The organism is Dyadobacter koreensis (assembly GCF_900108855.1).
Taxonomy (GTDB): Bacteria; Bacteroidota; Bacteroidia; order Cytophagales; family Spirosomataceae; genus Dyadobacter; species Dyadobacter koreensis.
On sequence record NZ_FNXY01000004.1, the window covers coordinates 1 to 115,343 of the forward strand.

91 protein-coding genes (1 of these 91 running past the window's edge) are annotated in these 115,343 nt (G+C 41.9%); 48 read left to right on the forward strand and 43 right to left on the reverse strand.

The window, feature by feature from the left end:
- From BMY70_RS12375 to BMY70_RS12395, 5 genes are all read right to left on the reverse strand, one after another.
- The coding region (locus tag BMY70_RS12375; protein ID WP_218148623.1) for a hypothetical protein at positions 1 to 208 on the reverse strand (208 nt) is incomplete at its 3' end.
- A gap of 178 nt (positions 209 to 386) precedes the next feature.
- Positions 387 to 1,313 (reverse strand): sensor histidine kinase, encoded by a 927-nt coding sequence (locus tag BMY70_RS12380; protein ID WP_177197014.1) that lies wholly within the window; start codon positions 1,311 to 1,313, stop codon positions 387 to 389.
- 339 nt (positions 1,314 to 1,652) lie between these two features.
- Positions 1,653 to 2,054 (reverse strand): hypothetical protein, encoded by a 402-nt coding sequence (locus BMY70_RS12385; RefSeq protein ID WP_090335525.1) that lies wholly within the window; start codon positions 2,052 to 2,054, stop codon positions 1,653 to 1,655.
- 358 nt (positions 2,055 to 2,412) lie between these two features.
- A complete protein-coding gene (locus BMY70_RS12390; protein ID WP_090335526.1) occupies positions 2,413 to 2,763 on the reverse strand; it encodes a nuclear transport factor 2 family protein in 351 nt (116 codons plus the stop codon).
- Between the two features lie 39 nt (positions 2,764 to 2,802).
- Positions 2,803 to 3,672, reverse strand: coding sequence for an alpha/beta fold hydrolase (locus BMY70_RS12395; protein ID WP_090335527.1), 870 nt, complete (start codon positions 3,670 to 3,672; stop codon positions 2,803 to 2,805).
- Between the two features lie 97 nt (positions 3,673 to 3,769).
- Here BMY70_RS12395 and BMY70_RS12400 point away from each other — a divergent pair, with 97 nt between their 5' ends.
- Positions 3,770 to 4,669 carry a LysR family transcriptional regulator gene (locus BMY70_RS12400; protein ID WP_090335528.1) on the forward strand — a complete coding sequence of 300 codons (900 nt, stop codon included), beginning with the start codon at positions 3,770 to 3,772 and terminating at the stop codon, positions 4,667 to 4,669.
- On the opposite strand, the gene BMY70_RS12405 is transcribed toward BMY70_RS12400, so the two are convergent.
- The 4 genes from BMY70_RS12405 to BMY70_RS12420 form a co-directional block, all read right to left on the reverse strand.
- Positions 4,662 to 5,573 carry a helix-turn-helix domain-containing protein gene (locus BMY70_RS12405; RefSeq protein WP_090335529.1) on the reverse strand — a complete coding sequence of 304 codons (912 nt, stop codon included), beginning with the start codon at positions 5,571 to 5,573 and terminating at the stop codon, positions 4,662 to 4,664. The genes BMY70_RS12400 and BMY70_RS12405 overlap by 8 nt on opposite strands.
- Before the next feature lie 34 nt (positions 5,574 to 5,607).
- Complete coding sequence (locus tag BMY70_RS12410) at positions 5,608 to 5,967, reverse strand: hypothetical protein (RefSeq protein ID WP_090335530.1); 360 nt, start codon at positions 5,965 to 5,967, stop codon at positions 5,608 to 5,610.
- 62 nt (positions 5,968 to 6,029) lie between these two features.
- On the reverse strand, positions 6,030 to 6,935 hold the full coding sequence (locus BMY70_RS12415) for an alpha/beta hydrolase (protein WP_218148624.1): 906 nt from the start codon (positions 6,933 to 6,935) through the stop codon (positions 6,030 to 6,032).
- 131 nt (positions 6,936 to 7,066) lie between these two features.
- Entirely contained in the window at positions 7,067 to 7,285 is a 219-nt protein-coding gene (locus tag BMY70_RS12420; protein WP_090335532.1) for a hypothetical protein, read from the reverse strand.
- Positions 7,286 to 7,363: 78 nt separating this feature from the next.
- Here BMY70_RS12420 and BMY70_RS12425 point away from each other — a divergent pair, with 78 nt between their 5' ends.
- The 4 genes from BMY70_RS12425 (at position 7,364) to BMY70_RS12435 (ending at position 9,583) form a co-directional block, all read left to right on the forward strand.
- Positions 7,364 to 7,756: a RidA family protein gene (locus tag BMY70_RS12425; protein WP_090335533.1), complete on the forward strand. Its 393-nt coding sequence runs from the start codon at positions 7,364 to 7,366 to the stop codon at positions 7,754 to 7,756.
- A 127-nt stretch (positions 7,757 to 7,883) separates the two neighbouring features.
- On the forward strand, positions 7,884 to 8,756 hold the full coding sequence (locus BMY70_RS12430; RefSeq protein ID WP_090335534.1) for a sialate O-acetylesterase: 873 nt from the start codon (positions 7,884 to 7,886) through the stop codon (positions 8,754 to 8,756).
- Between the two features lie 147 nt (positions 8,757 to 8,903).
- Positions 8,904 to 9,080, forward strand: coding sequence for a KOW domain-containing RNA-binding protein (locus BMY70_RS30880; protein ID WP_177197015.1), 177 nt, complete (start codon positions 8,904 to 8,906; stop codon positions 9,078 to 9,080).
- The gene (locus BMY70_RS12435; RefSeq protein ID WP_229209586.1) at positions 9,077 to 9,583 is read left to right on the forward strand and encodes an aldo/keto reductase; all 507 of its coding nucleotides are present in this window, start codon (positions 9,077 to 9,079) and stop codon (positions 9,581 to 9,583) included. The genes BMY70_RS30880 and BMY70_RS12435 overlap by 4 nt, the downstream gene beginning before the upstream one ends.
- Before the next feature lie 25 nt (positions 9,584 to 9,608).
- On the opposite strand, the gene BMY70_RS31295 is transcribed toward BMY70_RS12435, so the two are convergent.
- Positions 9,609 to 9,752, reverse strand: a complete 144-nt coding sequence (locus BMY70_RS31295; protein ID WP_229209587.1) for a hypothetical protein — start codon at positions 9,750 to 9,752, stop codon at positions 9,609 to 9,611.
- 99 nt (positions 9,753 to 9,851) lie between these two features.
- On the opposite strand from BMY70_RS31295, the gene BMY70_RS12440 reads away from it, so the two are divergent.
- The 4 genes from BMY70_RS12440 (at position 9,852) to BMY70_RS12455 (ending at position 13,099) form a co-directional block, all read left to right on the forward strand.
- A complete protein-coding gene (locus BMY70_RS12440; protein ID WP_090335535.1) occupies positions 9,852 to 10,421 on the forward strand; it encodes a Crp/Fnr family transcriptional regulator in 570 nt (189 codons plus the stop codon).
- Between the two features lie 77 nt (positions 10,422 to 10,498).
- The gene (locus tag BMY70_RS12445) at positions 10,499 to 11,365 is read left to right on the forward strand and encodes an SDR family oxidoreductase (RefSeq protein WP_229209588.1); all 867 of its coding nucleotides are present in this window, start codon (positions 10,499 to 10,501) and stop codon (positions 11,363 to 11,365) included.
- 381 nt (positions 11,366 to 11,746) lie between these two features.
- The gene (locus tag BMY70_RS12450) at positions 11,747 to 12,052 is read left to right on the forward strand and encodes an ArsR/SmtB family transcription factor (protein ID WP_090335537.1); all 306 of its coding nucleotides are present in this window, start codon (positions 11,747 to 11,749) and stop codon (positions 12,050 to 12,052) included.
- 54 nt (positions 12,053 to 12,106) lie between these two features.
- Positions 12,107 to 13,099 (forward strand): zinc-dependent alcohol dehydrogenase family protein, encoded by a 993-nt coding sequence (locus tag BMY70_RS12455; protein WP_090335538.1) that lies wholly within the window; start codon positions 12,107 to 12,109, stop codon positions 13,097 to 13,099.
- A 388-nt stretch (positions 13,100 to 13,487) separates the two neighbouring features.
- Here the strand turns inward: BMY70_RS12455 and BMY70_RS12460 are convergent, their stop codons facing one another.
- Complete coding sequence (locus tag BMY70_RS12460) at positions 13,488 to 17,603, reverse strand: hybrid sensor histidine kinase/response regulator transcription factor (RefSeq protein ID WP_090335539.1); 4,116 nt, start codon at positions 17,601 to 17,603, stop codon at positions 13,488 to 13,490.
- Positions 17,604 to 18,213: 610 nt separating this feature from the next.
- Here BMY70_RS12460 and BMY70_RS12465 point away from each other — a divergent pair.
- From BMY70_RS12465 to dgoD, 9 genes are all read left to right on the forward strand, one after another.
- Positions 18,214 to 21,450 (forward strand): SusC/RagA family TonB-linked outer membrane protein, encoded by a 3,237-nt coding sequence (locus BMY70_RS12465; protein ID WP_229209589.1) that lies wholly within the window; start codon positions 18,214 to 18,216, stop codon positions 21,448 to 21,450.
- Between the two features lie 14 nt (positions 21,451 to 21,464).
- Positions 21,465 to 23,279 (forward strand): RagB/SusD family nutrient uptake outer membrane protein, encoded by a 1,815-nt coding sequence (locus tag BMY70_RS12470; RefSeq protein WP_090335540.1) that lies wholly within the window; start codon positions 21,465 to 21,467, stop codon positions 23,277 to 23,279.
- 152 nt (positions 23,280 to 23,431) lie between these two features.
- Positions 23,432 to 24,487 carry a glycoside hydrolase family 43 protein gene (locus BMY70_RS12475; RefSeq protein ID WP_229209590.1) on the forward strand — a complete coding sequence of 352 codons (1,056 nt, stop codon included), beginning with the start codon at positions 23,432 to 23,434 and terminating at the stop codon, positions 24,485 to 24,487.
- Positions 24,488 to 24,589: 102 nt separating this feature from the next.
- Entirely contained in the window at positions 24,590 to 26,281 is a 1,692-nt protein-coding gene (locus BMY70_RS12480) for a glycoside hydrolase family 43 protein (RefSeq protein ID WP_090335542.1), read from the forward strand.
- 45 nt (positions 26,282 to 26,326) lie between these two features.
- Positions 26,327 to 28,249, forward strand: coding sequence for an alpha/beta hydrolase-fold protein (locus BMY70_RS12485; RefSeq protein ID WP_090336437.1), 1,923 nt, complete (start codon positions 26,327 to 26,329; stop codon positions 28,247 to 28,249).
- A gap of 187 nt (positions 28,250 to 28,436) precedes the next feature.
- The gene (locus tag BMY70_RS12490) at positions 28,437 to 29,468 is read left to right on the forward strand and encodes an endo-1,4-beta-xylanase (RefSeq protein ID WP_229209628.1); all 1,032 of its coding nucleotides are present in this window, start codon (positions 28,437 to 28,439) and stop codon (positions 29,466 to 29,468) included.
- Positions 29,469 to 29,629: 161 nt separating this feature from the next.
- Positions 29,630 to 32,302, forward strand: a complete 2,673-nt coding sequence (locus tag BMY70_RS12495) for a sialate O-acetylesterase (protein ID WP_090335544.1) — start codon at positions 29,630 to 29,632, stop codon at positions 32,300 to 32,302.
- Positions 32,303 to 32,379: 77 nt separating this feature from the next.
- Positions 32,380 to 34,512, forward strand: coding sequence for an alpha-glucuronidase family glycosyl hydrolase (locus tag BMY70_RS12500; protein ID WP_374754705.1), 2,133 nt, complete (start codon positions 32,380 to 32,382; stop codon positions 34,510 to 34,512).
- 309 nt (positions 34,513 to 34,821) lie between these two features.
- Positions 34,822 to 35,970, forward strand: coding sequence for a galactonate dehydratase (gene dgoD, locus BMY70_RS12505; protein WP_090335546.1), 1,149 nt, complete (start codon positions 34,822 to 34,824; stop codon positions 35,968 to 35,970).
- A gap of 104 nt (positions 35,971 to 36,074) precedes the next feature.
- Here dgoD and BMY70_RS12510 read toward each other — a convergent pair whose 3' ends face one another.
- A complete protein-coding gene (locus BMY70_RS12510) occupies positions 36,075 to 37,715 on the reverse strand; it encodes a carboxylesterase/lipase family protein (RefSeq protein ID WP_090335547.1) in 1,641 nt (546 codons plus the stop codon).
- Positions 37,716 to 37,854: 139 nt separating this feature from the next.
- Between BMY70_RS12510 and BMY70_RS12515 the strand changes: the two genes are divergently transcribed.
- Positions 37,855 to 38,601, forward strand: a complete 747-nt coding sequence (locus BMY70_RS12515; RefSeq protein ID WP_090335548.1) for an NUDIX hydrolase — start codon at positions 37,855 to 37,857, stop codon at positions 38,599 to 38,601.
- A gap of 92 nt (positions 38,602 to 38,693) precedes the next feature.
- Here the strand turns inward: BMY70_RS12515 and BMY70_RS12520 are convergent, their stop codons facing one another.
- A complete protein-coding gene (locus tag BMY70_RS12520) occupies positions 38,694 to 39,107 on the reverse strand; it encodes a hypothetical protein (protein ID WP_090335549.1) in 414 nt (137 codons plus the stop codon).
- 670 nt (positions 39,108 to 39,777) lie between these two features.
- Between BMY70_RS12520 and BMY70_RS12525 the strand changes: the two genes are divergently transcribed.
- Both BMY70_RS12525 and BMY70_RS12530 read left to right on the forward strand, forming a co-directional pair.
- Positions 39,778 to 40,989, forward strand: coding sequence for an inositol-3-phosphate synthase (locus BMY70_RS12525; protein ID WP_090335550.1), 1,212 nt, complete (start codon positions 39,778 to 39,780; stop codon positions 40,987 to 40,989).
- A gap of 375 nt (positions 40,990 to 41,364) precedes the next feature.
- Positions 41,365 to 42,222, forward strand: a complete 858-nt coding sequence (locus BMY70_RS12530; RefSeq protein WP_090335551.1) for an SDR family oxidoreductase — start codon at positions 41,365 to 41,367, stop codon at positions 42,220 to 42,222.
- A 593-nt stretch (positions 42,223 to 42,815) separates the two neighbouring features.
- Here the strand turns inward: BMY70_RS12530 and BMY70_RS30660 are convergent.
- Complete coding sequence (locus BMY70_RS30660; protein WP_143072089.1) at positions 42,816 to 43,043, reverse strand: hypothetical protein; 228 nt, start codon at positions 43,041 to 43,043, stop codon at positions 42,816 to 42,818.
- 1,042 nt (positions 43,044 to 44,085) lie between these two features.
- On the opposite strand from BMY70_RS30660, the gene BMY70_RS12545 reads away from it, so the two are divergent.
- The 8 genes from BMY70_RS12545 to BMY70_RS12580 all read left to right on the forward strand — a co-directional run bounded on the left by BMY70_RS12545 (position 44,086) and on the right by BMY70_RS12580 (position 57,651).
- Positions 44,086 to 45,090, forward strand: coding sequence for an ABC transporter transmembrane domain-containing protein (locus tag BMY70_RS12545; protein ID WP_090335554.1), 1,005 nt, complete (start codon positions 44,086 to 44,088; stop codon positions 45,088 to 45,090).
- Positions 45,083 to 46,444, forward strand: a complete 1,362-nt coding sequence (locus tag BMY70_RS12550) for an HlyD family secretion protein (RefSeq protein WP_090335555.1) — start codon at positions 45,083 to 45,085, stop codon at positions 46,442 to 46,444. Before BMY70_RS12545 ends, BMY70_RS12550 begins: the two co-directional genes overlap by 8 nt.
- Before the next feature lie 62 nt (positions 46,445 to 46,506).
- A complete protein-coding gene (locus BMY70_RS12555; RefSeq protein ID WP_229209591.1) occupies positions 46,507 to 47,949 on the forward strand; it encodes a TolC family protein in 1,443 nt (480 codons plus the stop codon).
- Between the two features lie 769 nt (positions 47,950 to 48,718).
- On the forward strand, positions 48,719 to 49,138 hold the full coding sequence (locus BMY70_RS12560) for a hypothetical protein (protein WP_090335557.1): 420 nt from the start codon (positions 48,719 to 48,721) through the stop codon (positions 49,136 to 49,138).
- A 156-nt stretch (positions 49,139 to 49,294) separates the two neighbouring features.
- A complete protein-coding gene (locus tag BMY70_RS12565) occupies positions 49,295 to 50,377 on the forward strand; it encodes an efflux RND transporter periplasmic adaptor subunit (protein ID WP_090335558.1) in 1,083 nt (360 codons plus the stop codon).
- 24 nt (positions 50,378 to 50,401) lie between these two features.
- Positions 50,402 to 53,608: an efflux RND transporter permease subunit gene (locus BMY70_RS12570; protein ID WP_090335559.1), complete on the forward strand. Its 3,207-nt coding sequence runs from the start codon at positions 50,402 to 50,404 to the stop codon at positions 53,606 to 53,608.
- Positions 53,598 to 55,031, forward strand: coding sequence for a TolC family protein (locus BMY70_RS12575; protein WP_090335560.1), 1,434 nt, complete (start codon positions 53,598 to 53,600; stop codon positions 55,029 to 55,031). Before BMY70_RS12570 ends, BMY70_RS12575 begins: the two co-directional genes overlap by 11 nt.
- A gap of 331 nt (positions 55,032 to 55,362) precedes the next feature.
- Positions 55,363 to 57,651, forward strand: coding sequence for a tetratricopeptide repeat-containing sensor histidine kinase (locus BMY70_RS12580; RefSeq protein WP_090335561.1), 2,289 nt, complete (start codon positions 55,363 to 55,365; stop codon positions 57,649 to 57,651).
- A 144-nt stretch (positions 57,652 to 57,795) separates the two neighbouring features.
- Here the strand turns inward: BMY70_RS12580 and BMY70_RS12585 are convergent, their stop codons facing one another.
- From BMY70_RS12585 to BMY70_RS12595, 3 genes are all read right to left on the reverse strand, one after another.
- Positions 57,796 to 58,248 carry a carboxymuconolactone decarboxylase family protein gene (locus BMY70_RS12585; RefSeq protein WP_090335562.1) on the reverse strand — a complete coding sequence of 151 codons (453 nt, stop codon included), beginning with the start codon at positions 58,246 to 58,248 and terminating at the stop codon, positions 57,796 to 57,798.
- A 101-nt stretch (positions 58,249 to 58,349) separates the two neighbouring features.
- On the reverse strand, positions 58,350 to 59,279 hold the full coding sequence (locus tag BMY70_RS12590; protein WP_090335563.1) for an oxidoreductase: 930 nt from the start codon (positions 59,277 to 59,279) through the stop codon (positions 58,350 to 58,352).
- 99 nt (positions 59,280 to 59,378) lie between these two features.
- The gene (locus BMY70_RS12595; RefSeq protein WP_090335564.1) at positions 59,379 to 60,272 is read right to left on the reverse strand and encodes a helix-turn-helix domain-containing protein; all 894 of its coding nucleotides are present in this window, start codon (positions 60,270 to 60,272) and stop codon (positions 59,379 to 59,381) included.
- A gap of 739 nt (positions 60,273 to 61,011) precedes the next feature.
- Between BMY70_RS12595 and BMY70_RS12600 the strand changes: the two genes are divergently transcribed.
- The 3 genes from BMY70_RS12600 (at position 61,012) to BMY70_RS12610 (ending at position 63,156) form a co-directional block, all read left to right on the forward strand.
- Positions 61,012 to 61,464, forward strand: a complete 453-nt coding sequence (locus BMY70_RS12600; RefSeq protein ID WP_090335565.1) for a carboxymuconolactone decarboxylase family protein — start codon at positions 61,012 to 61,014, stop codon at positions 61,462 to 61,464.
- 53 nt (positions 61,465 to 61,517) lie between these two features.
- Entirely contained in the window at positions 61,518 to 61,856 is a 339-nt protein-coding gene (locus BMY70_RS12605; protein ID WP_090335566.1) for a YciI family protein, read from the forward strand.
- Positions 61,857 to 61,917: 61 nt separating this feature from the next.
- On the forward strand, positions 61,918 to 63,156 hold the full coding sequence (locus tag BMY70_RS12610; RefSeq protein ID WP_090335567.1) for an RNA polymerase sigma factor: 1,239 nt from the start codon (positions 61,918 to 61,920) through the stop codon (positions 63,154 to 63,156).
- 76 nt (positions 63,157 to 63,232) lie between these two features.
- Here the strand turns inward: BMY70_RS12610 and BMY70_RS12615 are convergent, their stop codons facing one another.
- From BMY70_RS12615 to BMY70_RS12645, 7 genes are all read right to left on the reverse strand, one after another.
- A complete protein-coding gene (locus tag BMY70_RS12615) occupies positions 63,233 to 64,660 on the reverse strand; it encodes a DUF1501 domain-containing protein (protein WP_090335568.1) in 1,428 nt (475 codons plus the stop codon).
- A 40-nt stretch (positions 64,661 to 64,700) separates the two neighbouring features.
- Positions 64,701 to 67,067 (reverse strand): DUF1549 domain-containing protein, encoded by a 2,367-nt coding sequence (locus BMY70_RS12620; protein ID WP_177197017.1) that lies wholly within the window; start codon positions 67,065 to 67,067, stop codon positions 64,701 to 64,703.
- A 280-nt stretch (positions 67,068 to 67,347) separates the two neighbouring features.
- Complete coding sequence (locus BMY70_RS12625) at positions 67,348 to 68,115, reverse strand: LytR/AlgR family response regulator transcription factor (protein ID WP_090335569.1); 768 nt, start codon at positions 68,113 to 68,115, stop codon at positions 67,348 to 67,350.
- The gene (locus tag BMY70_RS12630) at positions 68,096 to 69,115 is read right to left on the reverse strand and encodes a sensor histidine kinase (RefSeq protein WP_090335570.1); all 1,020 of its coding nucleotides are present in this window, start codon (positions 69,113 to 69,115) and stop codon (positions 68,096 to 68,098) included. The genes BMY70_RS12625 and BMY70_RS12630 overlap by 20 nt, the downstream gene beginning before the upstream one ends.
- An 18-nt stretch (positions 69,116 to 69,133) precedes the next feature.
- A complete protein-coding gene (locus BMY70_RS12635) occupies positions 69,134 to 69,589 on the reverse strand; it encodes a hypothetical protein (RefSeq protein WP_090335571.1) in 456 nt (151 codons plus the stop codon).
- Between the two features lie 21 nt (positions 69,590 to 69,610).
- Entirely contained in the window at positions 69,611 to 70,405 is a 795-nt protein-coding gene (locus BMY70_RS12640; RefSeq protein WP_090335572.1) for a DUF1223 domain-containing protein, read from the reverse strand.
- Positions 70,406 to 70,411: 6 nt separating this feature from the next.
- Positions 70,412 to 71,383, reverse strand: a complete 972-nt coding sequence (locus BMY70_RS12645) for a heme-binding domain-containing protein (RefSeq protein WP_090335573.1) — start codon at positions 71,381 to 71,383, stop codon at positions 70,412 to 70,414.
- Between the two features lie 409 nt (positions 71,384 to 71,792).
- Here BMY70_RS12645 and BMY70_RS12650 point away from each other — a divergent pair, with 409 nt between their 5' ends.
- The 3 genes from BMY70_RS12650 (at position 71,793) to BMY70_RS12660 (ending at position 73,549) form a co-directional block, all read left to right on the forward strand.
- On the forward strand, positions 71,793 to 72,239 hold the full coding sequence (locus BMY70_RS12650; RefSeq protein WP_090335574.1) for a protein-disulfide reductase DsbD domain-containing protein: 447 nt from the start codon (positions 71,793 to 71,795) through the stop codon (positions 72,237 to 72,239).
- Positions 72,240 to 72,273: 34 nt separating this feature from the next.
- Entirely contained in the window at positions 72,274 to 72,705 is a 432-nt protein-coding gene (locus BMY70_RS12655; RefSeq protein ID WP_218148625.1) for an organic hydroperoxide resistance protein, read from the forward strand.
- Between the two features lie 163 nt (positions 72,706 to 72,868).
- The gene (locus BMY70_RS12660) at positions 72,869 to 73,549 is read left to right on the forward strand and encodes a metal-dependent hydrolase (protein WP_090336444.1); all 681 of its coding nucleotides are present in this window, start codon (positions 72,869 to 72,871) and stop codon (positions 73,547 to 73,549) included.
- Positions 73,550 to 73,653: 104 nt separating this feature from the next.
- Here BMY70_RS12660 and BMY70_RS12665 read toward each other — a convergent pair whose 3' ends face one another.
- Complete coding sequence (locus BMY70_RS12665; RefSeq protein WP_090335575.1) at positions 73,654 to 74,820, reverse strand: lipoprotein N-acyltransferase Lnb domain-containing protein; 1,167 nt, start codon at positions 74,818 to 74,820, stop codon at positions 73,654 to 73,656.
- A 37-nt stretch (positions 74,821 to 74,857) separates the two neighbouring features.
- Positions 74,858 to 76,231 (reverse strand): serine hydrolase, encoded by a 1,374-nt coding sequence (locus BMY70_RS12670; RefSeq protein ID WP_090335576.1) that lies wholly within the window; start codon positions 76,229 to 76,231, stop codon positions 74,858 to 74,860.
- 371 nt (positions 76,232 to 76,602) lie between these two features.
- Between BMY70_RS12670 and BMY70_RS12675 the strand changes: the two genes are divergently transcribed.
- Positions 76,603 to 77,076, forward strand: coding sequence for a DUF7678 domain-containing protein (locus BMY70_RS12675; protein WP_229209592.1), 474 nt, complete (start codon positions 76,603 to 76,605; stop codon positions 77,074 to 77,076).
- 61 nt (positions 77,077 to 77,137) lie between these two features.
- Here BMY70_RS12675 and BMY70_RS12680 read toward each other — a convergent pair whose 3' ends face one another.
- Both BMY70_RS12680 and BMY70_RS12685 read right to left on the reverse strand, forming a co-directional pair.
- Entirely contained in the window at positions 77,138 to 77,917 is a 780-nt protein-coding gene (locus BMY70_RS12680) for a TspO-related membrane protein (RefSeq protein ID WP_090335578.1), read from the reverse strand.
- A 50-nt stretch (positions 77,918 to 77,967) separates the two neighbouring features.
- Positions 77,968 to 81,210 carry a PAS domain-containing protein gene (locus tag BMY70_RS12685; protein ID WP_090335579.1) on the reverse strand — a complete coding sequence of 1,081 codons (3,243 nt, stop codon included), beginning with the start codon at positions 81,208 to 81,210 and terminating at the stop codon, positions 77,968 to 77,970.
- 317 nt (positions 81,211 to 81,527) lie between these two features.
- On the opposite strand from BMY70_RS12685, the gene BMY70_RS12690 reads away from it, so the two are divergent.
- Entirely contained in the window at positions 81,528 to 82,406 is an 879-nt protein-coding gene (locus BMY70_RS12690) for a sugar phosphate isomerase/epimerase family protein (protein WP_090335580.1), read from the forward strand.
- On the opposite strand, the gene BMY70_RS12695 is transcribed toward BMY70_RS12690, so the two are convergent.
- Genes BMY70_RS12695 through BMY70_RS12705 form a run of 3 tightly spaced genes read right to left on the reverse strand, consistent with a single transcriptional unit; the run spans position 82,403 to position 86,788 of the window.
- Positions 82,403 to 82,954, reverse strand: coding sequence for a P-loop NTPase family protein (locus BMY70_RS12695; protein WP_090335581.1), 552 nt, complete (start codon positions 82,952 to 82,954; stop codon positions 82,403 to 82,405). The two genes, BMY70_RS12690 and BMY70_RS12695, sit on opposite strands and share 4 nt — an antisense overlap.
- A 22-nt stretch (positions 82,955 to 82,976) precedes the next feature.
- The gene (locus BMY70_RS12700) at positions 82,977 to 83,729 is read right to left on the reverse strand and encodes a LytR/AlgR family response regulator transcription factor (RefSeq protein WP_090335582.1); all 753 of its coding nucleotides are present in this window, start codon (positions 83,727 to 83,729) and stop codon (positions 82,977 to 82,979) included.
- Positions 83,726 to 86,788: a ligand-binding sensor domain-containing protein gene (locus BMY70_RS12705; protein ID WP_090335583.1), complete on the reverse strand. Its 3,063-nt coding sequence runs from the start codon at positions 86,786 to 86,788 to the stop codon at positions 83,726 to 83,728. The genes BMY70_RS12700 and BMY70_RS12705 overlap by 4 nt, the downstream gene beginning before the upstream one ends.
- A gap of 601 nt (positions 86,789 to 87,389) precedes the next feature.
- On the opposite strand from BMY70_RS12705, the gene BMY70_RS12710 reads away from it, so the two are divergent.
- Both BMY70_RS12710 and BMY70_RS12715 read left to right on the forward strand, forming a co-directional pair.
- Complete coding sequence (locus tag BMY70_RS12710; protein WP_090335584.1) at positions 87,390 to 87,584, forward strand: hypothetical protein; 195 nt, start codon at positions 87,390 to 87,392, stop codon at positions 87,582 to 87,584.
- Between the two features lie 646 nt (positions 87,585 to 88,230).
- Positions 88,231 to 89,031, forward strand: coding sequence for a pseudouridylate synthase (locus tag BMY70_RS12715; RefSeq protein ID WP_090335585.1), 801 nt, complete (start codon positions 88,231 to 88,233; stop codon positions 89,029 to 89,031).
- A gap of 56 nt (positions 89,032 to 89,087) precedes the next feature.
- Here BMY70_RS12715 and BMY70_RS12720 read toward each other — a convergent pair whose 3' ends face one another.
- Together BMY70_RS12720 and BMY70_RS12725 are read right to left on the reverse strand one after the other, a co-directional pair.
- Positions 89,088 to 90,014, reverse strand: a complete 927-nt coding sequence (locus BMY70_RS12720) for an alpha/beta hydrolase (RefSeq protein ID WP_090335586.1) — start codon at positions 90,012 to 90,014, stop codon at positions 89,088 to 89,090.
- 70 nt (positions 90,015 to 90,084) lie between these two features.
- The gene (locus BMY70_RS12725) at positions 90,085 to 91,791 is read right to left on the reverse strand and encodes a hypothetical protein (RefSeq protein ID WP_090335587.1); all 1,707 of its coding nucleotides are present in this window, start codon (positions 91,789 to 91,791) and stop codon (positions 90,085 to 90,087) included.
- A 373-nt stretch (positions 91,792 to 92,164) separates the two neighbouring features.
- On the opposite strand from BMY70_RS12725, the gene BMY70_RS12730 reads away from it, so the two are divergent.
- Positions 92,165 to 93,268 (forward strand): helix-turn-helix transcriptional regulator, encoded by a 1,104-nt coding sequence (locus tag BMY70_RS12730; protein WP_229209594.1) that lies wholly within the window; start codon positions 92,165 to 92,167, stop codon positions 93,266 to 93,268.
- A 42-nt stretch (positions 93,269 to 93,310) separates the two neighbouring features.
- Here the strand turns inward: BMY70_RS12730 and BMY70_RS12735 are convergent, their stop codons facing one another.
- The gene (locus BMY70_RS12735) at positions 93,311 to 94,225 is read right to left on the reverse strand and encodes a helix-turn-helix domain-containing protein (protein ID WP_090335588.1); all 915 of its coding nucleotides are present in this window, start codon (positions 94,223 to 94,225) and stop codon (positions 93,311 to 93,313) included.
- Between the two features lie 211 nt (positions 94,226 to 94,436).
- On the opposite strand from BMY70_RS12735, the gene BMY70_RS12740 reads away from it, so the two are divergent.
- Complete coding sequence (locus tag BMY70_RS12740) at positions 94,437 to 95,786, forward strand: Gfo/Idh/MocA family protein (protein ID WP_090335589.1); 1,350 nt, start codon at positions 94,437 to 94,439, stop codon at positions 95,784 to 95,786.
- 79 nt (positions 95,787 to 95,865) lie between these two features.
- Here the strand turns inward: BMY70_RS12740 and BMY70_RS12745 are convergent, their stop codons facing one another.
- From BMY70_RS12745 to BMY70_RS12755, 3 genes are all read right to left on the reverse strand, one after another.
- Positions 95,866 to 97,080, reverse strand: coding sequence for an alpha/beta hydrolase family protein (locus BMY70_RS12745; RefSeq protein WP_090335590.1), 1,215 nt, complete (start codon positions 97,078 to 97,080; stop codon positions 95,866 to 95,868).
- A 586-nt stretch (positions 97,081 to 97,666) separates the two neighbouring features.
- Complete coding sequence (hmpA, locus tag BMY70_RS12750) at positions 97,667 to 98,881, reverse strand: NO-inducible flavohemoprotein (RefSeq protein WP_229209595.1); 1,215 nt, start codon at positions 98,879 to 98,881, stop codon at positions 97,667 to 97,669.
- A gap of 48 nt (positions 98,882 to 98,929) precedes the next feature.
- Positions 98,930 to 99,127 carry a hypothetical protein gene (locus BMY70_RS12755; protein WP_143072090.1) on the reverse strand — a complete coding sequence of 66 codons (198 nt, stop codon included), beginning with the start codon at positions 99,125 to 99,127 and terminating at the stop codon, positions 98,930 to 98,932.
- Positions 99,128 to 99,704: 577 nt separating this feature from the next.
- Between BMY70_RS12755 and BMY70_RS12760 the strand changes: the two genes are divergently transcribed.
- Genes BMY70_RS12760 through BMY70_RS12780 form a run of 5 tightly spaced genes read left to right on the forward strand, consistent with a single transcriptional unit; the run spans position 99,705 to position 103,930 of the window.
- A complete protein-coding gene (locus BMY70_RS12760; protein WP_090335592.1) occupies positions 99,705 to 101,828 on the forward strand; it encodes a cbb3-type cytochrome c oxidase subunit I in 2,124 nt (707 codons plus the stop codon).
- A gap of 23 nt (positions 101,829 to 101,851) precedes the next feature.
- Complete coding sequence (locus BMY70_RS12765) at positions 101,852 to 102,853, forward strand: cbb3-type cytochrome c oxidase subunit II (RefSeq protein WP_090335593.1); 1,002 nt, start codon at positions 101,852 to 101,854, stop codon at positions 102,851 to 102,853.
- Between the two features lie 16 nt (positions 102,854 to 102,869).
- Positions 102,870 to 103,118 carry a hypothetical protein gene (locus BMY70_RS12770; protein WP_177197018.1) on the forward strand — a complete coding sequence of 83 codons (249 nt, stop codon included), beginning with the start codon at positions 102,870 to 102,872 and terminating at the stop codon, positions 103,116 to 103,118.
- A 12-nt stretch (positions 103,119 to 103,130) separates the two neighbouring features.
- Positions 103,131 to 103,541 (forward strand): cytochrome C, encoded by a 411-nt coding sequence (locus BMY70_RS12775; RefSeq protein ID WP_090335595.1) that lies wholly within the window; start codon positions 103,131 to 103,133, stop codon positions 103,539 to 103,541.
- Positions 103,541 to 103,930 carry a group III truncated hemoglobin gene (locus BMY70_RS12780; protein WP_310590638.1) on the forward strand — a complete coding sequence of 130 codons (390 nt, stop codon included), beginning with the start codon at positions 103,541 to 103,543 and terminating at the stop codon, positions 103,928 to 103,930. The genes BMY70_RS12775 and BMY70_RS12780 overlap by 1 nt, the downstream gene beginning before the upstream one ends.
- A 220-nt stretch (positions 103,931 to 104,150) precedes the next feature.
- Here the strand turns inward: BMY70_RS12780 and BMY70_RS12785 are convergent, their stop codons facing one another.
- The 4 genes from BMY70_RS12785 to BMY70_RS12800 form a co-directional block, all read right to left on the reverse strand.
- On the reverse strand, positions 104,151 to 105,872 hold the full coding sequence (locus tag BMY70_RS12785) for a hypothetical protein (RefSeq protein WP_090335596.1): 1,722 nt from the start codon (positions 105,870 to 105,872) through the stop codon (positions 104,151 to 104,153).
- Positions 105,873 to 105,934: 62 nt separating this feature from the next.
- Positions 105,935 to 106,567 carry a LysE family translocator gene (locus BMY70_RS12790; protein WP_090336452.1) on the reverse strand — a complete coding sequence of 211 codons (633 nt, stop codon included), beginning with the start codon at positions 106,565 to 106,567 and terminating at the stop codon, positions 105,935 to 105,937.
- A 120-nt stretch (positions 106,568 to 106,687) separates the two neighbouring features.
- Positions 106,688 to 107,476, reverse strand: a complete 789-nt coding sequence (locus BMY70_RS12795; protein WP_090335597.1) for a hypothetical protein — start codon at positions 107,474 to 107,476, stop codon at positions 106,688 to 106,690.
- 468 nt (positions 107,477 to 107,944) lie between these two features.
- Complete coding sequence (locus BMY70_RS12800; RefSeq protein ID WP_090335598.1) at positions 107,945 to 108,850, reverse strand: PD40 domain-containing protein; 906 nt, start codon at positions 108,848 to 108,850, stop codon at positions 107,945 to 107,947.
- 456 nt (positions 108,851 to 109,306) lie between these two features.
- Here BMY70_RS12800 and BMY70_RS12805 point away from each other — a divergent pair, with 456 nt between their 5' ends.
- Both BMY70_RS12805 and BMY70_RS12810 read left to right on the forward strand, forming a co-directional pair.
- Positions 109,307 to 109,534, forward strand: a complete 228-nt coding sequence (locus BMY70_RS12805) for a hypothetical protein (protein ID WP_090335599.1) — start codon at positions 109,307 to 109,309, stop codon at positions 109,532 to 109,534.
- A gap of 532 nt (positions 109,535 to 110,066) precedes the next feature.
- Positions 110,067 to 110,462, forward strand: a complete 396-nt coding sequence (locus BMY70_RS12810; RefSeq protein WP_090335600.1) for a RidA family protein — start codon at positions 110,067 to 110,069, stop codon at positions 110,460 to 110,462.
- Between the two features lie 56 nt (positions 110,463 to 110,518).
- On the opposite strand, the gene ligD is transcribed toward BMY70_RS12810, so the two are convergent.
- Positions 110,519 to 113,230, reverse strand: coding sequence for a DNA ligase D (gene ligD, locus BMY70_RS12815; RefSeq protein ID WP_090335601.1), 2,712 nt, complete (start codon positions 113,228 to 113,230; stop codon positions 110,519 to 110,521).
- A gap of 70 nt (positions 113,231 to 113,300) precedes the next feature.
- Positions 113,301 to 115,343, reverse strand: partial view of a glycogen debranching protein GlgX gene (gene glgX, locus BMY70_RS12820; RefSeq protein WP_090335602.1) — the 3' portion only. It continues 129 nt past the right edge of the window; only the last 2,043 of its 2,172 coding nucleotides appear in the window; its start codon lies off the right edge, out of view — the gene reads right to left on this strand; its stop codon occupies positions 113,301 to 113,303.

Here is a 115,343-nt window from a genome sequence, read left to right on the forward strand (position 1 = left end):
CGAAGTCTTCATACGGAAGTAGGATCTTTTTACGATCCGCCTGCTGGATCAAAAAAGACTCGTACTCCTGTTCGCTCATGTTAAGATACTTGATAACCGTGCGCCGGTTCAGTACCAGGTAACTGCTGATGTGCCGGACGGACAGACCTTCACGGTGCATTCGGTGGATTTCGAAATAAGTCATAAATTTGGCTAAATACACATTCATAAATGCCAGGGTTGGTAAGCCGGCAATTTAGGTGTAGAAAGCTTTGGGGGCATGCCCCCAAAGCTTTCTATCTGGTGCATTCTTGTTACCAATTATGGTGCACTCTTATTTACCAATCGTGGTGCATTGTTATTTACCGATCACACATGCTGTTCATCATCAATTATAATGCAATCTATCATACCGGAAATGTTATTTTTAATGATACATTAAAATGAATTTCACTTTCCTTAATTAAAAACTCGGAATGGTTTCCGTAAGTCAGTTTGAGCTGCTGCCTGATATTATGGAGGCCGATACCATTTGAAAGTTCTTTTAACCCTTTTCCCTTTTTGTTGCTGATCTCAAATGATAATTCGTTCACAGACGTATTGATCTTAATCCGCATGCTATGGACCGGATCATGTAAATCTCCATGTTTGAAAGCATTTTCAACGAGTGTAATAAGTACCAGGGGAACAATGCTGATAGACTGGTCATCAATCTGCTCGTCGTACCGGATGTTTAATCTGTGATTGTGACGACGTTGATTAATCTCGATCACATTTTTCATGTGTTCCAATTCGTCCATAATATTGACGGTTCCATCAATGCTGACATTTTTCCCAAGCGCATATCTCATGATATTGGCTAGTATCAGTATGGAATCTGCGGTCTCTCTATCCAGTTTGATAACCTTTGCGTATATGAAACTTAGGGAGTTGAATAAAAAATGCGGGTTAATCTGGTGCTTCAATGCGCTGAGTTCTGCTTCGGTCTTTTCCTTTTCCAGCAAGATTCGCTCTCTGCCTTTGTGAACCCAGTCAACCAGCAGTGCCGCAGAAAAGCTGGTAACCATAACATACACATAAGAGATTAAAAGTAGCCATCCAATACTATCTTCGGGTAAAATTGGTGGAGAAGAAAAAGAACTATTACGCTCCCGTTGTCGTATCTCAATTGCATATGAAATGTAATCAAATGCAAACTTGACGGTGAAGAACAGCAATCCAATAATAACAACCTTTCGGATACTCTGTTCTTTACGCATTGCAGGAAGTATTACCACGAAAATGAGCATGTAATGTGTGATTACCGACTCGATAACGAAGGTCAGAATATTCAACAGTATACCGGTTTGACCGGCGAAGTTTCGTGCGGTTTGTGCTGGATTAACCACATAAGAGAGAAAAAAAAACGAGCCGTAAAGACACAAGGACAATAATGCTAACAATATCAGCCGCTTATAATTTACTCTAAGAAACTCCCATGCTGATTTTAACATTTCATTAAATTAAGAAAATTCGAATAAGTCAGATTCCTGAAACCTATTAACGGGTTAAGCGGCAATCGAATTACGTTTTCCATTATCCAATCCCGAGATTCGTAGACAATTGCATAGATCTTGCATAACCAGGTTCTCGATCTGTGCAATTATTTGTGCGATAGGATTCTACGAAATCTTCTATTCGTATTTAATAAATGTGGCAACAATCTTTTTTTCCTTAATATCCATTGTCGAAGATGAATTAGTAGCAACGACTTTCTGTTTTTTTGTTTTGGAAACCACGGCTGTTCCATTTTGCTGCGTGGAAATTACATCTTCGGTAAGGCTCATAATCACTCCATCTGCGCCGTTGGCCTTACCCAACTCTATAACCTTTTGCTGCATAGCGCCCATTGAGCTGAAACCTTTTGCAAGATTAGTCGTGCCCATAGTGATGTAATTTTTTTTAACATCTGATTTATCAAGATAGACATCTACATTTTGAGTGGGTGAATAAGTTTTCCCGAAATAGGATGGCTTCGAGCATGCCGCTAATAATGTGATGACCAGAAAGACGAGTAAGTGAATTAATGCTTTCATTTCAATTGTTCTTATTGTTTTAAGATATAACTGGTTTATTTCAGACGGAGAAGGAGCCTGTTGATTACATCAGGGTAATTGGTAAAAACACGATGTTTTTAGACTCACTTTCTGATTGAAAATTTCTTTTTCCTAAACCATAAAACAAAAGTAGTGGGGCAGGCAAACTTGAAAAAATCTATTATTTAAACAGGCGTTTTGTAAATGCCAATGCAAATAGATATACTATTTCAAAAGTGCGGCATGTCGTTAGAAAACTCGTGGCCGGAAAATAAAAGGCTATAACCGGCCACTAACAGAGAATTATATCTCCGTACAAGTTTGAACTTTGAAGATGGTAATATGTTCTGGTAAATGTTTATGGAATTTCGATGACATATGCTCTTAATTCAGCCATCTTGCCATCCTGAAAACGCCAGACATCGCAATAGGAATAGTTGATTTTTTTTCCACTTTCGTCCTTCATGCTGATCTTTCCCATTGCAGAGACTAAATCACCTTCGGCAATTAAATGTTCAACATCAAACTCCGGTGGTTCCAAATAGGCTTCTTTCATATAAGCTCTAACCGCATCCTTTCCGTGCAGCGTCTGGTCGCCCACAAATTCGTACCGAATGTTTTCAGCGCAAAAAAATAGAAATCCTTCATTATCTCCTGCGGCCACCGCGGCGTTCGCTTTCAATAATGTTGCCTTGTTATCTGAATTCATGTTGAGATATACATTGTTTAATAAATATTTACCGCGAGCCTAAATCGCCAGGGTTTTCATAAATTCTAGTATATCAGCTCCGATCTCCGCGGCGTTAGTTTCGAGGGCAAAGTGACCTGTATTGTAAAACTTCAAGATCGCTTCCGGCAGATCCTTTTTATATGCTTCAGCTCCGGCGGGTAAAAAATACGGATCTTTGTTTCCCCAGACCAACAATAATTTTGGCTGGTATGTTCGGAAGTATTTGTGAAATTCCGGGTAAAGTGCAACATTGGTTCTGTAATCTTTCACCAAATCCAGCTGTATCTCAATATTGCCCGGCCTGTCCAGAAAATGCTGGTCAAGCGTATAGGTCTCGGGCGCGATTAATGATGGGTCGGGAACACCTTCATGGTATTGAAACCAGGTTGCCTTATAAGAAACAAAATCCCTGAGCGACTCACGGTTTGCTTGCGACGGATCTTTCCAATATCGCTGTATCGGGCTCCATTCCTTGCTCAGACCTTCTTCATAAGCATTGCCATTTTGGGAGATGATGCCAGTAATCTTTTCGGGATTTGCCATGGCTAGGCGCAGACCTACCGGCGCGCCGTAGTCAAAAACATAAATGGCAAAACGTTTCATGCCAAGTTGATCAATGAATGCTTGCATCGTGTTGGCAAGATTGTCAAAAGTATAGCTGAATTCCTGAGTTTCCGGCGCGTCAGAATAGCCGAATCCAGGCAAGTCCGGGGCAATAACATGATATTGTTTGCTCAGGGTCGGAATCAGGTTTCTGAACATATGAGAGGACGTGGGGTAACCGTGCAGCAAAAGTAAGGTAGGTGCATCGGGCGCTCCCGCTTCCCTGTAAAATATGTTTAAATCATTGACTATTAACTTTTTGTAATGAACTGATGTACTTTCCATATTAATCTTTGTTTTTGATATGTCAAAATTAACCCTGATATTTGATCATAACAAACGATTAATAGTGATAGAATAAATCACTTTTTATGATTAGCGAATGAATACTAACGATCTGAAAATTTTTGAAGCCGTTGCAGTGACTGGAAGTTTTACCAAAGCGGCCGCAGCGATGTTTACGGTACAATCCAACGTCACTGCCAGGATTAAAAGCCTGGAAGAAGAATTTGGTGCGGAACTGTTTTCCCGTACATCCCGCAAGGTCGAGCTTACTTCCAGCGGCAAAATTTTAATGCATTATTGTAAACAGATCGGTAGTCTGGTCGCTGATGCTAAAAGCAGCATCCAAAGTAACACCAAAATAAGTGGTAGTCTCAAAATCGGGTGTATAGAAACGACTATGGCTTTAAAAGTCCCTGAGATTCTGAACCATTTTGAAGAGAAGTTTCCGGATGTCGAATTGGAGTTTAAATCCCAGATGAGAAATGCACTAATTGATGATGTATTGAATTTCAATCTGGATGCAGCATTTGTATCGGGACCAATTAATGTGAGCGGCCTGGAACATATCAAAGTCAAGGAGGAACAACTTGTCATTTTAACTGCTTCGCAGGGGCCGGAAATTGGAGAATTACTTGCAAAAAAACATGTAAAGATCGTGGTGTTTGGAGAGGGCTGCATATTCAGAACAAGACTGGAATCCTGGTTAAGCTCCAAAGGCATAGTGCATTATAAAAATACTGTACTTAATTCAATTGAAGGTATTATCAACTTTGTCGAAGCTGGTTTAGGTATCAGCATCTTGCCCGAAGAGGTAGTTTCAAGATATTATGCAGGCAGGAAACTGACCAAATATGCTTTAAACAAACAACTGGGAACGATGAATACCGTCATGATTTATAGAAGTGATAAAATCCAATCCGGCGCATTAAGGGCATTTATTGACTTGTATTTTCACGCAGGTAAAGGATCAGATATTGGCGATAGATTTTTTAGTTAAAGGATTCCCGGAACGCAAGGGGCGACATTTCGGTTTTGTTTTTAAACAATTTATTGAACGATTGCGGACGCTCGAAGCCTAAATTATAGGCGATTTCAGAAACCGATAGATTACTGGCGGTCAAGTATTCCTTCGCTTTTTCAATCATTTTTTCGTGGATGTGTTGCTGCGCACCTTGTCCGGTGAGAGAACGCAGCGCATCACTTAAATAATTTGATGACAGGTTGAGTTGGCTCGCCAGATATTCTACTGTAAGAACGCCGTTTTCTACACCCAGTTCATTTTTGAAATAACTTTCAATCATACTTTCAGTTTTTGTCAGCAAATCATGATTAACCACCTTGCGCGTTATAAACTGTCTTTCGTAGAACCGCGCGCTATATTGAAGCAATAAATCTATTTGTGCCAAAATAACGTTTTGTGTATGATTGTCGATATGCTGATATTCTTCTTCAATCTTTTTAAAAATGGCAATCACGTTTTCTTCCTCTCTCTCTGAAAGATGGAGGGCTTCGTTAACCGAATAGGAGAAGAAGCTGTAATGCTTAATATTTATCGCTAGTGGATTTTTTCCTAAGAAATCAGGATGAAACATCAGTACATAACCGTTTCCTGACTTATTATTATAGGAATTGGCTTCATCCACTTCTACCGATTGAACTTGTTTTGGTGCAGTGAAGGTCATTGTGCCCCGATCGAAATCATAATAGTTCTGGCCGTATTTTATTTTCGACTGAATGTTATTTTTCAGCGAGATGCTGTAAAAGTTTGTAGTAAATTTTTTCCAGACATCAGAAGCGACGGCATGCAGTTCCGAGACATGGACCACGCTGATCAGAGGGTGCATTGGTGGTGCAACAGAGAGCAGTCGGTGAAATTCGGATAGTGAGTTGATGACTTGCATATTTTTATGTTTGGGAAATATTGTGCTGCCCAGGTCAAAGCGTTTGTTTCCAGTACAAAAAACCGAAGATTATCGGAGCAATCATTTCGATCAGCAACCAGTATAATTGTTTGATAAAAAATCCATCTGACACCAGCCCGGTTAATCTTGCCATGATAATACCAAGTGTCAGTGATACCAAAAGCCCTGCGGCTAATGATCCCCACGAAGTCCAGGTATTGTTAAATATCATAAATCCGCCCAAGCCGATCAACATGCCCCATTTTACTCTTTTTTCTATCATCTGGTAAGCGTCTACGGATGTTGAAAATTTACTGAAAAGATCGGGTTTGATGGCCAGAATTAGCCCGGCGCTCAACAAAATTACGCCTGATATTTTAAGGAGTAAATTCATAGTCAATTTAAAAGATAAAACTAATGTCTTTTATCAGGTTCATTTTTTTGCCACTCGTTCTGTTAAAGATTTTCCTGGAAAAAAGGAATAATTTGTTGCAAAGCCTCATTGGTAGCCTTGGGCTGGTCATATAAATCGTAGTGTCCGGCACCCTTTACAGTATAAATTTTTTTGTTATCGGAAGCAGCTTTATTATATAAATCGAAACCGTCCCGGTATGAACCAAAAGCACCCACTTTATCACCAACAATTACCAAAAGCGGTTGTGTAAGGAAATATTCGGCCAGATGAAAAGCATCAAACATGATCAGATTTGCCATACTGGTAAACAGCAGTTTATTGCAGGAGTTTGGGTGTTGCCCACGCGGCGTCCTGTAATAATCGATAGCTTCCATTAGATCCAGTTCTTCCATACCCGCACGTTTGGCTTCCTGCACAGAATTCGGTATCCAGTTATTGATGAGTTTTTCAGCGCCATTAGCTTCGGCGGTGCGTTGCTGCGCAACAGCTTTGAGAGTTTCCACAGGTTTGGCTTCTCTGAATGCCCGGCTTGCATTGGTTGCTGCCACGGTCGCGATTGCCTTAATCCTTTTTTCCGAGATGGAAGCATTGGCTGCGTAGCCACCACCTGCACAAATACCCAGCGCTCCTATGCGCTCATTGTCAACAAATTCCAGCGTGGTAAGAAAATCTATGGCACACCGGATGTCTTCAACCCTGGTGGCCGGGTCTTCTAAAAATCTTGGCTCCCCGCCACTTTCTCCTTGAAAAGAGGCGTCGAAAGTTAGAGTAATAAACGCGCTTGTCGCGAGTTGGCTAGCATACAAACCAGCGGTTTGCTCCTTCACGCTGCTTCCCGGATGCACACAGACAATAGCCGGATATTTGTTTGTTTTATCAAAATTTTCCGGAAGATATAAGTTTCCGGCTACATCCCAGTTTCTGTTTTTGAAAGTTATTTTTTGCATGATTCTCTGGTTAATATTGACAATGCAAAAGTCCTAAATTATAAAAACAGGGTTGTTTCCGGATTACGGTTAGTTGTGTCCAAATTGATGGTACCATGATATGCAGCAGAATCTGGCGATCAGTTAATTGTTCAGATCAATGCCAGTTTGGTAGATAAAAACGTCTTTTTAATTTCGCTTGTGCAACGTTTAGGTGCTCTTGAAATCAGTTTCATAATGATCGACAGCCAGGCGGTTGAATCCTTGTTTCTCTCTTTGGTATCGACAAAACGCCTGTTCAGATAATATATTTCTTTCGCGATTGCTTGCCGGGTTACTTTTGCTTCGCGGTTTGGGGCAGTATAAAACATTGAAGTTTTGACTATCCGTTATTCAAGTCGCATAACCGATCAACTAATTGTCATCATCTTTGCAAAACAAAAAATATCATGATAAAAACAGTTATCAATCCCTGGACCTGGCAGGAAGAACTCGCTTATGTACAGGCAGTAGAAGTCACAGGCACAAAAGGAACATTGTACTGCTCAGGTCAGGCAGCGGTGCATGCCGACGGGACACCCAGCAATGCTGATATGCGCACGCAGCTCTGTTTGGCGATACAGAATCTGGAAGCGGTTATTGGTGAAGCGGGTTATAAATGCCGTGATATTGTTAAGCTCACTGTCTACACGACTTCGTCTGATGAGTTTATCAAAAATTGTTTTGATATCTTTCGTGAATTTGTGGCAAAACACGAAATGAGACAGGCAGTTACGCTGATGCAGGTTGTTGCCCTGAACCAGACATTAAACATAGAGCTGGATGCAATTGCAGTTAGATAGGGCCACTGATCATAGCTTGAAGACGAACGCGCTGAAAATGGAAAAGCCTGGATTGTGGCGGAAATGATGCTACATCCTGTTACCCCGATAACCATTGGGGTTTAGAGTGATTTTATTAATTTGATTTATGGATAGAGAAGATCATACCGTGTATTCATTTCTGATGATAGGCCAGTCTAATATGGCGGGCCGTGGATATGTCAAAGATGTTAAACCTATTTATGACGAGCATATTAAAATGCTGGTGAACGGGAGATGGCAAACAATGAGTGAGCCGATAAATTTTGACAGACCGACTTCAGGAATTGGGCTTGCTGCATCCTTTGCAGGCGCCTGGCGTATCAAAAATGAAAATTCACAGATAGGTCTGATTCCTTGTGCAGAGGGTGGATCCAGTCTGGATGACTGGGAAGTGGGAGGGCCACTTTTTAAAAATGCTGTATTTCAGACGAAACTTGCGCAACACATTAGTTCGCTTAGTGGAATTTTATGGCACCAGGGAGAAAATGATAGCTTTGGGGGACGGTCCGGTTGCTATTTTGATAAATTGAAGAATCTTGTAGCTGCATTTCGCCGTGAACTGCAAGCCCCGGATATACCCTTCATTGCCGGAGGTTTGGGTGATTTTTTAAGCAGCGGCAGGTACGGGAAGTATTTTACCGAATATAATTCCGTTAACAATGCGCTTCATCAATATGCGGAAACAACAGAAAACAGCTATTTTGTCGCTGCATCTGACCTGACAGCCAACGCTGACGGGCTCCACTTTGATGCCATTTCGCAGCGGAAGTTTGGTATTCGATACTTCGAGGCTTTTTTTAGTCAGAAAAATGTGCTTGGACCACTCAATAACGAAAATGAGCTTATTAACAGAATTCAGGACAAACCTTTAACCAGGACGGAGAAGGCAGCCTTACTTGAAATCAGTTTTGCGCTAGGTGAACTATCGCTGGCTGACTTGGAAGAGCAGTTGTCAAAATTGAACGCACTGTCGTCGTAGTGCAAAAGCGAAAATAGAAAAGCTTTGACGGCTTTCTTTTGAAGTCAGTACGAGCCAATTAAAATTCATGACACTTTTTATTGATACTTATGCATCAGCAAATTTACTGGCTGATCAAAAAGTTGCAAAATACTTAATGAAATTGAAATGCAAAAAGAGCTGAAATTCAGGATCGGTGATGGTGTGTCTGTAATCACCGGGCCACTTAAAGGGATTTACGGAACAGTTATTTTCTTTGATGAAGAAACATCAAAGTACCTGATCCGATTTACCGGATCGCAGCAGATCTATTTTTCCGAAGGTGAGATCATCTTCTGGAAATGATCAACGGTTGGAAGAGCCATCAAAAAAAGCGGTCGGTCCCGCTCAGGCGTACCGCTGATGCGGTGCCCAGGGAAGAACTATTCATTACCACGAAGCTTTGGGTGCAGGACACCGGTTATGAAAAGACCAAGATAGCTTTTGAAAGGTCACTCAAAGAATTGCAGCCGGAGTATCTTGACCTTTATCTGATCCATCAGGCAATGAGAGATTATTATGGTTCTTGGCGTGTTATGGAGGAGCTGTGTAAAGAAGGTAGGGTCCGCGGTATCGGCGTCAGTAATTTTTTTCCGGACAGGGTTGTTGATCTGATCGCACACAACGAGATAATTCCTGCGGTCAATCAGATAGAAATTAATCCCTTCTACCAGAGAGCTGATGAGCATGAATTATTAAAAAAACACAACATTCTTACACAATCCCGGGCATCTTTTGCAGAAGGGAAAATGATTTCTTTAATAATGAGTTACTTACCGCCATTGCGCGGAAATATAATAAATCCGTAGCACAGGTTACTTTGCGCCGGCTTGTTCAGCAGGAGATTCCTGTCATTCCAAAGTCAGTGCGTGAAGAACGGATGGTCGAAAATTTCAGCATCTGGATTTTGAGCTGAGCCCGGAAGATATGAATGATATAGCCACTCAGGACACCGGAAAAACCGTTTTCTTCGATCATCGCGATCCGGAAACTGTTGATTGGCTGACAAAGCTAATTTTCTACTAATCTGAATGAAATTAGCATAAGGCGTGTTAACAACAAATATATCGTTTACACATGAAAGAGTTGATCGACTATATTTTGCGGTTCGGCAATTTAAACAAACAGCAAACCGACCTGATTGCAAGCAAAGCGAAGAAGTTTGAACTTAAAAAGGACGAATACTTCTCCGAAGCCGGAAAAATCCCAAAGCAGGTCGGATTTGTTCTGGATGGCGTATTTCGTTTTTGTTATTTCAACAACAAAGGCGAAGAAATCACTAATTACTTCATTGATGGTATCAGTTTCGTTATTGACTATCAAAAATTTCATAGTCAGGTAATTGCCTCCGAATACATCCAGGCTGTTACCGACTGCGACATGCTTATATTTTCAAAAAAAGATTGGGACGAACTCTCGAACACAATCGTTGGTTGGGATAAAATCGAAGCCAAAATCTATCAAAAATGCATGACTGAGGCGATAGATAGAAGAAGTCCGCTGGTTTCCGAAGATGCCACCACGCGTTACTTATCGTTCATTGAAAAATTTCCAAATCTTGTCAATCGTATTCCACTTTCTTATGTTGCTTCTTACCTGGGAATTACCCAGCAATCACTGAGCAGAATAAGAAAAAACATCCGTTGAATTTGCTTTTTACCATTTGTTAAATGATCGCTTTTTTTGGATAACGAAATTTGCATCATTAAATAAAATGGAAAAGAATGATGAGCAAAAAAGTAGTATTAATAACAGGAACAAATAGCGGATTTGGATGGCTTACAGTCCATAGCGTTGCGGCGTTGGGGCATAAAGTGTACGCTACCATGAGGGATACTGATGGAAAAAATGCTGAACAGGCAAAGGCCTTGGCGCAGCTGGAAAACGTGAATGTTCTGGATGTGTCACTGACAGACGAGGCAAGTATCACGAGTGCTGTCGATACCATTATCGCTGCGGAAGGCACTATTGATGTGCTGGTCAATAATGCAGGCGTGACGATGTTCGGCGTGGCCGAAAGCGCTACGCCGGCAGATGTGCAGCGAATATTTGATGTCAATGTGATAGCCCCATGGAGATTGATGAAAATGGCCTTGCCATTTATGCGTAAGCAATCTGAGGGTTTGATCATTAATGTTTCAAGTGGGTTTGGAAGATTCTCCGCTCCATTTTCAGCAGTTTATGGCGCTTCAAAGTTTGCTTTGGAAGGATTAAGCGAAGGTTCGCATTATGAATTGCGTCCGTTGGGTGTGGATGTAGCCATTGTTCAACCTGGAACTTTTCCTACCGAGATGTCCCAAAAAGTTCAATTTGGCTCAGACACATCGGTTGTTGACGATTATGCTTCAATCGCTGATTTTCAAAATAAAATGTTTGGTGCTATTGGTCAGATCTTGGAAACTGTAAAACCAAATCCGCAGGAGGTGGCAGATGCAGTTGTTCACCTGATCAATTTACCAAAAGGACAAAGGCCATTAAGAACAGTTGTCGATCCCAGTACAGGAGAAATTGTTAAGATGGCCAACGACGCTGTTAAAATCGAATACACAAAAGTTTTAACCGCATTTGGTATGGAAGGTCTTTTGGAATAAATTTTGGTTGAGATTTTTTTGAAATAATAAAAAGCGGCAGTGGCTGTCACCAGATCAAAGCCACTGCCTTTTTTTCTCAATATTTTCAATTTCTGTACTTTTTCAACGCCAGGTCCGAAATAGTCAGATCTTTGGAACAGATACTGACTGAATTTAGGGCTACCGGAAACGGCATAACAGTAAATATCTAAACTGAATAATCGGCACATCTTTTAAGAGAAGCTCCATAACTTTAATACTGGATGATAATAACAAAAATCAGCAGACTTTGTCATGCTGACTGACAGGTGCTTTACGAAGAATGATTTTTGAAAAACATTTCTAAAAACAAATTGGAAATATTTTTTGTAGGTATTTAGGTAATTTCCTAAATTTGCAATTATGATATTACTAGAAGTTTTAAAGTCATTGTCAAATCAAACACGGTTAAACATCCTTGAATGGTTGAAAGAGCCTTTTGCACACTTTCCTGAGGATGAGTTAGCGGATTATTCTCCAGAATTCGGCGTATGTGTTTCTGATATCGCAAAAAAAGCAGGGATGTCAGTTCCGACTGTTTCCGTTTACTTAAAGACAATGATGTCCGCCAATATTTTGATCGCAACTAGAAAGGATCAGTGGACATATTACAAGAGGAATGAAGAAGCAATTCAAGAATTAGCACAGTACATAAAGGTTAGCCTGTAATTATTTTTTTATCATACAATTTAGATTTTTACCTAATTAACTAAAAGCAAAAAAATGAAAGCAGCAATTTTAAATGAGTTCGGCCCTGTCGAAAATTTCGAAATCGTAGACGTGCCGATGCCAAAACCAGGCTTTGGGGAAGTTTTGGTTAAGGTCTTTGCAACATCTGTGAACCCTCTGGATTTTCAAGTCCGTCGTGGCGATTATAAAAATGAATTGACCTTACCTGTCATCACGGGCCATGATGTCTCCGGTGAAATTGTAGAAGTGGGTCATGGCGTAGAAAATTTCAAGGTTGGTGATCAGGTTTATTATACCCCCGAGATTTTTAATGGGCAGGGAAGTTATGCGCAGTATCATTGCGCGAATGAATCTATTATTGGGTTAAAACCAAAAAATATCAGTCATCTCGAAGCTGCAACGCTTCCACTGGCAGCCGGTACGGCTTGGGAAATGTTGGTTACGAGGGCACAGCTAAAAGTTAATCAGACTATCCTGGTTCACGGTGGTGCCGGGGGCGTAGGGATACTGACTATTCAGATTGCAAAAGCAATGGGAGCGATCGTTTTCACCACAGCCAGGAAAGTTCATCACCAAGTTCTTCGTGAATTAGGAGCTGATCACGTGATCGACTACGAAAATGAAAATTACATTGATGCGATTCAGCAAATAACAGGTAGTAAGGGGGTCGACGTGGTTATTGACACGATTGGAGGTAATACACTTTCTGATAGCGGGCAGATCCTTAGTCAGATGGGGCAGGTAGTTACTGTGGTCGATATTGAAAAACCTCAAAACCTTATTCATGCCTGGGGGAAAAATGCAACTTATCATTTTGTGTTTACCAGGCAAAATCGAAATAAATTGGAGGAAATAACGAAACTGGTAGAAACTAAAAAGTTAAAGCCAGTTCTGAACAAAGTGTTTTTGTTATCAGAAATAAGTAAAGCTCATAGTCTGCTGGAAAACAAGATTGGCGATAAAAATTTCTATGGGAAAATTGGGATACAAATACACGATACAAATAGTGATCCAATAAAAAATTAAACGAATTGACCAGATATTTTATAAGGGCGAATGAAACCTTAAAATGGCGTGACAGAAATTTTCGAAGTTTACCGGATTATTATCGCGATGCCGCAGACGGGTGAAACTCTCTCGCCTCGGCCATGCACTCTTTCAAATCCAGGCTTCAAGCGAGACAGCGTTTTATGTGATACGGTCGACGATGGAAGTTATTCAGAAAAGCAATAATAATTTATCCGGACAGGACAAGGGAATAGTGCAAGACTTTCATCCGGAATCTGACTGAAATGCAATAGAGGAGCGATTGGTTGAAATACATCAAACATTTAAATGGCAATTATTCAGAATCAAACTGTTCAAATTAACAGATTGTCAGATAGAAAATCGCAACGGACAACACGATATCCCGTTAGCCAATAACTTCAGGACTGAATTTTCGTTTTTTTGATTTGTATTCGGTAGGAAGCATATGAAATTTCGCTTTGAACGATTTGGAAAAGTAATTGGGAGCGGTGAATCCTGTCATGTAGGAAATCTGCGAAATACTAAGATCGCTTTTTTCCAACAGCAATGCTGCTTTTTCAAGCTTTATTGATCTGATAAATTCTATTGGTGTCTGTCCGCTCATGGCCAGTACTTTGCTGTATAGTGTTCCACGGCTCATGCCAACGTGTTTGCTCAGATTTTCCACGCTAAGTTGAGAGGTCTGAAGGTTATCTTCGATATAAAACAAAATATCTTTTAGCAGTTTTTCCTGATTGGATTCAATTTGAGGCTCCTGGCCGTAGACCTTGATATGCCGGGAGTAGACTCCTTTCAAGAGCCGGTTCAAAAGAATCAGGTTGTTTATCTTTGCATTTAAAATATCAAAATTAAAAGGTTTTGTGAGGTAGTCATTTGCTCCCGAGCTAAGGCCTTCGAGTTGCTGCTGTTCGCCGTGCGAGGCCGTTAACAATATGATCGGAATATGTTTTGTTCTATCATCTGCCTTAATTTTCTGACTTAGTTCGATACCATTCATTTCCGGCATTGCGATATCACTGACGATCAATTCAGGATGGTGGCTCAGTGTTCGCTGCCAGCCTTCCTTTCCGTTACTAGCCTCAATTACATTATAAAAAGGGGTCAGACTTTCTTTGAGGTAATGTCTGAACTCGTCGTTGTCTTCAATGATCAGAACATTGGATGGATCTTCGATATCGGGTTTCTGCTGGCTGGTAACGGTGTTTTCCTTGCTTGCAATTATTTCGGGTTGTTCCTGATTACCTTGTTTGCCGGCCTGCTCTGCCAGGTTTACAGCGCCTATGGGAAGTTGAACAGTAAAGGTGCTGCCCAAACCGGGCTGGCTGTGTACGGTGACTTTTCCCTGGTGCAACTGTACAAATTCACGAACAATAGATAAGCCGATTCCACTTCCTTGATTCAATACCGATAAGTCGGTCTCAGCCTGGAAAAATCTTTCAAAAATCAGTTTTTGTTTATCATCCTCAATACCGATTCCAGTATCCGTCACGGCAATTACCAAAAATTGCTTTTTCTCGGAATCCAGTTCCTGCGAAATTTTTAGCAGTACTTCGCCATCTTTCGGTGTAAACTTAAAAGCATTCGAAAGCAGGTTAAAAAGGATTCTTTCCAGTTTGTTTGGATCGAAGTTCATATACAGCTCCCCGGTGCTGCATTCAATTTTAAATCGAATTTCTCTTCGGATGGAAAGATCGCTGAATTGTTCACAGGTGTCTTTGATGAACAAAATAATATCCTGAAACGAGCTGTCGAGGCTAAATTCCTGCTGGTGCATATTTTTTATATCCAGAAGCTGGTCTACCAGATTAAGCAGCCTTTTTGCATTACGTTTGATCGCATTGACCGAGGGATATAATTCAGTTGTTTTAGTCTTACCCAGAAGATTTTCCGCAGGTGCTAAAATAAGCGATATTGGTGTTCTGAATTCATGGCTGAGGTTGGTGAGGAACTTTATTTTCAGCCTGTCGAGTTCCTGCGCTTGTTGAATTTCAGCGCGCTGCTGTTGTTCCTTGAACTGCTTCTTTAGATTTTGAATGCCACGACGCCTCATAAGCATCACGGCTGCCAGCGGTATAAGAAAATATAAGATATAGGCGTAGATAGTCAGGTAAAAAGGTGGTTTTACGACGACCTCGACTGACGCAATTTGACCGTTCCAGTTCACCCCGTCGCGACTTGCTTGCACTTCAAATACATAGCTGCCCGGACTCAAATTTGTATAACTGGCAATATTATTAACACTTGCTTCTGTCCACTCCGAATGCATGCCAACAAGTCGATACCGGTAGTGAACCTGTTTGGGGTTGGTGTAATCAAGGGCAGCAAAACCGAGTGAAAAATTTTGCTTATAATCCAGGTTTATTTTCTTGGCAACGGAAATGTCTGCATCTATGAAGCTGGAATCCAGAGGTGTAATGGTTCGATTACCGATCCTCAAATCTTTCAAAATAATTGGAGGGATACGCTTGCTGTCAGGAATCGCGCGTGTATCGATGTAATTAAATCCAGCAATTCCCCCAAAGAAAAGGATATCGTCATGGGTTCGGATTCCGGAACCAAGTACGAATGTCCGGTCCTGAACACCGTTGTATGACGTGTAATTGATGAACTTTTTCTTTTTTACATCAAAATAACTGACGCCCTGATTAGTACTGACCCAAATCCGGCCCTGAGCATCTTCCAGGATTTTATTGATGATGTTGCTGGCAAGTCCTTCTTTTTGTCCGTACGACAGAAAAGTTTTAGATACCGGATCATACAGAGCAAGTCCTTCGCCGAAGGTTCCAACCCAGATATTACCTTTTTTGTCTTCGAAGATCGATGAAACAATGTTACCCGGCAAATTGCTCGATTGCCTGTCAAGAAGTACCGATTTCCGTTTTACAGGATCAAATACGGCAATTCCGGTTCCGTGCGAACCTATCCATAATTTCCCTTGTCGGTCCATCAAAATATCTCTGATATATCCGTTGAGTGGAATCATTCTTTGAGAAATCGGTACTCCCGGATTGAAATATCTTTCAAAGCGGTTCTTCTCGGGATCAAACTGGTTTACTCCTCCACCGTTGGTTCCGATCCATAACTTTCCGGATTGATCCTTCTCCAAACAAAAAATTTCGTTATTGCTCAGAGTGAACGATTCTTTCCCGCGTGTATGCTGAATATAAGCACCTGTTTTTGGATTGAATTGAAATAGACCGTCTTGAAACGTTCCGATCCAGAGATCATGGTCTGAGAGCATTTTAAGGGTAAGAATGGCAAGACCCGACGCCGCATTCCGATTTTTAGGGTTGATTGGAAACTTCTTGAAAAGATTGGTACTGCGGTCATATGAATTTAGTCCGCCTCCGTCAGTCCCAACAAACAATTCTCCGGATTCAGATTCTGCAAACGAAGTGACAAATGGAGCACTTAAACCATATGGATCATTCATGTCCGAGCGTTTCAGCCCAAAAATTGCGAGGTTTTTATCGTATTTATTTACTCCGCCCTTGTAGGTACCCAGCCAGCATATCCCTTCGTTATCAATCAGGATGCTCCGTACAGATTTGTTACTTAAACTAAATTGTGTCCTCGTATCCGGCGCATACCTTGCTATATTTCCGTTTTGCATATCCAGAATATTGAGTCCTGCATCGGTACATATCCACAGACGTCGATCGGATTCCATAGCGAGCGCAAAAACCATGTTGGTGCTCAAAGAATTTTTATTACCGGATTCGAACCTAAAATTTTTTAGGATCTTTCCTTCTCCGTCAAGTTTGAACACCCCGCTGTAAGTGCCTATCCATAGATTTCCCTGTGCGTCCTCAGTAATAGACTTTACTGTAGGTGCACCACCATCCTGCGGCAGAGATTCTAAGTAATTAATGTACTCATTGTCTCTACGGGACGGATCGATTCGGTATAAGCCATTCTTTGAACCTATCCATACCCTTTGTTTTCTGTCGACGGCGATGCTGAGTATGAGCCCTTTTGAAATCTCATCAGGAATCCTCGGTATAGATAAAAAGGAACTGATCTGGTGGGTTTTGCCATCTACGTTAATCAATCCATTCGTTGTTCCCACCCAGAGTTTTCCCGACGCATCGCTTCCGATACTGGTAATGCTATGAGGTGAAGGTATACTTAAAAAAGAATCTTTTCTTCTGTTGTAAAGGTGCAGGCCACCTTCCATAGTTCCCACCCACATCTGGCCGCTGCGGTCCTGATGCAGACTGGTGATATCACTTGTTTTCAAAGATGTAGAATCTTTTTTATTGTGACGATAGACCAGCACGTCAGATCCGTCAAACCTGTTCAGGCCATCGTCTGTTGCGAACCACATAAATCCGTAACGGTCTTTTAATATAGCAGAGACCGTATTGGACGACAGACCATCCATCGCTGTCAGCGATGTGAACTTTGGTTCGGGGACCTGAGCCTGTACTGTAAATGCCCAAAAGCAAATGATAGTAAGTGTCCAGGCAAAACGAAACGAGATCAAGTTCTTGGCGTACATGAGACTGATGGGTTAACAAAGTTACCCGGGTTAATTGACCAAAATAAAAGGTAGTCGAAAAGTTGAAGGATACCGAGTGCAGCATCATATGAGGCAATGCAGGTTTCATCACAAAAGCATCTCAAAAAAGGAGAAATTAATACTTAAATACAAGTTCTTCGCAAAATCCGGCATTTTTTTTAGATGATTTGAACATTTGTGCCTTTAAAATGATCAAATATGCTCACATCAGGATTACTGGTTGTATTAATTTTGTCAACATTAAATTAAATAATATCTGGAAAAAATTATGAATAGAGTTGTGCTCGCTTTCCGTGTCAGTTAGCAGTATTAAGGTTATCTGATCATTGAAGCGGTAATACAATTCCAGCAATAGTTATGAGAAAATCTACTATTGTCAAATTGACACCAAAAAATTCTTTAATGGCTTTGCTCATTTTATTTGATCTCAGATGTATAACAAAAGATTTTTTAAACATCATTTAAACAATTCATATGACATAATAATACTATACAAAATCACGGTGAATTTCCGGTAAAATCCATCCCGAATGCTTCGATTTCGGATTTATAATGCTGTCCCTTTTTTACACATAACAATCAATGATTTATGCATGACTGTCTATTAAACCGTAGCACGTTAGCAAGGGCCGCCGGTGTCTGTGCCCTTCCGCTGTTGTTGCTGGGCGCGTCTTCTTCGCGTATTACGGCCAGCCCTTTTTCCATGGCTGACCTAACGATCAAACATAAGCGATTATCGCTTGCAGAAACCGAAATTTCCGGCAGGGTAACGGGAAAAGACGGAGAAGCGCTTCCGGGTGTCAATGTACTGGTGAAGTCAACAGTTCGTGGGACCAGCGCAGACCAGAACGGAAACTATAAACTTACAGTACAGGATAGTGACGCTGTTCTGGTGTTCTCGCTGGTAGGATATGCGTCACAAGAAGTAGCAATTGGATCTCAAAAAATTATTAATGTAACTCTTGCAGTTGACAACAAGACGCTGGAAGAAGTGGTTGTCGTTGGTTATGGAAGCCAGCGTAAAAGAGACGTGACCGGTTCGGTTGTTTCTGTAAGCGAAAGCACGTTAAAAGAAGTACCGGCACCCAACTTGATCAGTCAGCTGAAAGGCCGCGCGGCAGGTGTATCCATCATCAGTAACGGAAGCACTCCGGGTTCCCAGGGCCAGATCAGGATCAGAGGAAACAGGACACTTACGACAAGTTCAGGATCAAGTGACGGCTTGGATGGGCCGCTGGTGGTGGTTGATGGTATACCTTTTGGTGGTCTTAACGATATAAACCCGGACGATATCGTCAGTTTGGAAGTATTAAAAGATGCGTCCGCAACCGCCATTTATGGCTCACGCGGTTCGGGTGGGGTAATTCTTGTTACAACGAAAAGAGGAAAAATAGGAAAGCCGGTATTTAGCTACGACGGTTATCACGGAGAAACCCGGGTCATGGGCAAATTTAATGTTATGAATGGCGCGGAATATGCTCAGTTTAAAGCCGATGCAGCAAAATACAACCGGACCAGCCCAGGCACATCGGGTTATCTGCTTACGCAAAAGGAGCAAGAAGCGCTCGCAAATGGCGTATCGACGGACTGGCAGGACCTGATCTACAAACCTGGATTCATGTCTAATCATCAATTAGGTATGCAGGGTGGAGTTGAAAATACACAGTACTCTTTGGGACTAGGTTATTTTAATGAGACCGGTATAATTCCCGGTCAGGATTTTCAAAGGTTTAACATCCGTGCCACGATTGACCAGAAAATCGGGAAAAATATAAAGATTGGGCTCAATACGCTTAATACCCTGACCTACCAGAACACTCCTGGTGGAGGTGGTGTGCCGGGTGGGCTGGTGCGTCTGACGCCACTGGCATCACCTTACAATGCAGATGGAACCGTCAATACATTTCCCTCAGAAGGTTCTATTGATGCAGCCGGAATCAGTCCACTGACCATTATTACTAAAAAAGAATCAGCCATGGGCCGGACACGGTCTCTTCGGACTTTTAACAGCCTTTATGCAGAGGTTAATATTTTGCCAGGTTTGAAATACAGGTTCAATGCAGGTCTGAATTTCAGTCAGTCTAATTATAACGGTTATAATGGCCCGCTGACCTATTTTAATACGGCTACAACCCAAGCCGGCTCTACTGCCGAAATCAGCAATAACGAGTATTGGGACGTGAACCTTCAGCATTTGCTTTATTTCGATAAGACATTTGGCAAGCACAAACTTGGCTTTACAGCGCTGTATGAATACACGAAAAACCACGCTCTGGGCAGTCGCTTTACTGTAACCGGGGTACCGGCAGACTACATCAAAACCTCTAATTTTTCCCTTGCCTCAGGGCAACCTGTGGCTAGTTCAGATTATGGCAATTCATTTTCGGAGACGGGCCTTCTGTCCTATATGGGCAGGCTGAATTACGGCTTTGCCGATAAGTATCTGCTTACGCTGACGCTTCGCAGGGACGGATCTTCCACGCTGTCCCCAGGTAATCAATATTTCAATTATCCCGCTGTTGGCGCAGGCTGGAATGTAGTCGAGGAAGATTTTATGAAATCTATCACCTTCGTTTCTAATTTGAAACTGCGTGGAGGATGGGGTATTTCCGGTAACCGGAATGTGGGAGCCTATTCAACGCTGGGTGCTTTAACTGCCGGATATTATAATTTTGGAACTGGCACTGCAGGACAACAATTGGCTTATACTGTTACAAGTCTTCCTGCGAATAATCTGAGCTGGCAATCGACTTCCCAGCTTGACATTGGTATCGATTTTGGTTTTTTTAACAACCGTATTAGCGGCTCGGTGGACTGGTATCACCAAAAAACCAAGAATATTCTATTGTCAGTCCCGCTTCCTCCAAGTAATGGTGCCGGTTCCACGCTGAAAAACCTCGGTAAGACAGAGGGTAAAGGTTTGGAAGTGACCACCACCTTTGAGATAGTTAGAAAACCCAAAGGATTTAATTGGAGTGTTGATGCGACTTACTTCTTCAACCGCGAGAAAATTACACAGCTGACTACGCCGGAAGAAAAATCAAATCTTGGTGCAGGATGGTTTGTAGGAGAGCCGCTTTCTGTAATTTATGACTACAAAAAGTTAGGGATCTGGCAAACCAGTGATGCAGAAAATGGAACGTTGGCCACGCAAACTTCACCTGTTCAATTTGCCGGACAGATCCGTGTAGAAGACCTGAATGGTGACGGGAAGATAGATGCCAACGACCGGCAGATACTCGGTAACTTTCAGCCGAAATGGGAGGGTGGGTTAACCAGTCGTTTTAGTTTTGGAAATTTCGACGCCTCCGTTGTAACGTATGCACGTATGGGCATGAAGGTTCTCGTTCCCTATTTAACAGGCAACTCAACCGGATCAGGCGGATTTGCATTTTTCAATCAGAGCCGAGTCAACCAGGTAAAGGTAGACTACTGGACGGATACCAATCCAACCAATGCATTTCCGGCCCCCGACGCTAGTGGTGCAGTAGCCAATTTCGGATCAACATTGGGTTATTATGACGGATCCTTTATCAAATGCAGGAGTATCAACCTGGGATATACATTCAGTAACGACCTGATTAAAAAAATCGGTGGTACATCAGCCAGGATTTACGTCAATCTTACAAATCCATTCATAATCTATTCGCCTTTGGTAAAAGATGATCTGGCGATTGATCCGGAGGGAAATAGCTACGCAAGCGGCCAGTCGACACTTAACCCGCAAGGAGCAAGTGAACGGGGAGCGCCTGAACGGCAGATCTCAGTAAACCTGAACAGCCCGCCCGTAAGGCAATTTACAGTCGGTGTCAATCTCAAATTTTAATTCTGAACATTACTATGAAATCGATAAAAATATTAGCGACGCTGGGCATCCTGGCATTATCGGGTACAGGTTGTGAAAAGATATTGGAAGAACATCCCGAGTCGCAGATCGTTCCTTCCTATTTTAACAGCCCATCCGGTGTGCTTGGCGGTATAGCCGGAGTTTATAACGATATACGCAGCCAATGGGGAACCGAAGGCTTTACGGTGGAAATGCAGGCCGGAACCGATGAGTTTATACAGGGAGTTAACGCCGGTTCGGGAACTGCTTATACTTACAATGGACTGAACAGCAGTAATTTCGGATCAGCCTGGGGTGTTGCATTTCAGGATATCAATACGCTGAATGGTGTGCTCCAATATGGCCAGACCATCGAACTTCCGGATGCAACACGCAAACAATATCTGGCACAGGCAAAATTTCTTAGGGCCTTCTGGTATTTCTACCTGGTTCAAACATGGGGCGATGTTCCGCTTCACACAGAGTTTATTACTGTGCCGTCTCAGGCTGCATCACGGCAACCAGTTGCGGCGGTTTATGAGCTGATCATCAAAGATCTGACAGAAGCAGCAGCTGATCTGCCAAGCCAGCCAACCGCTCCGTTTCTGGGTAAGGCAGCTACAAAGCCTGTCGCTCAGCTTCTTTTGGCCAAAGCTTATCTGACGAGGGGATGGCTGAATAATACAGCCGCTGATTTCACGCAGGCGGCGACGATTTGCGACGAAATTATCGCCGGTAAATCGGCGAGCGGCCTTGATTTATGGCAGGATTATGGAGATGCTTTCGTTCCAGCCAATGATTATGGAAAGGAAACGATGTTTGTGAGCGACCACGTCCTGGATCCAAAGTATGGTTATTATGCAGTCGGCGGACAAGCGGGAGGAGGTGCCGCACAAAATTTGAGTCCTTGGTTTACCAATTGGAATTACCCAAACAACAGCGGGATCAATTCGATTAAAAATGCTGCCGGCGCTTTTGTGAACAGCGGGACTTCGGGTATGATCCGTGATTCTTATTATGGCCGTCCATACGTTCGTATGCGCCCTAATTCAGACAAATTATCTACTGGTCCTCATTCTGGCAAAAATTATTTTCTGGATCAGGCTTTTACCAATCGTGATATTGACTCGCGTTTTACAAACTCGTTTTACACCGTGTATATTTCAAATACCGCCGTCACAAATCCGGCCGGTGCTACCAACAACACACGTGGCATAAGTTACACAACAGTACCCGGTGCGGACACTGCTGTCTGGTTACCGGACTATGAAGTGCCGGGTGCGCCTCAATTTGTTGGCAGTCGTCCCTTCAAGGGCATCGTGGTGCCTCCAAGCCTTTGGAATAATGGAATTTTTCCTGCTTTGAAAAAACATATGGACCCTAGCAGGGGAGCAAATTTTAACGACCCTTCTACACGTCCGTGCGTTTTGTACCGCTTCTCAGACGTTTATATGACTGGCGCAGAAGCCAACTTTAAAGCAGGAAATTCTACCAAAGCAGCTGCGCTGATCAATGTCGTACGGCAGCGTGCTGCGTATCGAAAAACCAATACTTCGGCCCAAAATACAGCTGCGGCAGCTGCAATGACTATTGACGCATCTGACGTAAGCCTGGATTTTATCCTTGATGAGCGCAGTCGTGAGTTTTTTGGCGAATGGCAGCGCTGGCATGATCTTGTCCGTACGCGGTCGCTTGTCCGCAGGGTGCAGGAATGGAATAAAGAGGCTGCTCCGTATGTAAAAGATTTTAATATGCTGCGCCCGATTCCTCAGTCCCAGATTGACCGCGTGGTCGAAGGACCAAAGTTTCCCCAAAACACGGGATATTAAGTTTTTTTAAAAATCCGGAACTAATGGTCCTGAGCGCGGAAGGCAGATACCTATTCCTTCGCGCTCAGGATTAATTTGTACCTGGAATTGTTCTTAATGAACGAGTCAGATAGTAGACATGCGCCGACTTTCGGTTTTATAATAAACTAATAATGATGAATAAATCTAATTTTTGCTTGCTGGCTACATTTGGGTTATTGATAGTCAGTTCAGACCTGGTTTTGGGCCAGAAGGAGGCGACCAAGTTTCAGCCCTTGGTAAAAGATTTATATACAGCGGATCCTTCTGCGCATGTCTTTAACGGAAAAATTTATATATATCCGTCGCATGATGTTGAGGCAGATGTGCCGCAGGACGATGAAGGTGGACATTTTCAGATGCGCGATTATCATGTCTATTCAATGGACAGGATCGGTGGGAAAGTTACTGATCACGGTGTAGCACTTGATGTGAAAAACGTACCCTGGGCAGAAAAACAAATGTGGGCACCGGATGCGGCCTACAAAAAAGGGACGTACTTTTTATATTTTCCAGCCAAAGACAAAGAAGGCGTATTTCGAATTGGCGCGGCTACAAGCAAATCTCCAACCGGACCTTTTAAGGCTGAGGCAAAACCTATCGAAGGAAGTTACAGCATAGATCCTGCCGCTTTTACAGATACTGACGGTAAAACTTACATGTATCTGGGAGGCATATGGGGCGGTCAGCTTCAACGCTGGCATACCGGAACCTATAATAAAACACTCATGACTGATTTGGGTAAAGGTCATGAAAATGAGCCTGCGCTAAGTGCCAAAGTGGCGGTGATGAAAGACGATATGTTATCATTTGCAGAACCTTTGCGCGATGTTCAGATTCTGGATGAAAACGGAAAACCCCTTCTTGCGTCAGATACAAACAGGCGCTTTTTCGAAGGAGCATGGATGCATAAATTCAATGACAAATATTATTTTTCGTATTCAACGGGTGATACGCATCTTCTTTGTTACGCGGAAGGCTCCTCGCCCTATGGACCTTTCACATACAAGGGTGTGATTATGAATCCTGTTGAAGGTTGGACGACACACCATTCTATCGTTGATGTAAAAGGGAAATGGTATCTTTTTTATCACGATGCAGCGCTTTCAGGAAAAACACATCTTCGAAATGTAAAGGTCAGAGAGCTTCTCAGAGACAGTCAGGGAAATATTATAACACTCAATCCTTAAAAAATCATCCCGATCTAAGATTCATTTCTATATGATAACAAGAATTTTGAATTTAGTTTTATTGAAGAGCTTACTTATTTATCATTGCTATTAACCTCGTTAATGAAGATAAAACAAATTTTATATTCGGCAATTTTAGCTTGCTTCATCTCGTCGGGTCAACGTATTTGGGCGCAAACGACCACGCTGGTCAACCCGATTTTAACCGGTTTTTATCCGGACCCGAGTGTCGTTAAGGTAGGGGAGGATTATTATCTTGTCAATTCTACTTTTTCCTATTTTCCGGGAATCCCGGTTTTTCACAGTAAAGATCTTAAAAACTGGAAACAGATTAGTAATGTGATAAGCCGTGCATCGCAGATGGATTTCATGGGTGAAAAATTAACCCGTGGTCTGTTTGCACCTGCTATCAGCTATCATAACGGAACCTATTATGTCACTTGCACAGACATAGATCATGACGGGAATTTTATTGTAACAGCAAAAAATCCTGCCGGACCATGGAGTGATCCGGTGCGGGTTCCGCAGGTTCACGGTATTGATCCGTCACTTTATTTTGATGATGACAGCAAGGCGTATATCATATACAACAGCGATGCCCCGGACCGAAAACCTTTGTATTCCGGACATAGAACTATCCGGATTTACGAAATTGATCCGGTTACGTTGAAGGTTATCGGGGAGGAAAAACAACTGGTCAACGGGGGCGTGGATCTGAGTAAAAAGCCTGTCTGGATCGAAGCACCGCACATTATGAAAAGAAATGGCTGGTATTACTTGTATGCAGCCGAAGGCGGAACTTCGGTCAATCACACGGAAGTTGTTTTTCGAAGCAAATCTGTCTGGGGACCTTATGTGGCTTATGAAAATAACCCGATTCTTACACAAAAGGGGCTGCCTGACGACCGCAAAGATCCCGTTACGTCGGCAGGCCATGCTCAGTTCGTAGACGGGCCTGACGGAAAAACGTATGCTATTTTTTTAGCAGTAAGACCCTATGAAGGTGACTACTACAATACAGGGCGCGAAACTTTTATTGCCCCGGTCGAGTGGAAGAACGACTGGCCGGTCATCAACCCGGATCATAAAGAAATCAAGTATACTTATCAGGTGAACTTCGGGGAAGTAGAACAAAAGAACGTTTTTCCTCAGTCGGGTAATTTTGAATACACCCTCACATTTGAAAAATCTCTGGATCCGGCTTTGCTTTTTATGCGTACAATCGACAGCAGTTCGTTTTCGCTCTCAAAAAAAGATGGTCTGACGATGAAGCTGAAACCGGAGACTATTTTGGAACTCGGAAATCCGTCCTTTATCGGCAAGCGGCAGCAGCATTTATACTGCACGGCCGATGTCGAACTTGACTTTAAGCCTAAATCAGAAAATGAAAAAGCAGGCCTTACCATTTTGCAGGATGAAAGACATTTTTATTTCGTGACAAAATCTCTTGATCAGGGAAAACCGGCAGTTCAGCTTTATAAAGCAGGTTCAGATGGCAGAAAAATGGATTTGATCACGCAAAAAACATTAACCGATGGGAATAATCCAATAAAACTACGGATCGTGGCGGAAGGCGAATTTTATAGCTTTTATTATTCCACAGGATCATCTTGGGAGCTACTAAAAGACAAATTGGATGCAAAATATCTAAGCACCAAAACAGCAGGCGGTTTTATCGGATGTTTGTTTGGAATGTATGCAACTTCTTCTGGTGAGCAGACCAGTAATTCGGCTTCTTTTAAATATCTGAAATACAGCGGCAATGATCCGATGTTCAAGACGTCGATTAAATAGTTTATATCTAATTATATTCTCTCCATAAAACCCGTATTAATGATTATGTTAAGAATTATATCATTTGCAATAAGCCTGCTCCTGATAGCCCAGGGAAGTAAAGCTCAGAAAATCCTGAAAGAAATGCCCAAAGGTTATGACGCGATACAGCCAGGAGTTGCATCAGGAAAAATTGATACGATCAGCTACAAGTCCAAGACTGTCGGCAGCACCCGAAGGGCCTTGGTCTACACACCCCCTGGTTTCTCGAAGAAGAAAAAATATCCTGTGCTCTATCTTTTGCACGGCATTGGCGGGGACGAGAAGGAGTGGCTTAAAGGCGGTAATCCGCAGCTGATCCTGGACAATCTTTATGCTGAAGAGAAAATTGAACCTATGATTGTAGTCATGCCCAACGGAAGGGCTATGAAAGATGACCGTGCTACGGGAAACATCATGGCGCAGGATAAAGTAGCTGCATTCGCTACATTTGAACAGGATTTACTTAAAGATCTGATCCCTTTCGTAGAGAGTAAATATCCTGTTTTGAAAAATAGAGAAAATCGTGCTATTGCGGGATTGTCCATGGGAGGCGGGCAGGCGCTGAACTTTGGACTGGGTAATTTGGATCAGTTTGCCTGGGTAGGCGGTTTTTCTTCTGCCCCAAATACCAAAATACCATCAGAGCTTATGCCCAATCCGCAAGATGCAAAGGAAAAGCTGAAATTACTGTTTATTTCCTGCGGCGATAATGACAGACTGATCACATTCAGCAAAAGGACCCATGATTATATGTTCGAGCACTCGGTGCCGCATGTCTATTACATTGAACCCGGCGTGCATGACTTTAAAGTATGGAAAAATGGCTTGTACATGTTTTCACAGTTTTTATTTAAACCTGTTGATAATGCTTCATTGTCCGGATATACCATTTTGGGAACGAGGCCCGAGACCAATATTCGTTCAGCACAATACCCACAGATACTGCCTGACAACCGTGTTGTTTTTCGGGTGAAAGCACCGGGCGCTCAAAGAGTGCAAATTGATCTTGGCAAAAAGTATGAAATGGCGAAGGATACGGGAGGCTACTGGGCTGTGACGACAGATTCGATTGGCAAGGGTTTTCATTATTATTCACTTCTCATCGATGGCGTTGCTTTGGCTGATCCTTCAAGTGAAACATTTTATGGAATGGGACGCATGGCAAGTGGCATAGAGATTCCCTACCGCAACGGTGGTTATTATGCACAAAAAGATGTTCCGCACGGGGAAATAAGCATAAGGAAATATTTCTCCCGACCCATGGGTTCATGGCGGGAAATGTATGTTTACACGCCGCCGGGTTATGAAAAATCAACTGAAAAATATCCTGTTTTATATCTGCTCCATGGAGGTGGTGAAGACCAGCGGGGCTGGGCAACACAAGGTAAAACAGATTTGATATTGGATAATCTCATTTCGGAAGGGAAAGCGAAACCGATGGTGATTGTCATGATGGATGGGAATGTCAGTTCCGGTGGCTTGGCAGGTTTTAACGAAAACGTGCTTAAATCTTTTGAAAATGAATTGAAACAAGCTGCTATTCCGTTTGTGGAAAGCAATTTCCGAGTGGAAACCGATGCCAAAAACAGGGCCCTTGCAGGATTGTCTATGGGTGGTCTGCAAACGTTATATGCAGGGATAAAAAACACGGAAATGTTTTCATCGCTCGGAGTATTCAGTTCCGGATGGTTTTCCAATAATACCGCTCTGACAGAACCGCAATATGCGTTTATGAAAACCAACGCTGAAAAGATCAATAGCAATCTTAAAAACTTTTGGATCTCAATGGGCGGTCAGGAAGATATCGCTTTCAATAATTGCAAAATCATGTGCGCTAAATTCGATGAGCTAGGCGTAAAATATGCTTATAGCGAATATCCGGGAGGACATAGCTGGCCGGTTTGGAGACATGATTTATTTGCGTTTTCGCAATTGCTTTTCAAGTAGCTTTTGTTGTCAGCTTTTACCGAAAGGATTTGGCAAGCGCATTAATGAAAATTCAAGCGCTTTTATTTCATGACCCTTATCCGCCGAAAGTTGATCGCTGACAGCTTTTTATTTTCTTTTAACAAAACGACGCATGACAACATCTTCAATATTTAAATTTGGGATTTCTTGGTTGGCTTTCCCCGCTATGTTATTGCCTGCCGACGACTTGTTTGCTCAGAAAACTTTGAAAGACGCCTACAATGATTTTTTTCCCATAGGCGTTGCCGTTGCTCCGCGAAATCTAACAGGGCCGGATGCTGAGCTTATCAAAGAACAGTTTAACAGTCTGACACCTGAAAATGCTATGAAAATGGGACCGATACATCCCGAACCGAACCGGTATGCCTGGCAGGATCCGGATGCCATAGTAGCCTTTGCTCAAAAAAATGGGATGAAGGTCAGAGGGCACACGCTATGCTGGCATAATCAGACACCAAAGTGGTTTTTTACCGACTCAACCAATAAACAAGTCAGCAGGGAAGTGCTTCTTGCGCGCCTCAAACAGCATATCAATGACGTGGTGGGCCGGTATAAAGGACGAATTTACGCCTGGGATGTTGTCAATGAAGCCGTTCCGGACACTGGTACAAGTATTTACCGGCGTTCAAAATTTTACGAAATCATTGGTGAGGATTATATAGAAAAGGCGTTTGAATATGCCCACGCTGCGGATCCTGCGGCAAAATTATTTTACAACGACTACAATACCGAAAGCAGTTCAAAAAGAGATAAGATCTACCAGCTTCTAAAAAAACTGAAAGACAAGAATGTGCCAGTTGATGGCGTAGGTTTGCAAGGTCACTGGTCGATTTCGGAACCTGCCAAACAGGAACTTGAAAAATCGATCGAACAGTTTTCAAGTCTGGGACTGATGATACAAATCACCGAACTGGACGTTTCCGTGCACCAGAAAGAGCATGAGAGGCGAGAGAAAAGAGCAACTGACTCGGGGGAATTAACCGCTGAAATGCTCGAAAAACAAGCAGCGCAGTATAAAATGCTCTTTGAAGTGTTCCGGAAATACAAATCCGTTATCACCGGAGTCACCTTTTGGAATGTGTCGGATAAATCCAGCTGGCTGGACAATTTTCCAGTTCCTGGCCGCAAAGATTATCCGTTATTGTTTGATCAGAACTATAAACCCAAAAAGGCGTTTGACGGAGTAGTCAACTTTTAACGGCAGATGTCGTAAGTTTTATCCGGAGTTATTACGACCTGAAGTTTTGTTTGAAATATGCGATTTTTTTCAGGCAGTCAGGTTTGAAAACATATTTATTTTTTAACACAAAGGCGGTTCGGTCATGTTAATATCGAGTACGCTGATTACCAGGCTTGCTGATGAGGGTTTTTAAGGCCGTATTATTTTTGTTATTTCTGTCTGAGAATCTTTTTGCAGATATCCGTTTACCACAGCTGATTGGAGACAATATGGTATTGCAGCGGGATCAGCCGGTCACTATTTGGGGCTGGGCGGAGGCAAAAGAGAACGTCACAGCGACGTTAAAAAACAAGCAATACAAGACAGTTTGCAACAGCGATGGAATTTGGAAAATTTATCTTCCGGCACAACCGGCCGGTAGTGGTTACGAACTGGCTTTAAAGGGTAAAAATAAGATCCAGATAAAGAATATCGCATTCGGTGATGTGTGGCTTTGTAGTGGGCAAAGTAATATGGTCATCAATATGGAGCGGGTGAAAGAGCGTTTTTTTGATGATATAACCTCGGCCAATTACAGTGATATCCGTAACTTTTTTATCCCGACGATGACAGATCTGAACGGTCCTCGTCAAGATTTGCCTGCCAGCGAATGGAAGACGGTGAATCCAAAGGATGTGCTGACCATGGGTGCTGTAACTTACTTTTTTGCAAGAGACCTATATGACCGGTTCAAGGTTCCTATCGGCATCATCAACAGTTCGGTAGGAGGCACACCGATCGAGGCTTGGATCAGCGAGGGTGGATATAAGAAATTTGATCAGGTGCTTAAAACGATTTCCCAAAACAAAAACAGTGTTTATATTGATTCTTTGAGCAGGATTTCTTCCGCTAGTATTAAAAATCCGTCAGAGCAAACGGATGTTGGAAAAGCCGAACATTGGGAAAGTATTGAGTACAAACCAAAAGGGTGGAGAAATATTAATATTCCTGGTTATTGGGAAGATCAGGGACTTAAAGATCTTGATGGGGTTGTATGGTATCGCAGGGAATTTGAAGTTCCTGCTGACTGGACAGGTAAGTCGGCCAGGCTCTTTATGGGTCGTATCGTCGATGCAGATGAAATGTACGTGAACGGTCAAAAAATTGGTCAGGTCACTTACCAGTATCCTCCCCGTCGTTATGAAATCCCTCAGGGCCTTTTAAAAGCTGGTAAGAACTCCTTTGTGATCAGGGTTACAAACCAAACGGGAAAAGGTGGCTTTGTGCCAGACAAGCCCTATTTTATGACAGTAGGTAATGAGCAAATTGACTTGAAGGGTACCTGGTCTTATAAGGTTGGACAGGTTTATCAACGGATAAGTCGTTCCGGTTTTAGCCGTCTTCCGTTCGCAGCGCAGAATCAGCCAGCCGCTTTGTACAACGCTATGGTCGCGCCTTTGCTAAATATGAAGTTCAAAGGATTTATATGGTATCAGGGCGAGTCAAATGTTGGGAATCCAGGCGCTTATGCTACCCTTTTGCCAGCTTTGATTAATGACTGGAGAAGACTCTGGGCCGATGAAAATCTGCCTTTTCTGGTCGTGCAGCTTCCTAATTTTCAGGATATAGATTACTCGCCTGTTGAAAGTAATATGGCGCTTTTGCGGGAAGCGCAGAATAAAGCACTTTTGCTTGACAATACTGCTGTGACTGTGACGCTGGATCTTGGCGAATGGAACGATATACATCCATTGAATAAAAAAGATATTGGAAAAAGACTTGCGCTGGCCGCCAGAAACCTTGCCTACAAAGAAAATAAGGTGATATACAGCGGTCCGAAATTAACATCACACAATATCAGAGACGGGAAAATTATCCTGACTTTTGACAATGTGGCAGACGGAATTCGCTCGAAAGACGGTGAAGATTTGCGCTGGTTTGCTGTTGCAGATTATGATAAAAAATTTGTCTGGGCAACGGCTAAAATTGTAGGAAAAGATCAGATCGAGCTTTCTAGCAAAGTGGTCAAAGTGCCGAAATACGTTCGTTACGCGTGGCAGGACAATCCTGAGGAAATCAACTTCTACAACTCTGAAAACCTGCCAGCATCACCGTTCCGGACCGACGGAGAAGTTCTGGATGAATCCAAGCCGTGGAAAGGAAAGAAGTGCGCGGTTGTTTTGACATATGATGACGCGCTGAATGTACATTTAGACCATGTACTTCCGGCTCTGGATTCATTGAGTTTGAAGGGCACTTTTTATTTGACAGCATCGTCGGACGCGGCTCGTAACCGCATAAAAGACTGGCGGGCCGCGGCAGAAAACGGGCATGAACTGGGCAATCACACACTTTATCATCCCTGTGATGCGAGTGTTCCGGGCATGAGCTGGGTAAAACCCGAATACGATTTGAGTAAATACAGCACGAGCCGAATCCAGGATGAGATCAGAATGTGCAATGCCTTTTTAAAATCAATCGACGGACTTGAAGGAAAACGCACATTTGCCTTTACCTGCGGTCATAAAAAAGTGATGGAAGGTGAATTCATTCCAATGATGTCGGCTGATTTCTTGGCTGCGCGAGCGGTAAGACACGAGATGCATTCTTTTGACGAGCAAAAACTTCTGGATATCGATTGTTATTCAATGGTAGAACAGACTGGTCGGCAGATGATCGAACTTGTTAAACAAGCGGAGCAGAGCGGGAAGCTGCTTGTATTCTTGTTTCATGGCGTCGGCGGCGAGCATGCATTGAATGTTACCAGTCAAGCACACAGCGAACTGCTGCACTATCTGAAAAATCAGCAAAACGATATCTACATCGATACCATGCTCAATGTGGCAGAGCATATCCGAAATGTTAAAAAATAATTCAATTTCTAAATTATATTACTGATGATCAGGTGTATAGTTGCTTTAACTCGACATCTCAAATTAATACAGCCTTTATGATGAGCCGACGTTTCTCAGTACTATTTATTGCATTTATTCTGACCATTTCGGTATTCCTGAGCGCTGATGCATCAGCCTCTGATGGTGACGATGGATACCGTCTCTGGCTCAGATACGAACCGGTTACAGATCCTGTTGTGAAGGGAGAATATTTAAAATTCTCAGCTTTCATCCGGCAATCTGGAAAAGGTGAAATCATGCAGAGCGCAAGTCAGGAATTGCAAAAAGGTTTTAAAAGCCTTGTAAACCGAAATATATCACGCACCAATTCATCCGGAAACATGTCCGGAGGAATTGTTTTTAAATTATTACCTCGCACAACCAGCGTTGACGATGAAGGTTACCGTATTCAATTGGCGGGAGGCAATGTTGAGATTAGCTCAAAGTCGGAGAGTGGTATTCTCTACGGTACTTTTGCGCTTTTAAAACACATGCAAATGCAGCGCCCTCTTAAAAATCTTAACATAACCGGCAGTCCGAAAGTGCGCTACCGGATGCTGAATCACTGGGATAATCCGGATGGGAGCATAGAGCGGGGTTATGCGGGTTCTTCACTTTGGAAATGGTATGAGCTGCCCGAGCGCGTTGATCCGCGTTATATGGATTACGCGCGTGCAAACGCTTCTCTGGGAATAAACGGTACAGTCTTAAACAATGTGAATGCCAGCGCACGGTTTATGTCGCAGGAGTATATCGTCAAGGTCGCGGCGATCGCAGATGTCATGCGAAGATATGGGATCAAAACGTATTTGTCTGTCTATTTTGCTGCGCCTAAAACGCTCGGTGGCTTGCCTACATCTGATCCACTGGATCCTTCCGTACGTGCCTGGTGGAAAGAAAAGGTAGCTCAGATTTACAAAGAAATTCCGGATTTTGGTGGTTTTTTGGTCAAAGCTAATTCGGAAGGAGAGCCTGGACCTCAGGACTACGGCCGCACACATGCAGATGGCGCTAACATGCTGGCCGAAGCATTCAGCCCTTACGATGGTATCGTGATCTGGCGGGCGTTTGTTTATAAGGCTGATCCGAATGCAGATCGTTTTAAGGCGGCTTACGAAGAATTTGTTCCGCTGGATGGTAAATTTGATCCGAAGGTAATTGTACAAGTTAAAAACGGTCCTATCGATTTTCAGCCGCGCGAACCGTTTTCTCCACTGTTTGGTAACATGCCAAAAACACCCCTGGGTATTGAATTTCAGCTTACACAGGAATACCTTGGTTTTGCCACGCATGCTGTATACGAAGCGGCGATTTTTAAAGAATGTTTGCAGTCGGACACGTATGTCAATGGCGGGGGATCAACGGTTGCAAAAGTAGTTGACGGAAGTTTGCATGGTTATGCACGGACGTTGATGGCCGGTGTGGCAAATACCGGAAATGTCAGAAATTGGACAGGACATCCACTTGCTCAGGCCAACTGGTACGCCTTCGGCAGACTCAGCTGGGATCATCAGCTTAGCGCAGAACAAATCGCGCAGGAGTGGACAGAGCTGACATTAACACGTAACCGAAAAGCACGTGAAAATATCGTAGATTTGATGCTGCGATCACGTGAAATTTACGTCGATTACAACACGCCTCTTGGTCTTTCGCGACCCTGGATGGGCGTTCACTTTGCTCCCGAACCGTGGCAGAACAAGGGTTCAAGGCCCGACTGGACGGCGGTTTATTATCATAGAGCAGATTCGGTTGGTCTTGGATTTGACCGGACTGCCGCGGGTAGTAACGCGCTGTCTCAATACAGGCCGGAGGTGCAAAAACAATGGAACGATCCTGATAAGACACCGCTGTCATATCTGTTATGGTTTCACCACATTGGCTGGGGCAAAAAGCTTTCCACTGGCAACACGCTCTGGGACGAACTTTGCGGCCGTCTGTACAGTGGTGCGGATTCGGTGATGTGGATGCAGAAGAAATGGGATCTGGCGAAAGGCAATCTGGATGCTCAGGTATATACTGATGTCGCAGAACGTCTTAAAGTTCAACGGAGAGAGGCAATCTGGTGGAGAAATGCCTGGGTTTTGTATCTTCAGACTTTTGCAAAACAACCTATACCAAAAGATTTTCAGCCTCCTAAGCAGACTTTGGATGAGGTAAAAAAGTCGGTTAATATATATCTGATGAGGTAGTTACAAGTATCAACACAGTTTTTAGTTTGTCTTTTAATACACTAAAAAGAAGCAGTTAACGGAGAAATCGCATTGTGTGGAGTTGGTTGCAACGAAGCCAAATTGACGTTATACGGTTTTCAATATTAGTAAATTTAGCTGAGAACTTGTTTAGGATAAATTAATGAATTAGCTAGCTTCGTGGAAGGATGTTCAGATAATATTCTTGAAAAGACAGTGGATGTGATTCTGAAAAGCAGATTATTTTCAGACTTTGCGGAGTAATTAACATAATAATTCGAAGATTTTTTACAATAACAGATCAGTGAAATGAAAATTAGAAGTTACGAGCTGTTCCAGGTACCTCCCAGATGGCTATTTTTAAAAATAGAAACAGATGAAGGCATAGTGGGCTGGGGTGAACCGGTCATCGAGGGCAAGGCTGCGACGGTGAAAGCGGCTGTGGTCGAATTGATGGAAGCTTTGATTGGAAAAGATCCAATGGACATTGAAGGGCATTGGAATACCATGTACCGTGGCGGGTTCTATCGTGGAGGCCCGATACTGATGAGCGCTATAGCCGGGATTGATCAGGCATTATGGGATATCAAAGGAAAGTTCTATGATGCACCTGTTTATCAGCTTCTTGGAGGGAAATGCAGAGATAGCATCAAGGTGTACTCATGGATTGGAGGAGACCGGCCCGCAGATGTGGCTAATACTGCAAAGCTCTCTTTTGAAAGTGGTTTTAAAGCTATTAAAATGAATGCCACCGACGAAATGCAGTATATCGATTCTTATGAAAAAATAGATATGGTACTGGCCCGTGTCGCGTCTATTCGTGAGGCCGTGGGTTATGGCCTTGATATCGGTGTGGATTTTCACGGACGATTACATAAGCCGATGGCAAAAGTACTCGCAAAGGAATTGGAACAGTTTCGGCCAATGTTTATTGAAGAGCCGGTTTTGCCGGAAAATAATGAAGCACTTAGGGAAATTGCCAATCATACCTGTATTCCAATTGCCACTGGAGAAAGAATGTTCAGTCGTTGGCAGTTCAAAAATTTGTTGACCGATGGCTACGCAGATATTATACAACCAGACCTATCCCACGCAGGGGGAATAACAGAATGCAAAAAAATATTGTCGATGGCAGAAGCATTTGACGTCGCCGCAGCTCCGCATTGTCCACTCGGACCGATTGCACTGGCCGCTTGTCTGCAGGTAGACGCAACTTGTCATAACGCATTTATTCAGGAACAGAGTCTGGGGATACATTATAATCAGGGAAGTGATCTGATGGATTATCTGGTTGATAAATCTGTTTTCAGTTATGAAGGTGGTTTTGTCAATATTCCATCCGGCCCCGGACTTGGTATCCAGGTTGACGAGGTGCAGGTTCGAAAGATGGCTGAGGTCGGACATAATTGGAAAAATCCGCTCTGGAAACATGCAGATGGAAGTGCCGCTGAATGGTAGTAAGTATAAAAAGCCATTTCAGCATATACAATTTTGCAGCACCAAACTAAAAATGGGTCTTTCAACCATGTTGAAAGACCCATTTTTTTATATCAAATTTTATCTTAATCTTTTGTCGCCATAGCATCCATCAGCAAATAACGGCCTCTGTGCTTGTCAGTTTCTAAACGGCTTTCCACATCCAGATACATATACTGTGAGTCTCCCCCGGCTTTAACCGGCAACCATTCCGGCAAACCTTTTCCGTTTGGATTTGTGGTTTTGATAAAGTTGACAAAATATGCCTGCATCGTTTCAGATACTTTATGATCCTCGGGAGTCCAGGCATATACCTTATTAAGTGCCAGATTTCCCATCGCATATTCAATTTCAGCCGAGTGGACCGCGCCCTTAGGAAGTGGCGCTTTGGCGGCAGCAGGTTCTGTACTTTTCGAAACACCGCCGGCGAGGTTCGCTGATACGTTCCCCATTTCTGCATTCATAGCGGGCCTTGCACGCCCATAGAGATAGCGGTATACCGGTTTTCCTCCGCCGGTTTTGCTTTGGATATCAATCCATTTCCACGTACCAAATCCGATAAAGCGGTCACCGGCAAGATCGGTCGCTACCTGTTCAACATCGGCATCAGTCGAAGCAGCATATTCTTTCAAAACTTTATCAGCTTGTTCTCCATACAATTTTTGTACTGCTTTCGTATAATTTTCGAGTGTTGGTGCTTCTTTGCCCAAGATCATTCTGTAGTTCATTTCTTCCGAATTCCATCCGGCGAGTAAAGGTACCTGGGACTGCTTTCCAGCCTGAAATGTTTTCAACGGATTCTCTGGAAAAAAATAACCGTCCACCGATGAAAGAAATCTTGAAACGCCCGCGCTGGCAGTCGCTTTTAAAAGCTCCTCAGCCGATATTGAACGCATTTCTGCCAACGTTTTTTTGCCAACCTGCTCATTGAATTTAGCACCTGCTTGCTCCGCCTGCGCTAATGGAACAGGAGGAAGCGTCCCTAACACGGATCCGCTTTCACCAATTGCAGCGGAAAAAAGATTTTTAGAAAGCGGTGAAGCCATCAAAGCACTTACAGAAAGTGATCCGGCAGATTCGCCCGCAATGGTAACACGGTTAGGATCCCCGCCGAATGCGGCGATATTTTTCTTAACCCAGGCCAGCGCTGCCGCCTGATCCAGATAGCCATAGTTCCCCGAAGCATGATGCGGAGATTCTTTGGTAAGTTCCTCAGAAGCATAAAACCCGAAAACACCCAAGCGATAGTTCACCGTCAGGCTCACGATCCCTTTTGTCGCCATACTTTCTCCATCATAACGTCCCTCGGAACCATCTCCGGCAACAAATCCTCCGCCATAGAAGTAAACCAGAACAGGAAGTTTTTCGCTTGCAGATTTGGCCGGCGTCCATACGTTCAGATAAAGACAATCCTCACTCATTCCGTCCGAACGGAAACCCATATCTCCAAAAACCGGATTTTGCATAGCACGTGGACCAAACTTGTCCGTTTTACGAACACCTTGCCAGTTTTTAACAGGTTGCGGCTCACGCCAGCGGAATTCTCCAATAGGAGGGGCAGCAAACGGAATCCCCTTGAACGCCCTGATGCCGGTGGATTCGATCACCCCTTCAACCATTCCGTTTTCTGTCTTAGCCTGCGGAGCCGAGGTCCCTTTTTTAGATTGAGCCGTCGCGACCTGCATCATTTGCAAGGCAACCAGCATGGTAATAATAATTGTTTTCATTTTAGTTTAGCATAAATAATTACTAATCAGGAAAGGCAATCTGGCAAATAAAAATTATATTGTCTCATTATGGAACAATAATAAAAAATTATTCTGACAATCTTTCTTTTTTCTAACTTGCACCTAAAATTTTAATATAATGAGCGGAAATGAATCCCGATTCGAGCAAAATTCAGAAGGGGCCGGTTACTTACCAGGCCTTGCCATGGACTTTGTAATTTTTGGATTTGATCAGGATCAGCTCAAGATACTACTTCTCGAGTATCGAAATACGAACCTTTTTGCCCTGCCCGGAGGATTTGTGAAAGAAAACGAAAATCTGAACGATGCAGCCCGCAGAGTACTTGGTGAGCGGACTGGACTTGCTGATATCTATCTTGATCAATTTTATACATTTGGAGATTTGTCGCGGTACGATCAGGAGCCTCTCCGCACGATCATGCAAGCAAAAGGGATGGATCCGAAGGATGATCACTGGCTTCTTCGGCGGTTTGTTTCTGTGGGTTATTATGCACTGATTGATTTCCGACGGGCAGCCCCCACGCCTGATCCGCTTTCGGATAACTGCGTTTGGTATACGCTGGAAAATCTGCCGGCCTTGATGCTTGACCATAATGACATTGTCAAAAAAGCTCTGGAGACATTACGGGCTAACCTCGACAGAAAGCTGGGCGGAAATGAAAGCTGGGCGGCACCTTTGCTGGCCAAAGCATTCACAATGGGCGAACTTCAAAAATTGTATGAAACGATCCTGGGACAAAAACTGCGCCGGTCAGGTTTCCAGCGCAAGATGCTTGGACTTGATATTTTAGAAAGACTGGAAAAACAGTACAGCGGCGGCGCTCACAAGGCACCATATCTGTATCAGTTTATCATAGATAAATGATTGGTCCATAACATTTTTTTTTCGCAGGTTACGTTCGTTATAGAACGGCTGTTTTCAGGTTTACATCAATTTATCTCATTTTTTTGTGGTGATTATTGTTGGTATTCAGCAGGTTGGAATTGAAAAAGCGAATCGCCGAACGATAAACTTCCCCCAAGGTACACGTGAAAACCCATATAAGTGCCGGCCACTCCAGTCCCAAGTTTCAGATTTTCGCCATTTTTTAAAAAGGCGATTGGCGCTATCGTCCTGACATTGTCTCGTGATAAATAGCTGAATTTCCCCGATAGTGTATCACCTCTGACATTGCCGGTAATGGTACCATCATCTTCTGTTTTATCATCATATCTGATTCGATAGTCTCCGTAGAATGTTCCTTTCGAAGTCACCAATTTTAAAAAGGCGGTATCCCTTTTATCCAGAGATGTGGCTTTGTAGTATGTTGTTTTATATTCAGGTCCGCAACTTATAAACAAGACAAAGAAGAGGAGACAGATCATTTTCATCACGCCGGCTTTTTCAAATAAAATTAATTTAAAGCGAATATTGGGAATTTGATCTTAATAACAATGCAACCATCGGGCAAAAGTAGCGATCAATTGATAGTACGGATAAAATCTAATCTTCGAATTTGCGTTACAAAAATCCTTTTTCGTCGAAAAATAAGAACGCAATCTTCTTTCCGGAGATAATTCAGGACCACCCACGTATGAATTATTGGCCTGCGGTAAAATTATCCAGCTTCAATTACACTGCATTTTTCAAAGGATGCTGTCTGGTCTTTAAATCAGAAAATTTAACGGTTGTGCTTGATACAATAGTGACACTTCGATGGTCATAATTTCAATCTGGCAGGAAAGTTATGAGGTGTTTTCATTCTTGCAAATTACCATTTTTGCGGGTGCTGGTCAACTAGGTTATAAAATTCGAAATGGTGCCTGAATTTCGGAAATTTAAAATTACTTTACTTGTAAATAACTTTTAATCAAATAGTTGATGTTGAGATGTTATTTTCGACAAAAACAAATTAAAATTAATGCAAACGTTTGCAATTTTTTGTATTAATTTTAAAACTGATTTCTGAACTGTTCAATTGCCTGATACAGCAGCCGGATTTTCAGCAATCACACGATCATATATTAAATTCTTTTAGTACTTAGAAATTTAGGTCAGCTCATGCAGAATAAAGCAGGAAAAATTAAAGTAGCAATTCTAGGTGTTGGTAATTGTGCAAGTTCATTAGTGCAGGGAGTGGAATATTATACCACATTTTCGAACAAGACATCTGGCCTTATGGCAGATGACATTGGAGGCTACAAGGCAGAGCATATAGAATTCGTATGCGGCTTCGATATTGACGAACGAAAAATAGGGCTTCCAATTAGTCAGGCTATTTTTGCCCGGCCGAATTGTACGGTTGTTTTATATCCTGATGTATCTTCAAACGCTCCCGTATATCGCTCTCCGGTAATCGATGGCGTTTCTCCGTTAATGGCAGCCTATCCACCCGATAACCGGTTTGAGATTCAATCCGATCTTGTCGCTACTGACTTGTTGGTAGATCCGGCCGCTTACGACCAGGATTTGGTTGGTATGCTCAGAAAAGAGATTATCCAACATTTAAAAATGCATCAGGTTGAGGTATTAATCAATTATTTGCCGGTGGGTTCTCAGCTCGCGACAGAGTTTTACGCTGAAATTTGCCTTGAACTGGGGATTTCTTTGGTAAACTGCATTCCAGTATTTATAGCCTCAGATCCAGCCTGGGAAGAGAAATTTATTGAGGCGGGTATACCTATTATTGGTGACGATATGAGAAGTCAGTTTGGCGCAAGTATCGTTTCGCAGATGCTTCAGGAGCTTGCATTCGAGCGCGGACATCATGTGAAGGCTCATATCCAGAGAAATGTTGGTGGTAATACTGATTTCCTTAATATGGAAGACAAAAACCGACTGAAATCTAAAAAGATCTCGAAGGAAAATGTGATCAGGGCACAAAACGATATCCGTGGAATTGAAACGAGTGGTAGTTTCCTTCATGCCGGGCCCTCTGAATATATTGCATATTACGGCGATAACAAGGTAGCAAATTTTCGTCTGGAACTCGAAGGTTTTATGGGGGCACCAGTAACACTGGATGCTCAGCTCTCTGTACAGGATTCACCTAATTCGGCGGGTGTGGTAATCGATGCAATTCGATACGTATATGTAGCCCGGGAACTTGGACTGGTTGGTGCATTAAGAGGCCCGTCAGCATCGACTCAAAAGACACCGCCGCAACAGATGATGTTCAGCGATGCTATTTTTGAATGCCATGCATTAGCGAAACGCGAGCTGACTGAATCAACAAGAAAACAATTAAAAATGCAGCAAACTTTGGTAGTGTAATATAAATTTACAGTGTTAGAATCAAGAATATAAAGCCCCTAACTAGGAGTGAAGGGCTTTATATTCTAACATAATTTCATATGGGTCAAGATAGCTGTTGCGGAGTTGAGAATCGCATGACATTTTCCTGCCGGTTGGAAAACGTTTATACACCGCCGGTAACATCTGGTCTGTAAAAATTCTGTAAATCTTATTTGTCATCGAAGGTGACTAGGGGAATTTACTTTGTCTTGATTTTCAATTAGTTAACGGTAATGAATTGCTGATTGTTTTTCGTGAAATTTGCTGAACCAAAACGGCTATTTGCCGAGTAATTGCTTTAAATTGGACGCAGGATCAGCTTTGCAATTTAGTTAACGCTAAAAATCCAGCCACATGAAATCAGCTATCATTACAGGAACAAGCAAAGGGATCGGGCTGGCTACGGCCTTAGCCTTTGCCCGCTCTGGTTACAACGTGTTTGCAACAATGCGTAACCCGGACGCTTCCACAGCATTTAAAGAAACTATCTTATCGGAATCATTACCAATTACCATTCTCAAAATGGATGTCAATTCAGACAAATCCGTTGATGATTGTATTGCTGCTATTTTTGAACATACAAAAGAGATTGATGTACTGATCAATAATGCAGGAATCGAGCGGCACGGCTCGATTGAAGAAATGGATCTCACTGATTTTCGTGAGGTAATGGAGACAAATTATTTCGGAGTCCTACGTTGTACCAAAGCCATTATTCCGCAAATGCGAAGACGTAAGAACGGCTGCATAATTAATATCTCATCAGTTGCCGGGCAAATTGCCAACACTCCGCTCGGTATTTACGCGCCAACTAAGTATGCGCTGGAAGCTGTAAGCGAAGCGCTGGCCCAGGAACTGAAGCCGTATAACATCAGGGTTGCAATTGTCCAGCCTGGAATAATTGATACGGATATGTCGCAGGGAGTTAGGCCGATGGCAACTTCAATCTATCCGCAGGTAAATCGCTTTGGCGGACTATTTCAAGCGTCTTTAAAAAATCCGGTACCATGTTCTCTTGTAGCCGATAAAATTCTGGAAATTGCCGAAGGATCATCATGGAAATTACGACACCCTGTCGGACCGGACGCAATTCCGTTTTTAGGATGGCGGGGTTCAATGACTGATGAACAGTGGGTCGACTGGAATGCAGCGGAGGACGAGGAATGGTTTAACGCTGTTCAAAATACTTTTGGGATGAATGTCAGGCAGTAAATCTTCTTTTGTGTAAGATTTTTCTTTTCGAAACAGCTCTGTAACAGAGGATACTTTACACTTCGAGCCTGCATCAAAGAAAACCGATAGATGTAAAACTATTGACATTTTCTTTTGATCAATCTATGCCCCGAAGTACATGTTTGGGGTTATTTAGTGAGCAGTTGTTCAAGTTTTTCACTTACGGTTTTGCCTTTTATATCCATAGCAAGTATAATTCCGTCAGGACTAATGAAAAAATTCTTGGAATAAACTCAACGTTGTACCAAAACGATACTTCGATTGACCATCCTCTCAGATCCGAAAGGTGTGTCCATTTCAAGCCATCCACAATTATGGCCTTTAACCAGACTATCTGGATTTTTCCGGGTCAAAGGAAATTCCTACGATCGTGAAATTACGATCTTTTATTTTTCAAATATCTTAACAAGGTTCGGATGGTCTATAAGGCATGGTCCGCACCAGCTCGCCCAAATATCCAAAGAGAACAAATTTTCCTTTAAAATCATGCAGTGATACGACGGTGCCAGCAGTACCGGTCTTGGTAAAATTTGGGGCATGCACACCAACACTGGTTTTCGATCGGGGAGGGTTTATAATATGGCTCTTTCTGGCACTGTTATGGTTCCTTTAAATACAAATTCAACATTTTTTACGACTGCTGAATCCCTGACGCCGGCAAGATTATCAGGATCCGGATACCAAAGGAAAGCCTTTTCCTGCTTTCTTATAGTGTTAATTTTGTCGATGATGTTGAAAGATTCATTTTGGCCGTCTGCCGGCGTTGACTGCAAAGTCGGTACCGGAAAATTTGTCAGCAAAATCAGCCACCTAAAAAATGATGCATCATAGCCAGAAATTTGGTGTTAAAATGTATAGAAAGAAATATCATGAAATAATTTTAATTTGTATAATTAAATTACAACTATTTTAATTTTTATGTGTCTAGAAATTGCATTATAAAATTTAAACTTTCAACGTGGAAATAGATGAAAAGGGCTTTTTATACAGTGTTTATACTTATGTGTGCTTTACTACACGGTTGTAAAAACGAGAAGATTTCGGGGACAGATGAGGCAGGATGTTTGAAGGTTAAATCTGTGGCGGAATATTGTATTTCCGAAAAGCCGCTTTACTTGATTCAATTTTTACAACCCACAACGCTCGCTACCCAACAGAAATCCGACGTTAATGATTCAACAATTTATCTGGCTGCTATACTGGAGCTGCCTGAATCGTTTCAACGCAGGGACAGTATATTTTACATGAAATCTCACTATGACCCAGTGTCAGAAAGAAAATATCGTCCGAGTATTTGCCAGGCCGTTTTTGGTCCTGTTAAAATCCTTGTCTGCGATGAAGCATCATCGCAGCCCTGCCAGTAATTCGCCAAAAACTGGTGATTGCAGGATATTATGAGCAAACTGAGTAAAAGCTTTGTTTGCTTGGTAATACGATTTCTCATATGCAATGGAAGCTTTTCCATACAGCTTCCGGACGTTTTTTTCTTAATTTAATTTTTGGAGAAATTAATGCCGACATTTGGCATACATTTTTTTACATCCTGAAATAACAAGTAATCGAACAAACTTAATTTCAATTTTATGCAGCACATGTCCGAAAACAATGCCTTCATCGCGTTAACTTTACAGGGTAAACGTCCAACTTTAATCTTATCGGAAATGATTTCTTTGACTTCTACGTCGAGACCTCACTTTTGTTATTAAAAAGATTCTAATCTCATTCTTAACTGATTCTCATAACCTGACTCCATTTTTGTGCCGGATAGTAAGTTTACGACTTAAATCGTCCAGTTTATATAAAAATTAGTGTTCGAATTTTCAGGTTTAACCCATCATTTTAATGAAGAAAAAACACAAAGCTGATGCGCCGACCCCGTGGCAACGGCTTCTTGGCATGCTCTACGTGGAGCGGACCACCATTAACTATATTTTTGTTTATGCAATTTTAATTGGCCTGATCGGCCTTACGTTACCTTTGGGCACAACAGCAGTTTTTAACTTTCTGTCCAATGGCGCACTTTACAGTTCAACGTATATTTTAATAGGGATTGTTTTGCTTGGCGTTGCCGTGGGAGGAATGATGCTGATCGGGCAGCTCACGCTTGTTGAGATGATCGAGCAGAAAATATTTGCCAAGGCAACGGTTGAGTTTGCTTATCGTTTTCCGAGAATTAAAAGGCAGGAATTCGAAGGTGAGAAGCCGGCGGAACTTGTAAACCGTTTTTTTGATGTGATCACGATTCAGAAAGGACTGACTAAATTGCTTGTGGATGTCGTTGCAGCAGCTGTTCAGATTTTTTTCGCAGCAATCCTGTTGTCATTTTATCACCCGATTTTTATGACTTTTGGAATCCTGACGGTTTTTGTCATTCTGATGATGCTGTTCTTTTTTTACAAAATTGGCGTTAAGACAAGTATCAAGGAATCGGAATACAAGTATGAAGTAGTAGCTTACCTGGAAGATGTTGCGTCTAACCTTGATGAGTACAGAAACATTCCCGGAAAACTTGCGGAGGTGATTTTTAAAACAGATAAGATCACTGCAAACTACCTGAAAGCCCGAAACGACCATTTTAAAATTCTTAGAAAGTTTTTTGCGAGTTCTGTAGCTCTGAGGACTGTTTTGATGGGAGGTCTTTTACTTCTGGGCTCTTATTACGTAGTTGAACGTCAAATGACGCTAGGTCAATTTGTTGCAGCTGAGGTTATTATTGTACAAATCAGCTATGCTGTGGAAAAATTTATGACAAGTCTTAATACAATTTTTGATATGGTAACGGGTAGTGAAAAATTAGCTGCAGTGACAGATCTTGAATTAGAAGAAAGTGAGGTGAACCATGGTTAGTGAAACTAAAAATTATTTCGAAGAAGGAAAGTGGGAAGAGCTTGGAACTCTTTCCAGCCGTGAAATTCTGGTGACCCGCGGCCAAAAGCTATTAGGGAGGATCATGTTGATTTTGCTTTTAGTCTTTCTTTTGGGCCTGTTTCTTCCCTGGCGGCAGACCATTCCCGGACGAGGCGTGGTGACTGCTTTAAGACCGGAAGACCGTCCTCAGACAGTACAAAACCAAATTGGTGGCAGGATTGAACACTGGGCTGTCCGGGAAGGACAAAAAGTGAGTGCTGGCGATACGATCCTGATTATTTCAGAAACTAGTCAATCCTATTTCGACCCTCAACTGCCTGTCCGGTTACAGGAACAGCTTGCAGCAAAGGAAGGCAGCGAGGACGCGGCCACGCAGAGGATGCAGGCAACTGCGGCTCAGATACGCGCTATGTCAAAGGCTCTGCAGCTCCAGCTGACTTCTGCCCGAAACAAAGTTAAACAGGCAGAAAATTATGTCGATATTGATAGTGCCGATCTGGTTGCAGTCCGGAATTTCTACGAGATAAGTAAATCCCGGTTGGCCCGTTACGAAGCAGGTTACCTGAACGGGTTATTTTCGCTGACGGATATTGAGTCACGAAGACTGAAGCTTCAAGAGGATAACGCCAAAGTCGTCAGTCAGCAGAACAAACTGAATAATTCGAAACAGTCATTGATAAATGCCAGGATAGAGCTTGACAATATCGAAGCGCAATATGAGCAGTCTGTGGCCAAGGCGCAGTCTGATTTGAGCTCTGCTTTCTCAAGCAAAGTGGGGGCCCAGGGAGAAATATCGAAACTTCGAAACGAGATATCCAATACCGAAATCCGTCGCGGATTATATGTGGTCCGAGCGCCGCAAAGCGGGTACGTTGTAAAAACGTTGAAAGCCGGGATTGGTGAAAATATCAAGGAAGGAGAGTCTATCGCAACACTGCAACCGGAAAAACCTCTTGTGGCAGCAGAAATTTATGTGGATGCCATGGACGTTCCGTTGATTCTGAATAATAGTGAAGTCAGGCTTCAGTTTGAAGGATGGCCCTCTGTTCAATTTTCCGGCTGGCCTTCTGTTGCGGTCGGAACTTTCTCCGGCCGTGTTTCTGTCATTGATCTTGTAAGCAGTGCGGGAGGCAAATACCGCTTACTCGTAAGGCCGACAATCCCTGTTCCAGCAAATGATGAGCCGTGGCCTATTCAGCTCAGACAGGGCTCTGGTGTTTACGGTCGGGTAATTTTGCGCACTGTTCCGATTTGGTACGAAATATGGCGTCAGCTAAATGGTTTTCCGCCAAGCCTGGAGGCAGAACCTAAGGCAGGGGGAGCAGCGAAATGAATCTAGTAGTGATATTAAAATTGCTTAATATAATGAAGCATTTGCATAACAAAACAGTTGCTATGTACTTGTTTATTATGCTCTTAGCGACCTTTACCCAGAGCTTCGCGCAGCAGAATACAATGAGCGACACAAGCAAGGTGTTTGAATTAAAAGACCTGGAAGAAATTGTCTTTTATAATCATCCCATCGTGAAACAGGCAGCATTGCTTAGTGAAGAGGCAAGGGCTCGGGTCATGCAGGCCTGGGGTGGATTTGATCCGGCTGTCAAAAGTCATTTTGGTAGAAAGGATTTCGGTAACACGGAGTATTATAACAATTGGTCCAATGAACTCAAAGTGCCGCTGTGGCTTGGCGGAGCAGACCTGAAAATTGGTTATGACCGATTTGTAGGAAAATATACAAATCCGGAAACTCAAACAAGTACGTCCGGATTGTCTGGAATTGGCCTGGCCATACCCATTGGTCAGGGATTTTTTATTGACGCGAGAAGAAATACCCTGCGACAGTCAAAGGTCATGGTAAATTATGCCGAAGCTGAGCAAATCAAGCAAATTAACAAAGTTTGGTTTGATGCGGTAAAGGATTACTGGAACTGGTTTTATGCGCACCGTCAGTATGCTCTGATCCGGGAAGGTGCTGATCTGGCTTTCAAAAGATTTGAAGCAGTGAAAAATCAGACACTGCTCGGAGATAAGCCACCGATTGATTCTGTGGAAGCAGTAATAACCTATCAGGAGCGTAGTTTGCAGCTTGAAAAAATTAAAGTAGAGCTTATCAATACCCGTCTGATTCTTTCAAATCATTTGTGGAGCAACCGGGGCGAACCTATGGAGCTCCCCGAATATTCTATCCCACAGAATCCGGTTGAAAGGACCGGCGGCTCCGACAGAACTCAGATTGACACATTACTTGCGAATGCGGCAAGCCAGCATCCGGAAATATTGATGCTTAAAAGTAAGGCTTTGCAGCTTGAACTGGAACGTAACTACCGGCGGGAGATGCTAAAACCTAAGTTAAGCGTGAGTGCTTCATTACTAACAAGCCGTAATGCATTTGGCCCTCCGGTTGCTGATACGTACCAACTGCAATGGAGCAATTATAAAATGGGTGTCGACTTTGCATTTCCTTTGTTCTTGCGTGAACAGCGTGGAAAACTTCGGGAGGTGAAGGTAAAACAGCAGTCGCTGAACTTTGATATACAGCAAACGGGGCGTGAGATCAATACAAGTATTATGAACTCATACAACAAGCTTTTAGCCTATGAGTCGCAGCTGATTATACAGGCCCGAAGCGTTGAAAATCAGCTAATTCTGGTTAACGGAGAACTGGCAAAATTTGATCTGGGCGAAAGCACGCTTTTTTTGATCAACAGCCGGGAAACCAAACTGATCGATATGAGAATCAAAATGGCTGAACTTGTGACAGACTATCAAAAAGCGGTCGCAGAGCTTTATTACGTAGCAGGAACTTCCCAAAATAATACTCAAATGGTGAGGGAGTAGTTCGGAATACGGTCACAAACCATGCAATCCAAGTAATAAAACTCAAAATTTTAAAAAAAAAGGAGGCGCCAGCGATATTCTGGTGCCTCCTTATTTTTTAACATGTTTAAAACCTTTTATACGAGCTGGGCGCCTTCTTTTTTACCTTCCTCTAATACTCGTTTATTTAACTTATTGTTAAACGATTGCAAATATGCGAAAATAACGACTCCGGTAACTACTCCTAATCCAATTATCTTTTTCATAAGTTCTGTGTTTTCGTTGTGAATGATCCTGTTTAATACTTTGGATACTGTTACAAAAATAGTACCAGTAGGGCACCGCATGTAAGAATAATCAGTATCGGATCAAAAATTCGACAAGTATTTCCCCTTATGCACGTTGCGGTTGGTCTTCACAGGGCTTTTACGTGGATTTTCTACAAAACCAGCTTTGGAGCACACGCATTTAATTCAGATGGCAACGTCGGTCAGCCGTTTATACGATCCGTTCTCACCAGATGTTCATTACATCCCACGAAAACGATGCCCGAATGCCAACCCTCATGTCACCTCAAAAACATAGCAGAGATATGATATGATGCAATGGGTGTTATAATGGTATATTTATATTTAATCGATAATTTTTCACTTCGTTTAACGCTCAGATAATATTTTAATTCAATTTTAATTTGGATTTAATACCGTACTAACGAACGACAGCGGTATTTGTAATCAAGTTTACGAAGGACCCAAAATTCACTCCTTGTCTTGATAACGTGTTGCATCCAATGAAAAAGTTATTTAAAATTCTTTTACCAGTATGTATACTGCTTTTTGGCGGATACATTCGCCTCGCCGGGCACGCTTTGGGGGGCTCTTTCGAAGACTCTGCCCATAAAGATTTGGTGCCAGTTAATTTGTTTCCTTTCACCTGTGACTGCCAGGAGCTGGTTGTGAAGTCTGTTTTATCGGATGTAGAAAGACAAAATGGGCTGAACCATGCGGCAAAAGTTGAAGAAAAGGAAGATGAATTGCAATCTTTCAAAAAGCAACTTGATTTTAATAATAATCTGAGTGTAGCCTTTTTTAATAAGACCACCAGATATTTCTTCCACAATACGCAGCAATTATTATTTTCCTATAATAATATATCCTATATACCAGTTTACAGTGCTCTGTTTCTCAAACTGGGCGTACTCAGAATTTGATATCATACGGCAGGTAATAGCTGTCTTCATGTTTTCCTATTTCCATTTCGAAACTCTTGTAATGTATTTGGGCGAACAACTCACCAGATGTGTCAAAAACACATCCACTCAATTTAGAATAATCAAAAAATCATATTGTATAACTATCAGATCGTCATGAAGAGAATTCTCATGGTCATTAGCTTGTGTGCGTTGTTGCTACATACAGGCTGTGAATCAAAAAAAGAAGAAAAAGAAGAAGAAGTGGATTATCTTGTTACCAGTCCTTTGCAGAAAGATACGCTGGTTACTAAAGAGTATGTCGCTCAAATCCATGCTATCAGCCACATCGAGCTAAGGGCGCTGGAAAAAGGATATCTTCAGAATATATATGTTGATGAAGGACAGCTTGTAAAAAAGGGACAGCTGATGTTCAAGATCATGCCGATGATTTATGAAGCTGAAACCCAAAAGGCTCAGGCTGAGGCAAACTTTGCAGAGATAGAATATAAAAACACAAAGTCGCTTGCCGACAGCAACGTGGTATCGAAAAATGAACTTGCATTGGGTAAGGCTAAATTTGATAAGGCAAAAGCTGAATTGGGTTTAGCGAAAGCGCACCTAGGTTTTACCGAAATCAGGGCTCCGTTCAACGGTATTATGGATCATTTTCAGGGACGACTTGGAAGTCTTGTGAACGAAGGGGATTTGCTTACAACGATTTCTGATAACAGCAAAATGTGGGTTTATTATAACGTACCGGAGGCTGAATACCTTGACTACAAAACTCAGATTATAAAAGAAGGTGCGCTTAAAGTTGAGCTTCTTATGGCTAATAATAAATTGTTCGACTATCCCGGCCTGGTTGAAACGATCGAAGCTGACTTCAACAATGAAACGGGTAACATCGCATTCAGAGCTACCTTCCCAAATCCGAAGGGATTACTGAGACATGGTGAAACCGGCAATATTTTAGTGAAGCTGCCAATCAAAAATGCGATTATCATTCCTCAGAAAGCCACTTTTGAAGTTTTGGAAAAGAAATATGTCTATGTTTTGGATAAAGATAATGTGATTAAGTCGCGTGAAATAACGATCGAAGCGGAATTGCCACACATTTTTGTCGTAAAGTCTGGTCTTAAAACGACTGACAAAATTCTTCTTGAAGGCTTACGTCAGGTAAAAGAGAATGAGAAAATTCATTCCAAATTCGTAAAGCCTGATTCTGTTATTTCTCATTTAAATCTTTATGCCGAATAATCAGGTATTTAAAAAGAAAAAGACATGTTCAATCAATTCATAAGAAGACCTGTTTTCGCTATTGTGATTTCGATCATGATCGTGTTCATAGGCATCCTGGCGATTGAGAAATTACCGATTTCTCAGTTCCCGGACATTGCCCCAACCACGGTTAACATTTTTATTGCTTATCCTGGTGCGAGTGCTGATGTTTTAGTTAAATCCACGCTGATTACCCTTGAACAAGCGATTAACGGTGTTCAGGATATGCGTTATATTGCTACGGATGCAACCAGTGCCGGTGAAGCGACGCTGCGTATCATCTTCGAGCCCGGGACCGACCCGAATGACGCTGTTATTCGGGTAAAGACCAGGGTTGACCAGGTTATGCCGCTTTTGCCTGAACTGGTTCAAAGAGAAGGGGTTGTTATCACACCCGTTCAGCCTAGTATGTTGATGTACGTTAACCTTTATTCTAAGGAGAAAAGCATCGACGAGAAATTCCTGTTCAACTACGCCACCGTCAAAATGATCCCTGAAATTCAGCGGACAAAAGGTATCGCAAGAGCGCAGATCTTAGGTAGCAGAAGGTACGCAATGCGTCTTTGGTTAAACCCGGAACGTATGCGTGCGTATAATGTTTCAACTGAAGAGGTGATGAAGGCGGTGGGTGAGCAAAGCATTGTTGGTCGTCCCGGCCGTATCGGGCAAAGTTCCGGTATCGCAGCACAGTCTCTGGAATACGTACTTACTTACAAAGGCCGGTATGACAAACCTGAGGAGTACGAGGGAATTATTATTCGTGCCAACGCGCAAGGGGAAAGTATACATTTAAGAGATATCGCCAAAGTTGAGTTGGGCAGCGAGTTCTTCGATATTTATTCCAACCTTGATGGTCACCCTTCTGCCGCGATCGTTTTGAGACAAAATTATGGCAGCAACGCGAGCGATGTAATTGAGGAGGTAAAAAAGAAGCTTGACGTAATGAAAGAATCCTTCCCGCCGGGGGTGGATTACAAGATCAGCTATGACGTTTCGCAGTTCCTGGATGCGTCTATTGAGCAGGTTATCGATACATTGCGTGATGCATTTATCCTGGTAGCTCTCGTTGTATTTGTGTTTCTTGGCGACTGGCGTTCAACTTTAATCCCGATCCTTGCGGTTCCGGTGTCCTTGATTGGAGCGTTCTTCGTAATTCAGGGTTTTGGGCTTTCCATCAACCTGATCACACTCTTCGCCCTTGTACTGGCAATTGGTATTGTGGTCGATGATGCGATTGTCGTCGTCGAGGCCGTCCATGCCAAGTTCGAAGAAGAGCCCGGCATATCACCCTTTAATGCGGTGAAAAAAGTACTGTCTGAAATTAGCGGGGCGATCATTGCAATTACAGCTGTAATGGTATCCGTTTTTCTTCCGATTTCATTTATGTCGGGCCCGGTGGGTACGTTCTACCGTCAGTTTTCTATCACGATGGCTAGTTCAATTGTAATTTCTGCCTTAATCGCCTTGACGCTAACGCCTGTACTTTGTGCGATGTTGCTTCAAAATCATCACGGGCATGAAAGAAAGAAAAATGTACTTACAAAAGCACTTGATAGTTTCAACCGCGTATTTGATAAACTGACGGGTAGATATGTGGCTTTGCTTAAAAAAATCGTAAGCAGAAGAGTCGTTACATGGGGCGTATTGCTAGCCTTCTGTGCAGGAATTGTATACGTAAACAAGATTCTTCCGGCGGGCTTTATTCCAAATGAGGATCAGAGTACAATTTATGCGATCATTCAAACACCTCCCGGCTCAACACTGGAAAAGACTAATGAAGTGTCAAGACGTCTTCAGAAGATTTGCGAAGAGGTGGGTGGAATTGAATCAGTATCTTCTCTTGCAGGGTATGAGATCATGACGGAAGGTCGGGGTTCCAATGCGGGTACTTGTCTTATCAACCTGAAACCTTGGCATGACCGGGATAAGAATGTGAAAGAGATCATGGAAGAACTGGAAGCGAAAACAAGAGGACTTGGCGCGGTCGTGGAATTCTTCGAGCCACCAGCGATTCCTGGTTTCGGTACTTCCGGCGGTTTCTCGATGCGTCTGCTTGATAAAAACTCGGACACTGATTACAGCGAATTTGATAAAATAAACAAAAAGTTTATGGAGGATCTGGCCAAACGTCCGGAGCTGACAGGGTTGTTTACTTTCTTCGCTGCAAATTATCCGCAGTATGAGTTAAAGATCGATAATCAGCTTGCGATGCAAAAAGGTGTATCAATCGGAAAAGCGATGGATAACCTGAACATCATGATAGGCAGTACGTACGAACAAGGTTTCACCAGGTTCAATCAGTTCTTCAAAGTTTACGTACAGTCAGATCCGAGTTTTAGAAGACTTCCATCTGATATTTTGAAACTTTTTGTTAAAAATGACGCAGGAGAAATGGTGCCTTACTCGTCATTCATGACACTTAAAAAAGGTCAGGGGCCTAATGAGATTACCCGTTTCAATTTGTATAATTCTGCGGCAATTCAAGGTCTTCCGGCAAAAGGATATACTACTGCCGATGCGATCCAGGCAATTCGGGAAGTGTCTGCGAAAACTCTGCCAAAAGGATATGACATCGCATTTGAGGGGCTTTCTTATGATGAGTCGATTCGTGGTAATGAATCTCTTGTCGTGTTCGTAATCGTGCTGGCCTTCGTATACTTTGTGCTGGCAGCGCAGTATGAAAGTTTCATCATTCCATTTGCGGTAGTGTTATCATTGCCTGTGGGTGTATTTGGTTCGTTCCTGTTACTAAAAATGATGGGATTGGAAAACAACATCTACGCACAAATTGGTCTGATCATGCTCGTCGGGTTATTGGGTAAAAACGCTGTACTGATTGTCGAGTTTGCTGTACAGAAACGGTCGCAGGGGGAAACAATCCTGAACGCAGCCATTGAAGGAGCGAAAGTGCGTTTCCGCCCGATCCTGATGACATCTTTCGCCTTTGTTGCAGGTTTGATTCCGCTGATCAGTGCTACCGGTGCAGGAGCAATCGGAAACCGGACCATCGGAGCTTCTGCAATGGGTGGTATGTTATTCGGAACAATTTTCGGCGTAATCATCATTCCTGGACTGTATTTTATATTTGGCAGTCTGGCCGATGGTAGAAAAATGATCAAGGACGAAGAAGACGGCTCGTTGTCTGAACAATTTGTCCATGCAATCGACGCTTTCCCTCAAACTAATGAACCTCATAATGATGCGCAATAAGAAAATAATAAACTGGGTCGGAATAACATTGATAGCGCTGACCTATACCGCATGCAGCGTTCCATCGTTGGTTCAGAAAACTGAGAATAAGGTTGTCCCTGTGAGCTATAAAGGCTCACAGGACTCCACCAATAGTGGAAAAGTAAGCTGGAAAGTATTTTTTACGGATACTGCCCTGAATGCCTTGATTGATACAGCTTTGGTAAACAATCAGGAATTAAATATTACGATGCAGGAAATCGAGATTTCCAAAAATGAAGTGATGGCTAGAAAGGGGGAGTATCGGCCATTCGTGAGTCTGGGTGGTGCTGCCGGTGTTGAGAAAGCATCCCGGTATACACTTCCTGGTGCTACGGAAGAAATCACAGAGATCAAGCCCGGAAAGAAAACTCCGGATCCATTATCAGATTTCCGCTTTGGAGCTTCTGCGACTTGGGAAATCGATATATGGCATAAGTTGAGGAATGCAAAGAAGGCAGCGGTATCGAGGTATCTGGCATCGGTTGAAGGTAAGAATTTCATGATGACCAATATCGTTTCCGAGATTGCCAACAATTATTATGAATTGTTAGCTCTTGATAGCCAGCTTGAAATCCTTCAGAGAAATATTGAGATTCAGAGCAACGCTTTAAGAATCGTGAAGATGGAGAAGGAGGCAACAAAAGTTACGGAGCTTGCAGTTCGCAGGTTTCAGGCACAGGTGCTTAACACTCAGAATCTGCAATATGATATCAAACAACGGATTGTTGAAGCAGAAAACAGAATTAATTTCCTGGTAGGACGTTATCCGCAGCCAGTTGCAAGAACACATCAGAACTTTGAAACGCTGTTACCGGCAATAGTCCAGTCAGGCATTCCGTCGCAGTTGTTAGAAAACCGCCCTGACGTTAGGCAGGCGGAAAACGAGCTTGCAGCAGCGAAACTTGATGTGCAGGTTGCAAAGGCAAACTTTTATCCACGGTTGGGCCTTACGGCTATGCTGGGTATACAATCTTTTAGTCCGATTTATCTGGCGAAAGCTCCTAAATCAATTATCTCCTCGATTGCGGGAGATCTTGCCGGACCTCTGGTTAATAAAAATGCGATAAAGGCGACCTATTACAGCGCGAATGCTAAACAGATACAAGCTGTTTATGATTATCAGCGGACAGTATTAAATGCTTATATCGAGGTTACGAATCAGTTGTCAAGAATCGATAATCTGGAAAAAAGTTATGATTTGAAAAAGAGCGAAGTGGAAGCGCTTACTGAATCAATCAACATTTCGAACCGCCTTTTTGCATCAGCAAGAGCGGATTACATGGAAGTATTGCTGACCCAGCGTGACGCGCTCGAATCAAGATTTGATCTTGTTGAAACAAAAATGAATCAGATGAATGCAATGGTTGATATCTACCGCGCGCTTGGCGGTGGTTGGAAATAAAATTTGCTGATTCTGGCTGAACTACTTTGGCTAGTGAAATGAGTGACTGCAGGTGCTTTCGGGATTTGCGGTCACTCATTTTTTTGTCAAAAATTGAAAGTACAGCGCAGTCCGTTTTAGGTCAATAGAAAGCATTCCTGCCTGTTCCTGCCTGTTAATGATACAATGTCTTTCACCTGATAATCAATTCTGCTCTTGTTTACTGGGTTTGCCTATCAGTTTTTGGCGCTGACCTTTTTAAAACTGGGTTAATTTTATAATGTTTTGAATTTCCGGCAGCGTATTCATGTTACAAAAAAATACACCAGATGAAATTTAAGCCAGCCATGTCATGACCCGATATTGCTACATTTTTATATTACAATTAATTTTTGTCTTTGCTGTCCAGGCAAGCGAATCCAGGCTCTTTCCTGATCCGACAAAAGCTTCTGCGGACAGCTTACTGATTGCTCTTCGCGGCAGCAAAGCGGATACCAATAAGGTAATGTTATTGCTTAAACTTGCAAATTACTACGTTTATAAACCCGGGGAACATAAGGCCGATATGGATAGCTCGGGAACCTGCCTGGCCACAGCATTATCTTTAAGTAACTCGCTTCATTTCAAAAAAGGTCAGATTATAAGCCTTCTTTTATGGGGTGTGGTATTTTCCGAAAGTCAGGGAATTGGCAGAGCTCAGAGAATTACCAGAAAAGCAGTTGCTTTGAGCGAGGCCAGCACAGAAACACTTATCACTGCAAAAGCTTGGTTCTATCTTGCCGAAGTTTATCCGAATAGTAACGAGGCGACTCTTAACTATAAAATTTCCTGTTACCAAAGGGCAATGACGCTTTTTAACCAGGCCGGAGACAAGGAAGCCGGAACTGATATGCTGGGAAGAATTGCCAATATTCACTATGTTCAAGGTCATTATCCCCAGGCGCTTCGTGAATTCCTTGGCGTTTTGGCACAATTCAAAGCGCTGAATGCGCCATTGTTTTATACCTACAATTTGCTGGCGGTAGTCAGTACGGGGATGGGAAATTATCATGAATCCATAAAATACGGTCATGCGGCAATTGAGGATGCGAAGGTTCGGAATGATACTACTGATCTTGGTTACTTCTATCTTGTTTTAGCAAGGGCATATTACGACTTGAATCAATGGGATGCCGGTCGGCAATATCTGGAAATGGCACTGCACCATTTCGAAAACCTTCACGAAACAATGATGGTTCTAAGCACCGGCAATGGTATCTGTAAAGGAATGATCAAGGTAGGAAAGGCGAAAGATGCATTAACATTTTATTCTAAACTGGTTAAAAAAAATCCACCTGGCAATAGTTTATTATCAAAAGTTGCCGTGATGCAGTCGTATGGAGATTGTTACCTGGCACTTAAAAAATTTGACCTGGCAGAAAAAAATTATCTCGGTATGATTGCGCTGGAAGAACAATTGAAAAGGGATAATGTTGAGCTTGCAGGCAGTTACAAGCAAATTGGGAATTATTATCTTATCGTAAGGGATTACGCTAAGGCAAAGTATTATCTTCAGAAAGCGCTAAAATTTAATGGCCGTTATGTTAACGTCCGATTGGCTTCACAACTGCATTCACTGCTGTTTAAAGTTGATTCTGCCCAGGGTAATTATCTAAACGCTATTGCGCATCATCAGCAGTTCAAACTTCTTAGTGATTCCATTTTCAATATCGCCAAAGCCAGTAAAATTGCATCCTTGAATATTCAGTATGACATCAAGGAAAAAGAGAAAAATATCGCATTGCTCAACCGGCAAAGTATAATTCAGAAGGCAACTATCCGGGAAAAAGAAATCCAGCGCAACGCGACAATTGGCGGCGCTATTATGCTTTTTCTATTTTCCATTTTGATTTATAATCAATACCGCATCAAGAAACGAAGCAACGAACAGCTTACGGTTCAGCAATCGGAAATTTCTCACAAAAACAGCGCACTTTTGAAACTCATCGAAGAAAAGGAGTGGCTGCTGAAAGAAGTTCATCACCGTGTAAAAAATAATCTTCAAACGGTAATCAGCTTATTGGAGTTACAGACCGCATATCCGGAGCAAAATTCGCTGACAGTTATTCGGAACAGCCAGCGGCGGGTTTTCGCAATGTCTCTTGTTCATCAAAAGCTTTATCAGTCGGACGACGTTCGGATTGTAAAAATGAATCTTTATCTGAAAGAGCTGGTAGACTATCTGAAGGAGAGTCTTGGTGCAGGCAAAACTATTCGTTTTCGGCTAAATCTGGATCCGGTTGAACTTGAAGTAGCCACAGCGGTGCCGCTCGCCCTAATTCTGAATGAAGCTATTACTAATGCCTTGAAATATGCTTTTCCCACTTCGGATGAGGGAGAAATATCGATTTCGATGGGAATTACGGTTGCGGAACAGATATACCTGACGATCGCTGATAACGGGGTTGGGTTACCTGCCCATTTTAATATGCAAAATCATAACTCCCTCGGAATGAAGTTAATTGCAGGATTAAGTAACGATATAGATGCCGACTTGAAAATTGAGAATGATAATGGAACGAAGATAAGCCTGATATTCAGGCCGGAAGAAGATGACGATCAACCTCGGGAAACGCTCGAAGAGCAAATTCAAAAGAGCTAAGATTCGTTTGGTTCACGCGTGAAAGTCTGGCAAACAAATGAATATAAAAAACCAGCGACATCCGGTTTCCTTTGTAAAACTCCGGACGCCGCTGATTTTTTGATTAGCAGATTTTAATAAAAAGCTTTTCTGAGCCGAAGGCTTTCACCCAAACTGGCCAACCCTGTATGTCCCGGGCGTTGTTGGAAAAGCCAGATTGAAACGGTTCCATGTATTGATCGTTGTAATAGCAAGTGTAAGATCAATCAATTCTTCCTCGCCAAACTCGGCCATAGCTTCTTTGTAAACATCATCGCCGACCTCACATCTCGTCACCGCTTCTGCCCAGGCGAAAGCAGCTCTTTCGCGGGTTGTGTAATAAGGCGTCTCTTCCCAGGCACTGATACTGTAAATCCGCTGGATCGTCTCGCCCAATTCGAGAAGTTCTTTCGCGTGCATATCCAGACAATAGGCACAGTTATTAATTTGCGATACCCGAAAATTGACAAGTTCTAGAAGTTGTTTCTCGATGGGCGACTTTTTTAGATACGCACCAATCCCAAATATTGTTTTTAATGCACTTTGTCCTTTTGCCTGAACATTAATTCTTGATTCCATTTTATGAAAGTTTAGATATTAAAAACAATTGACAATCCGTTTTTCAATTCTGGACATTCTGTTAAAAAAATCTTTTTATTTTCCGAAGGATTCAATTTAAGCTAAATGTTATCCTTCGGGATTTCCGGAAAATTTAAGCCGGTAGCTGCCTGAGCGTATCGCCATAACCGTTTCCCCTGAGTTTCATTAACTGCATGCGCACTGAGCTCAGCAATTCCGGGATAACCGATAAGTTCAAATTCGCCATCCGGACCGTAATAGTCGCCGCTTTTTACTGTCGGAGAAGTGGCTGCAAACAATGCCGGTAGGGCGCCTTGCCAGGCTGGCATTAATGCTTTTACTTTGAAATGGTCCAGTGCGGCCTGAAAATCCTCCTGCGACATGTGTCTGGACAAATTGGTCTGGGTTATACCGGGGTGGGCAGCGACAGAGATAATATCTTCTCCCGATTTAGTCGCAAGGCGGTTTAATTCGACCATAAATTGAAGATCTGCAAGTTTACTGATTGCATATTCCCGATTGGCATCATAAGATTTTTCTGATCTGAGATTATCGAAATCAATTTCCTTGACCATTTTATGCGCACCGCTGCTTACTGTGACGACCCTTGGGTATACTGTCTTCTTTAACAGCGGAAAAAGGTGGCCGGTTAGCGCAAAATGACCTAAAAAATTAACGCCGAATTGCAGTTCATAACCATCATTTGTCTTGCTTTCAGGTGGTGTCATCACTCCGGCATTATTAATAAGAAGATCCAGACGACTATGTTTTTCCATAATCATCTCGGCGAATTTCCTGACCTGACCCAAATTTGCCAGGTCTAATATGCCGGATTCTACCGCCCCTTTTCCCGGAAGTGCCAGAATATTTTCAGTTGCCTGGTTTGTCTTTTTCTCATCGCGGGAAGCAAGGATCACATGCGCGCCGGCCTCGTACAGAGCTTTGGCAATTTCATATCCTAAACCTGTATTTGCTCCGGTTATCAATGCTGTCTTTCCCGATTGATCAGGAATGTTTTCTTTTGTCCACATAACACAAACGTTTCTTTTTTGAAAAGACAAAGTTCAGAAGGTCGTCAGTTATGCGGATACAGATATGAAACCAAAAACTACATATTTCAATCCTATGAGTTATTGTCTGAATTCTGAAGGGGTAAATCCGGTATTTTTTTTGAAAAATGCGGAAAAATGATTCGGCTCATCGAAATGCAAACACCACGCAATTTCACTTACTGTCCAGGTTGTACTTTTCAGCAAAATCTTCGCTTCCTGTAATATGCGATTACTTATCTGCGCGGATGTTGTTTCTCCTCGTACTTCTTTTAATGCTTTGTTAAGATAGTTTACATGGATATTCAGGGAGTCAGCAAAACTACCGGGAGATTTAAGTTTTATTCGCTCGTGGATATGCCTGATCGGAAATTGACTTTCCAACAGGTCGTAAAACAGCAGGGCCACGCGCTCCATCGCCTTCGCATGAGAGACCTGGGTACCAACGGCAGGCTGGAGTTTCTGAGCTTCGTGAATAATTTCCATCAAAATACAACGAATCAGATCATACTTGTGCTGATAATCTCCATGCAATTCTGACGATATCCGGACAAAGGCAGCACTGAAAAAATCTTCCTGCTCTTGATTCATGGGGATTATTGCCTGAGCTGAAGAGGAAAAGACATGATAATCTCCTATGCTCCCAAATTTGTTTAGAAAATCATCCATAAAAATGCAGACAAATCCAATTTGTTCTGCACTTATCCTTTCCCAGTGATACGGAATAACAGGATTAGTGAAGACCAACGCGGTTCCATCGATTTCAATACATTGATCGGCATAGTGAATTTTACTAAGCCCTTTCACAATACTGGCTTTGTAATAAGTCTGACGCCTGTAAGTCAGAGAATCCGACGACGATTTTTCCAGATCTTCAACCCGGATCAAGTCAAAATGTCCGGCGTTGCTGCCGTGCTGAGTAGTATCACGCTCTGCGTTTTTATAAAGCTCCTGCGGCTGCAAAAAAGTGATCATTGTAAAAATATAATGGATTTAAATGTTGCCTTAAGATTTTGAGAAGGCGAAATGCATGACTGTTTGCCGAATAAAAACCATCTGGTATTTTACTTCTACGGGTACAAAGCCATTTATATATTCAATAACACAACTGCCATATCAAAAGTATCCGACAAAGCTGAATCTTTCAATTGATGTTTGGCGTCGGTACCTGGACTTTTGTCCTCTATTATGCAATCATTTATTTATCATTTTATTTAATTAACTAATAATGAAGTGTTTACTTTTAATGTGATCGGTTTTTCAGGAATTGACAGTAGACATTTTGCGAGAACTTGGTTTGGGAAATCTTGTCTATCAAATGCAAAAAAGAAGATTTTATTTAGATGGTTTTGATCGGGATTTTTAAGAATGAGTACCAAAAGATGACAGCAGGTTATCAAATTACAGAGACATGAGTTATAACAGACCGACCACAATAAGTTGTGACAACAATCCCGATGCCAATCGTTCGGTTGCGGGCGCTTATTGATAACCGGCGGAAAATGGGAATTGAAAAATTTCCGTCAGTTAAGTCTCGAATGATTATAAACGGTTGACAATTTTTTGAGAATTATTGGCTTTTTCTGGACTGGACAAAGCCGTTAATTTTTTTTTAAACAATACTTATTTTCTGAATAATCAAAATTATTTAGTGAAGAGTGTCCAGAATCAAAAAACTGATTGTCATCTGTTTTTAACAAATAGACTTTAAAAAATGGAATCAAGAATCAATGTTCAGGCAAAAGGGCAAAGTGCATTAAAATCGGTATTTGGGATTGGTGCGTATCTAAAAAAGTCGCCCATCGAGAAACAACTTCTGGAACTTGTCAATTTTCGTGTTTCGCAAATTAACAACTGTGCTTATTGTCTGGATATGCACGCGAAAGAACTTATCGGAATGGGAGAAACTATACAGCGGATATACAGTATCAGTGCCTGGGAAGAAACGCCTTATTACACAACCCGCGAACGAGCCGCTTTCGCCTGGGCAGAAGCGGTGACGAAATGTGAGGTCGGCGATGATGTTTATAAAGAAGCTATTGCCGAGTTTGGTGAGGAAGAATTGATTGATCTAACGCTTTCCATTACGACAATCAATACATGGAACCGTTTCAATCTGGCTTTTCCAACTACGCCCGGAACATACAGGGTTGGCCAGTTTGGATGATAATCTAATATCCGTTAATCTTATAACTGTAACACATATAAAGATTGAGTCAAATGAACGAATTTCTATTGGTTTTTCGCAGAGATTACCAAACAAGAGAAGATCAGCCTTCTCCGGATCAGATGCAGGAACATTTCAAAAACTGGAAAAATTGGTTTGGAAGTATTGCTGCGCAGGATAAACTTGCACGGCCGTTGCAGCGGTGGGATGGAGAAGGAAAGGTTGTCAACCATGATAAAACGATCCTGAACGGGCCATATGCTGAAATCAAAGAGTCAATTGGAGGGCTGATCGTTATAAAAGCTGCAAACTATGAAGAGGCAGCGGAGATAGCGAAAAGTTGTCCAATATTGGAATTAGGTGGAAATGTGGAAATTCGGATGGCGCTTTAACTATTAACCGCGGTGAACGCAAAATGTCTCTGTAAATTTGCAGAGGCATTTTTAAGGAGCTATGGAAGAGAAAGAACTATTGCCGCATTTGTTTCGTACCGAATATCAGAAAATGGTTTCGGTGCTCTGTTATACGTTTGGAATTGAGCATATCGAGGTTGCTCAGGATATTGTGAGCGACACCTTTTTGTCGGCGACAGAGGTTTGGAGTATTAAAGGAATTCCGGAAAATCCGCCTGCCTGGTTGTACACTGTGGCTAAAAATAAAACCAAAAATTATCTGAAGAGAGATTCTCTTTTTGAGAAAAAAATTTCCGAAGAAATTCGATATACCACGCTTGCGAGCGAACAAATAGAGATTGATATGTCGCAAAAGAATATCGCAGACAGCCAACTGGCGATGATTTTTACGGTTTGCGATCCGAGCATATCAAACGAGTCGCAGATAGCACTGGCTCTGAATTTGTTATGTGGATTCGGAATTCAGGAAATTGCCGACGCATTTCTGACGAATAAGGAAGTTGTTTACAAACGGATAAACAGGGCAAAAGAAAAGCTTAAAGAGGCAAAAATTAAGATTGAGCAACCGTCAAAGCTGGCAATTAATATGCGGTTGGAAACCGTACTGACAACACTTTACCTGCTGTTTTCTGAAGGTTATTACTCAATTTCCCAAAATACTGTGCTTCGTAAGGATCTTTGCGCAGAAGCAATGCGACTGAATTATCTTCTTGTTGAAAACGAAGATACGAATCAACCTCAGGTTAACGCGCTGCTGGCTCTGATGTGTTTTCATGCTTCGAGATTTGAAGCGCGTACGGACGATAACGGCGAACTTGTATTGTACGAAGATCAGGATGAATCGCGCTGGGACCGCAAGCTTATGGAAAGGGGCGAGTATTTTTTAAATGAAGCTGCATCTGGCGATAAATTAACTAAATTTCATCTGGAAGCCGGGATAGCTTACTGGCATACGCATAAGGAAGATACACCCGAAAAATGGGAAAATATTCTAGACCTTTATAACCATCTTCTGATTCTTGAATACTCTCCGATTGCGGCACTCAACAGAACTTTTGCGTTGGCTAAAACAAACGGAAAAGAGCAGGCAATTCTGGAAGCTGAAAAATTGAACCTGACAACTAACCTTTTTTACCATTCGTTACTTGGGAATCTGTATTCGGATCTGGATGATAAAAAGGCATTGGCGCATTTTGAAATGGCAATTGTTCTTGCTCATTCCTCATCCGACAAATCCTTGATACTTAAAAATATCAAACGCTTAAAAAAAGAAGGCTAGGGTATTGTTTGTGAATAGTTGTTATCGATAATTGACGTGTGAGACTTCGAATAACAGAAATCTCACACGTCAATTTTTACGATAATAAATCCATTGCTGCCTTCCCTTTCCCATCAGGTGTGGTATAAAAAGGACGCTTTTCAACTTCATATTGTGTATCTTCCGGAATGCCGAGAGCGTGATAAATCGTTTGGTGCACCTGATCAATTTTGATCGGATTCTCGATGGTCTTACAAGGCCTTTCATCGGCTGTTTTGCCATATACGAATCCTTTTTTTATGCCTCCCCCGAACATCAGCATGGAGCCTGCATCCGTAAAATGGCGGTGCATACCATAGAATTTCATTTCCGAAAGAATATCTGGCTGACTTACCTGTTCCAGCACTTTCGCGTCGGGTTTTCCTTCAACCATCATATCGCGACTGAATTCACTGGCCAGCACTACCATTGTTCTGTCCAGCAAACCTTGCTTATCAAGGTCTTTTATTAGTTGAGCAATCGGACCGTCGATCTGTTTTTTCATATCTGCCAGTCTTGTGTTTCCATTTTCATGCGTATCCCAGCCCTTGAATGGCTCGTACTCAGTGGTTACACTTATAAACCGTGCGCCTTGTTCAGTAAGACGGCGGGCGAGCAAACAACCCAGGCCAAATTTACCTGTGTTATAAACATTGTAACTTTCTTTGGGTTCTGTACTCAAATCAAACGCTTTCGATTCCGGGGAGTTCAATAGGGCATAGGCCTGCTCCATCGATCGCTTCAGCGATTCTCTTTGATAATCACTGCCAAATTCGCCTACCGGGCTATTATTGATCAGTTCATTATAAAGCTGATTTCTTCTTTCAAAACGCTTGGCATCCATACCCACAGGCGGACGTACACTTTCCAGGCCCTGGCTTGGATCCGGAATGAAAAAGGGCCCGAATTCATTTCCGAGAAAACCAGCGGTATGAAACGCTTTCAGCTCCTCGGCCTCTCCGACAGTGAACCGCTGACCAATATCTATAAATGCAGGAATTACAGGGTTTTTGGGTCCCAATTCCTTTGCGATCCATGAGCCAATATGAGGTGCTGCGACCGTCTGTGGCGGTTCGTAACAAGTATGCCAGTGATATTGATGTCGCGAATGTAAAATGTGCCCCATATCAGCAGCCACGTATGAGCGTATCAGTGTTCCCTTATCCATTACACTGCCAATCGACTGCAAGCCATCGGAAAAGTGGATTCCGTCCAGTTTGGTCGGCATGGATTTAAAAGTGCTCAGCACGCGGTTCCCCTCCATACCTTTTTCAAAAGGAGTAAAGCGTTTAGGGTCAAATGTTTCCGTATGGGCCATACCGCCTGCCATCCACAATAAAATGACAGTATCCGCCGAAGACTCAGATCCGGCGATTTTCTTGCAGCCAGACAACAATCCCGAAACAGGCGCCCCAGCGGCGAGAGCAGCCAGCGTGGCCGCGCTTGCTCTTTGTAAGAATTCTCTTCTATTCCAGTTATTTTTCATCACAAACCAAATTAGCAGGTTGCATTAATAACGTAATTGATCAATAAATCAGTTGAAATTCAGGTATTAAAGCCATAGCCCAGACCAAGTCCTGAATCCCTTCTTCACTCGGTTTTGGTCCTAGTATTTTCCGGGCAACATTTAGTTCCTTGGGCTGTGGATTTCTTCCTAGCGCTCGTCGGTATAGCTGCGTTACCAACGTGTCAGAAGTTGGATATTTCTTTTTCCATTCCCTCGCACCCCGTTTTAAAGTTTCGGTAAATTTATTTCCGTTTGTAAGTTCAAGTGCCTGCAACAGGTTTGCCTGAGAGGTTCTGCTGGTGCTCACCGTCTCCCGGTTAGGTCTGCCAAGTGAAGTGAGGAACGGGTCATTTTTTACAAATCCTGCTCTTGCAAACGGGAGTTTTGTATCAATCGTTTTTGGAAGGAGATTAAAGACAATCGCTGAATCGGCATACATAGGATTAAATGCCGTGCTTATTGCGTCTGTAAATTGTTCTGCTGTTAGCCGGCGCCTTACCATACCTGTAAATTTATAGTCGTTCGCCATAATATCACCTGCTTCTTTTACCGATGTCGAAGGAAGCTGATAAGTTTTGGAGGTTACAATTGTATAAATGAGCTTCTTCATATCATAACCGTTCGCTACAAAATCTGATGCGAGCCAATCGAGTAAATCTTCGCTCCATGGCATATTATCCATCATATCAACAGGTTCTACGATACCACGACCAAGCAGCTGTGCCCATATCCTGTTCACTGCTGTTCTGTAAAGTCTGCCGTCTTTGGGCTGAACCAGCAAATCAGCCAGTTGTCGCAGGCGTTTTTCAGTACTGGCATCAATGCTTATTTCTCCAAGTTCCGGAAACAATATTCTGGTATCCGCGATCTTGCCGGTAGGTTTATCACATCGGTTGATTTCGAGCAGGGTATCTGCAAAAATATTGGCAAAAGCATAGGAATCTGCAAGCTTCCAGTCAGAAATAAAACTGTCGTGGCAGGATGCACATTTTAGATTTAAGCCAAGCAAAACCTGCGATACATTTTGAGCTGCCTGCATTTCGGTACGCTGGCTCGAATTGATCGTTCCTCTCCATTTAATACCCCTTATAAAGCCTTCTGACTCTTTTGTCGGACTGATCAGTTCTTTGACAAACCAATTATACGGTTTATTAGTTTGAAGAGACGTATACAGCCATTTCGTGATATCAAAACGGCCTTTTGTGATATAACCTGTTCCGGAATAGTCATTACGTAGGGCGTCATTCCAAAACGACATCCAGTGCTGAGCGTAGTCATCGTTTCTGGTCAATAACTCTTTTGCCAGTCGTTCACGTTTATCCGGCCTGCTGTCAGCAATGAAAGCATCTATTTTTTCTGGTGGTGGCAACAGCCCGATAATGTCAAGATATACCCGGCGTATATAAACCCGGTCGTTAACGACTGGCTTCCAGCCAATTTTGTTTTTTTGGAAATATACATTTACAAACCGGTCAACGGGAAGAATGATGTCGCCGTTTGCAGCCGGAAGTTCAGGTGTTCTTGGTTCCAGTTGCGCAACACGATAAATACTTTTCTGTTTTCCATCAGGCCAGAGCGCGCCTTTTTCAACCCAGAATTTTAAAACTTTGATCTCCCTTTCAGTAAGTCTTTTCCCTTTTGTCGGCATTGCTTCCTTATGACCTTTTGGCAAGGAAATTCTCCGGATCAACTCGCTTTTGTCCGGATGATCCGGTATGACGACAACTCCATTTTCTCCGCCTTTCATGATCGCTTCCTTGCTGTCAAGTCGGAGATCGCCCTTTGTTTTTGTTTCGCTGTGGCAGCTATAACAATTGTGCGCCAAAATTGTACGTACCTCAACGTTCAGATCCTGAACCTGCTGGGGATTTAAGGCTCCGGTATTGGTCAGCACGAAGTCAGGCTCATCTGAACCTTTTGCTGCAACAGTTCCATCCGCTGCCGGATTCGGTAAAACGCTGGACAGATAATCGTCGCCATGTGTGAGCATAGCACCATAATGACCTGCCAGTGAAACTCCAAAAACTGTAACTATCAATAAAGCCCGGTATAAACCTCGCTTGTCCAGCAGCAATGAGATCGTTGCGAAAACAGCCAGCGACATTGTGGCGATACCCGACCATCTGTGTATCTCTAAATTTGCTCCCGATGCCTCTTCCTGACTTGCCAGCATCCACCCAAAAATTACAGCGAAGATTGCGCTTGCTGCCCCGATCCAGGTAAGAATGTTTGTTGCATCCCGTAAACCGGTAGATTTTCGTTTCCAGTCGATCAGTTCAAGCAGGAGCGCGACACAAAGTAAGCCGATCGGAAAATGGACGAGTAATGGGTGGAGCCGCCCCAGAAATTGCCAGAGCCAGAAAGTTTCAGTCGATTGCAGTAGCACGAGATCAAAGGTTGGTGAATATGTACTTATTAAACCGGTTTTAGGAAATCTATCTACAATTATAACATAAACAAATCAAACATCTATCCTGTGCTGTCTTGGTTAAATTCTATTTAATCTTTTTTTGTTGAATAATTAGTCAAATTTTTTTTTAGTGGTCGTAAGGTTATTTGAACGTGGAAACACAATTATTTTGTCCTTTTTGATTCCGGTCTTCTTTCTTAATAAAAAAACAGGTACAGGTTGTTACACCGGCACCTGCATTCATTAGCTTATTTGGTTATCTGTTTTCTAACCAACCAAGAAAACTGCTGACTTTCTCCTTGCCGATCAGTAGTTTTTCAGGCGTCGGGACAGTCAGCTTTATGAATAGCTTCCGGGAAAAATAATGTTCAACTTCCTTTACAGCTTCGAAATTGATGAGGTATTGTCTGTTTAGCCTGTAAAACTGAGTTGCAGAAACCATATTCTGCACTTCTTCCAGCGGCTGCGGAATGGTATATTCGTGATGATCAAAAGTCATGATAGACGTCATTTCATTGTGAATATAAAAGAATGCAATAGTATCGGTTTTGATCGTGATGTATTTATTCTGCTTGAAGACCAGAAAGCTCTTTTTCCCATCAGGCTCTCCAAGTTTTCTAAGCAATGTTTCCAGATCAGGAGTAAGTTGCTTTTCGGGAGAAAAATAAGACCGTAGGTTGCTTAGTTTTTCGAGTGCCGCTTCGATGTGCTCTCTTTTGAAGGGTTTAAGCAGATAATCTATACCATTTGTTTTAAAAGCTTCGATGGCGTAGTTATCATATGCAGTGCAAAATATTACAGGCGGAATGATTTTTACTTGTTCGAAAATCTGAAAGCATAAGCCGTCAGAAAGCTGGATATCCATAAAAATCAGATCCGGCTGTTGATTCGCGGTCAGATAGGAAACGGCTCGTTCCACGCTTTGGATAGTGGAAACTATCCGCGCATCCGGTCTTATCGAAGTGATGATTTGCGCCAGCGATTTAGCCGTTTTTATCTCATCTTCAATGATTAATACGTTCATGGATTATGGGAAGTTTTACTCTGAAAGAATTCTTTTCAGTTTCAATTTCTATTTTTTTATCTAAAAGGTGCAGGTATCGCTGGTTGATGTTATCGAGTCCCATTTGTGTAGACTTTTCCGGGTTTTTCTTCAATTGCAACTGGTTTTCAACAACAATTTTATCTCCCTGCGAATACAGAATTATGTTCAATGGATAATCGAGCGAAACAATGTTGTGCTTGATGCAGTTCTCCACCAACAGTTGCAGGGTAAATGGTGGAATCCAGGATTTATAATAGCTCTCATCAATCCTGTATTCTATACTAATCCCTTCTTCGAACCGCGCAGTCAGTAAAAACATATACGAATCCAGAATTTCCAGTTCCTCTGATAAAGGGATCAGGTCCAGCTTTCTGTTTTCCAACGTAAAACGATAAAAATCTGACAGCTTCAGGATGAAATCTACACTGTTTTTGTCTTCCAGCTCGACCATCGATTTCAAGGTATTCAGGCTGTTGAATAAAAAGTGAGGATTTACCTGCTGTCTTAAAAGTTCATATTGCGCACCCAGGTTATCTGCTTTTGTCCGTTCAAGTTCTATCAAAACCTGCTGATTTCGATGTGTTTGATAAAGCAAATGTAAAAGCATGTAAAACGTTAAATTGATAAGTATTCCCCGCACTTCGAACATAAGCAATATTGGTCCATAATCACGAAAAGGCATGAGAAGCTCTTCGACTCTAACCATTAGAAACATGACAATGATTCCTATTGTGAGACTTCTCAATAACAGAGGATAAGAAAACCCGGCGTCCGAATTTTGTTTGGAAAATTTGGGCAGCGAATAAATATTAAAATACCAGACAAATAATGTAAACAGAGATGTGATCAATGCGTCTGCTATGGCTTCAGATTTGCTGAAATGTTTTTCCGCAATTTTAGGAACGGTTGTCAGGATACCGAGCGATAATGAGCTTAGCCAGATGACTACCGTCGAAACCTTAAATATTTTTTTACTCATAAAACCGGTATCGTTAACTCAGGGGAAGACAGATGGTTTTTGACCAAAGATAAAATTTATCCTGTCTTGTTTATCTAACGCAAGTGATTCGGACGATGCATGATCGTTGTTAGTCCTCGTGTAACGTACCGCGATCTGCTTGTCCTTCGATGGTAAAACCTCAACAGTTTCCAGAGAATTTTGGACACCGTTAATATCGCCTCCAAACCAGTAAGGATTTGGATGAAGTTTCCATGTTACAAATTGATAAATTTCCCCTGCAGTGTGGTTTTTTATTTGGCGTTGAGAAGCAGCCAGAGCCAGATCATTTCCATATAAAGTTGATGCCGTTCCCATCCTCTTGTTGATCAGGGATGTTATCACATGCAGATCTTTCGAGTCGAAAATGTTTTCAGGCGCTAATGTAGGTTTTGACGGGCCATCGCATGATACCAGGGCGATGCAGGCAATTATTGTTACAAACAGAAGTTTCATGATCAGGATGTTTAACGTATTTTAAATGATTTCCTTCAGGCTGGTCTTTGCAGCTGCAAGAATTTCTCCATTGTTTTTATTTTGAAGAAATGCAATTATTTCCCAGTTACCAGGCTGAGTTTTTTCGGGAAGTTTAAGTTCTACCTCTCCTGAACCTGAGTCATTTGCGGATTGACTTTGCAAGGATCTTACAATCTGGACATGAACAAGTTCTCTGCCTTCATTTTCGCCTTTTTTCACAGATGTTTTTGCGATTTTTTGAACCAGGGCAAGTTGCAAAACAGCGTTTTTCTTTACAGAAGAAGCCTGATACCGAACCGAGATTCCCTTATTATTTCGTGTTGTTTCAATCGTGAGCCTGCCTGCAAGGGGCGACGATAGACTTTGCGAGATTGCATTGCGTAAACTTGATTCCTCAGAACCCACAAACTCCCGTTTTCCATTAACCACAATCTGGGGTGTGTAAACAGATTCTGTACGTAGCCAGGCTGAATATTGATATTGTCTACGTGTGAATTCACTCTTGCTGAAAACGTCTTTCCAACCCTGAAAATCCCAATAATCCACGTGGAAAGCCAATATGTATACAGGTTTGGCTGAATTTTCCTGTTGCACTTTTGCCACTAATTCGTCAGCAGGTGGGCAACTTGAGCATCCCTCAGATGTAAAAAGTTCTAAGACGGCGAAACCTGGTTCTGCAAGTTTAGTGTTGTTAGTTTCAATAGGTTTATTATTTTCCGTTGGTCCAACAATGGAAGTGAAAGCACTGGCGGCAATAAACAATCCTGCTGCCAAGGTGATTATTTGCGTGTTCATAACTAATTAATGTTTTAAGTTTTTACTGGGTATATCAAATACAAATCCGTTATCGGGAACGAGACGATGGCAGTTGATACAGGATGTGGCAAAAGAAATCGTTTTCCCATAAGGTTCCAGACTTAGGCCTGAAAACCGCGCAAATCCCCAGCCTTCGGTATCCTTAAACCGTTTGTCATCCCGAATCATCATCTGCACATTATTGAAATTTCCAGGTTTGATATTTCCATCGTTGTCTTCCTTTTGGCTGTTCCAGACAACTTTAACGAGAATGGCACCATTGGGCCAGGGCTTGATTTTATCTTCCTTGATGGCATTAATTGCGATTTCATTTCCATAAATAAGCCTCATAGTTCCGTTGTCAAAACGATTGGTTGAGCTTATTATCTTCCAGTTTTTGTAATCGTCAAAATAGCTAATTCCATTAATCGATTTAGGTGTTTTACCGACTCCGGTGTCCTGGCTGTTTTTATAGGTTTTATCTGCTAACTTAATTCGAGAGGTATCACCAAGGCTGTGGTTTTGGTTTGAGAGTTTAATTACGTAATTCTTTAAAACATCAAGATCAGCTTTTGAAACTTTGGATTCAGGATGAACGGAAGTGTAAGTAGCGAGCGGCATTTTGCCTGCATCAATCATATTGATCATATACCACAATTTTGTTTCCTGATCTGATTTTGAAAGCGTGTCCCATTCCGAGAAATTGAATCTTTTCCGGGCTTCGTTTACGTCAGCTGCAACGACATACGAAAACGGAGCAATTTTATCATACCATCGCAGATCAGTTTCATTGGAATGACAATCATAACAACTTCGTTCAAAAATGCTCAGAACCTCTGCCGGAGCGTGAAATTTACCTTTGGCTTGCGGATTCGAAATCGTAGGGCCGGTAATCTGCAGTGCTACAAGGCTGGCGAAGACTACGCTGCTTAGTATAACCACTGTTTTTCTGTAAGTTGTTGGTTTCGAGAAGTTCATGTCCGTTTTTTTTATTTCTCAAAAGTAGATTGAACAACCATTTCATAGTATTGGAAATGAGCCGAAGCCGGCAAATTAGTGGCCGGGATAGACAGTGCCTTTCCTGAGTTATCAATTCCGGGATTACGGTTTTAATTTTGATCAATAATCTTATGGATACGGAAGGATCACATGTGCGTGCGGTAAAAAGTTCTCTAAAATAACTGGCATTTAATTCTGTCCGGTTCAGGTTACAATATGTCTGCTTCAACATTATTCTCCTCTGTTTCTATTTCGTTTACCCGTCAATTTGTATCACTAATCAGCTGAGCGTCTTGGGAAACTCCGTCTGAATGATGCTCGGAAAATTATTGATCGATTTTGATTGATAATTTTAAACGGAATTTAAATAAACTATAAATAACTGGAAATGAAAACTTTATTGTTGCTTGCTGCCGGACTCTTCATCAGCCTTTCAGGTCAAGGTGAAACTTTGAAACCAGTAAAATGGAGTTTCACTGTCACAAAAACATCTGAGATTGAGGCCAGTATTTTAATCAAAGCTTCTATCAATGATGGATGGCACGTTTATGCTCAGGCGATACCGGAAGGTGGGCCGTTAAAGGCTACATTCAGCTTTATTCCTGCCAGATCATACCAATTGCTCGGTTCTGTTGCTGAGCCAAAACCTATAATCAGGTTTGAGGAATTTTTCAATATGAATGTCAGCTATTTTGAAGAAGAAGTGGTTTTCAAACAAAAAATTAAATTGACCGGAAAAGGAACAATTGTCAAGGGAGCCGTAAAATTTATGGCTTGCAGTGCGAAACAATGTTTGCCGCCAGAAACAGTCGAATTCTCGGTTCCTGTGAAGTAAAATCTAGACTGAGAATAAATTAAATTCAAATAAAATGGAAACAAACAAAATCGTAAAAATTGAAAAAGTTTTGTATACCGGAAAAACACATACGACCGGCGGTAGAGAGGGGGCTTCAAAGAGTTCAGATGGAAAACTTGCAATCAATCTTTCGTCGCCTGGAACTTCTGGTGCCGGAACAAATCCTGAACAGCTACTGGCTGCCGGATGGTCGGCATGTTTTATTGGCGCAATGAAAATTGCAGCTGGTAATATGAAAGTATCGCTGCCGGTTGATACAGCTGTTGACGCGGAAGTGGATCTGGGGATAGCTGGTGAGGCCTATTTTCTTCAGGCACGTTTGAATATCAGTTTGCCGGGTATAGACAGGGAAGTGGCCCAGGCGCTGGCAGATACGGCCCATCAGAATTGCCCATACTCAAAAGCGACACGGGGAAATATTGATGTCCAGATTAAACTTTTGTAAAAAACATCTCATTTGGCTTGCCGGCTTGCTGGCAAGCCTTATTTTTGAATAAGAGTAAACGATTGAATCAGTTTCGGATATTTTTGTTTATTAGGAAAGTATGGAGACGCTGATAGTTTGCTGCTTTGCAACTTATATAAATGACTATCTTAACAACGAAAAAATGAAAATCACTTACTACGGACATTCCTGTTTTTCGGTAGTTGCCGGAGGCAAAACCATTTTGTTTGACCCTTATATTACCGGGAACGAATTAGCAAAAGATGTCGATATTAACAGCATCGCGGCAGATTACATTTTTGTGTCGCATGGACATTTCGACCATATGCTTGATGCAGTCGCAATCGCAAATAATACCGGGGCGACTGTCATCGGAAATTGGGAGATTTACTCCTATTTTGGGAAGGAAGGCGTCAAGAATTTATTCCCTTTAAATCCAGGTGGAAAAGCGACTTTCGATTTTGGAGATGCAAAATGTTTCATTTCTCAACATTCAAGCAGCTTCCCTGACGGTGGTTATGCAGGTGTGGCCAGTGGTTTTGCTTTGAAAACAACAGACGGGAATTTTTATTACAGCGGAGATACCGGACTTACGCTGGATATGACTTTGATCCCAAAATGGACAGCTCTGGATTTTGCTGTTTTTCCAATTGGAGATGTTTTAACGATGGGTGTAGAAGACGCAATTGAGGCCGCAGGTTTTGTCAAAACAACAAAAATACTAGGTGTACATTACGATACATTTGGATTTATTAAACTTAACAAAGAAGAGGCGATTGCAGAATTTGCAAAGTCCGGATTGACACTGTTACTGCCGAAAATCGGAGAAACGATTGATATTTGAACTGACGATTTAAATAATCATGCAGTAAATTTTACAGTAGGAGAGGAGCAACGGAAAATCTCCGTTGCTCCTTTTTTTAATCTTACGATACGTTTTTTTAAGGGTTAAGTCAAAATTGTTTTCTTCATTAACCGGAGTAAAGTTAAACTTCGGATGTACAAAATTATCAGTATGGCTATTAAGTCACTGTTGAGCTGGGCAGACATGACAACCGAAAACGGGAACGTCATTACCAACAAAACCAGTGTTGCCACGAGGTAAGGTTTGAGCAAAAAGTAATACTGCTTATTGCGTGTCAGAACAGGAACGAGGATATGTAATGGGCATGCCCAAAGTAGATTTAGATTGTTGGAAGCAGCTTCGTGGTCAGTTGCAAACCAAAGAAAAAGCAATAAAATACCTACGCTTCCGACAACTGGATAAAGTATGAGATCAAACCATTTTGATCGTTGGTTTCTTTTGAGATCAAATTTAGAAATAACAACCGTTATCATTAAAAATATACCAAAAACAACCCAGGGCTGAAACAGGCTTTCAGTTGGCTGTGCCTTACTGGCGTTGAAAATGACTGTTTTGTCCAATACCAGCGGTATCCCCGAAATGGAAGCGTTGTCAAATCCTGATTCAAGATAATCAGGCAGGAACATGTATTCGAAAAGGGAAAGTTTCTTGTCCATCGGTAATCCCAGACAAAGATCAATAGCTAGCTTTCCCCACCGTTGCTGACGTAAACGATCGCCGGTGAGCATTCGGATAGTATAGCCCGGCGTTGCGTAATGCTCATTAAATTTGAGTTGCTTTCCAAACAATCCAACCAACACATCCCGCACTTTAGTTGCGCAATTGTTGTAAAAATAATCGTAGCGATAGGTTGCGTTTTCAGGTTTTGCATTTTCTTCCAGATAATTAAAAATGCTCTGTTTCTGTGTTGCTGTTAAATTTAACAACTGCTCATGAACGTAACGATTTTTATGAATGTAGAAGGCAACGAAGCTTTCAAAACGAGATACGCCGAGTTTGTAAAAAAGCTCACCTCGTATAAAATTTATGTAAAATCCGGCATCAAACTTGAAGACACCATAGTTATAAACAAGATCCAATCCTGTAGCTGGATCTTTGACCCTCAATGCGCTATGGCCAAATGCAGAATATAGTTCATCCTGATCCGGTCCGCAGGTAATTATCGAAATTTCAGCATTAGGAGACAATTTGTTTTGTCCGAGAGCAGGCGCCTTTAAAGCGATGAAAAATAGTAAAATCCACAGTTTCATGGGCAGGTTGTGATTGGCTAATCAGTATCAGATAAGACTAATAAGATTTTTTTGCAGAAATCTCCTGCCCATCCTGGTGTACAGTCAGTTTTTCAACGATTCCATCTTCGTTTTTTAGAAATTCCACAGAGGCTTCGACGTTACGAGAGAAAAATTTGGTTTCTGATTCGGGGATGATTGGTACCCACTTTTGGCCGGTAAGGCAGATAGAGAGCTGATCCCCGTCCAGTTTAACATGAAACTTGCTGCCAGGCGGCATGAAATTGGGGTTATTTACAATACTGAATGAGCCTACGTTTTCCTTCAACGTTTCCTTTGAAACTCGGACAGGCATTTTTACAGGATTCGTTCTGCGGGAAGGATTAAAAAAGTAAAGTCCCAGGTCATCCTGTGAAAGGCCTGAATTGTTGAAAATAATTATTGCTTTTTTAGTTTTTTTACTGAAACCTACAAAACTTCGATATCCGGCAGTTGCTCCGGAGTGAGTAATGATCTCGTCACCGTTTTCTGAAATTATGTGCCAGCCTAAGCCTATTTTCATTGTGCCCCAAATAGGCTGTACAGGTTGCTGGGTGAGCTCCATGCTTTTGTTTAGCGGATTACGTGTAGGTCCCATTTGCGCTTTAACAAACTTCAACATGTCTTCGCCGTTGGAATGAATGGCTCCGGCTCCGGCGAAGACGTCAAATTCCCAGTGAGGCATCCGTGTCGTGCCGGCGTGAGGACTGGTTAGCCAGGGACTTTTTTTGAGGATGGTAGTGGTTGCGCTCATTTTCAACGGATTGCAGATGATAGTTTGAAGCATATCCTCGTACCGGTTACCGGAAACTGTTGCAATGGTTTGGGCTAAAAGAGCCATTCCTAAATTTGAGTACTCATATTTGCCCTTCTCGCGAGTAAGCTTGTGTGACTGAAGAAAGCTGTATAGATCGTTGGCACTATAATCGGCATAAGGGTTCGTTGAATCTTTCGGACAAAAATTATCTGGCATCCTGGGTAGTCCGGATGTATGAGTCGCCAAATCTTTGAAAGTGATTTTTTGATTGTAAAATTCAGGTATTTTGACTGAGTCCGGAAAATAATCCTGAATGGGATCGTTTAATTTCAATTCGCCTTTATTGATCAAGTCGGCAAGTAGCAGTGTTGTAAAGGTTTTACTGATTGATCCGATCTCAAAAACTGATTTTTTAGTGATTGCACTTCTCCTAGTCGTATCGCTGTATCCATATACAAAATATTCTTCCCGGCCGTTTACCAAAAAAACGACGATCGTACCAACGGAAAATTTATTGTCGATCCGGTTTCTGACCTGATGTTTGATCACATTTTTTAATGTCTCATCAGAAGGATTGTCTTGCAGACAGGCGTTTGTCAGGCAAACGACAAGACCGATTAACAACAAATTTTTCATGGATAATAATGGAGGAGATTTATCGTCAATATAACAAGAATTATCCTCGTGAAAATGCGATTGGTACTTAATTAAGAATCTTTAAGACTATTGCATTTATTTCTTATGTTAAAGTTATCGATGGTACAAGGTGGGTAAATAACCTACGCAATGTTAAAAAATTTAAAGCATCCGCGTGAGCATAGTGATTATCCGCATCTTGAAAATGGCCGTTAAAGGGCTAATTTAGCAGATTTTAAGCCTGTTATACAGGTATTTATAATCGGTATAATTCCAAATTTTTAAACGGTGCCCAAAAACATTTAGATATGGATTGATTCTTTTCAGGGTGTATGTAAGTTTGATATGATTTAATTTAAATCGAAATGAGCATGCAAAAAACTTTTCGCAAAACTGTTGCTTTGACCGAAGCTCAGATAAAGCGCCTTCAGCAACTCAGCGAGCTGGATGGAAAAGATCCGTTGATACACGTAAGAACAGCAATAGATCAATATCTTAAAAAACAGAATTTTGATTTGTTGTTACCAAATCAGGAAAGCATTTCGGCCAAATTTACTGGTCGGGTGGAGGATGAGAATATTGCGCGGGCAATATGGGCGTCTGGTGTTGTAGACCGATACGAGTTTTCAGCACTGATACTTCACGAACCCACGAAATTGGGAATTGATAAAGGGCGGATTTCGAAATTATCTATCTGGGACCCGATCATTAAGGAAAATACAAAAAACTTCATCGACTCGTGTATTGTCAACTACGATCGTGGTTGGGATATACGGCCTAGCAAGATCGCTCAGCCTTATTTTGATGCAGTGAAATCGCTGTTGAACAGTTCCTTTTCCTTGTAATTTTTGGCAAAAAATATAGGACTGTGGCCCTGTCCACAGTCATTCAATACTTAGGCTCGATTTATTTTGAAAAGATAAAGGGATGCTTTCGGTTGAGATAACCGTGAACCGAAATATTGATAAGTATAATTGCCGTTGCGGAAAGAGCTGTATAAGCCACTGCATCAACATTGTTCCAATTAGCGACGGCGACTGCGGCCAGGCCCCAGGCGCCAACTGATGCGGCCTCCCGAAGATTTCTCTTCCAGATTAAGACCAGGTGAATCAAAGCAGCGGCGGAAATCATCATGATTGTCCATGTAATTGCCGATATACCGAACCCGTCCCATTTTATTTTAGTAAGATAGGCAGCTGTGTTTGCAATGATGGCGACTGTAATCCATCCAAAATACATGGCGAACGGCCACCACTCCAAAGCGACTTTCTTAAATGTAATAAGATCAAGTTCCATTCTTGTGCGAATGACTATTGAGGTAAGTGAGCTTAGCAAAATTGCCATAATGAAAACGGATAATCCGGTATAGTCGTAAAGCCACGCGATGATCCAAAGGCAGTTAGCAACACAGGAAATTACAAACATCCAACCAATCTTCGTAACCACAGAAGGAGCCGGGCCAGAACCGAACAGACCCCTGCTTTGATAGATAACGAAGGCCAACAAACCAATGTAGATAAGGCCCCAAATTGAGAAAGCGTATCCTGCGGGAGTGAAATAATTTTGATACTGCGCTGATACCGTAGCCATCGTACTATTGTTGAATATACCTGTGTTCGAAAGGTAATTCATTATAATAGTAATTATAAGTGCTATGATATTGGATACTTGAAGTGTTTTGGTCATTGGGTAAGAATTGTGTAAATTTTTTTTCTAACTTTTCAAGATACGAAATATCATGATGGTATTGGCAAAAAAACTGAAAACGTTGAACCTTCGTCGACCTGACTTTCTACTATAATCGTCCCCCCATGATTTGCCGCAACTTTTTCGCATATTGCCAGTCCAATTCCTGTTCCGGAATATTCGCTTCTTCCATGTAATCGTTGGAATAATTGGAATATTCGGTCGGCATAACTCTGATCAAATCCGATTCCATTATCGCTTATATTAATTTTAAAAAATGCTTTGACGGATCTTGGAGGAACAAAAGAAGATGGAAGGTCGATACTGGAAATGATATCTGCCGTAATCCTGATTTTTGGGACGATATCTTTTTTTCTGAACTTCAATGCATTACTTAACAGGTTTTGAAACAGCTGTCCCAATTGTGAACGGTCACCGGTTACCTTAGGCAACTCATCCATTTCAATTACCGCACCGGTTTCCTGAATTAACAATTCCAGATCTGTAAAGACAGACTTCATAACGACATTTAGGTTGACCAGCTCTAGTCGATCGCTTTTACTTGAGATACGCGAGAACATGAGCAAATCCTCAATAAGGTTTGACATTCTTTTCGCAGCCGTTTGCATACGTTGCAGGTAGTTGACGCCGTCGCCCAATTCAGATGAATAACGGCTTGTGATTATATTTCCGAAGGACTGGATTTTTCTTAAAGGCTCCTGCAAGTCATGGGACGCAACATAAGCAAATTGCTGTAAGTTTTCATTTGATTGAATCAGCAGGTTATTCGACTCTGAAAGCTCCTCATTAATAGCTGCGTATTCTTCATTAATCGAAGCAAGTTCTTCGTTCATCGCCGCGAGCTCCTCTGTGCGTTCCTGAACCTGTAATTCGAGAGCAAGCTTTACCTGACGTTGAACGGTAACATCCTGCACAGTACCCGTAATCTTTGATGCCTTACCGTTTTCGTTTCGATAAACTTTTCCCTGAGCATGAACAATGCGCTCAAATCCACCTGCCTGGAGTGTATACTCGACATCAAAAACGCCATCGGAATCTGGTCTAATGGACTTCTTAAAATCTTCTTGAATTTTTAACAATTCTAGCGGTGAAACGGACTTGTTTAGTTTTTCGAATGTAATTTCTTCATGATCACCAATGCCAAACCACTGTCGTAAGCGTGGTGAAAAATCAAAAGTTTGGGAAATAAAATCGATCTGCCAGGTACCCAGGTCAGCCAGCTCAATGGCACCACGGAGTGCGCTTTCAGCCTCTTCAATTTTTCTTCTGGAAAGAACCTGTTGGGTTATATCAGTCGCTACAACAAGTACGCCGGAAATATTTCCTTCCATATCGCGCTGAGGCTGGTAAGAAAGATCAACGTAAATTTTTTGCATTTCCCCATTCTGAATAATGTCCACTGACTGTTCAGGAGAGATAAACGGATTTCCTGTTGTAATCACTTCCTTTAAGAGATGATCAAAGCCTTGTCCGTCAAGTTCAGGTATTGCCTCGAGTAATGACTTTCCTACGAGCTGTTCCGGGAGCCTTCCGACGAGCTGACCGTAAAACGGATTAGCCATTTTGAAAACCAGGTTATCCTTGCTGATCATTGCAATCGCTACCGGCGACTGTTCAAATAGTTCGAGAAGCTGTAACTGGCTTTGTTCGATTTCCATTTGTGCAAGAACTCTGTCAGTTACGTCGATAGCAATGTCGAGAATTGCATAAACTTTTCCTTCGTTATCAAAAATAGGGGTATAGGTGATATTGTAAAAATTATGCGTCATGACACCATTGCGAACAATGTCAACCTGAGTGCCGAAACTTTGATACATTTTTCCACTGGTAAATACGTCATCCAGGATTTGTAAAAACGCCTGACTTTCCAATTCCGGCATAACTTCACGCAAAGGTTTTCCAGCTATATCAGGTCCTTTGCCCACGATGTCTATAAAAGATTGGTTTGGCATTTCGACGATCAGCTCTCTTCCAACGAAAAGTCCCATGGCGGCAGGGGCCGCGGAAATTACCGATCTTAACCGGGCTTCGCTTTCAGCAAGCGCTTTCTGAGCTAAAACCTCCGCTGTAACATCCAGAGACATGTCGATGATCGCGTAAACCTGACCCTCTTTATTAAATAATGGTTTATAGGTAAAATTAAAATAATATGTCCTCATCTCGCCATCAACTATAATGTCAACGGGAGCATTTGTCGAGCTGAAAGTTTCCCCTGTGGTTAAGAGATTGTCGAGAATTTGAAGGAACGGTTGTCCAACCAATTCAGGAAATGCTTCCCGAAGTGGCTTACCGATCACGGAAGCATCTTTTGCCCAATATTCGATCATCGGCTCATTCGCAAGCTCTACCACCATATCTTTTCCGGTAAAGACACTGATACCAACAGGAACTTCTTCGATGAGCGAACGGAATTTTTCTTCACTTGTTTCCAGTTGTTTCTGGGTTTTCAGGCGCTCTGTCACATCGGTAGCAACGGCAATAATCCCAGTTACGACCCCCGCTTCATTTAGAACAGGTGCATATATAAAATCGAAATAGGCATCTGCTGCTGTTTCGTTTTCGCTCTTTGAAAGTTGGACGGCATTTATAATATAGGACTCCCCAGTATCAAGAATTTCCTGTAATCGCTGCTTTGAATACTGAAAACTATTCTCGGATATTACGTCATAAAAGCTGTTTCCGACTATTGACGCATCTTGCTCCCAAATTTTAAACATTCTGGAATTTGCAAACTCAATAGTCATGTGCGGCCCACTCAGAAACGCGATGGCAAGCGGAGCCTGCTCACTAATCGCTTTGAATTTTTCGGCTTGCTGTAGCGCCTTATTTCTCTCATCCGTTTTGGATGGAATGTCCGGCGCATCATTTTCTACGCATTCGTCCTGAAATGAAATAAATGTCCCCGCAAATGATACAGCCTTTCCATTGGCGTTTGTTGTAGATTTCCCCCTGCATATAACAGATTGTACATCTCCATTGTAAGGTAAAAGGCGTAATAAGATTGAGAAATTTTGTCTGGTCGTCGCACTCTGACGCAGCGCACTTTCAAATTTTAGAATATCTTCCGAATGAAAAAGATTCAGGAGCGTATCATAACTTATTTGATAGTCGCCGGGAAATCTGAGAAGTGCCTTGCTTATTTTGGAAAGGTACGCGGTTCTATTATCTAAATCGATATTCCAAAAACCTACTCCCGACGCTTCAAGGATTAGGTTAAGTTGTTGTTGTTCACTTATTAAATTTGAACCAAAGGGCTGGGATCCGCCTTCCATAGCTAAAATTTAGGTTAATATATTTTGAGGATTTCAAATTTTCTTTTCCAAACTGCTACAAATAAGCAATGCAGGCTGAAATGAGAATTTCGTGCCAGCTGAATATTCAGAAAAATCCCGGATTTCTATGCAGAAATTGTGTACGAAGAACCCAGAATTGTGTTTTTATCACACACCCTTTTCGGTAATTTGCTTTTCCCTGATAGCACAACATGTCACAAAAGCATGCGTGATGATAAGAATTAAGGCATTTGTGGAGTATATCGTTAGCATATCGTCTTTCTAACTTTATATAGCGAAACTAATTAGTAGATGAGATGCTTCTGGATAGAAAAACTTTTTTGAAAGACCTGTCATTGCTGGCTGGGGTAGGCTTGATTTCGGGCGGTGTAAGCGCTGATACAATTTTCAGATTCAGGGCGAATTTTCAGCTTGGGTTTGTAACGTACCTCTGGGGAAAAGATTGGGATGTGAAAACGATAATCAAAAACTGCACAGCGACGAATATCCACGGGGTGGAGCTGAGAGTGGAACACGCCCATAAGGTTATGGCTGAACTGACTGCAAGGGAAAGAGCCGAGGTAAAGAAAAGATTTGGCGACAGTCCGGTGAAAATTATCGGACTCGGGACGAATCAGCAATATGATTATCCGGATGCTGGAAAATTGAAGTCTTCCATGGAAAGAACAAAAGAATTTATCAGGCTGAGTGCCGATGTGGGTGGTTCAGGTGTTAAAGTTAAACCCAATGCGCTGCATAAAGAAGTTGCAGTTGAAAAAACGCTTGAACAAATCGGGCAGTCGCTGCATGAACTTGCAGAATACGCGGCCGGTTTGGGCCAGCAGTTACGTCTGGAAGTGCATGGAGAGGAAACGCAGGAGTTGCCCAATATAAAGAAGATCATGGAGTATGCGAATCATCCGAATGCCAGGATCTGCTGGAATTGTAACCCTCAGGATTTGAACGGGCAGGGATTTCAATCGAATTTCGACCTTGTAAAACAATATTTTGGAGATACAATACATGTCCGCGAACTAGACAGGACGGATTATCCCTACAAAGAGCTTTTGTCGAATCTAGGTAAAATGGATTACAAGGGCTGGGTTCTACTCGAGTGCCATACGAATCCTGAGGATAAAGTCAAGTCGATGATGGAGCAGCGCAAAGTTTTTGACAGGATGATAGCCGAGGTTTAGCCCAATTGTTCTGTTTCTCTGATTTTATCCATAAGTAATTCTATTCGGAGTGCAACAGAAGTATCGCCCTCTATTCTTAATATGGGGATTTGCAGTTGATTAATCCAACGATTATGAAGGGCGAGACTTCTGCTTTTAAAATTCGGGTCGTCGTACCCGGCAGCCCAGTTTAGAAATTCTTCGCATTTTGTTTTGTAATGCTGATCAGTTATCAAAAGATCACCATAACGCTCTTGCTCACGAGTCCGAAGCCGATTTAATCTTATCTCCGAAGGAATCCATAGGAAAACAGCCAGATCGAAAATTTTCATAAATCGGTCATCCCAGCCAAAAACCGGACCGGACACCAAAACATTATCCTGTTTACCTAAGTCTTCAAGAAATGCTGAATTTCGACGGTCCGGGTGCTGTTTTTCAGTGAAAGGATGCGCGGTTTTCAACCAATAATATTCATCGGAATCCAGGTGACGATAACCAATAACAGGAGCTAATTCGCTCGCTAACATAGTTGTTCCCGAGCCCGAAGCTCCAAAAATGATAATTTTCATTCAGCAAAAATAGCAGGGAGTTTTATTTTACGCCCAGTCTGTTCAGTAAGTGTTCTTTTTTGGAACGCGCAACGCTCAAACTATCACCATTGGACATTATAATAAACAGCCCGTCACCTTTTTTGAGCTGACGGACATGAGATAAATTCACAATGCTGGAATGGTGAATTCTTTCAAAAATCCGTGGCGGCAGCATGATTTCGGTTTCACCCAACGCTTTCGAAATCAATATCTTTCTGTCGTTTGTGAGGTATACGTTTGTATAGGCACCTTCCGCTTTACAATAACAAATTTCCGATGGACTAACAAAAATATATCCATGGCGGTCGGGGAGAGCTATACGCTGATCTTCCTCGTCAAGATCATTGTTGGAAATTAAATTCCCAATTCTGGGATTCTCGACTACATGGTTACTCAACTGTTTTTCCACACGTTCAACTGCCTCCGCCAGCTCGGAGCCGTCGATCGGTTTCATCAGATAATCAATGGCACTGGCGCGCATGGCCCTCAGCACAAACTGATCATATGCGGTGGTGAAAATGAGTTGAAAATCCCGGGGAGCAGTTAGTTTGTCAAGCATTTCAAAGCCGTTCATCACGGGCATCTCTACATCCAGAAATACAAGCTCCGGTTTAAATTTTTTAATTGCAGAAATTCCTTCTTCTCCTGACTGGCAGGTAGTTAAGACTTTAAGCTGCGGGCAAAACAGTTCAATGTCGTTGAGGAGGGCTTTAATACAATGGGTTTCGTCATCGATAATAATTGTGGAGATCATAAAGTTGGGTTAAATGTCAGTATTACAGAGGTTCCCGAGGGGTTTTGACTGTCATCGGTTTTGTCAATAATGTTGATACTAAAATTATTCCTGTTCAAGGCGTTATGCATATTTAACCGGGTTTCAACGAGTAAGGTACCTTTGGAGATATGATGCGGTTTTCTTAGTTCGCGATCCTTGTTGGCTTTATGTCTGCCAATTCCATCATCATCAATAGAGCAAATGACATCGTCCTGCTGCTTAGTGACGCTAACTATTATTTTGCCCTTGCCAGGGCGCGGTAAAATTCCATGAATGATAGCGTTTTCAATAAAAGGCTGTAAAATCAGGGGAGGTACCATAATCCTGTGCAAATCGACGCCGGGATCGATTAAAAAGCCATAGGTTATCCGGTCGGCAAACCGAAGTGTTTCGAGCTGAAGATAAAGCTGGCAAGTGGTGATTTCGTCATGCAAGGTGATTTCCCGCTGGCTATTGTAGAGCTGGTTTCGAATAAGTTTTGCAAAGGTGGTCAGGTAGGTCACCGCATTTTTTTTATCATCCTCCTGAATCAGCGCCTTGATAGAATTCAGGCAATTAAATATAAAATGAGGATTCATCTGAGATCTCATAGCCTGCGCTTCGAGTTCCATCGATTCCCTCTCAAACGCGATCTTTTCCAAATCCTTTGTTCTGATATTTCGAATACGTCTTTTTATCAGATAATAAACCAGGCCACCTGCCAGTAACAGACAGAGCGTAATAAACCATAAGGTCTTCCAAAATGGAGGTGTTATAATTATTCTTAGGGATTTTACATAACCGCTCCATACCCCGGCGGTATTGGATGCGTTAATTTTCAAGGTATAAGACCCTGGCGGGATTGTGGTGTAGGTGGCAACATTATCAGTCCCCGCCGTGACCCATCCTTCATCCAGGCCCTTCAGCATGTATCGGTATTGCAGTTTTTCAGGGATGTTGAACTGGAGTGCAGAAAATTCGAAAGCAAGAAAGTTCTTATCGTAAGGAAGCACGATCGCTTCAACATCGTTGATTGCGCCGGTCAATGGTGAGTCCGGGTCATTTAACGAACTATTTCGGTTGTTGATTTTAACATTTGTCAGTGCGATATGGGGTTCATAAGTATCGTCCACCAAGCTTTCAGGATTAAAAACAGTATATCCTTCCGTGCCGCCAAATGCCATTTGGTTGTCAGGCAAGCTGAAATAGTGAAATCTGTTGAATTCATCGACCGGAATTTCACCCTTGGTTACGTAGCTTCTTATTTTCCCTGTTTGGGGATTAATTGAAAACACACCCTTATTGCTGCTGCACCATAACAATCCATTTTTGTCTGGCAGTATCGAGTAAACTGTATTGTTCGGAAGGCCTGTTTTTTTTGTATAATAGCTGCAAACGTTATTTTTTTTATTAAATCGAATAAGCCCGTCAGAATAAGTCCCAAGCCACAAGACATCCCGGTCCAAAGGATCCTGGCAAACGGCCATCAATTGTCTTATCGGTAAGTTATTAAAATAGTGAATTACGCTTTTGTTGTTTTGATCATACCTTATTAACCCAAGTGAGCTGCTTATCCAGAAAATATGTTCATCATCAATTACAAATCCGTTTACTTCGTTGAGTTTGTTCTTATCATAGCGATGCCGAATGGCTTCAAAGGTATGCGCAGTGTAGGTTCTGGTATCAAAAAAAACTGGTCTTAAAGCATTGTCGATACCCCATAGTTTCCCTGATTTACTAACAGCCAGTGCATTAATACCAACATGAGGATGTTGACTTTCTGTGCCGTATCGCCATTTCGGGCGCTGTAATTTTCCATTCTGAAAGTAAATCAGATTAGGTTTTTCAACCGAATCTGCACCAGCTTTCGTCATCCAGATTTTTCCGTCATTTCCCGTTGTCCATCTGAAAAAATAGGTGCTTATGCCATGCAGGAACGTGTGCTTGATTTCTTCTGCTGAGATTTTAAGTTTTTCAAGAATCTGCTCGTGAAAAGAGGCTGTATAAGATAGCTTGGGAATCTGTGTTAAATAAAGATCATATTGCCTTACCCCATATCCGTTGGTACCAGCCCAGAGCACGTCCGATTTGTCCAGAAGCATGGAAATATTTTTTGTATCCGGCGTGGTTTCAGCCGTAAACCGGGAAAGCCTGTTGGCAGAGTCCAAGCGAAAAATCATATTGGCGTAACCCAGAAAAATGTTTTCTGACTTATCCATGACCAGCGGTGGAACAATGTAGTGCTGTTGTTTGGGAAGGTCAATAACGGTAAAATCATTTTTCAGTGAATCGTAAAGGATCAGTTGCTCTTCATCCGGAATTATTAATTGACCATTTTTGCGTACCAAAGGAGAATTGTCTTTCCAGCTGCGTTTAGGATTAAAAAGACCAGATTTGTTGAAAGTAAGATTTACAGTTTTTAAAATTTTTCCGTCCGGGCGCATGTAAACCAGCGCGTGGCTGGTAATCAGGATAATATTTTGGTTTGCCCAGGTGATTCCGGTAATGAAGGTCGGCGATAATCCCTTCAATAGTTGGTCAGACCGGAAGGCTGTAACCTTTTTTTGAAGAAAATTGACCGTATAGACAACGCCGTCGCGGCCTAAGATCCAATACACACTATCCGAAATTTGTATGATAGACCTACCGGATTTACTCTTGTCGCGGAGCAGTTGAAAATTTTTGTCTGCCGTTAATCTGGTAATCTTTTCTGTATCCGTGTCGACGACATCCCAATCTCCCTGTTCATAACAAACCCAAAGTCTGCCTGAGCGATCCAGAAACAAATTTGTGATAATATTGGAAGAAAGCGTGTAGGAGCTATTTTCGCCTTCTCTGAATACTTTAAATTTCTTTCCGTCATACCTGGACAGTCCGTCACGAGTGGCGAGCCAAACAAAATCTTTTCTATCCTGGATAATCCCGCTCACATAAGATTGTGGTAATCCATCAGAAACATTCAGGCTTTTAAAGGTATCACCCAATTCCTGGCCTGACAAAATCAGTGGGCAGAAAATCAGCAAAATGACCGGAGAGAATAATTTTATAAGGGCCTTCATCGAGGTAAAAATAAACGATTAACCTATCAAACCGAAGTTCAGGTTGTGTTTTTTCAATTTTATGTAATTAATGGAACTTCATTTAATAAAAATATCTTTTCATGCACTGCGAACAGCTTTGAAGTGTGCGATTGATTTAGTTTGGCCGCTGAAAGAGTTGAAGGTAAGATGGGGATATTTTATTCTGGAAAACTGATCACAAATTCACCTGGCTACTGCTAGAAATATACAAATACTTAACATTTTTAGCATTTGTGATTTCCAACTGTGAACTCAAACCTTCAAATCAGCACCTGGGCCTTACCAACCATATAATTGAAAAAGAAAAGAAATTCACGCTGTATATATTTGTATACATTGAACGCAACCCGAAAAAACTTGAAAAGTCATAATTTTTAACCTAACAGTACTTTTTACATTTGGTAAAGTAACTTTCCCTCTACGTCATGCCCGGCAGTTTTAACAGACACTGCCGGGTCTTGTTTATTTGCTTAAAGACGAAATAGAGAATTTGCACATACTGTTTCGACGGCTTCTGTGGCAAATCAGCTTTACCTGGTGTTAAACGCGATATTCAAAACGAAATCAACAATCGGAACGTATGAAAACAAACCAGGAAATAGCTGAGGAAATTAACAGATTGATGAGTTTATACATAAATGAGGTTGAATCCTCCAATTTGAAACCGTTAACTGCAAATATGTACATTACCCACACGCAAAATTTTATCCGCTGGATCGAAGGCGATTTTAATCCGGGTGAACGTGCGAGTAAAAAAAACAGCAAGGCGGACTAAAACAGCGCTGTCGGCGCATGTTTATTTTCAGAATTCAAGAGTCTGGTCAGAAAATTCTCTTCTGCGTTCATAAAAAAGGCGGTCATAATTGACCGCCAAATAATCTGCAACAAGAGGTTGGCGCTTTGAGCGATCACATTCTTGTGGTCAAGGACCAATCTATGCAGGAAAAGCCTGCTATTTGCATTGCGTTCATTCTTTTAATTCATGGAAAACAGCAAGTCGAAAGATACTTGTGGCAGAGTTGCCTCTACGATCCACTTTTAGTGGCTCCAATAAAAGAATGAAAGAGATTACCATGACAAAGTTAAGGCAAAGATCCGAAAGATGGTTGTCGGAGCACTAACTTTTACATTTCCTGTTTAGAAAAAATACTCTTATCGTTCGGGTATGCTCAGTTCATAAAAAACTATCATTAGTATTTTAACAACGAAGACTAGGACTTATTTTATTATCATTTTAAAATTCTGTTTGGGAGAATTAACTTTACTGCTGACCGGATAATCTTTTGATTTACATCTGTTTAGTTCAGAAGTCTGAATTTGATTGCTAAAATTAAACACCCGTTCATTTAAATAACTAACCATTTCTTGATCGCGTTAAGTTTTATAATTTACCTGACGTATTGAGTAGTAATAATACGTTTTTGGCGAATTCTTCCTTTTCTACGAATCATTTTTTTACCCCTTTTGAGGAATCAATCGATTCCTACGCCATTCCTGCCCGATTCACTTTTCCCTTCGATTACGAACCTCACCCATTATGTATACTGGCAACTCAAAAATTACAATCTTATCTTGAAACGCAACAAGATTTGAATCATAATTTCGGCCTTTCAAAAGTAGATGGAGCCATTATCGGTAAGATGTTTGGCGTCCTGGTAGTGGAAACGCAAGACGGGGAGATTGGCTATTTATCTGCGTTTTCAGGTAAGCTTGCTGGCGAAAATCATCATACCGGGTTTGTGCCGCCAATTTTTGATGGCACCGAAGATGGTGGTTTCGTGAATATCGGCATGCTTGAGCTTTCCCGGATCTCCCGTGAAATAAAGGAACTGGAAATAAATTCGCAGGAAGATGTCAACGAGGTAATCGAGGTTTTAAAAAGTTACCGGAAGGCTTTTTCAATATCCTTGCAAAACGAAATTTTTGATCAGTACCATTTTCTTAACAAAAATGGTGAAGAAATGAGTTTGAGGAAGATATTTGAAAAGGCCGCGTATAAAAATCCGCCGGCAGGAGCGGGAGAGTGTGCCGCTCCGAAACTGTTGCAATATGCTTTTGGGAATAACATGAAACCTTTGGCGATGGCAGAATTTTGGTGGGGACTTTCACCAAAGTCGACGCAATGGAAACATCGAAGTTTTTATCCGGCTTGCCGTGAAAAATGTGAGCCGATTTTAGCTCACATGCTTGAAGGAATGGACCTGGATGAAAAGTTACAGTGATCTTTCGATTAAATTCATAATGATTTTTCGATGGTGTGATAGTAGAAGACAGCTTGCTAATCGATCCAGCTTTTGCAGGATGAAAGAAATTCGGCTTGCTGGTCTATAAATAAAGTGTGAGCGCAATTTTCGAGATATTTGATGTGACCCTTACCAGCTATTCGTTCAAGGTCCCAGATCTGTTTTTGAGAATAAAGTCCATCCTGTTTTCCATAAAGACCGAAGATTTTTATACCAGCTTTTTTCAAATCCTTTATAATTGGCTGAATGTCGATGTTTTTCAATTTTTCATTTTTCCAAAATGTAGGAACTGCGTTTTCATTTTTGATATAATTTTGGATTAGCGGGTTGGTGTCATAGGTTGCATATATCTGACGAGCTAAAGCATTGGGGCTGGCAAGCTTGAAGAAGCCATTTTCTGAGGCGTGTTTGAAGCAAGCAGTCCTGTATTCTAATGAATTTTTGTCCATATTTTCAATTTCAGCAATTTGTTTGACACGAATACTGTCATTTTGCTTCTTATAAATCGCAAGAACATTTGCAAGTATATTATCATAAGATTGCTGCTGATTAATCAGTGCGCTGACGAGTGTGACAGATTTTACTTTCTCAGGAAATTTTTGTGCAAACTGAGCAGTAACCAGGCCGCCGAAGCTGAAAGCAATCAGATTTGCCTTTTTGAGATCGTAAATTTTGTATATATCCGCCAAATCCTGAATCGCCTCTTGGAAATTCATTTTTGCATTTTTATCAACTGAACGACCATCTCCGCGCCGATCGTAAATGATAACGTAAAAACCTTGATCGGCGAGCTTTTGTGCTGTTGTTGCTTCAAAATATACAGAACTGTTCCCTGGCCCACCATGCAGAAAGATTACAGGTTTATCATGTTTATTCCCGAAGGCTTTTGAATATATTTTTCCGGCGTAACAAAGATTATTTAATAACAAAAGGATGTATGCTATTATTAGTTTTTTTCTCATGCAATTATATCGTTTCGACTATCGTCAAAGATAGACCAGAACCTTCGACGTCACAACAGGTTATAAAAAATCAATATAATCTGAGCAAATGGCGAAACGGCGTAAACCCGGTCAGGTACACAGTAGGGGCGTCAACAGGAGGCAAAGCCCCACGCAACGCTGTGTTTTTGTGCAACGCTATTCCCGGGCCAAATGCGATCGTGTTTTTGTCATATGTGTAACTCCCGTGATTTTCTTTCAGCAGCCAGGAATCTACTGAATTTTCTAGTTTTGTTAGACCGGCAAACTTGCCGCCCTGGCGAAATATTAACTCCCAGGCCACGGGCACACGTTCTGTACCGGTTGTAACGATTTCAATTTCCATTCCGCCCTCGATTTCCTTTATGAATATTTTTGTTTCAAGAATTTGGATTTCACTCTGTCGGCGATCGCTTTTCGGCATTTTTTCCCAATCTCCGTCCTGCGAGATTTTTTCTTTTGAAATAGGTTGAAAATAGGATCCTTGCAGCCGCTGAACTAACACCCAGCCATGATCTGTTTTTTTTAGGGCATCTGTTTGAAATTGTCCTTTCCCGAAGAAAGAGGAGGCAAAACGCATACCCTGAAGCACCGCATCACCTTTCATAAAAGTGAACCAGACAGGATTTTTTGCGATTAGTGTACTATCCCAATTTTCCCGTCTGACACGAACGATCCCTGAGTTCGGGAAAGCTTTTACATAGGTAACTGGCAGTTTGTCTGATATGGGCGGCGGACGCCAGAGTGATACATCGGTCAGGAAATAATCGAGAAATCCTGAGATTTTATTGCCAGCTGTTTTTTCAATTAAGTTACACATGCCCGCATAAATGCCATTCTGATCATGAATTGCCATATATCGATAGGGATAATAGTAATTTTCCATGGTTCCCACGATCGCTTTATCTTGCCTGCCGGATGCATCTGTAACGATTTCCCCGTTTGGATGCACATAATACAAAGTCATATCGAGATTCCTGCGTACAAAATCGAGAAGGGCAGGCTTATTAAATCCATTAGCTATCGTGATAAGCAGCCGATCCGATAAGGATGAATAGATAAAAGTGCTCTTTTCATTAAATTGGCCATCATCGTCCATATCGATGTGCTCACTTAACCAATTCTCGGCCCTTGCCTTATACTTCGGATCTGGCCAAAGTTTATAGAGTCTGGCCAGAGCAGCACAAACGACCCAGCGATGGTTTGGCGTATGAATTCCTCCGGTAGACAATGCTTCACCGGCCCTGATCAAAAACGACTTCAAATTGTCAAGCATTTTTTCTTTCGCCGGCGTGTCAGATTTCTCAATTAATGTATACGCCATCGTCAGTCTTTTCACAAGAAAACCAGTGTCGGGAGTTGAATGAAAATTTGTAGATAATAGATCTATTGTGCCATCTGAATGTTGCGTTTTAACCAGATAATTTGCCGCAGAATTCATGTCGTTAAGTAATTCTCCTGAGCGGTAAAACTGAGAGCGTGGAGAAGAAAGCGAACATGCGCCCCACTGGATCAAGGCCGCTGTACTATGTGGATTAAGGATGTCGAAGTTATCTTTTAAGCCGCCGAAATCTTTACTTTCCGAATCCTTTACCTGAAAGCTTCGGAGATTTTCGACGCCTATGTCATTTAATTTAACTAAATTAATTAGCCAATCCGGCATCACTTCCACAGCCTTCAAAGTAATATTTGAAAAGTCTGTTAAGGGTGCTACGCATAATGCAGCAGCCGTTTTTTTGACAAATTCCCGTCGTTCCATCGCAAATAGTTTAAGGTAAATATCAAAGAAAAAATATTCCTTTCTATACTTTTCTTTACGGGCGCGTAACGTAACAGATTGTAAAGAGATTTACCTTAAAGTATAGATATTAATTAATGGCCCGACGAGGTGACGTCAGGCCATTTGATCAAGGTTACGATATCTCCGGACTGTGCCGGCTGCTCAAAATATCTTCGTTTAAGGTAAACGAGTTCTTATCAGTTTTATTTAGCTCTATCAATTTTACCAGCATAAGCGAAGGCAGACTTCTAGCAAATATTTCAAAAATTAGAGAAACTCTTTTTTTGGTATTCCAGCTTTTTATCGTCGAATTGTTTGGAGTTAGTCTAAATAGTAATTTGATTTGCAAAATATGGGCGGAACAACTGAAACAGCAATTGGAAAAGGAACGATTATGAAAACTGGGAGAGTGTTTTCGAAGGCAGTTGAGCTGACATGGGAAGGCTCTCAAAGCTGGAAGTATCCTGATTTTGCATTATTGGAAAAAGATCAGATAATCGAAAACCGGCTGGAATTTGATAATGAATTTATGGCGGGCTCCGGACGTGAAATTCTTCTTGAAGGCGTTTACATTTGGTACGGCAATTTTAAAGTGAGTTCCAAAAAACCATTAATGATCAATACCTCCGCCTCGCATATTCAGATGAATTTCTGTCTGCAGAATATAACCACATACTATTCTGAATCTTTCTCCAAACCCTTTGTTCGATTTAAACCTTATCAGCATAACCTTGTACTATTGCCGCAAAGGAAAATGGTAGTTCAGTGGGAGCCCCGCATGGAAAGCGAGGTGTTTTCGATTAATATTGCTCCTGAATTTTTCTTTGGTAATCTTCCGGAAACACATCGGCTTTATAAACATTTCAAAGAAGGAATTGAGGAAGTTTTACCCGCGTTTTTGAGCCTGAGAAATCTGCCGGTCACTCCTAAAATGATCTCTGCCTTATTTGAAATATTAAATTGTGAATATTCCGGTTATCATAAAAATCTTTTCGTGAAAGCAAAAGTAATTGAATTGCTTGCAATGCAGTTTGAGCAATATGAAGAATTGCCTTTGCCAGACATTACATCATCACTCAAAGAGGAAGACATTGCCAGGATGCACCTTGCGAAAGAAATTCTGGTAGAAAATCTGGAATCGCCTCCATCGATAAAGGATCTTGCGCATCGGGTCGGCACCAATGAATACAATTTGAAGAAATATTTCAAAGAGGTTTTCGGAACTACTGTTTTTGGATATCTGCACGATTTCAGAATGGAACGGTCTAAACTGGAGCTCTCCATCGACGGCAGTAAGATATCAGATGTCGCGCAGCGGATGGGCTATAAACATGCCACGCATTTTACTGCGGCGTTCAAAAAATATTATGGATTTTTACCGAATAAAATGCGTTGGGGGTTACTGCAATTACTGAATTTTTCAGGTTACGCGTTTGAACTGATGAATGTAATCTGATATAAAATCGCATTAATTTCGGGCTTTTTGCTGCAAGCGCTGTTAAAAAATCAGCGTACTGTGCTGCTTTCTGAAATCTGAGAAATTCATTCCGCAGTTATTTTTAAAAAACCTGCTGAAATGTGAAGTGTCTTCAAAACCAAGCCCAAATGCCACTTCTTTCATATTCATTTCTGAGCTCATTGCGCGTCTCTTAGCCTCTAAGATCAATCTTTGCTGTATATGATGTCTGACAGGAAACCCCGTTTCTTTTTTGACAACTTCATTTAAATAATTAGGCGTTACAAAAAGTTCGGAAGCATAATCCGACACCATCATTTTGCTTGTAAACCGCTCGTTTAACAATTGCATAAACTTACGCAGCAAACCATTACGGCCCTTTAATAACGCTTTGTCCGGCATGAAATCCATTTTCCTTGAAAGGTAAATCATCACTACGTTCAAAAGGCTCTTTAAAACTTCGGATTTGAATTTAAGTCCCTTGGAATACTCGTTTAACATCATCGAGACAACAATGTCTAATTCTGAATTCACGTCAGGATCAATGCGGACAGAGGGAAAAATTGTGCTTCCTGCATATCGGGATGTATGAAATGGGAAGGCCATTTCCTTTTCGCCAGAACATAAAAATTCCTCAGAAAATGCGATGCTGAATCCTTCTATCTCTCCTTTCGGGCAGAATTGATAGAGCTGACCTGGGGTGACGAGATATGCAATATCGTTCTCGATTTCCTGATTTTTGGTGTCAACACGGAAACTCCCCGAACCTTTTTTAATCCAGATAATTTCATATGATTTTTGGATAACCGGGACAGCTGTCTGCACTTTATCTGGTCTTAAAACAGAGGATTGTATTTGTCTTATCTCGAAAGGAATTTTTGCCTCCCGGATCGCGAGTGGCTCTTTTTTTATCAGTAGCGAGGTACCGTGGCCGATGTATTGTGTAGATGGCTGCATAGCTTTGTTGTTAAGGGGTGGTCAGTAGATTTGTAACCGGATCAGCTCCGATTTGGTATTTAAATTTAGCAACTCGGGAAGCAGTTTCTTACGGGTTTTCGGTCAATGGGTCTTTTTAATAGTTGAAAATGGAGAATGGATAGATTTCTGACCACTATAATTTCAAGGGTATGATAATTGCCATGGCATTGTCAGAAATTATAACCAGATTATGAAAGAGAGAAAAGAGTTACATTCATCAACAGGATTTGAAAATAAAACGGGCGAGTCGATATCAAGAAAAGGGTTTTTGTCGATGACGGGAAAATATGTCGCCGCCGGTGCTATCGGTAGTGCTGTTATTTCGGGGAGTACCAACTCGGCTCAGGCGCAGAAAAAAGTCCCTGTCAAAACATCTCGACAGCCGTCAGAGCCCGATAAGCAGATTGTTCTGGATAAGTGGAAATCAGAATTTGATCAGGCATCTGCTCCCGTCCCGATGCCTCTGCCGCCTGAAAAGAGGGTGGGGTATGCGGTAGTCGGTCTGGGACATTTGGCTTTGGAGGAAATCATTCCTGCACTGCATATGTGTAAAAAGTCAAAGCTTGTGGCACTGGTAAGTGGCGATCCCGAGAAAATGAAAATAGTAGCCGGGCAATATGCAATAAAGGCCGAGAGCTGTTATACCTACCAAACTTACGATCAGATAAAAAATAATCCGGAAGTAGAGGTAATCTATATTGTGCTGCCGAATAGTATGCATAAAGAATTTACCATAAGAGGAGCGAAGGCCGGAAAACATATTTTATGTGAAAAGCCAATGGCTAATTCGAAGGAAGATTGTCAGGAAATGATTGATGCCTGCGCGGCTGCAAAAGTCAAATTGATGGTTGCTTACCGCATTCAATATCAGCCGCACAACCGCAAATTACGTGAGCTGTTACAGGCAAAGGAATTTGGAAATGTCAAATTTCTCGAAGCTTCAAATTGTCAGAGCAGTGCAAATCCGGACCACTGGCGACACAAGAAGAAACTGGCTGGCGGAGGGGCATTGCCCGACATCGGACTATATTGCCTGAACACGACACGTTTCGTTTTGGGAGAAGAGCCGAACGAAGTTTTTGCTTACCAGTATAGCACACCCGGGAATCCGTTATTTACAGAAGTTGAGGAAATGGTGTCATGGCAGATGAAGTTTCCAAGCGGTGTGATCGCAAGCTGCTCGACGCATTACAACGTTCATGAGAGTCGTCATTACCGGGTGTTATGCGAGAAAGGATGGCTGAATCTGGATAAGGCATATGCTTACAAAGGCCAGAGTCTGAGCAGAGCGAAACCAGACGGCAAGCTTGAACTTCACGAAAATATTGGTATTGCCGAGGTTAATCAGTTTATGACCGAGATGGATTATTTTTCTGATTGTGTAATGAACGACAAGAAACCTTTCACACCGGGAGAGGAGGGTTTACAGGACCAGATTCTTATGGAAGCCATTTACCAGTCTGCCAAAGAAGGCAAGCCAGTCAGGATTGTAAATACAATTAAGGCTGATTACAGGGGGCCTGAGCCAGAGTTAACCTGATATATCATTCAGATGGAAAACAAAAATCCGGCCAGATATGGCCGGATTTTTATCTTGGTCTACTGACAAAGAGAGGTAATCAAGGAGCTAATAACAAACCAATCATCGTTGTTAAATAAATCTGCGCGCCTTCGCGGTGAGTGGCCGAAGGTGGCTGAATACGCAACAGTGTGGCCATTGAACCATTATCTTGCAGTTTTTTTTCAGCGATGTTTGCATTCAGGAAAGGGACAAAATCGTCGCCCTCGGAGTGGAACAGCATAACCGGAGCTTTCGGTTTCCAGTCGTAAACGTCGTTTGCCTTCAAGGCTGCGATGAATTTTAGATTAGTTGAATTTTTAATACCGGAAATAAAATCCGCAGTATACAATTTGGATGGATTCAGATCAATTTCAGCAGCAAGAGGATTTCCTGCGGCCGTTGCAGCTGCTACTTTTGCTGCATTCAGCGGCGTAATAAGATCCGTCAACGGAGCATTTATTCCATACATTTGATTGTATGTTAAAAGTACCCAAAGATAATAACTGGCCGCTGCCGCAGGCATATCCGTAGTCTGGCTTACAACCCATTTTGCGGTACTGACCATATCATAAGGACCCGCCGCCGGATAACTTTTCAGGACCGTAAACTCGGAAGAAGCATTTGTCTCAATTTCCTGATGCAGAGCCATCGTCGCATATCCGCCTTCTGAGTAACCTGCGAGCTGAATCTTTTTCTTCAATTTTAAATTATTTAGTGAAGCAAATTCCATGGCTGCCCGCAGCATATCCAAACTCGCCCAGGCAAGAGACGCTTTGTGCTGGTAAGGATGCTGAATTGTTGCACTTTCGCCGAAACCCAGATAATCCGGCATCACAATGTAAAATCCTTTTGCCAGAGAGGCAGCAGCTGTTGCTACAACAAAAGCTTCCGCATTTCCAACAGGTTTGTAATTTGAAGGTGCCTCATCCTGTGTGGTTATCGTCCCGTGTTGAAAGCTCAGAACCGAAAGACTATCTTTGAAATTTTCAGGAAAAAGCACGACTCCGGACGCCTGAATCTGTTTCCCGTCCAGCGTTTTCGTATTATAAAATAACTTGTAAACCTTCACACCGCTTGTTACGAAGGGCGCGAGTGCGGTGGCTCTCAGCTTCACTTGGGCAGCGGATACATTGGCAATGTTGTCAGATTTAATCAGATACTTTACTTCCGGATCAGGAGGTAGATCGTGATCTTTAAAACAACCTGTGACCAAAACGGTCAGAAACATAAAAAGCGTTAAGGAAAGCTTAAAGTTTAGGTGTAGAGACTTCATATTGCGGAGTTTATTTGAGGATTATTTGTTTCTCGAAAAGCAAGCAGGGATTTTTTATTTGGATGGTGTTTCCGTATTTACATGTATAGTATAGCAAGATTATTACACGTTCAAAGCTGCCGGTCTACATTCTTGCACAGCTTATGGACTTGATTTGCAGCGCGATAAAAATACCACATTTTCACAAGCATTCTGATACAAAGTGACGACTCGTTCTGAAGAACCTATTTAATGGTAAAAAGCTAGACAGCGCCTTACCATTAAGCATGTTAAAGGCAAGCCGCTCCGGTGTTTTGAATAGCTGATTTTTCTACTTTTGATCCTGCGGGATGCTTAAAATCGGCGTGTTACTAAATAATTAAAAGCTATTAGCCGTTACCTTTCCTATTACGGTCCATATTGAACCAAAATATAGTCGACCGAAGATGCGAGCTTTGGTACCTGGGCTGCCTTGGTTTTAGTTTATATGAGAGGATTAATTGGCAAGTTTGCCTATGACCGCCGGGAATATAGGGTAATTGCAAAATCAAACTGATATCTACAAAAATACCTGCCCGAAATAAAAATTGGGCAGGTATTTTTTCTATTAATTCAAACTTAAAGTCTGGGGGGCGAACTCTTCAAAGTGAATATAATCTTTACTGATTCCTTTGGAAACCAGATTATTATAATGTTTTGAAATGAAAGGTGCCGGACCGCAGATATAATAATCTGTATGTTCGGTCATCAGTTCATTTCCCAAAACATCCAGCTCCACCCAGCCAGTATAGAATTCATTAGCAATTGAGTTTTGAACTTCCGTGCTGTAAAAAATATGTTTTTTGATCGCTTTTTCGTCGTCTGCCCAGTATTCAATCATTTCTTTAAAGGCGTGAACGTCTTTGTTGCGTGCGCCGTGAATCCAGGTTTTAGGTTTTTTGCTGCCGGTCTTGATCAGTTGTTCAAGCATGCTGATTAGTGGAGTTTGTCCCACGCCACCACTGATGAAAACAACAGGGTTGTCGTTCTCATTTTTAAGAACAAATGTTCCGGTAGGAGCCGATACGTCGATCAGGTCTCCCGGATTGATAAAATTATGCAGGCGGTTACTGATCATGCCGTCAGGATTAGGATTTCCGGAAACCTCTTTTTTAACAGAAATACGATAATACAAACCGTTTGGTGCGTTGGAAATACTGTATTGCCGAGGTTGCAGCAAATTCAATTCAGGAAGAAACAGACGTACGCTTATAAACTGACCTGGTATAAAATCGGCAACTGCGCCGCCATCAGTCGGATATAAATGGAAAGAGGTGATCTCTGCCGATTCCTGGATTTTTTCTCTAACGACAAACGGACGCCAGCCTGTCCAACCACCTTTTTTCTCAACTTGTTGACGGTATAATTTGGTTTCATGTCCAGACATGATTTGTGCAAGCTGCGTATATGCAACTTCCCACGCGTCGATAATTTCCGGGGTCGCGGTTTCTCCTAAAACTTCGGAAATAGAAGCCAGTAAATGTTCTCCCACGATCGCATAATGTTCCGGACGGATATCAAGACTTACATGTTTTTGTCCGATTCCATTGACAACAGGCATTAATACACCTGGATTTTCGATATGCTCTGCATAAGCCAGCACAGCCATTGCCAACGCGGTCTGCTGTCTTCCGTTTTGCTGGTTGCCCATATTAAAGACATTTTTCAATTCAGGGTTATGTACAAACATACGTTTGTAAAAATGAGTTGTAAGTAAAACCCCGTTTTCTCTAAGAACAGGTACAGTGGCTTTCACCAAATCTTTTTGTGCTTGCGTGATCATGATTAAATTTATTATTAAGTAATTGATTATTTAGGTTTTAGCTTCCTGTTAGACTTGTATCAGGAAGCAAAGACTGTCCTCGTTTGCCTCTGGCCTATGGATGATATGAAGAGGAATTTCCAGATCATCATATTTATTTAGCGCAATCGATTTCCCGGTTTCTTTATATGTTACTGAGCCTTCAGTCACTATCAGACGGTTAGGAACCGTCTTTTTATGCTCTTTCCAAACCATTCCTTTTTTCATTCCGATTATCAATGTTTTGAAGTATTCGCTCGATTGGATCATTTTAATAACCGGCTGCGCGGCTGTTTCCAAATGGATCAATACTTTCGGGATTATCGTCTTTTGAGGTAAATAAGTAAATTAAGATCTTTTTATCCTTTATTTTCAAAAATAGACACAATACAGGCATTGATAACATTCAGTTTCCATTCCGAAACGATTGACGAACTTTTTTATACAACAAAGGTAAATGTAAAATTTAAGAATAAAAGAGTATTTTATCTTTTATTGTCCGACATATCATATATCTTTGTTTTATAAAAGATAAAAAGGTATTAATATATTTAAATGGCATGAAGAATTTTGAAAGCAGGAGCGGACTCGGATAAATCTGGCTTCTCAAAATGTACAAGTATTTTGATAGATTGTACATTGAACAATGTCACTTGTACGGGTAGCTTTGAGCTGTTAACACGTAATATCCGGAGCTGTGTACAGGCAGTCAGGTTTCGCTCTCCAATGTAATTATCCGGTCCTGAAATTGGGCCGCATAGCAAGAATAAATTTCCGAAGATGTAAAAATCTCAAAACCAAAGTCATGAACACTCATCATTGCAAGGCGAAAGTCGCTTTAATTATTCTTATTTTCTCGCTCAGTATCAGTCCTGTGTCGGCACAAGACACATCCACTCAAAAGTTCATTCTGCTCATTTCAACATTTCTGGTATTCGCGATTTCTATTTCCGTTTTGATCGTAGCAAAATTGACAAAAGATATCGTTGAACAGTTTCAAAAATCGAAACAGCAGAATTTTGAAAGAGATTACGACAAATACTTTAAAAATCTGAACAGTGACCAGATAGAGATTTTTTTGAAGAATAAAGAACTCGGAAGAAAAACTGAAACGGTTGAAAGGACGCTGGCGATTGCAGGTTTATGTTTCATTTTATCAACTACGATTTCATTCGGCCAGCAACCGGTGATTTCAGAGGGATCCTTACTCAGCCAGACAGGAATTATTATCACGATTGTGCTGATCTCAATTCCGGTTGTCTGTGGGATATTTTTATTGATGTTCAAGATTATGAAGGCATTGCGGGCGTTTCGTAATACGCAAACCCTTTCTGAAGCGGAGTATCTTACGGCGTATCTAAAATCACTTGAAAATGAGTCATTGGAAGTATCATTGAAGATACGCAAACAGCAGCTCGACTATCAATTGTCCAACAACGAATTGATGGGAGCAAACCCGGCTTCGGATGAAAAAGGATTGATCGGCAATATACATGATGCCAGTTTGCCGTTCGTCGCACGCAAGAAAAATGCATTAGTCCGGCCCAAAATTGATGCAGATTTAACCAGACTCGTCCTTTGGTATGTACGCTGCGCAACATTCTGGCTGGTTTTTGGCACGTCGGTCGGCGAATTCGTGGGAATAAAGTTCGTCGCACCGGATATTGACCATGTCAGCTGGCTCAGTTTTGGACGTTTGCGGCCTGTCCATACTAATGCTGTTTTTTGGGGCTGGGCTTCACTGGCTATGCTGGGACTGGGACATTATGTAGTTCCACGGGTTAGTAATACCAAACTTTTCAGCATCAATCTTGGTTGGTATTCGTTGATCCTGATCAATACCGCCGTATTTGCCGGTACTATTTGTTTGATGGCGGGCATCAACAACGGTGGTGGCGAATACCGGGAATACATCTGGCCTGTTATGCTGCTTTTTGGTGTCGGACTTGCACTGACTTTGATTAATTTTTTAAAAACCTTAGCCAGAAGAACAACAAAGGAAATTTATATTTCTAACTGGTATATCATTTCGGCTATTATTTTCGCGATCGTGATCAGTATAGTCGCCTACGTTCCCATTTGGCAAAATGGACTAGGGGAAACCATCGTGCAGGGGTACTACATGCACCAGGGGGTCGGGATGTGGTTTATGCTTTTTACTCTTGGAATCGTTTATTATTTCCTTCCGCAGCAGCTCAACAAACCCATTTATTCGTACAGTTTAGGTATTCTGGCCTTCTGGACACAGATTTTATTTTACACGCTCATTGGTACCCACCATTTCGTTTTCAGCTCGATTCCCTGGTGGCTTCAAACTATTGCGATTGTTGGGAGTGTCGGCATGGTTATCCCTGTAATCGCCGGTACAACAAACTTTACGATGACTTTCAGGGGCAGCTGGTACAAAATTCCTGACAGTTATACGCTTCCGTTTTTTCTGACAGGTATTGTTTTTTATTTCACGGGATCTTTGCAGGGAACGGCGGAGGCTTTCAGAACAACCAATCTACTATGGCACTTTACTGATTTCACCGTCGCTCATTCACATATAACCATGTATGGTATAATCTGTTTTCTTGTCTGGGCAGGAATTTATGCGGTTGTGCCACGCCTGACAGGTATCGAACCTCCCCAGGTGACGGTCGGCGCTCACTTCTGGCTGGCACTTATCGGACTGATGTTTTATACAATTCCTTTGATGTACGGAAGTACGTTGCGGGGATTGATGTGGATGGAGGGAAAACCTTTTATTGACAGCGTTGTTTTTATGGCACCATTCTGGTTATGGCGAGCAATCGGAGGTAGCCTCATGTGGCTGTCGCACTTATTTTTTGCCTATAATTTTTACAAAATGCTGGTTGGCAGCGGTATTGTCGATGTTCGGGAAGCTGCGTTTGCAAAACTCGCTCGGGAAAATACTCTTAATTAAAAACCAACCTTAGACGCCCCGCCATGGAATTTTTTGATAGCCATACGAAGTTATTCAGCGCTGCTTTTCTCCTGTTTTTAGTGCTGACCCTGTTTGTGGCCATTATGCCGGCCATTAATAATGATAGAAATAATGCGGCGTTGCCGGGAGAAGAAATGCTAAGCGAAGAGGCAGTGAAGGGCAAGGCTTTATTCATTGCGAACGGTTGTGTTGCATGCCATACGCAGCAAGTTAGAAATGTAGAAATGGATAAAATGTGGGGGAAACGGCCAAGTCTTGCTGCTGATTACGCTTCAAATCGTCGCATTGATTTATGGCGGAATACGGCAACGCTAATGGGTACCGAGCGTACCGGTCCGGATCTTACGACCGTCGGAAGTCGGCAGCCCAGCAAAGAATGGAATCTGGTTCATTTATTTAATCCGAGAATTGTGGTCAAAGAGTCAATCATGCCAGCATATCCATGGCTTTTTGAATTTAAGAACGAGGCTGCAAATGAAGACATTGTCGTTTCAATTCCTGAAAAATATTCAGCCGGGCAGGGTGTTTTGGTAGCGAAACGAGAAGCTTTACAGCTAGTCGCTTACCTTCAATCACTGAAACAAACAGACGTGCCACAAGGCCAAGCCATTGCATTTTTATACAAAAAACAACAAAATATCACTGATGAATCTGTAACCGTTTCCTCCGTTGCTGATGGTGACGCATTGTATGCAACCCATTGCCAGGCCTGCCATCAGGCTAATGGGGAAGGTTTAAAAGGTGCTTTTCCAGCCTTAAAAGGAAGGCCGATAGTGGCGGACGATAACCCGGAACTGATGTTGAATATTATCATGAATGGCTACGATGCCCGGCCGGAATTCGGTGTTATGCCAGCAGTCGGAAAAAACAGTGACCTTAAACCTGAGGAAGTTGCTGCGATCATGAATCACGAACGTGGGAGCTGGGGCAACAATGCAAGAAAGGTTACACCAGAGGAAGTTCAGAAGTTGCTGGACAGGATAAAAAATTTACCAAATCAATAACTGAAATCATTTGAAGATGAAGAAATATATTATGCTTTTTTTGATGTTATCCATGCAGATTGCAGCCGTTTGCTGTCCTGTCTGCGATCAGCGTCAGCCCAGGTTATTAAAAGGAATTACTCATGGCGCCGGGCCTGAGAGCAATTGGGATTATCTGATTATTTCAGCCGTTTCTGTCATCGTCCTGCTGACGTTTTTTTATTCGGTCAAATGGTTGCTGCAACCAGGCGAACAAGGTGACGATCATATCAAGAGATTTATTTAAGTCAGGAATAAAATGGAAGATAAGAGCATAGTTGTCATTTTTCTGGACGACGATCAGAAGCCTGTCGGTGAGTTTGTTTCTCCTGTAAATTTTGAACTGGATACACGAAAACTTGTCGATGGAAAACATCTGCTGAGAGTTATCAGCAAAGATCCGACCGGGAAGGAAGGTATCAGACTGATTCCCTTCGAGGTGAAAAACGGACCGGCCATTGCGATTGAAGGGATCAGGGAAAACGCCGTTGTTGATGGTGTTGTGCCGCTTATGATCAACGCTTATGGAAAAGGGGATCAGAAAAAATTTCTGATTACCGGAAGTGAAACGCCGCAAAGCATCCCCGCCTTTTTGTGGATACTCGTCATCGGTTTTCTGGGTTGGTCACTTTATTATCTAATCACGTACGCTTCGCTGACTGAACAATAATGATGGAAACGAAAAGAGAAATTGTGTCGCTGGAAGAAATAAAATTATTGGTTGATACCTTTTATGAAAAGGTCAGGAGTGACGAAAAGCTTGCACCGGTTTTTGCCGAGCGCATAAAAGGTAATTGGGAGCCGCATCTTGAAAAAATGTATAAATTCTGGCAGACAATTTTGCTGGGCGAGTATACCTATACCGGAAGCCCATTCCAGCTTCATGCGCTATTGCCTGTTGACCATTCGCATTTTATAAGCTGGATGTCCTTATTTACAGAAACTATCGATGAACTTTTCCACGGAGCTAAATCGGAAGAAGCAAAATGGAGGGCAGGCAAAATTGCGGAAACGTTTGAGTATAAAATTGCTCATTATCAAAAGAATATGATTTTATAGCAGACCTGTTTTTTTGCCCTTTCCTATTTTATAATGGTGATAAAGTTTTTTGTAAAGGTCAGTATGGCACCTGGTATCAACGCTCTTCTACCTATGCGGTTTTCGAAAATTTTGTATTTGCTTTACTGCTGGCAATAATCTCCCGTCACAAATAAGGCTTCGACGGCGTTCACGCGGAAAAACCACAGGCCAGGATATTTGCCTGGCCTCTGGTTTTACGCTAACGAATGAAAACGGAACCTTCAGGAATGCTCTCCGCGTGAGAAAATGCGAGTTCGTATTTTCTCTTGTACTCTGATAAGTTTTTCGTTTTCTTTTGCGCTATGGAACTTTGGTATAGCCCCAAATACGACCATCCGTTTCCGGGATTCCAGACAAGATCTTCCTGGTAAACTTTTTCTGCTAATGATGGTTTTCTTAGTTTCAGATAAAAAGCGCCTAAAAACTGACGTGCTGGGATGGGCCAGTCATTTGGTTCTGTGTAAATCAAGCCGTCTTCAATTTTTACAGCTTCGTTCAGACTGGCAATTGCTGCAACAGCATTTTTCTCTTTAAAATAGATTGATCCTTCCAGTATTTTTCCTGCGATCAATGCAATGGGTAGAGGCGCATTGAATGGAATCCGGCGTTTTTCCAGAATCGGGTCTTTTGTTTTTTTCTGCAATTGGCTAAGATGTTTTTTTGCCAGGTCTATCTTGCCAGTGTTGACGTAGGCCATACCCTTTGAAAAGTCGTTCAATAAAGTCGCATAGGTCCAATGTTGATCCGGAACGGTATTATCTTTCAAAATTTCATCCCATTTTCCCAGCCTTACAAGTGTGAGTGAAGGCAACATATACAAATACTGATCATAGGTAGTTTCAGGCGTTGGTGCAACACTTTTTCGACAGCGCGTCGCGTCTCGCATCGCTGTTTCATACATCCCGCCACTCAACGCACAATAGGTTTGTACTGCAAAATAATGAGGGCTGTGTTTGACCAGACCCAGATTTTTTGCGAGAGAATCATAGCGCAGTAGATTTTCATCCGCAGCATCATTCACTGCTACACCTTTGGCAAAAAGCCCGTTACGCTGATATTCATGGCTCGACATATGGACCATGTGTGCGACACCGGGAAAAAGTTCTTTCAGTTTATCAGCATTTGGAAGTGCCTGCTCGGGGTGGCGGGAGGCTTCCGTTAAGTGTATGTGATAATGCAGAGCAGCGGGATGATCAGGATTCTTTTCCAATATTGTCTCACACAAACGCACAACTTCATCCGTCCAGGGCTTTGGAGAGCCGTCGTTATTCCAGAAATCCCAGGCGTGTATCAGCATAATTGCATCTACGTAAAGTGCTTTGATATCCAGATCGTCAGGATAAGCCAAAATCAATTCGCGCATCGAGGCAGCGTAAGCAAGATTAAGGTCCTTTCGCTTTGAGTCCGTAAGGTCATTTGAATAACGGTAGTTCATAATCTCAATCATCGCTTTTTCCTTACCGGTTGTAAGCGCAATCTTCTCATTCATATTGTTCAAAACACTCTGGATTTCTGCTGGCATTTTATAGGTGTGAGCCGAATTATAATATGGTCCCATGGCTAGCGCCTGACCCCAATAGGTCATCGCCGAACCAGGTGCAAGCCTTGAAGACTCTTTGAAAGAAGCCAGCGCTTCCTTCATATGGTAACTGTAATATAAATTAAGGCCCTGATCGAAATAAAACTGGGCGCTATCATTTGAAGTTGAAATTTTGTAGGAATAATTTCCCCATCCGGGCATTACCCCTATAAACTTGCCATTTTTTGCAGCACGGATCAGCGTTCCTCCGGGAGCGGCGCAAACGGTAATAGGACTTTGACTTTCGTCTGCGGGCGGATTAGCTTCCTTGGGAAATAGTCCAAGTATAAAACTGCCCAGGAGAAAAAATGGCGAAAGAAGTAGCAGGATAAGGTTTTTCATCAAACGGATCGGTTTTGAGTATACTTGCAATTTATAATATTAACCTCAAATTCAACGACAACTTACTTACCTTTATCAAATGCCATCCGTATGGCAAGTCCGGCTAATACCCCTGACATAACTCGTTTTTGAATTTTGATGTAAACCGGACGTCGCTGAAAGAATGCAGCAAGACGGGACGCTGAAAGGATAATTAAGATGTTCAACGATGTGCTGATCGTAAGTTGTACTATTCCAAGCTCTATGTTCTGAAAGATTATATTGCCATATGTCGGATTTGTAAACTGCGGAAAAAATGACATGTAAAATATGGCTACTTTCGGATTTAAAACATTCGTGAGAAATCCCATTCTGATCAGTTTAGATCTTGAATCCGAGGGAAGGTCGCTGGTTTCAAAAAGCGAATTTGAATTTGGTCTAACACCTTGCCAAGCCAGGTAAAGTAGGTAAAATACGCCAAGCCACTTAATGGCTTCGTACGCCATCGGGATTGCGATGAACACGGCTGTCAGTCCGAAAGAAACGAGCAGAATATGCGCCAGGAAGCCTGCCAGGATACCAATAAGTGAAATTAGGCCTGCTCTTTTGCCCTGTGTCAAAGATCTTGAAATAAGATAAATCATATTTGGGCCAGGGCTTAACACAAGTCCGAGAGCGGCAATAGAAAACAGGATTAAATTGTTAATGGGAACCATGAGAAGTGTAAATGGGGAAAAATGAAAGAGTAATCTTTCAAATGTACCCGTTACTACGCTGTCTGAAAACTCCAATTTTAATAAATTCGATAGTCCAATTTTAAAATTGCGCGGATAGTTTTAATTCAGGTTTAAACCCACAGCGGCACCGAGATAGGGTTTTCCCTGGTAATACCAGTACTCCTTGTTATCATCCAAAAGATGATCAATACCCCCAATCAGGCCGAACGTGAATTTACCTACGCCAAAAAGCACCGCTATCCCTTTGGTCCAAACCATACCGTCATATTCTATTGAAATATTATTGTTGGTATTGTAAGGGTTCATCGCAGTTGTACCGAAACCGGTGATAATACCAGCTGAAAATCCATAATGAATAATTTTTTGACTGACATGGCCGATCGGATTTTTAGTGTAACTGACGCCATATGTGTCATTTCTATAACCAAGATAAACGGCTCCATTCAGATTATTGCTCAGCTGCCTCGGAAATGAGCTGGTTGAAGGTCTGAATTTTAGCGGAATTGTCACAAAATCGATGTCGAAACTGTTTTGCCAGTACTTATTTTCTCCGATTGTTTTCAGCGAGTTCTTCGATGGAGTTTTGCTTTTTGGCATAACCGAGGTATCAACAGAAAGTTTTTTTACTCCTTTGTTTATTGCATACACAATGATCGAATCGTGATCGTTTTCAATGTAAACGTGCTGTTTTTCTCCCTGAAGTTTCGACTTATATACGCCGTCTTCAAATTTGTACTTCGGGCTGTTATTTAAACTTTTGCAGCCGTGAAGGGATAAAAAGAGTAAACAAAGAATAAGTTGAACACAATAGTTTAATATTTGATTTGGTAAATTTTGACGAATTATTTTGATCGGAAAAGGTTCAGTCTCCGGTATAAGTTTGGTCATTTAAAGACGTTGGTTGAGGTGAAAAGTCCAGGTTTTTTCTTTTTTAAGAACAGTATAAAAATTGTGCTACGAATTGCTTGACATCGTTGATTTTGGACAGCCGTATATTCTGTACAGAACTTCTTACTTTGTGAATATATGTTGCAAACCCGATTTCTGTGGCTTGAAACAGATTGTGGCACAGCCAGGTTCTCAGGGTTTGTAAATGGAAAAGAATGCTGCGAACTGCGAAAAGTTTTCGAAATATCTTATTGACTTCTTATCAATCCTAATAGTCAGCGTCTTAGCAAATTTACTTTCAATACTTTTTTTATGTATAGTTAATATAATATATAAAGTTTTTATAAAAAGTATAATTATTTATAAATGTCAGATATTTTTAAAAAGATAGATACTTTTAGTGGGTTTTGCGATGTTTATCAATTTGTGTATTTGACCAGTGAAGAAGATTATCTCAATAATAGACTACTACCTCAAAGAATCAATAACCGTCGCATCTATCCAGAAAATATTCCCGTCACGACTAAAAAATAGATACTTCCCATCTTTTGAAACAAACGGACAAAACTCATAACGTTCTGAATTTATTCTTTTGCCCATATTTTTAGATGACTGCCAGTTACCATTTTTGTCTTTGAAACTTATGAATAAATCTCCTTTCCCCATACCGTCCGGCCTTTCTGCGCAGACGATCAGGTAGCTTTCATCGGGTGCAACAAACACGTCTGCTTCATAATATTCAGTGTTTATGGCTGCACTAACTTTTTGAGAAGGAGTGAAGTTATTGTCGACTAATTTGGAATAACGAATGTCAAAATTGTTGTCGTCTGCTTGCCCGGTGTCGCCGTTGTTAGAAAAATACATGGTTCCCTCATCAGTAAAAGACATATAGTATTCGTTCTTTATGGTGTTGATTTCTTTTCCAGCATTTTTGGGCTCTGACCAACCGTCTTTTGTCCTTTCGATATACCAGATGTCGAAGTCTTTTACATCTCCCTGTCCGTCAATAGGACGGTCAGATATAAAAAATAATTTTTTCTGGTCTGGTGATAAAAACGGATCGTTGTATTCATATTTTTCGCTAGCTAAAATGATAACCGGTGAGCGCCAATGACCATTTTTGAGTTCATGCATTAAAATCTGTGGCTTTTTATTTACGATAGCCGAATAGTAAAATTCTCCGCCTTTTCGCGAGAATACAGAGCCGTATTCATATCTGTCTTTTAAGGATATTATTCCAGGAGCAAACACTTCGGCAACTAACCCAGGTGGTTTTTGTCCGAAGTAAAGAGTGGTATCTGATAAATCAGCCTGACTTTTTACTTTGCAAAAAGGAAAAAGGGATAATAAAAAAATTGAGAGGAATCTGGTCATAAGTACTGATTGTTTAGTTTAGTATTGGAATGAGATTGAGAAATGATCTGAGAAAGAGTTTGCCACGCAATAAGGCCGCATTGTAACCTCGAAAACCAGGTAAAATGAACAATATCATGTTCAGTTACTAACCGGACGTGCGTTCTAGAATGTAGCTATTCTCAAAATTACAAAGGTTAGGTTAAAATCTTTCGGGTATAGTTTTTTACAAAAGACATAAAAACCAGCCATTTGCGGAAATGGTAGATCGAAAAACCAAAACAGGACCGACGACAGCAGAAGAATGTACTTGCGGGGTTACTTTTGCGTAGCCTGGTGCAAGATGTTTTTGTGTTAGAGAGAAAGTAATTTCCGACGCCACTTAAACATAGGGCAAATTCGGATTATAGCTTTTCAGGATTTAAATCAATGTAGTCTTTGGAAAGTTTCGTGAACTTAAAATCAATAAACAGAGCTATGGGAACAATGAGCATGCCTTCCAATTTATCCGCCGTTTTGTTTACCGACAAAAACGGCATAACCAGAGAAGGTGTATACAAAAAAGGTCTGAACGCTTTTGTTGAGGCACTAGGGGATGAAGGGCCGGAAGATCCGGGAAATCTATACCCGGAAGATGATATTACAACATGGGAATATCTTGATCAAAGGAGAAGTCCGGATGCAGACTTTATGGTTATTTTGTAAAAAGGTCAGGAAGTTTTTTTACCAAAAAAGCGGGTTTTAACGCCCGCTTTTTGGTAAACATAATAAGATCAAGATACTGATTAGAAATCTTCATTCAAATTTCCATGTTGTAAATATTTCTTAAAAGAGGTTTCTTCCATAGCTAATAAAAAGGAAATCAAATTGCGGTTACAACTCTGATCAGCAAAGTAAGTAATTCTGGATTTAGTTTTACTCATTAAAGTTGTAATAAATAAAATATTAGTTACAAAAATTCCTGACTACCGGACATGATGGTTTTTATTATCATTTTATAGCGGAGTGGTATGATCCGGATTGATGAATTGATGATCTGTATAATTTTTTTCGGGCCGAATTTCAAAGTGCGATGGAATTCCATAAGCTAGGGGACGGGACGGGATCGGTAAAGTAGGGATATGCCGATTTTTGAACCGGATCTTCTGGATTTATAAGAATGGCTGACCAATTTTTAATAAGTAGTTAACCACGATCAATTGTAACAAAAATATAGTTAAACAGAATCGCATTTTACATGGCAAAGGCAATAGGAATAATAGAAACAAAAAATGCGGCACCTGCGGGAGGGCACTATGTTCAGGCGACAACTTACAATGGGTTGATTTACATTTCTGGGCAGCTTCCTGTCAAAACCGACCGGAGCCACACTTTTTCTGAGAGCTTCGAGGTTCAGGCAAGACAAGCTTTGAATAATCTGATAGAAATTCTGAAAGCAGCTGGAAGTGAGCCAGCGCAGCTTTTAAAAGTTACGGTGTATCTGGTTGACGTCGAAAACTGGCCTACGTTTAACCAGATCTATGCGGAAGTTTTAGGAGCCGCAAAACCCGCCCGATCTATCGTTCCGGTCCCTGAACTACACTACGGGTATTCGATTGAAATTGATGCAATAGCAGTGATTCCGGAAATTTGATGTAACGTTAAGTACATTTATAAACAATACACAGCCGTTTTCATCCTCTGTTACTTCTAGAACGCTACTTCCCTGAGAATTTTGACTAGGTCGATTCCCTTTTCTAGAACGGGTTTGAAAAGATCTCCTTCCTTTTCGATTCTTTTTATGGCGTTGAAAATTGTGAAGTCTTTAAGTTGTAACCCTTTTTTTACTTCGTCCCAGTGAAGCGGCATGGAAACCGTGGCGCCTGGTTTCGGTCTTACCGAGTAAGGCGCAGCCAGAGTTGCCTTTGGGCGGTTTTGTAAGTAATCGATATATAGCTTGCCCTTTCTGTTTTTGGTCATCCGTTCAATGCTTGTGAAATCGGATAATCTTTCCTGCGCTTGCGAAGCAATCCATTTGGCAAATAACTGACATTGATCATAACTGTATTTTGCTTCAAGAGGAACATAGATATGAATACCTGTCGATCCCGACGTTTTACAATAACCAGGAATATCCGATTCGTCAAGAATTTCTTTTATCGTTTTAGCAGTCAGGATTACCTGTTCAAAAGTATTGGAAGTATCCGGATCGAGGTCCAAAATACACCAGTCGGGGTTTTCGTCTGATTCGGTTTTGCTGTTCCATGGATTCATTTCGATACAGCCAAGATTTGCCATATAAAGCAGACTGGCTTCGTCGGTAGCGACCATATAATTCTTATTCTCCTCCTTTTCAGTGCTGTATGGAAAGGTCTCGGTCCAGTCTGGCGACTTACCGGTTACGTCTTTTTGATAGAAACTTTTTCCTTCTATTCCGTTCGGAAACCGGTTGAGAGACATGGGCCGATTTTTTAGATAGGGCATTATATATGGGGCAACCTGGTAGTAGTAATTAATCAGATCACGTTTTGTAACATCGTCTTTCGGCCAGAATACCTTTCCAAGATTTGTAAACTTTAACTCATTTCCATTGATTTTCCGGACCTGAGTCTCTTCCTTTGGGTTCAGGAGGGTTTTGCGCGACGATTTGCCAGGCTTTTTTATAATCTCTTCATTTTTAGTCTCAGGTTGCTTTTTTCCTATAACTGCTGAGACTTTCTTCTTGGCTTCGAGCGTGACATCCTTTGCATTTTTATCTTCGCGTAAGCCTTCAAAAGAAGGGTGCCTGAAAACGCCGTCGCTGGTGACTTCCGTAAAACTTACTTCACAAACAATCGACGGTTCCAGCCATGTAGCTTTTGCTTTTGGAGGATTTGGGCGAAATCTGGAAGGTTTATTATAATCCGGAAGTTCAGTAAACGGACTTTCTTTTATTATCAGAGGCTTGAAAAGATCTAGCATTTCCCGCTGCTGCTGATCTTTAAAACCCGTGCCAACTTTTCCAACATATACGAAGTTGTCATCGTCGTAAACACCAAGCAACAGCGAGCTGAATAATTTGGAAGAACCCTCATTTAGAGTGTATCCGGCGATTACTACTTCCTGGCGTTTGTTTATTTTAATTTTCAGCCAGTCCTTTGACCTGCTTCCCGGATAATAGAGGCTATCTGAACGCTTGGCAATAATTCCTTCCAGCCCCAATTCTTTGGCAGCGTCAAAAAATTCGGATCCGTTGGCCTTTACGCTATACCCACTTTTGATAATGCCATCTTTTGGCATTATACTTTGAAGCACAGTTTTTCTTTCAGTTAGTGGAAATTCAGTCAGATCTTTTCCCTCCAGCCAGAGTATGTCAAAAACATAATATTGCAACTCTCCATCCGCTTCGCTTCGCCAGTTTTGTAGGGAACCGAAATCGGATATACCTTTATCATTGACCACCACAATTTCTCCGTCGACTATCGCATTCACTTTCCATTCTGAAACCGCTTTGTAGACAGGATAAAATTTGTCGTTAAATGATTTACTGTTTCGTGATTTTAATTCAGCCTTGCCCTTGTCCATAAAAGCGACTGCCCGGTACCCGTCCCATTTAATCTCATATTCCCAGCCCGGATCGTCGAAGGTCTTATCCACCAAGGTTGCCAGCATTGGTTGAATATCGGTATTGAACCGATGTTTTGAAGCTGTTTTCAAAATTGCAGCGGCCGTTCTTTTATCTTTTTCAGGACCTTCTTCTTCTTCGAGCTGCCTCTTTATCTGTTTTTTTGCCTCGTTTTTATTTACCGTCTTTTTATCTTTTATGGTGCTTCCCGGTGCTATGATTTTTTGGTCATAAACCTTTTCGGGAGCTGCTTTTACTGCATCCAGCGTCTGGTCCGATACGACAGATTTGTCTTTTTTTGTAATATCGTTTTTCGAAATGAACTCGTCCTTGTGTTTTATTAATAACCAGGCGTTATCTTCCATGCCCTTCGTTTTGACCAACGCAAATTCTCCTTGAAGTTTCTCACCATTCAGCTTGAATTTCAATGATCCGGACTTTAATTGTTTCAATAACAATTTTTCCTGCGCCTTCTTTCCTTTTGCTTTTTCAAGAGGTTCGTACGTGCCTTGGTCCCAAACGATCATGGTCCCGGCTCCATAGTTTCCCTTCGGGATAACTCCTTCAAAGTTTTTATAATCATACGGATGGTCTTCCACCATCATCGCAAGCCTTTTGACAGACGGATCGGTAGAAGGGCCTTTCGGAACTGCCCAGCTTTTCAAAACCCCATCCATTTCAAGTCTGAAATCATAATGGAGCCTGGACGCATGGTGTTTTTGGATTACAAAAATTAATCTGTTGCCCTCAGGTTTTCCTGATTCTGGTTCCGGAGTTTCTTTGAAAGATCGTTTCTTTTTATATTCTACAAGACCCATAACCAAGCGATTTGATGTTGGAACTAAATTAAAAAAAATCTTCTACCAGATTATTAACAACCGGTTGTCGTTATTTCGGACATATTAAAACCAGAACAGACCTGTCCTGGACCTGTACGCTGGCACCGGGATCAAATCTTTCTTCGTCCTGCCCGACAAAGCCATTACTGGTATCAACGACTTTAAACCAGCCTTTGTCACAATTATCTTTGGGCAGGAGATATTCCAGGGGCTGATCATGAGCGTTGAAAATGATGTAAAAACTATCGTCCTTAATTCTTTTTCCATTGTAGTCGACGCATCTTATGCCCTGACCGTTAAGGTACACACCCAAAGATTTTGCGTAATCATGTGCCCAGTTTTCTTCTGACATTTCATCGCCCTCCGGTAAAAACCACATCAGATCATCACGGCCTGAGCCTTGAATAGGAATACCCTGAAACCAGCGCCGGCGCCTGAAAGTCGCGTGATTTTTGCATATGCTGATGATTCCTTTTGTGAACTCTCTGAACTTGTGATCAGCATTTTCCCAGTCTAGCCAAGAAATTTCATTGTCCTGGCAATAGGCATTGTTATTGCCTCCCTGCGTCCGTCCAAATTCATCGCCCGCTACAAGCATCGGGACCCCCTGGGACAAAAATAAAGTCGTTATAAAGTTTCGTTTCTGCTTATTTCGCAGTGCGATGATATCCTGATTATCTGTGATTCCTTCTTCGCCGCAGTTCCAGGAGTTATTTTCATTTTCTCCGTCGGCGTTATTCTCACCATTTGCTTCATTATGTTTGTTATTATACGAAACAAGATCGTGGAGCGTGAAGCCGTCGTGAGCTGTTATAAAATTGATACTGGCAGTTGGGCGGCGGTAGCCACCTTTGTATAAGTCTGGGCTCCCCGTAAAACGCAAGGCAAATTCAGCCAGCTTACTCTCCGCACCGCGCCAGTAATCACGGATACAATCTCTGTATTTGTCATTCCATTCAGCCCAGCCGGGAGGAAATTTGCCCACCAGATAACCTTCTTCCCCAATATCCCAAGGTTCAGCAATCAGTTTTACCTGAGAAATGATCGGATCCTGGTGAATGATCGTAAAAAATGAGCTCAGGACATCGGTATCGTGATGCGTCCTGGCCAGCGTAGAGGCAAGGTCAAACCTGAAACCATCGATATGCATTTCGGTGATCCAATACCTGAGACTGTCCATGATCAGGCCAAGTACAAAAGGCAATCTGACATTTAAGGTATTTCCGGTTCCGGTATAATCCTGGTAATAACGTGCGTCTTCGTTTGTTAACCTGTAATAGGATGCGTTGTCGATTCCCTTAAAAGAGAGTGTAGGGCCGAGATGATTTCCTTCGGCAGTATGGTTGTAAACGACGTCCAGAAAAACTTCAATTTCAGCTTTATGAAGTTCCTTGACCATATTTTTAAATTCCAGGATTTGCTCGCCCATATAACCAGAGCTGCTGTAACGGGAATCCGGCGCGAAGAAATTGAGCGTGTTGTAACCCCAGTAATTGGTAAGCCCTTTTTCGAGTAAATGCCGGTCGGCAATAAAATGGTGAACGGGCATCAGTTCAATCGCTGTGATGCCCAGCTCCTTTAAATAATTGATGGTAGCCGGATGAGCGATCGCAGCGTACGTTCCTCTGATTTCTTCAGGTATGTCGGGATTTCTTTGCGTAAAACCTTTCACATGAGCCTCATATATGATGGTATCATGATATGGAATTTTGGGTTGCTTATCACCTTCCCAATCAAAATGCTGATCGATGGCTATCGATTTGGGCATGTAGGGTGCGCTGTTCGTATCATTGAAAGTAAGGTCACTTTCTTTATCTGCGACATTGTATCCGAAAACTGCATCATCCCAGTTCAAATCACCTGCGATCGCCTTTGCATAGGGGTCCACCAGAAGTTTGGATGGATTAAAGCGATGTCCGTTCTCAGGTTCGTAGGGACCATAAACCCGGTATCCATAAAGCTGCCCTGCCTTCAGGCCCGGCACGCATACGTGCCACACGTGATGCGTAACTTCTTCGATTTTAATTTTTATATATTCGTCAACATCGTCGAGATTTTTAAACAGGCAGAGCTCAACCCGCGTTGCATTCTC

Coding starts and splice junctions, on each gene's coding strand:
- BMY70_RS12385 (WP_090335525.1), bottom strand. CDS start 2,054: ATGAAAGCATTAATTCACTTACTCGTCTTTCTGGTCATCACATTATTA.
- BMY70_RS12390 (WP_090335526.1), bottom strand. CDS start 2,763: ATGAATTCAGATAACAAGGCAACATTATTGAAAGCGAACGCCGCGGTG.
- BMY70_RS12395 (WP_090335527.1), bottom strand. CDS start 3,672: ATGGAAAGTACATCAGTTCATTACAAAAAGTTAATAGTCAATGATTTA.
- BMY70_RS12400 (WP_090335528.1), top strand. CDS start 3,770: ATGAATACTAACGATCTGAAAATTTTTGAAGCCGTTGCAGTGACTGGA.
- BMY70_RS12405 (WP_090335529.1), bottom strand. CDS start 5,573: ATGCAAGTCATCAACTCACTATCCGAATTTCACCGACTGCTCTCTGTT.
- BMY70_RS12410 (WP_090335530.1), bottom strand. CDS start 5,967: ATGAATTTACTCCTTAAAATATCAGGCGTAATTTTGTTGAGCGCCGGG.
- BMY70_RS12415 (WP_218148624.1), bottom strand. CDS start 6,935: ATGCAAAAAATAACTTTCAAAAACAGAAACTGGGATGTAGCCGGAAAC.
- BMY70_RS12420 (WP_090335532.1), bottom strand. CDS start 7,285: ATGTTTTATACTGCCCCAAACCGCGAAGCAAAAGTAACCCGGCAAGCA.
- BMY70_RS12425 (WP_090335533.1), top strand. CDS start 7,364: ATGATAAAAACAGTTATCAATCCCTGGACCTGGCAGGAAGAACTCGCT.
- BMY70_RS12430 (WP_090335534.1), top strand. CDS start 7,884: ATGGATAGAGAAGATCATACCGTGTATTCATTTCTGATGATAGGCCAG.
- BMY70_RS30880 (WP_177197015.1), top strand. CDS start 8,904: ATGCAAAAAGAGCTGAAATTCAGGATCGGTGATGGTGTGTCTGTAATC.
- BMY70_RS12435 (WP_229209586.1), top strand. CDS start 9,077: ATGATCAACGGTTGGAAGAGCCATCAAAAAAAGCGGTCGGTCCCGCTC.
- BMY70_RS31295 (WP_229209587.1), bottom strand. CDS start 9,752: ATGATCGAAGAAAACGGTTTTTCCGGTGTCCTGAGTGGCTATATCATT.
- BMY70_RS12440 (WP_090335535.1), top strand. CDS start 9,852: ATGAAAGAGTTGATCGACTATATTTTGCGGTTCGGCAATTTAAACAAA.
- BMY70_RS12445 (WP_229209588.1), top strand. CDS start 10,499: ATGATGAGCAAAAAAGTAGTATTAATAACAGGAACAAATAGCGGATTT.
- BMY70_RS12450 (WP_090335537.1), top strand. CDS start 11,747: ATGATATTACTAGAAGTTTTAAAGTCATTGTCAAATCAAACACGGTTA.
- BMY70_RS12455 (WP_090335538.1), top strand. CDS start 12,107: ATGAAAGCAGCAATTTTAAATGAGTTCGGCCCTGTCGAAAATTTCGAA.
- BMY70_RS12460 (WP_090335539.1), bottom strand. CDS start 17,603: ATGTACGCCAAGAACTTGATCTCGTTTCGTTTTGCCTGGACACTTACT.
- BMY70_RS12465 (WP_229209589.1), top strand. CDS start 18,214: ATGCATGACTGTCTATTAAACCGTAGCACGTTAGCAAGGGCCGCCGGT.
- BMY70_RS12470 (WP_090335540.1), top strand. CDS start 21,465: ATGAAATCGATAAAAATATTAGCGACGCTGGGCATCCTGGCATTATCG.
- BMY70_RS12475 (WP_229209590.1), top strand. CDS start 23,432: ATGATGAATAAATCTAATTTTTGCTTGCTGGCTACATTTGGGTTATTG.
- BMY70_RS12480 (WP_090335542.1), top strand. CDS start 24,590: ATGAAGATAAAACAAATTTTATATTCGGCAATTTTAGCTTGCTTCATC.
- BMY70_RS12485 (WP_090336437.1), top strand. CDS start 26,327: ATGTTAAGAATTATATCATTTGCAATAAGCCTGCTCCTGATAGCCCAG.
- BMY70_RS12490 (WP_229209628.1), top strand. CDS start 28,437: ATGTTATTGCCTGCCGACGACTTGTTTGCTCAGAAAACTTTGAAAGAC.
- BMY70_RS12495 (WP_090335544.1), top strand. CDS start 29,630: ATGAGGGTTTTTAAGGCCGTATTATTTTTGTTATTTCTGTCTGAGAAT.
- BMY70_RS12500 (WP_374754705.1), top strand. CDS start 32,380: ATGATGAGCCGACGTTTCTCAGTACTATTTATTGCATTTATTCTGACC.
- dgoD (WP_090335546.1), top strand. CDS start 34,822: ATGAAAATTAGAAGTTACGAGCTGTTCCAGGTACCTCCCAGATGGCTA.
- BMY70_RS12510 (WP_090335547.1), bottom strand. CDS start 37,715: ATGAAAACAATTATTATTACCATGCTGGTTGCCTTGCAAATGATGCAG.
- BMY70_RS12515 (WP_090335548.1), top strand. CDS start 37,855: ATGAGCGGAAATGAATCCCGATTCGAGCAAAATTCAGAAGGGGCCGGT.
- BMY70_RS12520 (WP_090335549.1), bottom strand. CDS start 39,107: ATGAAAATGATCTGTCTCCTCTTCTTTGTCTTGTTTATAAGTTGCGGA.
- BMY70_RS12525 (WP_090335550.1), top strand. CDS start 39,778: ATGCAGAATAAAGCAGGAAAAATTAAAGTAGCAATTCTAGGTGTTGGT.
- BMY70_RS12530 (WP_090335551.1), top strand. CDS start 41,365: ATGAAATCAGCTATCATTACAGGAACAAGCAAAGGGATCGGGCTGGCT.
- BMY70_RS12545 (WP_090335554.1), top strand. CDS start 44,086: ATGAAGAAAAAACACAAAGCTGATGCGCCGACCCCGTGGCAACGGCTT.
- BMY70_RS12550 (WP_090335555.1), top strand. CDS start 45,083: ATGGTTAGTGAAACTAAAAATTATTTCGAAGAAGGAAAGTGGGAAGAG.
- BMY70_RS12555 (WP_229209591.1), top strand. CDS start 46,507: ATGTACTTGTTTATTATGCTCTTAGCGACCTTTACCCAGAGCTTCGCG.
- BMY70_RS12560 (WP_090335557.1), top strand. CDS start 48,719: ATGAAAAAGTTATTTAAAATTCTTTTACCAGTATGTATACTGCTTTTT.
- BMY70_RS12565 (WP_090335558.1), top strand. CDS start 49,295: ATGAAGAGAATTCTCATGGTCATTAGCTTGTGTGCGTTGTTGCTACAT.
- BMY70_RS12570 (WP_090335559.1), top strand. CDS start 50,402: ATGTTCAATCAATTCATAAGAAGACCTGTTTTCGCTATTGTGATTTCG.
- BMY70_RS12575 (WP_090335560.1), top strand. CDS start 53,598: ATGCGCAATAAGAAAATAATAAACTGGGTCGGAATAACATTGATAGCG.
- BMY70_RS12580 (WP_090335561.1), top strand. CDS start 55,363: ATGACCCGATATTGCTACATTTTTATATTACAATTAATTTTTGTCTTT.
- BMY70_RS12585 (WP_090335562.1), bottom strand. CDS start 58,248: ATGGAATCAAGAATTAATGTTCAGGCAAAAGGACAAAGTGCATTAAAA.
- BMY70_RS12590 (WP_090335563.1), bottom strand. CDS start 59,279: ATGTGGACAAAAGAAAACATTCCTGATCAATCGGGAAAGACAGCATTG.
- BMY70_RS12595 (WP_090335564.1), bottom strand. CDS start 60,272: ATGATCACTTTTTTGCAGCCGCAGGAGCTTTATAAAAACGCAGAGCGT.
- BMY70_RS12600 (WP_090335565.1), top strand. CDS start 61,012: ATGGAATCAAGAATCAATGTTCAGGCAAAAGGGCAAAGTGCATTAAAA.
- BMY70_RS12605 (WP_090335566.1), top strand. CDS start 61,518: ATGAACGAATTTCTATTGGTTTTTCGCAGAGATTACCAAACAAGAGAA.
- BMY70_RS12610 (WP_090335567.1), top strand. CDS start 61,918: ATGGAAGAGAAAGAACTATTGCCGCATTTGTTTCGTACCGAATATCAG.
- BMY70_RS12615 (WP_090335568.1), bottom strand. CDS start 64,660: ATGAAAAATAACTGGAATAGAAGAGAATTCTTACAAAGAGCAAGCGCG.
- BMY70_RS12625 (WP_090335569.1), bottom strand. CDS start 68,115: ATGAACGTATTAATCATTGAAGATGAGATAAAAACGGCTAAATCGCTG.
- BMY70_RS12630 (WP_090335570.1), bottom strand. CDS start 69,115: ATGAGTAAAAAAATATTTAAGGTTTCGACGGTAGTCATCTGGCTAAGC.
- BMY70_RS12635 (WP_090335571.1), bottom strand. CDS start 69,589: ATGAAACTTCTGTTTGTAACAATAATTGCCTGCATCGCCCTGGTATCA.
- BMY70_RS12640 (WP_090335572.1), bottom strand. CDS start 70,405: ATGAACACGCAAATAATCACCTTGGCAGCAGGATTGTTTATTGCCGCC.
- BMY70_RS12645 (WP_090335573.1), bottom strand. CDS start 71,383: ATGAACTTCTCGAAACCAACAACTTACAGAAAAACAGTGGTTATACTA.
- BMY70_RS12650 (WP_090335574.1), top strand. CDS start 71,793: ATGAAAACTTTATTGTTGCTTGCTGCCGGACTCTTCATCAGCCTTTCA.
- BMY70_RS12655 (WP_218148625.1), top strand. CDS start 72,274: ATGGAAACAAACAAAATCGTAAAAATTGAAAAAGTTTTGTATACCGGA.
- BMY70_RS12660 (WP_090336444.1), top strand. CDS start 72,869: ATGAAAATCACTTACTACGGACATTCCTGTTTTTCGGTAGTTGCCGGA.
- BMY70_RS12665 (WP_090335575.1), bottom strand. CDS start 74,820: ATGAAACTGTGGATTTTACTATTTTTCATCGCTTTAAAGGCGCCTGCT.
- BMY70_RS12670 (WP_090335576.1), bottom strand. CDS start 76,231: ATGAAAAATTTGTTGTTAATCGGTCTTGTCGTTTGCCTGACAAACGCC.
- BMY70_RS12675 (WP_229209592.1), top strand. CDS start 76,603: ATGCAAAAAACTTTTCGCAAAACTGTTGCTTTGACCGAAGCTCAGATA.
- BMY70_RS12680 (WP_090335578.1), bottom strand. CDS start 77,917: ATGACCAAAACACTTCAAGTATCCAATATCATAGCACTTATAATTACT.
- BMY70_RS12685 (WP_090335579.1), bottom strand. CDS start 81,210: ATGGAAGGCGGATCCCAGCCCTTTGGTTCAAATTTAATAAGTGAACAA.
- BMY70_RS12690 (WP_090335580.1), top strand. CDS start 81,528: ATGCTTCTGGATAGAAAAACTTTTTTGAAAGACCTGTCATTGCTGGCT.
- BMY70_RS12695 (WP_090335581.1), bottom strand. CDS start 82,954: ATGAAAATTATCATTTTTGGAGCTTCGGGCTCGGGAACAACTATGTTA.
- BMY70_RS12700 (WP_090335582.1), bottom strand. CDS start 83,729: ATGATCTCCACAATTATTATCGATGACGAAACCCATTGTATTAAAGCC.
- BMY70_RS12705 (WP_090335583.1), bottom strand. CDS start 86,788: ATGAAGGCCCTTATAAAATTATTCTCTCCGGTCATTTTGCTGATTTTC.
- BMY70_RS12710 (WP_090335584.1), top strand. CDS start 87,390: ATGAAAACAAACCAGGAAATAGCTGAGGAAATTAACAGATTGATGAGT.
- BMY70_RS12720 (WP_090335586.1), bottom strand. CDS start 90,014: ATGAGAAAAAAACTAATAATAGCATACATCCTTTTGTTATTAAATAAT.
- BMY70_RS12725 (WP_090335587.1), bottom strand. CDS start 91,791: ATGGAACGACGGGAATTTGTCAAAAAAACGGCTGCTGCATTATGCGTA.
- BMY70_RS12730 (WP_229209594.1), top strand. CDS start 92,165: ATGGGCGGAACAACTGAAACAGCAATTGGAAAAGGAACGATTATGAAA.
- BMY70_RS12735 (WP_090335588.1), bottom strand. CDS start 94,225: ATGCAGCCATCTACACAATACATCGGCCACGGTACCTCGCTACTGATA.
- BMY70_RS12740 (WP_090335589.1), top strand. CDS start 94,437: ATGAAAGAGAGAAAAGAGTTACATTCATCAACAGGATTTGAAAATAAA.
- BMY70_RS12745 (WP_090335590.1), bottom strand. CDS start 97,080: ATGAAGTCTCTACACCTAAACTTTAAGCTTTCCTTAACGCTTTTTATG.
- hmpA (WP_229209595.1), bottom strand. CDS start 98,881: ATGATCACGCAAGCACAAAAAGATTTGGTGAAAGCCACTGTACCTGTT.
- BMY70_RS12755 (WP_143072090.1), bottom strand. CDS start 99,127: ATGAAAAAAGGAATGGTTTGGAAAGAGCATAAAAAGACGGTTCCTAAC.
- BMY70_RS12760 (WP_090335592.1), top strand. CDS start 99,705: ATGAACACTCATCATTGCAAGGCGAAAGTCGCTTTAATTATTCTTATT.
- BMY70_RS12765 (WP_090335593.1), top strand. CDS start 101,852: ATGGAATTTTTTGATAGCCATACGAAGTTATTCAGCGCTGCTTTTCTC.
- BMY70_RS12770 (WP_177197018.1), top strand. CDS start 102,870: ATGAAGAAATATATTATGCTTTTTTTGATGTTATCCATGCAGATTGCA.
- BMY70_RS12775 (WP_090335595.1), top strand. CDS start 103,131: ATGGAAGATAAGAGCATAGTTGTCATTTTTCTGGACGACGATCAGAAG.
- BMY70_RS12780 (WP_310590638.1), top strand. CDS start 103,541: ATGATGGAAACGAAAAGAGAAATTGTGTCGCTGGAAGAAATAAAATTA.
- BMY70_RS12785 (WP_090335596.1), bottom strand. CDS start 105,872: ATGAAAAACCTTATCCTGCTACTTCTTTCGCCATTTTTTCTCCTGGGC.
- BMY70_RS12790 (WP_090336452.1), bottom strand. CDS start 106,567: ATGGTTCCCATTAACAATTTAATCCTGTTTTCTATTGCCGCTCTCGGA.
- BMY70_RS12795 (WP_090335597.1), bottom strand. CDS start 107,476: ATGACCAAACTTATACCGGAGACTGAACCTTTTCCGATCAAAATAATT.
- BMY70_RS12800 (WP_090335598.1), bottom strand. CDS start 108,850: ATGACCAGATTCCTCTCAATTTTTTTATTATCCCTTTTTCCTTTTTGC.
- BMY70_RS12805 (WP_090335599.1), top strand. CDS start 109,307: ATGGGAACAATGAGCATGCCTTCCAATTTATCCGCCGTTTTGTTTACC.
- BMY70_RS12810 (WP_090335600.1), top strand. CDS start 110,067: ATGGCAAAGGCAATAGGAATAATAGAAACAAAAAATGCGGCACCTGCG.
- ligD (WP_090335601.1), bottom strand. CDS start 113,230: ATGGGTCTTGTAGAATATAAAAAGAAACGATCTTTCAAAGAAACTCCG.